A 112065-nucleotide genomic window follows, 5' to 3' on the forward strand; every position below is an offset into this window, starting at 1 on the left:
GCCCTGGACTCGGTGGCCGCGGACGACAGCCTGTGGCTGCCCCGCGAGGACCAGCTGCGCGAGCTCCTCGGCCCCGTGTTCCGCGGGCTGGCGCGACACGTCGACACCGGCTCCCGCCCCGGCAGCGACAGCGACATCACCACGAGCCCAGGCGGCGACCCCGACATCAGCGGTGACCGAGACTGTGGCGGAACCGTCTACGAGGTGACCACCCGCCCGACGGGGGGCGACACGGACCTCCGGCACCGCGCCTCCGTCGCCGAGGACGCCTACGCGCACGCCCTGCTCGCCTACATCGACGCGTCGCTGCGCCTCGACGAGGTCGAGGTCGAGACCGAGGCCGAGGCCCGCTGACAGGACCCGACCCTGGCCCCGCCCCGGGTCAGCCCCGGCGGACCGACCGCGTCACCGTGAAGCGCCGGTCACGGGCGACCTGGGTGGTCGGTCCCACGACGCGTTCGAGCACCGGCCGGTGGCCGAGGGGCGAGTTCCACACGCACCAGAGCTCACCGCCCGGGCGGAGCAGACGGGCGGCCGCCTCGAACAGCTTGTGGGCGATCGCCGTGTGCACCGTCGCCCCGACGTGGAACGGCGGGTTCAGCAGCACGACGTCGGCGGAGGCCTCGGGCAACGACGACCCGGCGTCGTCGCGCGACACGACGACCCGATCGGCCACGCCGGTCGCCGTCATGGTGGCCCGCGCCGACTCGACCGCCGCCCACGACTGGTCGGTGGCGATCACCCGGGCGTCCGGTCGCGCGAGGGCGAAGGAGGCGGCGAGCACTCCGGTGCCGCATCCCAGGTCGACGACGTCCCGGGTCTCGGGAGCCGCGCGGTCGAGGACGGCGAGCAGCGATCGGGTGCCGACGTCGATCGAGGTGCCCGCGAACGCCGCACCGTGGGCGACGACGACCACGTCGCCGTGACGCGAGGTGCGCGGCCAGCCGAGCGCGCCTCCTGGGGTCGGGGTCGTCGCGGTCAGCACCCGGGACTTCTGGCGTGACAGGCCGGCGGTCACCTCGCCGAAGTGGCGCGCCAGGACGTCGTTCATCGCGAGGGTCATGTGCTTGACGCGTCCCCCGGCGAGGACGCGGACGTCGGGGTGGGCGTACCGGGCGATCGACCCCGCGATCTCGTCGAGCGCGTCGAGCCCTCGGGGCAGCTGCACCAGCACCGTCCGCGCGCCCTCGAGGAGGGCCTCGTCGAGACCGTGGTGCGTCCACGTCGCGGTGACGCCGAGGCGGCCGGCGTTGGCGTCGAGCGCGCGTTCGCCCGAGAGGGCGTCCTGGTGCACGCGGACGGGGGTGCCGGGCGACAGGGCCGCGACCCCGAGGGTCAGCGCGCCGTAGCGGTCGCCGATGACGGTCACGGCCTCGGGGTGGGCGGTGAGCGCCTCGTCGGCGGTGTCGAGCAGCAGCCGGTCGGTGGCGTCGTGCGCGACGAGTTCGGGGGCCTCGATGTCGGGCCACCGGCGCAGCTGCTCGAAGTCGATCACCCGCCAACGCTAGTCCGCGCGGCCGACCTGTCACGACCTGCCGCCCACCTCCCGGTGCGCACTGGAGGTCGCGACCTCTCGGGGCCGCGCGTCAGCGCAGCGGCCGCCACACGACCACCGAGGTCTGCCGCGACGGGCGGGTGCCGTGCCGCAGCGGCACGACCCCGCTCTCACCCGCGGCGAAGACACGGGCCCCGGGCCGGTTGACCATCTCGTCGGCCAGGGCCCGCTCGAGTTCGCGGACGCGCGATTGGAGCGCCGTCACCTGGTTCTCGAGCTCGAGGATGCGTTTGATCCCCTCGAGCGAGATGCCCTCGCCGCCGAGACGTGCGATCTCGCGGAGCTGCACGACGTCGCGCATCGAGTAACGGCGCGACTTGCCCGCCGTGCGCTGCGGGACGACGAGTCCGAGCCGGTCGTACTGACGGAGCGTCTGCGCGTGCAGGCCCGAGAGCTCAGCGGCCGTCGCGATGGCGAAGAGGGGCGAGTGCTCGTCCATCGGCCACTGGGTGGGGTCCGGTCGGTCCATCTCGTCTCCTGTCTCGTCGCTAGGGACCTGCCGCAGAGGAGGCGCGGGTCGGGTCGGTCTCGTCAGGCCCGTGCGCGGGCGATGAGGTCGTCGCGCGGGTTCTCGGCCGGCAGCGCGGCGGCCAGGGCCTCGACGGCCTCGCGCGCCTTGTCGTTGAGGTGCGCCGGCACCGCGACCTGGACGGTGGCGAGCAGGTCGCCGACGCCGTCCTTGGCGTGCACGCCGCGACCCTTGACGCGCAGGACGCGACCCGAAGGCGTGCCCGGCGCGACGCGCAGGCGCACGGGGTCGCCGCCCAGGGTGGGCACCTCGATGGTCGCACCGAGCGTCGCCTCGGCGAAGGTGACCGGCACGTCGAGGCGCAGGTTCTTGCCGTCGAGCTCGAAGACGGGGTGCTTGCGGACGGCGACGGTCAACACCATGTCGCCGGCCTCGCCGCCGTCGGGGCTCTGCTCGCCGCGACCGCGCAGCTTGATCTTTTGGCCGTCGTGCACGCCGGCCGGGATGCGGACCTTCATCGGCTTGCCGTTCGAGGCCTGCAGCGTGATGGTCTCGCCGACGATGGCGGTCTGGAAGTCGAGGGTCGTCGTGGCCGTCATGTCGCGGCCCTTCTGCGGGCCGCCGAAGCCGCGGTAGCCGCCGCTGGTCTGGCCGAATCCACCACCGCCGAACATGCCGCCGAAGATGTCGTCGAAGCCACCGCCACCGCCGCCCTGGCGGAACTGCGTGCGCTGTCCGCCCTGGTTGAACATGCCGCCGAAGACGTCCTCGAAGCCGCCGCCCGCGCCTCCGGGGCCGCCGCTGCCTGCCGCGAAGCGGGCACCGCCGCCCATGGCGCGCACCTGGTCGTACTCGCGACGCTGCTCGGGATCGGAGAGCACCGAGTGGGCCTCGCTGATCTCTTTGAACTTCGCCTCGCTGGCCGCGTCGCCGGGGTTGGAGTCGGGGTGGTACTTGCGCGCGAGCTTGCGGTAGACCTTCTTGAGCTCGGCGGGCGTGACGTCTTTGGAGACACCGAGGACGGCGTAGAAGTCCTTGTCGAACCAGTCCTGACTCGCCATGCGGCACCTCCTTCCTTAACTGGAGGTCGCTGCCTGGCAGCGACCGGAAGAGAACGGGGGAGGCGGTGGGCACCTCGTCGAGGAGCCCACCGCCGATCGCGACTCGCGTCGCAGGGGGTGGTGACGGGCAGCCCGGGGGCCGCCCGTCACCGGGGTGCTACTGGGGGGTGTGCACCGCGACCTTGGCGGCCCGGATGACCCGGTCGCCGATCGTGTAGCCCGGCTCGATCACGTCGGCCACGGTGTTGACCGTGACGTCGGCACTCGGCAGCTGGACGAGGGCGTCGTGCTTGCTGGGATCGAAGACGTCGCCCTTCGCGCCGATCTGCGCCAGGCCGAACTTGTCGAGCCCCCCGCGGATCTTCTGCGCGATGACGGTCATCGGGCCCTCGGCCAGGTCGCCGTGCTGTTCGGCACGGGCCAGGTCGTCGAGCGCCGGCAGCAGCGAACGGACGACCTCGGCCACCACGGCCTCGCGGTTGGCCTCGCGGTCACGCTCGACGCGCCTCCGGAAGTTCACCAGCTCGGCCTGGGCCCGCAGCATGTCCTGTCGCATGTCGGCCACCAGGTCGGCACTGGCCGCGTCGAGGATCGCCTCGTCGTCGGCGCTCAGCGTCTCGGTGCCCTCGGGCGCCTCGGCCATCGACTCGGCGGCGGCCTTGGCCCCGGCCGGGGCCTCGGCGTCGGCCGGGGTCTCGACGTCGGGAGCCTCGGCGTCGACGAGCTCGTCGGGCTCGACCACGTCGGCCGTGCCGCCGTCTTCGGACGGGGTCGCGGGACGCGGCTCGTCGTCGGGCGTCTTGTTGTCGTCAGTCATGCCGACCGCCTCTACTTCTTGTCGTTGTCGTCGTCGTCCACGACCTCGGCGTCGACGATGTCCTCGTCGTCGCCCTGGGCCTGGCCGTCGGCGGGAGCACCCTCGGCACCAGCCGCACCGGCCGCACCGGCAGCGCCGGCCTGGTCGGCCTGGCTCTGCGAGTAGATCGCCTGGCCGAGCTTCTGCTGGCTCTCGTTGAGCTTGTCGAAGGCGGGCTTGATCGCGGACTCGTCGTCGCCGGCGAGGGCGGACTTGAGCGAGTCGACGTCGGCCTGGACCTCGGACTTGACGTCCGCGGGCAGCTTCTCGTCGTTCTCCTTGATCAGCTTCTCGATCGAGTAGACGAGCTGCTCGGCCGAGTTGCGGGTCTCGTTGGCCTCGCGACGCGCCTTGTCTTCGGCGGCGTTCTCCTCGGCCTCGCGCACCATGCGCTCGATGTCGTCCTTCGACAGCGACGAGCCGCCCGAGATGACCATCGACTGCTCCTTGCCGGTGCCCTTGTCCTTCGCGGACACGTGCACGATGCCGTTGGCGTCGATGTCGAACGTGACCTCGATCTGCGGCACGCCACGGGGGGCCGGCGCGATGCCGGTCAGCTCGAAGGTGCCGAGGTTCTTGTTGTCACGCGTGAACTCGCGCTCGCCCTGGAACACCTGGATCGCGACGGACGGCTGGTTGTCGTCGGCCGTCGTGAAGGTCTCGCTACGCTTGGTCGGGATGGCGGTGTTGCGCTCGATGAGCTTCGTCATCGCGCCACCCTTGGTCTCGATGCCGAGGCTGAGCGGGGTGACGTCGATGAGCAGGACGTCCTTGCGCTCACCCTTCAGCACGCCGGCCTGGAGGGCGGCACCGACGGCCACGACCTCGTCGGGGTTGACGCCCTTGTTGGGCTCCTGACCGCCGGTGAGCTGCTTGACGACCTCGGTGACCGCGGGCATGCGGGTCGAGCCACCGACGAGCACGACGTGGGCGATGTCGCCCACCTTCACGCCCGCCTCTTTGATGACGTCGTTGAACGGCTTCTTGGTGCGGTCGAGCAGGTCGCTCGTCCACTGCTCGAACTGCGAGCGCGAGATCGTCTCGTCGAGGTTGAGCGGGCCGTCGGCCGTCAGCGTGAGGTACGGCAGCTGGATGCTGGTCGAGGTGCTCGACGACAGCTCTTTCTTGGCCTGCTCGGCGGCCTCTTTGAGGCGCTGCTTGGCGATCTTGTCGGTCGACAGGTCGACGCCGTGGGCGTCCTTGAACTTCTTGATCAGGTGCTCGACGATCCGGTTGTCCCAGTCGTCGCCGCCGAGGCGGTTGTCACCCGAGGTGCTGCGCACCTGGATGGTGGAGAAGTCTTCGTCTTTACCGACTTCGAGCAGCGAGACGTCGAACGTTCCGCCACCGAGGTCGAAGACCAGGATGAGCTCGTCTTCCTTGCCCTTGTCGAGGCCGTAGGCGAGCGCCGCGGCGGTCGGCTCGTTGATGATGCGCAGGACGTTGAGGCCCGCGATCTCGCCGGCCTCTTTCGTGGCCTGGCGCTCGGAGTCGTTGAAGTACGCGGGGACGGTCACGACGGCGTCGGTGACCTCTTCGCCCAGGTACTGCTCGGCGTCGCGCTTGAGCTTGCCCAGGATGCGCGCGCTGATCTCTTGCGGGGTGTACTTCTTGTCGTCGATCTCGACCTTCCAGTCGGTGCCGACGTGGCGCTTGACCGACGCGATGGTGCGGTCGACGTTGGTGACGGCCTGGCGCTTCGCGGTCTCGCCGACCAGCACCTCGCCGTCCTTCGTGAAGGCGACGACCGAGGGGGTCGTGCGCAGACCCTCGGCGTTCGCGATGACGGTGGGCTCGCCACCCTCGAGGACGCTGACGACCGAGTTGGTGGTACCGAGGTCGATTCCTACTGCACGTGCCATGTGCTTTTCTCCTTCGTGGTGCGGTGTGACGAAAGCCTTGGGGGCCGGCCTTGAGTCGGCCTGGCTCAACTTTACTCACGCTGCGGCCGACGTCAAGCTGCGAACCTGAAAGTTGAGCCAGAAAGACTCAACTCTCGTGAGAGGGTCGCCGCGCCCACGCCGGACGAGGAGGCGCGACCCCCCTCGGCCACGGACGCCCACTAGGTTGACCCCCATGACCGCAGCGCAGACGCTCGCCGACGCCGACCCGATCCCCCGCCGCCGTGTGCTCTCGTGGGCCCTCTGGGACTGGGGCTCCGCCGCCTTCAACGCCGTGGTCACCTCGTTCGTCTTCAGCACCTACCTGGCGTCCGGCGCCTTCGTCGATCCGGCGATCGTGGCGGCGGCCGGCGACGACGCGCGCAACCCGGCCCTGGTGCTGGCCAAGGCCGAGAACGCGACGGTCATCTCGACCGCCCTGACGATCGCGGGGGTGCTGATCGCGCTGCTCGCGCCGGTGCTCGGCCAGCGCAGCGACGGCTCCGGGCGCCGCAAGCTCTGGCTGGCCATCAACACCGGTCTCGTGGTGCTGGCCATGGCCGCGATGGTGCTGGTCGCCCCGGCGCCCGGGTACCTCGTCTTCGGCGCGGCCCTGCTCGCCGTCGGCAACCTCTTCTTCGAGTTCGCGAGCGTCAACTACAACGCCATGCTCGTGCAGGTCTCGACACCGGGGACGATCGGCAAGGTGTCGGGGTTCGGCTGGGGTCTCGGATACGTCGGCGGCATCGTCCTGCTGCTGTTGCTGCTCGTCGCCTTCTTGCAGAGCTTCGGCGTCGAGGGACGCGGCGGCCTGTTCGGCGCCGCCACGGGAACGGAAGGAGGCGCGTGGGACGTCCGCCTGTCGATCGTCGTCGCCGCGGCGTGGTTCGCGGTCTTCGCGGTGCCGGTCCTGCTGTCGGTGCCCGAGCTGCCCGCCACCGCCGCACGGGCCCGGGTGGGCTTGTGGCGCTCGTACCGCCTCCTGGGGTCGACGATCGCCAAGCTCTGGCGCACCAACCGCCAGGTGCTGCTGTTCCTGCTGGCCAGCGCCGTCTTCCGTGACGGCCTCGCGGCCGTCTTCACCTTCGGCGCGATCATCGCCGCCCAGGTCTTCGGCTTCTCGCCGAGCATGGTGATCTACTTCGCCGTCGGGGCGAACCTCGTCGCGGGCATCGGCACGTTCGTCGGGGGTTGGCTCGACGACCGGCTCGGGGCCAAGACGATCATCGTCGCGTCGTTGGTGGGGCTCGTGATCGCCGCCTTCGCGGTGCTCGCGATCGGGACCGCGACGAACCTCTTCTGGGTGTTCGGCCTCGCCCTGGCGCTCTTCGTCGGGCCGATCCAGTCGGCGAGCCGGTCGTTCCTCGCCCGGGTGACGCCGCCCGGGCGCGAGGGCGAGATCTTCGGGCTCTACGCGACGACCGGGCGAGCCGTGAGCTTCCTCGCCCCCGGGCTGTTCACCCTGTTCGTGAGCGCGACGGGCGACACCCGCTTCGGGATCGTCGGGATCGCGCTCGTCCTGCTCGCCGGACTCGTGTTGATGCTGCCGGTGAAGGGGGTGCAGCGCTCGATCGACTGAGGCGTGCTCGGAGTCGCCAAAACGAGAGGTGGAATGTAAAGTATCTCTCGGCCGCCCCGATCGGTCTTCCCTTTCCCCCATCCGGAAGAAGACATGAGCACGATCAGATCAGGCCTCACCGCCGTCGGCCTCGCGGCCCTCGCCGTGGGCACCCTCTCCCCCACGGCTGCCCTCGCGGCCCCCGCCGCCACCACCACCCCCGACGGGGCCTCGGCCGAGGCCTCACCCGCGGCGTCCACCACGACCCCGTCCGCACCCCGCATCACGTTCGTCGAACCGAGCGAGGACGACAAGCTGTCCGTCGCCGGCATGGCGCCGGGCGCCCGACTCGCGGGGGTCATCGTCGAGGGAGGGGGCAGCTACAGCGCCGCCGTCTGGAACGACCGCTTCGCCACGCTCGTCGACGTCGCCGACCGGGGCAAGAAGGCCACACTCGTCTCGTACACCCCACAGGGGAAGGTCGAGGTCGAGTTCGTCCTCGAGACCCAGTACGCCGAGGGCGAGAACGAGGCACCCGGCACGCCCGTCATCCACGCCGTCAGCCAGTACGACGACGGCCACTTCGTGATCGAGGGGACCGTGGCGCACCAGCCCGACCTGTTCTCGAAGACCGAGGTGTGGGCCAACCGTTCCGGCATGTCGTGGGACTTCCCGTCCGAGAACGGATCGTTCTCGCTGACCGTGCCCGCCTCGCGCGCCGGCGAGGTCATCGAGGTGACGGCCTACTACCGTGGCCACGGGAGCGAGACAGCTCAGGTCGAGCTCGTCCCCACCGAACGCAACACCGCCTCGGACGTCCACCCGCTCGAGGTCGCATCGCCTACCGCGGGCGACGTGCTGGCGACTCCCGAAGCGACCTTCGCCGGAACCGGCATCCCGAACTCGCAGATCGTCGTGACGCGCGACGAGAAGACGAACCGCGCCTCCTCGACGCTCTGCGAGACCCGCGTCTCGTCGCTGGGCGACTGGAGCTGCACGTCGCCGACGCTGCCGGCCGGCAGCTACGACACCGTCGTGACCGAGACGCCCGCCTGGGCCGCGGCACCGAAACAGACCACCGGGACGGCGTTCTCCGTCGCCGACACCATGCCCGACCCCGGGACTCCGGGTCGCCCCTCGACCCCCCTCCTGTCGTCGGTGACCGAGGGCCCCGACGGCCGCCTGACCGTCCGAACGATCATCCACGGGGCCGGCCAGGCCCGCATCGACGTCGGCGACCACAGCGAGACCCGTCTCCGCGGGCAGCACGGCCGGTTCTCGTTCCTGCTCGACGGGTCGCTGGCCGGGCAGACCGCGACCATCACGGGGCTGTCCCACGACGGCGACGGCGACGGCGACTCCCTCGAGATCGACCTGACGCCGCTCGAGGCCCCGGCCGGCTCACCGCTCTCGGCCCCGTTGATGCACGGCATCTCCAAGGAGTCGAGCACCTTCTACGTCCAGGGCACCACCTCGTACTTCGCCGACGAGTACCTCGTGCCGACGGTGATCGCCCAGATCGACGGCGAGTTCGTCGCCGCGACCGAGTCCACCTGGAACGGCGCGTACATCCTGCGCATCCCGACCTCGTTCGCCGGGCAGGACGTCGACCTCTACACCGTCCGGAACGGCGAGCTGTCCGAGGCCACCACGATCACGGTCGCAGCGACCGAGAAGAACTCGGCTCCCGAGACGTTCCCCCTCGAAGTGACCTCGATCGCCGAGGGCGAGACCATCTCGACCGACATGACCTCGATCACCGGCGAGGGCATCCCCGGGTCCCGCATCGCGATCGCAACCGACCTGGCGCGTGCCGGCGAGGCCTGCGCCGCGTTCGTCGGGAGCGACGGGACCTGGACCTGCGAGCTGGAGGCGCTCCTGACGTCCGGCCCGCAGACCATGACGGTCACCGAGACGCCCTACTGGCGGACCCTCGCGCCGTTGACCTCGACGCGCTCGTTCACCGTGTCCGACGGCTCAGACGGCTCCGACGACGAGGACCTGACCGACCTCACCGTGACCAGCCACACCGACGGTGGCCGCTACACCACCGGCATCGCGACGTTCAGCGGCCGCGGCACGCCCGACGCCCGCCTGACCGCCGCCAACCAGTGGGGCACGCCCATGGGTTCGACCCGCGTGGACGAGGACGGCGACTGGAGCTTCAGCCGCAACCTCGGCCCGACCAGCGCCGGCTACGACATCACCTTCACGATGACGCCCACCACCGGTGCGCCCACCCTGGTGACCCTGCACCTCGACTACGAGGCTCCCTCGCGGCCGCTGACCGTCACCAGCCACGTGGACGGCGACTCCTACCGCGAGGGCATCGCCCGCTTCACCGGCACGGGCACCGTCGGCGCCCAGCTCGTCTCCACCAACCAGTGGGGCACCCAGATGGGCAAGGCGACCATCGGCAGCGACGGCACCTGGGCGTTCTCGCGCAACCTCGGACCGACGAACCCCGGCTACGTCCTGACCTTCGTCGCGACCCACGGAACGGACGAGCAACGGGCGACCCTGACGTTGACGCACCAGAAGGACGACCTCGTCGACGTGCAGATCTCGTCCCCGGTCATCCGTGACGGCGGCATCAGCGAGGCCCACCGGACCGTGACGTTCCGGGGCACCGCCACGCCCTTCGCCACGGTCGTCGGCAAGAACCAGTGGGGCACGCCGTTCGGCAGCACCACCGCCTCGTCCACCGGCGCGTTCGCGTTCGACCGCTACGTCGGGCCCGCCGGCACGACCTACCAGCTGACCTTCGAGCAGAAGGCCACCGACGGCACGACGAAGACCACCACAGGGATCGACTTCGTCACCGGACGCTGACACCACCACCAGTACCGACACCAGCACCAGCACCACCAGGGCCGGCTCCGCACCCGCGGGGCCGGCCCTCCCCCGTCCCCGACGCCGATGCGCCCGGCGGTCGCCGCTCCTCCTCGAGACCGACGACAACGTCGGCCGTCCTCCGTAGGCTGACCGGGTGAGCACCCTCGACGACGACTACGACCTCCGCACCTTCGCGGCCGCGCTCGACCCCGAGGCGAGTGACGACTCCCCGCGGGCCGACGTGGCGACCGCCGCCTGGGTCGACGCCGAGTCGATGGGCTTCCACGAACCGGCCGGCGACGACGACTCCCTCGGCCGTGCCGCGCGTCGCCTCGTCGCCGACGGGCGACGTCTCACGGGCGTCTACCGCCGCGAGGCCACCCCCGGCTCGCTCGACGCCGAGGGTTGCCCCGTCGCCACCTTCGCGTCGTTCGACAAGACCCTGCACGTCGGCGGCGGCCGTCTGATCGACGCCGACCTGGTCGCCGGCGTCACCGTGCAACCGACCCACCGCCGCAAGGGCATCCTGCGTCGGATGATGACCGACGACCTCGCCCGCGCCAAGGCGGCCGGCACCCCGGTCGCCGCCCTCACCGCGAGCGAGGCGTCGATCTACCGGCGCTTCGGCTTCGGCGTGGGCGTCCGCGAGCGCACCATCGAGGTCGACGTCCGTCGCGCGGGCGGCCTGCTCAGCGAGCCCGAGGGCAGCACCGAGCTCGTCACCACGGCCTCGCTCGCCGAGGTCGCCCCCGACGTCTTCGCCCGGTTCCACGTCCGCAGCCCCGGTTCGATCGACCGCCACGAAGGCGCCTGGAACCACGCCCTCGGCCGCGAGCGGGCCGACGGCACGCCCGACCCCGCCGTCCGGGCCGCGGTGCACCGCGACGCGACCGGCACCGTCGACGGTTACGTCACGTACCGGGTCGAGTCGGCCGGAGGCGGCCCCGGTTCCACGGGCGTCCAGACCCTCGTCGTCGTCGACCTCGTGGCCGCGACCGACGACGCCTACCTCGGCCTCTGGCAACTGCTGCTCGCCGTCGACCTGATCCGGGTCGTCCGGTACTCGAACGCCCCGCAGCACGACCCCTTGGCGCACGCGGTCGTCGACGGTCGCGCCCTGACCATCAGCCACGACGAGGACCACGTGTGGTTCCGCGTCCTCGACCCGGTCGCGGCCCTGCAGGCTCGCCCGTGGGCGGCCGACGGCGTCGTCACGATCGCCATCGGTGACTCGCTGGGCCACGCGGCCGGCACGTACCGGGTCACGAGCGAGGCAGGCGAGGCGACGGTGAAGAAGGCGGCCGTCCGCCGGGCCGACCTCGAACTCGACGTCGCCACGCTCGGCTCGCTCTGGCTCGGCGGCTCCGACCCGGTCACGCTGGCCGCGGCCGGCCTGGTCCGCGAGCGACGCAAGGGCGCCGTCCAGAAGTTCCGCGCGATGCTGCTGCCCGAGCGACCCCTGCACGGCATCACCTACTTCTAGGCACGGCATCGGCCCCGGGGCCGAGACGCAGGAGGCGCGGGTCGGGTGACCCGCGCCTCCTGCGTCCTCGTGCGCCCCGCGCCGTCCCGGTCCGGCAGGGCCGGAGGGCGCTACGCCCGCGCCAGCCCGTTCGCGCGCGCGACCTCGCCGTACCAGCGGGCGCTCGGCTTCGGCGTCCGCTCGAAGGTGTCGCGGTCCCACCCGATCAGGCCGAAGGTCGGGCGGAACCCGCTGGCCCACTCGTAGTTGTCGAGGGCGCTCCAGTGCTGGTAGCCGAGCACCTCGATGCCCTCGTCGATGGTGTCGTGGACGTGCTCGAGCGCGCCCTGCGTGTAGGCGATGCGACGGGTGTCGTCGGCGGTCGCGATGCCGTTCTCGGTGACCATGACGGGCACGTGGCCCGACAGCTCCCACGCACTGCGGATGCCCTCGGCGGCGGCCGGCGGGTAGAACTCCCACCCGGTCAGCGTCGTCTCGAGCCCCTCGGCGACCGGCCGCGGCCCCTCGGGCCCGACGAAGGTCTGCGTGTAGGCCTGCACGCCGACGAAGTCGTCGCCCGCCGCCATCTCGCTGTACCAGTCGTCACGCACGTAGCCGTACTCGCGCGTCTTCTCGGCGGCACCCGGCTCGTCAACGGCCTTGAACGCCTGGGTGGCGACGGTCCAGCCCGACTTGATCCGAGGCAGCTGCGACAGCACCTCGCGGCTGCGCTTGTGCGAGGCGAGCAGGGCGTCGGCGACCTCGAGGTCGGGGTTCGGCAGCCCGTACGCGACGAGGTTCGACGCGTCCTCCCCGCCGGCGAGCATCGCGGCGATGTTCGGTTCGTTGATGGTGCAGACGTACTCGACGCCCTCGGCGACGACGGGCAGGGCGAGCTCGGTGTACCGGGCGAACAGGTCGGCGGCGTCGGGCGCGCGCCAGAAGCCGTCGCGCTCGAACCAGCGCGGCACGGTGAAGTGCATCAGCGTGACGATCGGCTCGATGCCCAACTCGTGGCAGGTCTCGACCATGCGGCGGTAGTGAGCGATCTGCGCCTTGCTGACGACGCCGCGCTCGGGCTCGATGCGGGCCCACTCGATGCTGAAGCGGTAGCTGTTGAGCCCCAGCTCGGCGAGCAGGCGGATGTCGTCGCGGAACCTGTTGTAGCTGTCGGCCGCGTCACCGCTCGGCTCGACGATGGTCGTGCCGGGGGCGTTCTCGTGCACCCACCAGTTGCTGTTGACGTTGTTGCCCTCGATCTGGTGGGCGGCGGTGGCGGCTCCCCACAGGAAGCCGTCGGGGAAGGTCAGCACAGGGTGGTTCCTTTCGGGTGGAGCAAGGGGGATGTCAGGAGGCGCGGTGCGTGCGGCGCGGGTTCGGCACCGCGTCGAGCAGCTTCACCGTGTACGGGTCGGTCGGCCGTTGGAGCACCTCGGCCGTGTGCCCCCGCTCGACCACGGCGCCCTGGTCGAGCACCATGATGTCGTCGGTGATCAGCCGGGCACTGAGCAGGTCGTGGGTGATGTAGAGCATCGAGACGCCCCACTGCTCGCGGAGGTCCTCGAGCAGCGCGAGCACGCCGGCGCGCAGCGAGACGTCGAGCATCGAGACGGGCTCGTCGGCGATGATCACCTGCGGGTCGCTCGCGAGGGCCCGGGCGATCACGACGCGTTGCCGCTGGCCACCCGACAGCTGGTGCGGCAGCTTGGCCGCGAACTGCTCGACCGGCGTCAGACCGACCGTCTCGAGCAGCTCGAGCACCCGGCGCCGCGCCTCCTGACCGGTCAGGCCGGTGTAGTTCACGACGGGACGCGTGAGCGTGTACTCGACCGTGTGCAGCGGGTTCAGCGCCGCGTACGGGTCCTGGAAGACCATCTGCACGTCGCTGCGGAAGCTGCGCAGGGCGCGGCCGCGGAGCGCCGTGACGTCGGTGTCCCCGAACGTGACACTGCCGCTCGTCGGCTTCTCGACGCCCGTGACGAGCTTGGCGATCGTGCTCTTGCCCGAGCCGCTCTGCCCGACGAGAGCGAGCGACTGGCCCGGTTCGAGCGTGAACGACACGTCGCGGACGGCCCGCACGGGGTCGTCGCCCCGACGGGGAGGCGCGTAGGTCTTGGTCACGCCGCTCACGGTGATCGCGTGCTGCGCCGTGCGCTGGCCGCGCGTGGCGACGGTCGGCACCGAGGTCGTCGTGTCGACGCGGCGGTCGCCCCGGGCCCGGCGGACCGAGCGGTCCTCGAACCCGGGCAGCGACACGACCTCGGCACGAGGGTCGGCGTAGTGCGACAGCAGCATCTTCGTGTAGTCGTCCTGCGGGTCGGCGAGCACGTCGGCCGAGCGACCGTCCTCGACGATGCGACCCTCGTGCATCACGAGCACGCGCTGGGCCGACTCGAGCACGATCCCGAGGTCGTGGCTGATCAGGACGGCGGTGAAGCCCTCGCTCTGCTGCAGCGAGATGATCGTGTCCATCACGGCGTGCTGCACGAGCACGTCGAGCGCCGTGGTCGGCTCGTCGAAGACCATCAGCTGCGGCTCGAGCGACAGGGCGAGGGCGATCGAGACGCGCTGGCGCATGCCGCCCGACAGCTCGCCGGGGAACCGGGCGAGCACGCCCGCGTCGAGCTCGACCTTCGCGACCAGCTCGGCGGCGCGGCTGTGCCACCGGTCACGCGGCACGTGACCGTGGGCCTTGAACACGTCGACGAAGTGGTTGCGGATCGTGCGCACCGGGTTCAACGCGTTCATGCCCGACTGCAGCACCATCGCGAAGCCGCCCTGACGCTGCTGACGCAGGGCCTCGGTGTCGAGGTCGCGGACGTCGGCACCGTCGAACCAGATGCTGCCGCCGTTGGTGCGCGCCGGCGGCTTCTGCAGCCGGGTCAGCGCGTAGCCGAGCGTCGACTTGCCCGAGCCGGACTCGCCGACCAGGCCGACGAACTCGCCCCGCTTGAGCCGGAACGACACGTGGTCGACGGCCTGCACGGGCTCGGCGCCGGCGCTCTCGTAGACGACGCTGAGGTCGCGGACGTCGAGCAGCACGTCGTCGGACGACGAGGAGGCGCGGTCTGCGGTGGTGAGGTCCGTGGCGGTCACTTGCGCGCCTCCTTCTTCTGCTTCGCGCCTTCGCGAAGTCGAGGGTTGCCGACGGCGTCGACGCCGAAGTTGATCAGGGTCAGGCTCATCGCCAGCAGGGCGATGCAGAGGCCGGGCGCGAAGAGCAGGATCCACTGGCCGGTGAGCAGGGCGTTCGAGTTCTGGGCCCAGTAGAGGATCGTGCCCCAGCTGACGATCGACGAGTCGCCGAGCCCCAGGAACTCGAGGCCGGCCTCGGCGAGGATCGCACTGGTCGCGGCGCCGAAGAACGAGCCGGTGATCAGCGAGGTCATGTTGGGCAGGATCTCGCGGAACACGATGCGTCCCGCGCTCTCGCCCGAGAACCGTGCCGCCGTGACGAAGTCACGCGAGCGCAGGGACTGCGTCTGGCTGCGCAGCACGCGGGCTCCCCACGCCCAGCCCGTGATGACGATCACCGCGAGGATCACGGTGATGCCGCCGTTCTGCAGGTAGGCCGCGATGACGATCATCAGGGGCAGACCGGGGATCACGAGGAACAGGTTGACGACGAAGCCGACGACGTCGCCGCCGAAGCCCTTCATGTAGCCCCAGCTGAGCCCTATCGCCACGGCGACCAGGGTCGACAGCACGCCCGCCACGACACCGACGAAGACGCTGATGCGGGCGCCGTAGATCAGTTGGCTGAGGACGTCCTCGCCGGCCGCCGTCGTGCCCATCCAGTGGGCCCAGCTGGCGTCGGCGTTGCGCTCGAAGCCGTTCTCGCTGGCGCCGAAGGGGGCGAGCAGCGGGGCGAAGATCGCGACGAGCACGAAGACGCCGAAGATGACGACGCCGATCTTCGCCTTGGGGTTCGACCAGATGGTCGCGGCCATGCGGCCGATGGTGAGCCAGCGACTGGGCGCCTTCTGCTCGGCGGGCCCGGTGGGGGGCGCGCCTTCGGGCAGGTGGACGGACACGGTGGAGGTCATCGGCGGGTCCTTGGGTCGAGCACGCCGTACAAGATGTCGACGAGGAAGTTGGCGACGAGCACGCTGACCGTGATCATCAGGAAGAGGGCCTGCATCAGCGGGTAGTCCTGGCCGATGACGGCGTTGAACAGCAGGTAGCCGATGCCGGGGTAGCCGAACACCTGCTCGACGAGGATCGAGCCGCCGACCACACCACCCAGGGCGAGGCCGAAGCCGGTCAGGTTGGGCAGGATCGCGTTGCGGGCGGCGTAGCGCACGGCGACCGTGCGGCCCTTGAGCCCGTTGGCCTCGGCGAAGGTGACGTAGTCGTCACCTAGCGTCGAGATCATCGCGTTGCGCATGCCGAGGATCCAGCCGCCGAGGCTCGTCAGCAGGATGGTGATGGCCGGCAGCACCGCGTGCTGCAGGGCGTCGCCGACGAAGGCCGGCGTGAACCCGGGCGTGGTCGTGGCACCGTAGGCCCCCGTGGTCGGGAACCAGTGCAGCACGTAGCCCAGGAAGAACAGCAGCAGCAGGGCGGTCCAGAAGTACGGGAACGTGCTCATGAAGCTGCCCGACAGGGTGGGCAGCGAGTCGAGCCAGGTGCCGCGCTTCCACGCCGCCGCGACGCCGATCAGGGTGCCGAGCACGAAGGCGATGATCGTGCAGACCCCGACGAGGATCAGCGTGAACGGCAGGGCCTGGCCGACCAGGTGGCCGACCGTCTCGGGGAAGAACGTGTAGCTCGTGCCGAAGTCCAGACGCACGACTTGGCCGAGGTAGCTGACGTACTGCTGGAGCACGTTGCCGTCCGGCACGCCGAGCTGGGCCTCGATGGCGGAACGGGTCGCCGCGCTGACCGGACCGTTCAGCGACAACTTCGCGATCGCGGCGTCGGTCGGGCTGCCGGGCATCAGCCGCGGCAGGATGAAGTTCAGGGTGACCGCGGCCCACAGGGTGAGCACGAACAGGCCGAGTTTCTGGGCTGCGTACTTCACTGGTCGCCCTCTTCCTGGTCGACGCGCTTGAGCTTCGTGAAGATCAGCAGCGGTGCCTGGTCGTAGTTCTGCGGTGCCATGTACGGGTTCTCGGCGGTGGGCCAGCCGGTGAACTTCGAGTCGTTGAACAGACCCCAGAGCCCGCCGTAGTAGAGGCCGATCACGGGCAGCTGGTCGTAGACGACGTTCTGCAACCGGAAGGCGTACTGCTTCTGCTGCTCGGGGTCGGTCGTGGCCTTCCAGTCGTCGAGCAGCTGGTCGACCGCCGGGTCGCTGAACCGCTCGAAGTTGGCCGCCGTGGTCTCGCCGACCGGGGTGGCGAACTGGCTGTTCAGCAGGTTGTTGTAGGCCTGGTACACGTTGCCGTTGCCCATGCCGCCCATCGCCATGTCGAACTCGCCGTTCGCGATGGCCGACTGGTAGCCGGCCGGCTGGGGAGCCTGGATCTGCACGTCGATGCCGATCGCGCCCAACTGGCCCCGCACCTCCTGCACGGCCCGCAGCCAGTCGGTGTAGCCGTTGGCCGTCAGGATCGTGATCTTGAGCTGCTGGCCGTCGGGGCCGACCAGCTCGTCACCCTGCTGCGTGTAGCCCGACTGGGCGAAGGCCGCGAGGGCGCCGTCGACGTCCTGCTCGAGGATGCCGGCGTTCGGGATCGACGGGTCGAGGTCGTCCTGCTGGTTGGGCAGGATGAGCCCGGTCTGACCGGCCGGCTCGAGGTAGCCCTCGGTGGCCGACTCGGCGATGGGGCCGCGATCGAGCGCCAGCGCGATGCCACGACGCACGTTCACGTCGTCGAAGGGCGCCTTGGTGAGGTTCGGCACGAGCCCGATCACGCCGCCCGGCGGGAACCAGAACTGGTTGTCGGGGCTGGCGGCACCCCAGGTGCCCTCGACGTCGCTGATGAACGAGTACGACCAGTCGTAACCGCGCGTGACGGTGTCGAGCTGGTTGTTCGTCGCGGGCAGGATCAGGTGACCGATCTCGATGGTGTCGGCCTGCCAGTAGGTCTCGTTCTTGTCCATCGAGTACTGCTGCGGCGAGTAGTTGCCGAGCGTGAACGGTCCGGTGCCCACCGGGTCGGGGTTGCGGAAGGTCGTGGGGTCGTCGACGTCCTTCCACAGGTGCTCGGGGACGATCGTCGTCTGACCGATGATCTCCATGGCCGGCACGTCGTCGGTCTGCAGGTGGAAGACCACGTGGTCGCCCTGCTGCTCGATCGTGTCGATGTGCTGCCACGCACCCTTGAGGTCGAGCGTGGGGTTCGCCTTGATGAGGTCGAACGTGTAGACCACGTCGGCCGGGGTCATGGGCGTGCCGTCGGACCACTCGACGCCGTCGCGGATCGTCATGTCGATCGTGCGCGCGTCGGGCAGGACGGTCTCGCTCGCGAGCCAGGGCGTGATCTCACCGTCGAGCGGGTTGATCTCGAGCAGGGGCTCGTAGATCCAGGTCGAGGCCGTCCGCTTGTTCGTGAGGAACGGGTTGAAGTTGCGCTCGAACTGCGGGTTGCCCTTGTCGGCGTTGATCAGCATCGTGTCGGCCCCGATGCTGGGGTCGGGCTGGCTGCGGATCTGGATGCTGCAGCCGGTGGCCACGAGCACGGCGGCCGTGGCCGCTGCCAGGGCCGCGAGCGTGCGGAAGCGTCGGCGTGGGTGTCGCCGAGGGGGTGTCGCGTGCGTCATCGCCACGTTCTCTCATTCGTCGTCGAGGTGAGCTGGGCCCACTGTAAGCGCATACATCACAGGGAAGCAAGTGGTCGGGCCCGTCGAGAGGCCCCGAGGAGGCGCGAGGTCGTTCGACGCCGAGCCAACCGTCAGGGGATGCCAGGGCCCGCACGCCAGAATCGGCGTCGGGTGCCGGTCACGGCACCCCGGCCGACCGGAGGGACCCGCATGGCCAGCACGACGCAGCTGCGAGCGCTCCGCGCCTCGCTGCCCGTGGTCGCCGAGCGGGCGCACGACATCGCCGACGACTTCTACCGCCGCCTGTTCGCGACGCGACCCGATCTGTTGCGGGACCAGTTCAACCGGGGCGACCTCGCCCAGGGGCGGCAGCAGCGCGAGCTCGCCCGCACGATCGTGGCGCTCGCCCAGGCCGTCCTCGACGCGGCCCCGGGGTCGACGCGTGCCGCCGGTGGCGACCGGCATCGCGCCTCCTCGGGGGCGGACCGTCCGGCGTCGACGGCGACGCCGACGCCGTCGGCCAGGCCGGGGCGCCGACCCTCGCACCGGCGACGCCCGGCGAGATCGTCTCGCGGTTGGCCCAGCGGCACGCGGCGCTCGGCGTCACCCGCGACGAGTACGACCTGTTCGAGCGGCACCTCGGCGACGCGTTCGCGGCCGCCCTCGGCCCCCGGCTCACGGCCGAGGTCGCCGACGCGTGGTCGGCCGTCTACCGGCAGGCCCGCGACGAGATGGTGACGACGGTCGAGGCGATCTACCGGCAGGCCGACCTCGAGCCGGGCGAGGAGTGGCGCGAGGCCCTCGTCACCGAACACCGCGTCGAGGCCGAGGACGTCGTCGCACTCACCCTCGTCTCGGCCGACAGCGAGACGCTGCCGCGGTACCGTGCCGGCCAGTTCGCGTCGGTGCAGGTGCGGCTGCCCGACGGAGCCCGGCAGATCCGGCAGTACAGCCTGCGCGGCGGGCACGACGAGCAGTGGCGCATCAGCGCACGGCTGCTGGTCGGCGAACCGCCCGCCCCCGACGGCGAGGTCTCGTCGCACCTGATGCGCGAGCTGCGGGTGGGCGACGTGGTGAGCGTCTCGCCCCCGATCGGGTCGCTGACGATCGACGACCTCGACGACGCCCCGCTGCTGTTCGTCTCGGCGGGCATCGGCTGCACGCCCGTGCTCGGCATGCTCGACCACCTGGCCCGCACCGAGCCCGACCGCGTCGTGACGGTCCTGCACTTCGAGCGCACCCCCGAGCGGCACGCCCACCGCGTCGAGCTCGAGGCGCTGGTCGCGTCGATGCCGAACGCGACGCTGCGGGTCAGCTACACGCAGGGGTCGCTGTCGGCGCTCAGCGCGCTGGCCGAGGCGTCCATCGACGGGCCCGGGGTCTACCTCGACCCGATCGACCTGGCCCGGGTCGACCTCACCGCGTCGCACCGGGTGTTCCTGTGCGGGCCGGTGCCGTTCATGGCGATCGCCCGGGCGGCCCTGATCGGTCACGGCGTCGACGCCGACCGCGTGCACTACTTCGTCTTCGGGCCGGACGACGGCAGCGTCACGGGTGCCGACACCGGGCAGCGCGGACTGGGGTAGGACCGGGCGGAGGCGCCGGCCGACTCGCTGGCGGGGGCGCAGGCGGGCTCGCGGGCGGAGGCGCCGGCGGGCTCGCGGGCGGGCCACGCTCAGGGCGCGGGGCAGCTCTCGCGGAGCAGCACCTCGACCGGCAGGGTGACCCGCTGCGCGGGTGCTCCCGGGTCGGTCAGTCGCCGGACGACCGTCCGGACGGCGATGCGGCCGAGCTCGCCCATCGGCTGACGCACCGTGGTGAGCCGGGGCCGGGAGAACCGGCCGGCGTCGATGCCGTCGAACCCCGTCACGAGCACGCGACCGGGCACGTCGACGCCCTGCTCGCCGAAGACGTCGAGGACGCCGAGGGCCGACTGGTCGTTCGCGCAGAGGACGGCTCCGGGCAGGTCGCCGGCCTCGAGCAGGGCCGCCGCCGCACGACGACCGCCGGCACGGGAGAACTCGCCCGGCTCGACCCGGACCGTGACGCGCGCGCCGGACGCACGGTGCGCCTCGACGGCCCGGTCGAAACCGGCGTGACGGTCGAGTTCGTCGGGCGAGTCGGACGGTCCGGCGACGTAGGCGACGTCGCGAACCCCCCGCGACCCCAGCACGAAGTCGGTCAGGGCGTGCATGCCGGCGACGTTGTCGACGCCGACGTGGTCGAGGTCGTCGCCCGGTCGCGAGTCGGCGAGCACGACGACCGGGATGCGTCGTGCCACGTGCGCCAGCAGGTCGCCCGGCACCGTCTGGGCCAGCACCGCGAGCCCGTCGACCCGACCCGCGATGTCGTTGACCATCACCTCGCGGCTCGACCCCCGCCCGGCGGCGACCATGAGGGCGAAGCCCCGTCGCCAGGCCTCGACCTCGGCGCCGCGCAGCACCTCGTCGAAGTACAGGTTCGCCGGGTTCGACGCGTGGTCGCCCCGAGGAGGCGCGGTGAGGGTCGCCGCACCGCGGCCCGGGTCGACGACGGTCGGCGGGTCCGCCCGCTCGCGATCGTCGATCAGCGGGATGCGCGAGGCGTCCGACACCCGGGCCCAGTCGGGTTCGGGGCCGTCGATGCCGTCGTGGCCCGGCAGGAAGAGGCCGAGCACGCCCGTGCGTCGGCCGGCGAGGCCGCGGGCCGCGCCGCTCGGCACGTAGCCGAGGGCACGCACCGACTCGAGCACCCGGCTCCGGGTCTCGGGGCGCACGTCGTCGGGACGGCGCAGCACCCTCGACACCGTCGCGATCGACACGTCGGCGTGGGCGGCCACGTCGTAGACGGTCGGGGCCTTGGTCACGAGAGGTCCTCCAGGAGGGCGGCGGCGGGTCGCGGACCATCCTAGGTCGGTCGGTGCCCGGGGCCGACCCGCGCCTCCTGCCCCGGCCGGTGCGGGACGGCCGTCGGGTGCCGCCGGCGCGGACGTCGACGCGGGCGCCGTCGAGGGCGCCGTCGACGGACGTCGCGGGTGCCGTTTGTCGGAGTCGACGATGCGGGGCATACTCGGTATGCACGGGCGCCACGAGGCGACGCCGCGACTCGACCACAGGAGGCCACGTGACGGCACGACCGGACGGCGAGGCGGCCCCGTGACCGTGCGACTGGGCCTGCTGGCGATCCTCGACCAGGGCCCGGGGTACGGCTACCAGTTGCGCAGCGAGTTCGACCGACGCACCGGGTCCACCTGGCCGCTCAACGTCGGCCAGGTGTACTCCACCCTCGACCGGCTCGACCGCGACGGCCTCGTCGAGCGTGACGAGCCCTCGCCCCGCGACACGTCGCCCGAGGCCGACGGGTCGCCGGGGTCCGACGGATCGCCCGGGTCCGACGGATCGCCCGGGTCCGACGGGTCGCCCGCCGCCGAGGCCTCGGTGGCGGGCACCGGGCAGGCCGCCGGAGAACACCAACGACTCTGGCGCATCACGGCCGCCGGACGGGCCGAGGTCGCCCACTGGCTCGGGACGGCCGTCGACACCCCCGACGCCACCCGTGACGAGCTGCCGCTCAAGTTCGCCCTCGCCGCGACCCTGCCGGGGGTGGACGTGGCGACGCTCGTGCAGACGCAGCGCCGCGCCTCCTTGGCGAAGCTGCAGCGACTCACCCGGACCAAGCACGCCGGGGGCGACCCGGAGGCGCCCGGCGAGTTCGCCTGGCGCCTCGTCGTCGACTCGATGATCTTCGCGGCCGAGGCCGAGGTGCGCTGGCTCGACCACGTCGAGTCGAGCCTGCGCCGGGCGTCGCTCGCCGAACGGCAGTGGGCGGTCGAGGCCGTGGCCCCGACGACGAGCGGGCCCGGGTCCCCTGCCCGGACGCCGGGGCCGGCGCGGGCCGCACGAGGTCGGTCGTGACCGAGCGCGCCGAGGTGCTGACCCTGCTCGCGGTGGGGCACGAACACGGAACCGGCGACCTCGCCCGCACCGCCCTCGACGGCGTGAGCCTGACCGTCCTCGAGGGCGAGCTGGTCGCCGTCATGGGCGCGTCCGGCTCGGGCAAGTCGACCTTGCTGGCGATCGCGGGCGGCCTGACGACGCCGACCGCAGGGCACGTGCAGGTCGACGGCACCTGGCTCGCCGACCTGAGCGCGGCCGAGGTCGCGCGGGTGCGACGACGGTCGGTCGGCTTCGTGTTCCAGCAGTTCAACCTCGTCTCGACGTTGACCGCGGCCGAGAACGTCGCCCTGCCGCTCGAACTCGACGGCATCGGCACCCGTGCCGCCCGGCGTGCCGCCGACGACGCGCTGGCCACCCTGGGCCTGGCCGCTCGAGGACGGGCCTTCCCCGCCGAGCTCTCGGGCGGCGAGCAGCAGCGCGTCGCGATCGCCCGCGCCCTCGTCGGCAGCCGTCGCCTGGTGCTCGCCGACGAGCCGACCGGCGCGCTCGACAGCAGCACGGGCGACGAGGTCATGGGCCTGTTGCGCGAACGGGTCGACGCGGGTGCCGCGGGCCTGCTCGTCACGCACGACGCCCGCCACGCCGCCTGGGCCGACCGGATCGTGTTCCTCCGCGACGGCCGCCTCGTCGACGAGTCCGCGCCGCGGGGGCCCGAGTCGCTGCTGACCCCGGAGGCGCGGTGACGGCCGGCGGCCTCGTCGCGCGTCGACAGGTGCTCAGGCGCCTGCGCGAGTACGTGATGGTCGTGCTGCTGATCGCGCTGCCCGTGGCCGGCGCCTCGGGGGCGGCGGTGCTCGTCGCGAGCGCGATGCCCACGACCCGGCAGGAGATCACCTCGACGCTGGGCCAGACGGCCGCCCGGGTGCACTGGACCGGCTACGAGACCCGGCAGTCCGTCCGGGGGCTGAACCAGTGGTCGGGCGACGAGGTGACCTACCGCCCGCCGGCCGACGTCGTGCCCGGGGTCGAGCGGACGCTCACCCTGCGCACCCTCTGGACCCGGGTCGGCACGTCCCCTGCCGGCGTCGTGATCGGACCGGTGACCGACCCGGCCTTCGAGGGCCGTTACGTGCTCGAGCGGGGGCGGGCCGCCGAGCGGGGCGACGAGGTGCTCGTCACGCCCGCCCTCGCCCGCGACGACGGGCTCGAGACGGGATCGACCACGACCGTGCACCGCGTCCCCGGCGCCGACGGCCCGCGCGACCTCGAGGTCACGGTCGTCGGCATCATGTCCGAGGTCGGCGGCGGCACGGACGACCGGCAGGTGTTCGCCCGCGACGACCTGGCGGCGGGCCTGCCCGACCCGTCGTCGACGACCTCGGCGTCGTCGACGTCGTCCGAGCAGTACCTCGTGGGCGACGCCGTCGACTGGGACGAGGTGCGCGAGTTGGGGCGCGCGGGATTCGTCGTCTGGTCGGCGGCGGTGGTCGCCGACCCTCCGCCCGAGGGCACCCCCGGGCTCGAGAGCGAGGCGGGTTACGGCAGCACGGGCACCTACGCCGCCCTCGGCGTGGTCTTCGCCGTCTTCGCCGGCGCCGAGGTCGCCCTGCTCGCGGGGGCGGCCTTCGGGGTCGGGGCCCGTCGGCAACGCCGCACCCTGGCCGTGCTCGCCGCGGTCGGGGCCGACCAGCGCACGCTGACCCGGATCGTGACGCGGCAGGGGGTGTGGGTCGGCGTCGTCGCCGCGGTCACCGGTCTCGCCGTGGGCGTCGACCTCGGCATCGGCGTCGTCGCCCTCGCCCGTCGAGCCGGCGTCGACGTGGGCCCGTTCGCCTTCTGGGGCGTCCACGTCCCCGGGGTCGTGGTCGCGGGCATCGGACTCTTCGCCGTCGCCGTGTCGTGGATCGCGGCCGTGGTGCCCGCGCGCCGTGCCGCCCGGGTCGACGTGATGGACTCGCTGCGCGGCGGGACGGCCTCCGGCGCGGTGGACGCCGCGTCGGACCGGGGCCGCGGCCGACGGTCCGCCGTGCTCGCCGGCGTCCTCGTCGTCGGCGGCGTCCTCGCCTGCTTCGGGGCGGGATGGGTCTCGTACGCCACCTCGGTCCCGGTCGGCTCGCGCTGGTGGTGGGCGGCGTTCGTCGGCCTCGCGGTCTCCGCCGTGGCCGCCCTCGTCGGCGTCCTGCTGCTCGTGCCGGCGCTCGTCCGTCGGCTCGGGCGCGCGTCCACGCTCGCACCCATGCCGTTGCGGCTCGCCCTGCGCGACGCCTCCCACGGCGCCGCCCGCACGGCTCCCGCCGTGGCGGCCGTCACCACGGCGGTGTTCGTCGCGGTGTTCGGCGTCTCGATGTCGACCGCGGCCGCACGACAGTCCGAGGACTCCTTCTACCGCCCCTACCCGGCGGGCACCGTGGCGATCTCGTACGACCAGGCGTCCGACCTCCGCGTGCCGGGCGGCTCCCCCGAGGCGGCCTCGCTCGACTCCGCGGCCGTCGCCGCCGTCGCGCGCGGCCTCCCGGTGAGCGACCGTGCCGTGTGGCAGACCCCGGTCCCCAGCGGTTACGACTCGAACGGCGCCCCGGTCGCCGTCGACGCGGTCACGCCGTGGGCCGTGCTGACCGTCCCCGACCGTTGCGACTCGTCGACGGGGCGCCTCGAGGGCCTGTCGTCCCGTGAGGCGCAGCGGATCACCGATGCCGACCCTGCCTGCGACTACCCGCTCGGGTCGTTCACGTCACAGGACAACATCATCGTGACCGACGAGGACGGCCTCGCCGTGACCCTGGGGGCCGCTCCGTCCACGGCCGCCCGCGCCGCGTTCGAGTCGGGCGGCGTCATCGCCTTCGACCCGTCGCTCGTCGTCGACGGCGAGGCCACCATCGGTCTCGCCACCCCGGCCGATGTCGTGGACGGCTTCGACGCCTCGGCCACCCCCTCGACGTCCGTGTCGCTCCCGGCCGTCGTCCAGCGTCCGACGACGCTCAGCACCGGGGCCGTCCTGATGAGCCCCGGCACCGCCGAGCGGCTGGGCTTCGAGCTGACCCAGCGTGCCGTCGTGATGGTCACCGACCGGCAACCGACCGAGGACGAGGCCGCCGGCCTCCGGGCCGCGGTCACCACCGCCACCGACGGCCGGGCGACGGTCGAGACGAGTCCCGTCGATCGGGGCCTCGACCTGGCCCTCGTCCTGGCACTCCTCGCGACGACCCTCGTCTGCGCCGCGGCGGCCGCGGTCGCCTTGGGGCTGGCCCGCGCCGAGGGCCTGAGCGACCAGGTGACCATGCAGGCCGTCGGAGGCACGGACGCCCAGCGACGCGCCATGTCGTTCTGGCAGGGCGTGGTGGTCGTGGGCACGGGTGCCGTGCTGGGCACGATCCTGGGGCTGGTGCCGACGGGGGCCATGGTCTGGGCCTCGGACCTGCCGTTCGCCCCACCGTGGTGGGTGCTCGCCGTCGTGGCCGTCGGGCTTCCCCTCGTCGTCGCCGCCGGCAGTGCCCTGACGAGCCGTCGACCGGCCTCCCTCGTGCGACGACCCGTGCTGGACTGACGAGCGGGCGGGCCGCCGCTAGCGGGTCTCGTCGACGCGACGACGCCGCCCGACGCCGACGCCGACCACGCCGAACGCGACGATCAACAGGGCGGCGAGGGCCACGGGACCCGGCTCCGAACCGGTCCACGCGAGAGCGGCCGAGGAGGCGCGGGCCGGGTCGGCGGCGAGCGGGCGCCCCGGGGCACCCGTCGGGACGACGGCCTCGCCCGGCGAGGAGCCCGGCGTGGGCGACGCCGACCCCGGACCGGCCGGTGCGGCCCCGGGCTCGGCCGGGACGCCGGCCTCGTCACCCGGCACGGGAGCCGGGACCGGGTCGACGGCGAAGAGGACGGCGGTACCGGTCGCCGAGACGACGTCGTCCACGGTCCAGGTGACGGCCGAGACCTGCCAGGCACCGGCGGCGAGGCCGGCGAACGTCGCGCGGAACGTGCCGTCCTGCTCGGCACGGACCGTCGAGGACTCGGCAGCGGCGGGAGCGGCCGCCAAGGCCCGGGCCGTCGCGGGCAGGTCCCCGGCGGGCAGGTCCCCGGCGGGCGGGCTCCCGGCGGGCTCGACGGTGACGGCGACGCGGGCGGAGTCGATCGAAGTGCCCTCGACGACCACGGCCTGCCCCGAGGGCAGACGGTCGCCGTCGGCCGGTGAGGTGACGACCGGGCCGGCCAGCGCCTCCTGCACCTCGACGTCGACGACCGCGCCCGAGCCCGACGACCCGACCACGGAGAACGACAGGGGACCCGTCGGGGTGCCGGGCGAGAGCCGGACGGGCAGCTGGACCCGGCCACGCTGATCGGCGACGGTCGACGTCGAGTCGTCGAACGCGTCGCCCTCGGCCCGGACCGTCTCACCGGGCACGAAGCCGGCGCCCCGCAGGGTGGCCGCCGCGCCCGCCTGCAGCACGCCGTCGGGGGCGACGGCGACCGCCCCGCGTCCCCGGTCTTCGGTCACGGCCGCGAAAGCGTCGACCATGCCGGCCCCGAAGTACTCGGAGGGAGTCTCGCCGCCGGCCTGCCGGGCGAGCAGGTCCCGCAGTTCGGCCGGGGTCGCGCCCGGGTGCACGCTCGCCAGCAGGGCCGCGACCCCGGCGACGTGCGGAGCCGCCATCGAGGTCCCGCTGAGGGCGGCGAACCCGCCACCGGGGACCGTGCTGAGCACGGCGGCCCCGGGGGCCGTCAGGTCCACGACGCCCGCACCGTAGTTCGAGAACCGGGACTTCTCGATCGAGCTGCCGCCCTGCTGGGCCGACGAGACGGTGACGACGCCGTCGACCTCGGCGGGCAGCTGCGAGCACCCCTGCGAGACGTCGCGCCCCGGCTGCGGGGTCGAGTCGTTCGGGCTGAGCGAGTCGGCGGTCTTGTGGGCGAGGTCGACGGCGACGGCACCGACCGTGGCGTTGCCGGCGGCCGCCACGTCGAGGACGCCCTCGTGCTGGGACCAGGCGACCGCCCGCGCGACCGCGTCGAGGGCCGGGGCCTGGTCGGGGTCGGCCGAGCACCAGGCGGCCCACGGGTCGACGAAGAAGCTCGCGTTCGTCACGTCCATCTGCTGCTGCGCCGCCCACATGTAGCCGCAGATCGCGTACTCGGGGTAGATGAAGCCGTCCGCGTCGACGACCTTGACGCTGGCCAGCCGCACGCCCGGCGCGACCCCGACGACACCCCGGCCGTCGTCGGCCGCGGCGATGATGCCCGCCACGTGCGTGCCGTGCTCGCGGGTGCTCGTCGCGGCGTCGGACGACGGCGCCCAGGCGGCGGGGTCGGGGTCGGCGACGCCGTCCACGCTGCAACCCACGGAGGCGGCCGGGTCGACCTGCGAGACGAGGTCGGGGTGCGTCGCGTCGATGCCGCTGTCGAGCACGCCGACCAGCACGGCGGGGGTCCCGGGCTGCACCGCACGCGCCTCGGCGGCGTGGACGGCCTGGTCGTTCCACCGCCGCTCCTCGCCGGGATCGGCGACGTCGGCGACCCGCTCGGCCAGACCGGTCGCCTGCACTCCCGTCGACGGGACGGCAGAGGACTCGGCGTCGCCACCCGCGTCGGCGTCGGGCGTCGCACGGACGGCGGCCGTCCGGGTCGGGCCGGCCGACTCGACGGACGAGGAGGCGCGGACCCGGTCGACGAAACCGGCGGCGGTCGACCGAGCGGTCACCACCCCGATCTCGTCCCACCGGGCGAGGACGGTGCCGCCCGCGGCGACCACCGCGGCCGAGGCCGCCTCGGTCGTGACGGCGCCCGGCACCGCGTTGACGACGTAGTTCATCGCATCGACGGCAGCCGCGGCGGGGGCGGCGGGGGCTGCGGGGGCTGCGGCAGGCGTCGCGCTCGAGGCGGGCGCGGAGAGCTCGGGCACGCCGGCCGTGGGGGCCGGTGACGAGGAGGCCGTCGGAGCCGGTGACGAGGCGGCGGTCGCCGGGGCGTCCGCGGCGACGGCCGTGACCGGTGCGAACACGAGGACCGCGGCGAGCGCTGCCCCACCCACGGCACGGGTCGATCGACGAGCGGGACGGCGTCGAGGGCTGTGGGTCACCTGGCAACGATAGGCGGCGACCGGTCACGACGGGGTCACGATCCCGCCTCCCGTTCGAGGGACTCGCGGACGAGGCGGCTAGGCGGCCCGGCGCCCCGGGGCCCGTGCTCGTCCGGGCGTCAGGTGGCCGGGCGTCTGACGGCCGGACGTCAGGCGGCCGGGCCGCCCTCGGCCTCGGCTTCGGCTTCGGCTTCGAAGACGAGTTCGCGCAGCACGGGGGCGAGCTTGGCGTCGAACGCCCCCGTGTAGTGGGTGAAGTCCCGCTTGACGGGCACGTCGTCGACGAAGGCGGGGCAGAGCCCGTCGACGCAGAGGAACCGCGACGTGTCGACGAGGGAACCGCCCAGGGCGCTCATCGTCTTCTGCGTCTCGGCGAGGTTGGCGGCGTGATCCGCCGACACGGACGAGATGCAGTCGACGGGCGAGCCGCCCGGGCGGTAGCAGTCGTCGAGCGACCGGTGTGCCGGCGGGGGCGTGACGAACACGGTGCGCGTCGCCGCGCCGCCCACCGACTCGAGCTGGCGCTGCAGTGCCTCGGCGTACTCGCGCGGCGTCACGGGTGCGCCGGTGTCGGCGTGTTCGAACGGGACGAAGGAGTTCGTGACGACGAGCAGGTCGGGTGCCGTCTCGACGATCGTCCGGACGGCGTCGGCCTGGTGGGTGGTGCAGCTCTCGGGGTCGGAATTCTGGGCGACGGCGAGATCGACGAACGGGCAGCCGAACAGGGGCAGCGCGACCAGGCGCCACCCGCTGTCGTCCGGTTCGACGATCTCGACCACGGCATCCAGCTCGGCGGCGGCCGTCGAGTCGCCCACGAGGACGACCGTCTTGTCGCCGGTGCCGAAGGTGCACTCGGCGCGCGGCAGGGGCAGATCGACGCGACCGCAGTCGTTGTTCGCCCCGAACGGCATGGTGTCGCCCGGGTCGGGGGTCAGCGTCGGCCACGAGGTCGCCGCCAGCGCGGCCCGGACCGACTCGGCCATCGCCCCCTCGGCCGGACCGACCGGACCGGAGCCGTCGACGCCGTCGCCGTCGGCACCGCCGTCGGACGCCCCGGCCTCGACGGAGGCCCCGAGGCCGGTGCCCCCTGCGACGGGCGGGAGCACGGGCGGCGCCGCCACGGGCCGGACCGAGACCACCGCGGCCACCACCATCACGACGGCCAGCATGCCGAGGCCCCCGAGGGCGGCCCGACCGGCGGACGGCGCCTGGTCGTCGGCCCAGCGACGCCACAGCCGACGACGGCCCTCGCCCCGTCGCGGGGCTAGCAGGGGCGACGAGATGAAGGGCTTCTCGACGAGGTGGTGACCCACCACGGCGAAGCCGAGCGACAGGGGGTAGGCCAGCAGCTCGCCCTCGGGCACGACCGCGCGGATCATGACGACGATCGGGAAGTGCCAGAGGTAGAGCGAGTAGCTGATCGCACCCAGGTAGTCGGTGACCCGGTTCGCCAGGGGCGCCGGTGCGACGGCCCCGGGCACGCCGCCGCCCACGACGACCGCCAGGGTCGCGACCACGGGAAGCGCTGCCCACGGGCCCGGGAACGCGGTCTGCCCGTCGACGACCACGACGCTCGCCAGGATGCCGACGAGACCGAGCCAGCCGAGCGTCGTGCCGATCGCCCGCGGCAACCGCCGGGTCAGCGGAACGGCCAGCGCCGCCAGGGCACCGAGCCCGAGTTCCCAGACCCGGGTCAGCGTCGAGAAGTAGGCGCCCGTCGGGTCGCCCGCCGTGTCGACCACGGCCCAGACGAACGACGCCGCGCAGAGGGCGGTGATCACGGCCGCGAGCACGAGCCGTCGGCCCGACCCCGACCCCGTGCCCGCCTCGCGGGAGACGGCCGCGGGGCGCCCCGGACGCCGCAGGCCGAAGCCGAGGACGACGATCACGAGGAGCGGCCAGAACGCGTAGAACTGCTCTTCGACCGAGAGCGACCAGAGGTGCTGGAAGGCCGAGACGGGTCCGTCGGCGGTGAAGTAGTCGGTGCCCACGGCGGCGAAGTGCCAGTTGGCCACGAAGGCGAGGGAGTAGAGGGCGTCGATCCCGAGCCCGACCACGCGGCGGTCGGGCAGGAGGACCGTCGCGGCGAGCAGGGTCGCGGCGACGACGACGAGCGCCGCCGGCAGGAGGCGTCGGACCCGGCGACGGTAGAAGTCGGCCAGCGAGATGCGGCCCGTCCGAGCGTGCTCACGGAGCAACAACCCGGTGATCAGGAAGCCCGAGATCACGAAGAAGACGTCGACGCCCACGAAGCCGCCGTGCGGCCAGCCCGAGACGTGCTCGAGCACGACCGCGACGACGGCGACGGCGCGCAACCCCTGGACGTCGCGACGGAAAGCTGCCGACCCGCCGCCCGTCGAGGAAGCACCACCCCGACGCGACGACGAGGGAGCGGACGGAGGACGGTGGGGGGTCGAGTCGGACATGCTTCTCTCTCGGGTCGGAATCACGTGACATACCAATATCTCACGTCGCATCCTGAACGACAAGAGCCGACGGTCTCGCCCGTCGCCGCCACGGTCCCCGCGCGTTACGCAGCGTTGCCCCGCGACGCCCGCCACCGGCGTGCCGCCCGTAGCGTGGGACGCATGGCCACCAGCGACACCATCTCGAACCTGCTCGACGAGCGACGGACCTTCGCCGCGCCTCCTGCGCTCGTCGAGGGGGCCAACGTCACCTCGGCCGAGCACGCCCGCGCGGCCGCCGACCCCGTCGCGTTCTGGGCCGAGGCGTCGCAGCGGCTCGACTGGCACAAGCCGTGGACGGTCGCGCACACCTGGAAGCCCGTGACCGAGGGGCCGGACGGCACGCTCACCGTGCCCGAGGCGACCTGGTTCGCCGACGGAACGCTCAACGTCGCCGTCAACTGCGTCGACCGGCACGTCGACGCCGGCCTCGGCGACAAGGTCGCCCTGCACGTCGAGGGCGAGCCCGGCGACCGTCGTGACATCACCTACGCACAACTGCAGCGCGAGGTCGTGAAGGCCGCCAACGGCCTGCGATCGCTCGGCGTCGAGAAGGGCGACCGGGTGGTCGTCTACCTGCCGGTCATCGCCGAGACGATCGTCGTGACGCTCGCCATCGCCCGACTCGGCGCGATCCACTCGCTCGTCTTCGGCGGCTTCTCGGGCGAGGCGTTGAAGTTCCGCGTCGAGGACACACGGGCCAAGCTGCTGGTCACGACCGACGGGCAGTTCCGACGAGGGTCCGCGGTGCCGGTCAAGGCGAACGCCGACCACGCCGTCAGCGGCGACAACGAGATCGAGCACGTCCTCGTCGTGCGGCGCACCGGCGAGCAGACGCCCGACGTGCCGTGGACGGACGGCCGCGACCTCTGGTGGCACGACGTCGTCGACGCGCAACCCGACACCGACGAACCCGAGTACTTCGGCGCCGAGACGCCGCTGTTCATCATGTACACGAGCGGCACCACCGGCAAGCCCAAGGGACTCGTGCACACGAGCGGCGGCTACCTGACGCAGGCGAACTGGACCCACTGGGCCGTCTTCGACGCGAAGCCCGACGACGTGCACTGGTGCACGGCCGACCTCGCCTGGGTGACGGCGCACACCTACGAGATCTACGGCCCGCTGTCGAACGGCCTGACGCAGGTGATCTACGAGGGCACGCCCGACACCCCGCACCCCGCCCGCCACCTCGAGATCATCGAGCGCTACGGCGTCACCGCCTACTACACGGCGCCGACGCTGGTGCGGACCCTGTCGTCGTGGTTCCCCGAGGGACTGCCCGACACCTACGACCTGTCGTCGCTGCGCCTGCTCGGCACGGTCGGCGAGGCCATCAACCCCGAGGCGTGGGTCTGGTTCCACGAGCAGTTCGGCCGGGGCCGGTGCCCGATCGTCGACACGTGGTGGCAGTCCGAGACGGGGGCCGCCGTCATGGCCCCGCTGCCCGGTGCCGACACCCTCAAGCCCGGCTCGTCGCTGCGGGCGCTGCCCGGGCTCTCGACCGCCGTGGTCGACGACGCCGGCGAGCGCGTGCCGAACGGCAGCGGCGGCTACCTCGTGGTGCAGCAGACCGGACCGGCCCTCGCCCGCACGGTCTGGGGCGACCCCGAGCGGTACCGCGACAGCTACTGGGCGACCTACTGGCGGCAGGGCTGGTTCTTCTCGGGCGACGGCGCGAAGTACGACGCGGACGGCGACATCTGGGTGCTCGGCCGGGTCGACGACGTGATCAACGTGTCGGGGCACCGCCTGTCGACCATCGAGATCGAGTCGTCGCTCGTGTCGCACCCGGCCGTCGCCGAGGCCGCCGTCGTCGGCGTGGCCGACGACCGCACCGGCCAGGCGATCGCGGCGTTCGTGGTGCCGTCGACACGGCCGGAAGGAGGCGCGGTGCGGGACGCCGGCGACGTCGCCGAGCCGTCGGTGTGGGCTCCGCTCGCGGGGTCGCTGTCCCCCGTGCTGCGCGCCCACGTGGCCGACCAGATCGGGCCGATCGCCAAGCCCGCGACCGTGTTCGTCGTGCCGGACCTGCCCAAGACGCGCTCGGGCAAGATCATGCGGCGGCTGCTGGCCGACATCGTCGACGGCCGACCCCTGGGTGACACGACGAGCCTGCAGGACGAGACCGTGCCCGGCCGGGTGGCGGCGATCCTCGCGGAGGCGACCCGCGCCTCCTGAGGTCGGGAATCACCGGCCCACACCGAGGGTTACCGTGGTCGGGGCCCGATGACGCGCCTCGCCTCCCCCGTCCCGTTCCGAGAAGAAAGCGTCGTCATGTCGATCTCCGAGACCACCGCCGCCCCGTCCACCCTCCGCACCGCCGAGACGAGCGTGCCGCTCGTGCCGCTGCTCGACGAGCGCTGGAGCCCCCGCTCGTTCGACCCCACCGCCGAGATCTCGGACCGTCAGCTGGACGCCCTGCTCGAGGCCGCCCGCTGGGCACCGTCGGCCGCGAACACGCAGCCGCGTCGCTTCGTCGTCGGCCGTCGCGGCACGGCCACGTTCGACACGATCGTGAAGGCGCTCATGGGCTTCAACGCCGCCTGGGCGGGCAACGCGTCGGCGCTCGTCGTCGCCGTCGCCGAGACCTCGACCGTCGAGGGCGAGGTGCGCCAGTGGGCCGAGTACGACCTCGGCCAGGCCGTCGCCCACCTCACGGTGCAGGCACACGCCGAGGGCTTCCACACGCACCAGATGGCCGGCGTCGAATGGGACGAGATCGTCGTCGCGTTCGGCCTGACCGACAACCTCAAGCCCGTGACGGTCACGGCCGTCGGCGTCGTCGACGAGGCCGACAAGCTGATCGAGGCCCTCGCCGAGCGCGAGACCGCCCCTCGCGAGCGCCTGCCGCTCAGCGAGCTCGTCCTGCGGCGCGACTAGCAGCTCGGCGAGGCGAGCCCGGGCTGGTGCCTGCCAGCCCGGGCTGGTTGGCTGGGCGCATGTCGATCTCCAGCACGGCCGAGAAGGCCGAACTCCTCCGCTCCCTCCACGTCCCCGGCGACCCGCTGATCGTGACGAACGTCTGGGACAGCATCACCGCGCGCATCGTCGCGGGCGCACCGGGCGTCAAGGCCCTGGCCACCGCCTCCCACTCGATCAGCGAGGCGCACGGCGTCGAGGACGGCGAGGGCCTCGACGTCGACGACATGCTGGCCGCCGCCCGCATCGTGATCCGCTCGGTCGACCTGCCCGTCTCCGTCGACTTCGAGAAGGCGTACGCGACCGACGCCGCCGGCACGCTCGACAACGTCTTCCGCCTGATCGAGGAGGGCGCCGCCGGCCTCAACATCGAGGACAGCATCGGCCAGGCCAAGGCGCCCCTCTACGACATCGACACCCAGGTCTCGAAGATCGCCGCCGCCCGCCGTGCCGGCGACCGCGCCGGGGTGCCGATCGTGATCAACGCCCGGGTCGACGCCCTGGCCGGCGACCCCGACTCGTTCGACGACGCCGTCACCCGGGCCAACGCCTACCTCGACGCCGGCGCCGACTGCGCCTTCGTCCTCGGCCTGGGCACCGAAGACCTCGTGAAGGCCGCCCTCGACCGGATCGACGGCAAGGTCAGCGTCATCTCGAACCCGTCGTCCGTGCCGCTCGCCCGCCTGGCCGAGCTCGGCGTCTCGCGCGTCAGCTTCGGGCCCACCACGATGGGCCTGACGCTCTCGCACCTGCGCGACGCCGCCACCACCCTCACCGCGCGGGGCGACTACCCCGCCGAGCTCGGCTTCTCGTTCTGACCGACGGCCGGTGCGGGCGGGGCTCGCCCACCGGCTGACGAACGACGCGACCCGCGCCTCCCGAGCTCGTGAGAGCCGAGGAGGCGCGGGTCGCGTCGTCAGGGGACGTCACCTAGTCGTCGCGGTCGCCCTTCGAGTGCCCGTCCCCGGCGCGCTCGTCCTTCTTCCGGTCGGACTCGGACGCCTCGGAGCCGCCCTCGCCGTCCGGCTCGGGCACCTCGTCGCCGTTCCGCTCGATCGTCGCGGCGGCGGCCTGACGCAGTCGCATGCCGGCGAGTTCGTCCTTGGCGAGGGCCGCGGCCTTCTTCTCGCTCTGGGCCGTGTCACGGGGTGGCAGCAGGATGTCGCGCTCGGCCCGGAGGCCGGCCTGCAGCTCGCGACCACGTTCGAGCTCGGCGTCGAACTCGGCCCCGAAGAGCAGGGCGTTGTTCGTGATCCAGAGCCACAGCAGGAACACGATGACCGCACCGAGCGAGCCGTACGTCTTGTTGTAGTTCGAGAAGTTCGCGATGTAGAACGCGAACCCCACGGACGCGACCAACCAGATGACCAGGGCCACGAGCGACCCGAGGCTCATCCACTTGAACTTGGGCTGCTTGACGTTCGGGGCCCAGTAGTAGAGCACCGCCACGATCACGACGGCGATGATCGCGAGGATCGGCAGCTTCGCGATGTCCCAGACGAACACCGCGGTGCTGCCCAGTCCCACGAGGTCGCCGACCGTCTCGGCCACGGGGCCGCTGATCACCAGGATGAGGGCGGCGACCACGATGAGTACCACCGTGAACGCCGTGACGCCGAGCATGGTCGGGCGGAGCTTCCAGATCGGACGCCCCTCGTCGATGCCATAGACGCGGTTCATGGCCCGCCCGAAGGCGCCCACGTAGCCGGAGGCCGACCAGAGGGCACCCAGCACACCGACGATCAGGGCGACACCGGCAGCCGGCGAGCCGGTGAGCTGCATGATCGGGTCACGCAGCAGGTCGGCGACCTGCGGCGAGCCGAACTGCGAGACCAGGTCGAGCAGCGTCGTGGCCGTCGAGTCCGCCTGCCCCACGACGCCGAGCAGCGACACGATCGCCAGCAGCGCCGGGAAGATCGCCAGCACCGCGTAGTACGTGAGTGCGGCGGCGAGGTCGGTGCACTGGTCACGGGTGAACTCGCGCAGGGTCTTGCCCAGCACGTACCCCCAGGAGGGCTTGGAGACGTCCGACAGGTCTTGCGGCTTGCGCGAGTCGTCCGCGTCGGGCGACTGCTGCTCGCGCTCGGTGCTCTTCTGTGCCATCGGTCAGCGCCTGATCGTCTTGACGATGCCGGCGACGAGCGCGACGACGCCGATGGTGCCGGCCGCAGCGGCCGCCACCACGGGCTTCGGGTCGCGGTCGAGGCGCCGTGAGACGCTCGCCTTCAGCCGACGGGCGTGGGCAGGGACGCTCAGCTTGTCCTCGATGGCGTCGAGCGTCGCCGCGAACTCTTCACGGGTACGGGCGAGGTCGAGCTCGATCTCGGGGATGCTCGCGCCGGGGCGTGGCCCGGCCGCGTTCTCGGCGTCCTTGTCGGGAGACGTGCTGCCGTGGGCGTCGTCGCGCTCTTCGGCCGCACGCGCCTCGGCGAGCTCGGCACGGGGGTCGGGCTGGTCGCCCGTACCGTGGCCGTTCGCGTCAGTGCTTCTCGGAGTCATAGCTGCCCTGCCCCTTCAACGCGCTGACGTCGGCCTTCACGCTGGCGACGGCCTTCTCGGGGGTCGGCGGCACGCCCTTCTTGAGGGCCTTGATGCCGAGCAGGGCCAGGACGGCCGTGATCACGAGCAGGACGGCGGCGACGATGAGCGCCGCGAGCCAGGGGGCGACGACCGTCGCCAGCCCCAGGACGCCGGCCGTGATGAGCACGGCGAGCAGGAAGAAGCCGAACAGTGCGGCTCCGACCAACAAGCCGACACCCACCCCGGCCTCTTTGGCCTTCGTGGCGAGCTCGGTCTTGGCCAGCGCGATCTCGCCGCGGATGAGGCGCGAGATCAACTCGGGCAGGCTGCCGATCAGCGAGCCGAGCGAACGTTTGGTGCTCTGTTCGGGTGCCTTCAGGTCACTCACCGACCGTCACCCCCGGCAGCTTGTCGTCGTCGGGGCTGGTGCCCGAGGTCTGCTTCTTGACGTCGTCGGCCTTCTCGTCCACCTTGTCGGCGGCCTTGTGGGCTGCCTCGGTGGCCTTGGCGGCGACCTTGTCGGTGGCGCCCGAGCCCTTGCCCGAGACGGACTTGGCCTTGGAGCCGACCGCGTGGGCGGCGTCGTTCGCGACGTCCTGCGCCTTCTTGGCGACGACCGGAGCGTTCTCCTTCACGAAGCCCTCGGCCTGCTGGACGCCCTTCTGGACGGTCGGGTTCTCCCACAGGCTCTCGGCCTGGTCCTTGATCTTGACGTACGCGCCGCGACCTGCGCGGGCTCCGAGGACGTATCCGACGGCCGCTCCTGCGACGAAGAGGATCTTGCCTTTCATGAGTGCTCCTTGGCTCGTGGTGGCAGGTAGGCCTTCCACGCTGGCACGACCCGGCGTGGACGGCTCAGATTGACCGGGCGACCGGGGACGACGCCGCCCGGCGCCGGCCTGGGGACGAGCCGCCCCCGACACCACGTCAGGAGGCGCGGGCCGCCACGAGCGGGACGCCCACCTCGAGCGCGTCGCTGCGCACCGTGGCGACCGCCAGTCGCACGAGGCGCACCGCGCACCAGCAGAACAGCACCACGAGAAGGCCGTTGCGGGCACCCAGGACGAGCACGGCGACCGGGTTGAGCTCGATCAGCGGCCGGTAGAGGATCGGGAACACGAGCGTCGTGAGCCCCGAGGCCCAGGCGGTCAACACGGCGGGCGTCCGGAACGCCTCGGGACGCGAGGCATAGCCCACGGCCACGATCGGCACGATCCAGAGCAGGTACTGCGGCGACCCCACCTTGTTGAAGACCACGAAGGCGAGCGTGAGGGTGAGGGCGCCGAGCAGCACCGTGCCGAACTCGTCGCCGCGATCGCGAGCCGGGACGACGGCCGCGGTGCGCCCGGAGCCCGCCGACCCGCGCCTCCCGGGCTCGGCCCACCGGGGCAGCCCGAAGGTCGCCACGGCCAGCACGCCGGCCAGCAGCACGAGGACGGCGAGCATGACCTGCGTGCTGTCGTTGATCATCCAGGTGTCGCCCGGTCCCATGACCTCGCGCGTGGCGAGGGCGACGTTCTGGTAGACCGAGGCGCCGGGGACGCGCAGCATGGCCATCCAGAGCCAGGGCGTCGAGAGGGTCGCCTCGAGCTGCATCGCCCGTCCCGACTGCATCGTCACGAAGCTCGTGATGTCGTCGGCCCCGCGGCCGAGCAACACGCACGACACGACGACCATGGTGACGAGCACGCCCCCGCGCAGCACGACCGCCCGGTGACGCGACCCGACGACGACCGCCGCGATGACGGCGGCGGGCCAGACCTTGATCCAGGTCGCCGCGGCGAGCAGCAGCCCGGCCACCCGCGGACGCGTGGACAGCAGCATGAGGGCGGCGACGACCAGCGGCGCGCTGAACCCCTCGAGCCGGAGGAAGGCCACGGGGCTGAGCACGAGCGTCACGAGCAGCCACCACCAGGCTGCCCGGTTGTCGACCGTGCGACGACCGCGGTCGGTCAGCAGCCAGAGCGCGACGGCGTTGAGGGCGGTCAGCAGGGCCAGCCAGACGAACTGGTAGTGCTGTTCGCCGAAGACGTTCGGCAACACGATCGGGACGATCGCCCCGGCCGGGTAGACCCACGAGAAGTCGAGGACCGGCCAGACGCCCTCGCTCAGGGCCCCCGTCGCCCACAAGCGGTAGAGCGGCAGGTCGCCGCTCACCCCGCCGCCGATCATCAGCGGCGTGAGCGCCAGGAACACGGCGGCGTGCACGGCGACGAAGCCGTAGAGCAGCCCGCGCGGATGCGCCTGCACGCGCGACCAGGTCCGGCGGAGGCGCGTGGGGAGGGGCGCAGGCGCGACGGCGCTCGAGGTGGTCACGCCTCGAATGTACGGCCGCGTCCTTGCCGTTGTCTTTCCGGCAGGTGAATCCATCGGAAGATCACTCTCGAGACGGAGGTCCGACCGGTGTACGGTGCCGACCATGGACCGACGACGTTCCGCAGACGCAGGCGAGGTCACCCCGCCGACCGACGACACGCACGCACCCGACGAGCTCGGAAGCGTCGACGACGACCTGGCCGTCGACCGGGGGCGCCCGATCGGCTTCTGGTTGAGGCTCGTCGACGGGCTGATCGACCGGCGCTTCGAGGAGGTCCTCGACGAACACGGGGTCACCCGCCGGCAGTGGCAGCTGCTCAACCTGCTGGAGCGCGGCCCGACGACCCGCGCAGCACTCGACGGAGCCGTCGCGCCCTTCCTCGACCCGGCCACGGGCGAGTCCAGCTCGGACCACCTCGCCGAGCTGGTCGAGAGCGGCTGGGTGAGCCTCGCGACCGACGGGGTCGGCGACGATCGCTACGCCCTCACCGAGCGCGGGAGCCTCGCGCACCGCAAGCTCGTCGACGTGGTCGAGGGCATCCGCGACGAGACGGTCCGGGGGGCCGAGCCGGGAGCCCACGCGACCACGGTGCGCTTCCTGCGCAGGGCGGCACTCAACCTCGGCTGGCGCCCCTGAGCGCCCGGCCTGCCCGCGGGCCGCGGGCCGAGGGCCGAGGGGCTAGGGGCTAGGGGCGAGGGCCGACGACCGCAGGAGGCGCGGCGTCAGCCCCGCAGGAACACCCACCAGATCATGAGCATCGTCACGACGAACCCGCTGACGAAGTTGAGCGCCAGGAAGCGTCGCCACCCGCGGTTGACCTCTTCGGCCCGGTCGTCGGTCACGTTCCACCAGGGGGCGCAGCTGATCGCGTAGGGCAGGGTGAGCAGGGCCGCCAGCGGGCCGGGCCACTCGGTGAAGGTCAGCAGCACGCCCGCCAGCAGGTAGGCCACCACCGAGAGGCGGACGGTCGCCCGGGCACCGATCTCGGTCGCGATCGACGAGATGCCGCCCTCGCGGTCGGCGAGCACGTCCTGGACGGCTCCGAACGCGTGGCTCGCGACTCCCCAGAGGAAGAACGCGCCGAGCAACGCCCACAGCTGGGGCGTGAACGTCGCCCCGGCCAGCACGAGACCGTAGACGGCCGGGCTGACGAAGTGCGTGCTCGAGGTGACCGAGTCGACGAAGGGGCGCTCCTTGAAGCGCAGGCCGGGAGCCGAGTAGGCGATCACGGCGAAGACGCTGACGGCGAGCACGAGCCAGCTGAGCGGGTCGCCGACCGCCACGAGGAACACCAGGAAGGGCACGTTCGTGATCACTGCGGCGCGCAACGTCGTGCGGTGCAGGCTGCGGTCGAGCAGCGCACCCTCGACGCCGCCCTTGCGCGGGTTGTGCAGGTCGCTCTCGTAGTCGAAGACGTCGTTGATGCCGTACATCGCGAGGTTGTAGGGGATCAGGAAGTACAGGGCGCCGACGATCAGCACGAGCCAGTTCACCGGGCCGAGGGCGTTCTCGGCCGCGAAGAAGAGGACGGCCTCCGTGCCGGTCGGCGTCACGTCGACCTGGGACAACGGCTGGTACGACCCCAGGTAGCCGGTCGTCACCGGTGCGAGCAACGAGGTCAGCACGTACGCCGCCGCGAACGGGAACGCCGTGTTGATCCAGCTCAGGGGCCGGGACGAGACGAACAGGGCCTTGATCGTGTTCACGAGCGCGCCTCCTCGACGGTCGTCGACCCGCCGGCCGCCGGCGCCGCGGGGGCGCGGGGCGTCTTCGGGCCGCCGAGCAGCACCCACACCGACGGCAGCAGGACGAGTGCCGCGACCGCGTAGGCGAAGTCCTCGAGCGGGGCGATGCCGACGAAGACCCCGCTGATCCGGGCGGCGTCGTAGCCGACCAGCCCGATCCCGATCATGACGTTGTCGAACACGGCGGTCATCACGAGCAGCACGCCGGTCGCCAGGCCCGCCCCCAGCAGTTGCTCGCGCCGCCGCCGCGACCTCTCGGCCGGGGACGAGGAGGCGCGCGCGGCCCGGCCACGCACGCCTGCGGTCACCAGCGCCAGCACCCCGAGCACCGCGACGATCGACAGGAACACCGCGTTGACGGCCCAGTAGGTCACGACGCCACGCCGTCCACCGGTCGACCGGACTGCGTGGAGCTCGCGCCACGCCGGTCGAGCACGACGGCCGCAGCCATCCGGGCCGCGGCCAGCAGGTTCATCGTCAGGTAGCAGAGCAGCGTCAGGAAGAAGACCTCTTCGAGCGGCAGCTCGGTCGCCACCAGCACGCCGGTCATGAACGAGGTCTCGCCGCGGAAGAAGATGCCGAGGTCGATGCCGACGACGTCCCAGACCAGGAAGAACACGACGCCGACCAGCAGCGTCACCGCCGCCCGGGGCACGTCGCGCCAGAAGAACAGGCGGAACCTGCGGTCGAGCATCACCATGCCGAACAACGAGACGAGCAACGCCGCGAGGTAGACGAAGCCCATCAGCCGACGGCGGGCTCGGGGAGCGGCTCGGTGCTGGTGTCGCCGCGCAGGTTCTTGAGCAGCACCTCGGCGCTGATCAGGCACATCGGCAGGCCGATGCCCGGACGGACCGACCCGCCGGCGTAGAACAGCGAGTCGACGTGGGTCGAGACGTTGCCGGTGCGGAACAGGGCGCTCTGGGCGAGCGTGTGCGCGGGGCCGAGCATGCTGCCGCTCCAGGCGTTGACGTCGTCGACGAAGTCGCGCGGACCACGGGTGCGCCGCACCACGATCCGCTCGGCGAGGTCGGGCACGTGCGCCCACTCGGCGATCTGGGCGATGACGCCGTCCGCGAGACGCTCGATCATCGGGTCGCCGTCACCGTCGACGTCGCCCGAACCGAGGGCCGGGTCGGCGGGCAGTGGCACCAGGACGAAGAGGTTCGTGTGCCCGGCGGGCGCGGTCGACGGGTCGACGGTGCTCGGCTTGCAGACGTACAGCGACGGGGGGTCGGGGATGCGCTTGTCGGCGCCGAAGATGCGCTCGAAGTTCTCGTGCCAGTCGCGGGCGAAGAGCAGCGTGTGGTGCTCGAGCTCGGGGATCTCGCCCTCGACGCCCAGGTAGAGCAGCAGGGCGCTCGGCCCGGGGTTCTTCTTCGCCCAGTACGACGAGTCGTAGGTGCGCAGCTCGCGGGGCAGGAGCCGTGTCTCGGTGTGGTGCAGGTCGGCCGCGCTCACGACGAGGTCGGCGTCGACGCGGTGCGTCGCTCCCTCGGCGTCGGTCCAGTCGACCCCGGTCGCCTCGGCGGTCGCCTTCGAACCGCGCGGCAGGGCTGCGCCCTCGACCCCGAGCGGCTGCGTCACGATCCGGGTCACGGTCGCGCCGGTCACGACGGTCACCCCGGCCTCGACGGCCACGTCGCGGATGGCCTCGATCACCGAGATGAGGCCGCCCTGCGGGTACAGCACGCCGTCGTCGAGGTCGAGCGTGCTCATGAGGTGGTACATGCTCGGCGTGTCGAACGGCGACGAGCCGAGGAAGACCGCGGGGTACCCCAGGATCTGACGGAGGCGCGGGTCGGTCACCGTGCGGGACGCGTACGAGTCGAGGCTCGTCAGCAGCAGCCGGGCCAGCTTCGGCAGGCGGACCAGCACGTCTCCGCGCAGCAGGGGCGTGAGGCTGCCGAAGCTCGTGTAGAGGAACCGCCGTTTGGCGATCTCGTAGGTGTCGCGGGCGGACCGGAGGTACCGGCGCATGCGCTCACCGCTGCCCGGTTCGACGCGCTCGAACAGCTCGACGTTCTCTTCCAGGCCGCGCGGGACGTCGATCGGCGCACTCGCCGCGGGGGCGTCGGGCGTCGGCTCGAACAGCACGCGGTAGCCCGGGTCGAGTTCGACGAGGTCGAGGCGCTCGGCGGCCGACGTGCCCATCAGGCGGAAGAAGTGGTCGAAGACCTCGGGCATGAGGTACCAGCTCGGGCCGAGGTCGAAGCGGAAGCCCTCGTGGCTCCACGACCCGGCACGGCCACCGACCTCGTCGTTCTTCTCGAGCAGGGTGACCTCGTGGCCCTCGCGGGCGAGCAGCGCAGCCGAGGCCAGGCCGCTGATGCCGCCGCCGATCACGACGACGCGGCGGCCGTGGCGGGTGACGCTCAGGCCGTGCGACTCGTCGGACGCCCCGGTGCCGGCACCCGTCGCCCCTCGGTCGACCGTGTCGCGGCTCATGCGCGGGCCTCGGGCAGCCGGGTGACGCGACCGGCGGCGGCGCCCGCGGCGATGCGCACCTTCACCGGGTTCGGAACGCGCACGCGCGCCCGGACCAGCGAGGAGGCGGGGGTCGCCTCGAGACGCCGGTTCAGCTCGGCGAACAGGCCGTGGGCCAGTGCCACCGCCCGACGCGAGGACGTCGGCAGCACGGGGATGATCTCGCCGCTCACGCGGAGGTCGTCGTCGATGTCTCGCACCAGTCTCGTCTTGGTCTGCTCGTCGAACGTGGTCACGTCGACTCCGGGGAAGTAGCTGCGGCCGAGCTGCTCGAAGTCGGCCGCGAGGTCACGCAGGAAGTTGACCTTCTGGAAGGCCGCACCGAGGCGCCGGGCGCCCTCTTCGAGTTCGGCGACCGTGCTCGGGGGGAAGGGATGCCCGTGGAGGAACGCCTTGAGGCACATCAGGCCGACGACCTCGGCCGACCCGTACACGTAGGCGTCGAACGACGCCTGGTCGTGCTCGCGGGCACTGAGGTCGGCCCGCATCGACGCGAAGAACGGTGCGGTGAGCTCGGCACCGAACCCGGTGGCGCGGGCGGTGCGGGCGAAGGCGTGCACGACCAGGTTGGGGCTGAAGCCCTCGACCAGGGCCCGCTCGGTCTCGGCCTCGAAGCCGTCGAGCAACCGGCCCGCCGCGTCGGCGCCCAGACCGGCCTCGGTCGCGGGGCCGTCGACGATCTCGTCCGCGACACGCACGAGCGCGTATACGTTCTCGACGTGCTGCCGCACCTCGCCGCCCAGCAGGCGCGAGGCCAGTCCGAACGACGTCGAGTAGCGACGGATCACGCCTCCCGCGGTCGCGTCGGCCACGGAGTCGTACAACGACAAGCCCGTCATCGCACCCTCTCGAGGACGTCCTGGACGACCGGCGTCAATGCTTCGCGCAACGACTCGGGCACCTCGGCCCGGTCGAGCACGTCGAGCGCGCGGCGGGCGTGCTGCTCGACGAGTCCCTCGGCGAAGGAGCGGGCGCCGCAAACCTCGAGGCGACCACGGACGTGCTCGGCCTCGGCCTCGCTGAGGTCGGCCTTGCCGATGAACGGCTGGATCGTGAACCACTCGTCGGTGGTCGCGGCGTGGGCGACGAGCACCGTGCGCTTGCCCTCTCGGAGGTCGCCGCGGGTGGTCTTGCCGGTGGCCTCTTCGGTGCCGAAGACCCCGAGCAGATCGTCGACCACCTGGTACGCGACCCCGACCTCGCGGCCGAAGTCGCCGACCGCCGTGACGACGGCCTCGCCCGCGCCCGCCAGGACGGCGCCCGCCTGCAGCGGTGCCTCGAACGAGTAGACGGCCGTCTTGGCGCGCTCCATGTCGAGGATCTCGTCGACGGTCGGCAGCTCGGCGGACAGGGAGAACTCGACGTCGACCATCTCTCCGCCCGCGCTGACGAAGATCGCCTCGTCGAGCAGGTCGAGCAAGCGCGTGCGGACGTGGTCCTGGCAGCCGATGCCGAGCAGCATGCGACTGGCCCCGGTCAGGGCGAGGTCGCCGGCGATGACGGCGGCCGACATGCCCCGGTGCTCGGCCGCGGGGGTCGGGATGCCCGCCGTCGTGGCGGTGTCGCGGTAGCTGCCCGAGACGTTGGGGATGCCGCGTCGCGAGAAGTCGCGGTCGATGACGTCGTCGTGGACGATCAGGGCCGTGTGCAGCAGCTCGAAGGCCGCGCCGACCCGGGCCACGGCCTCGTCGTCGGTGCCCCCGAGGGCGTCGTAGGCCGTGAAGACCATGCGGGGCCGGAAGCGCTTGCCCCCGGCGCTGTTGCGCTCGAGCACCGACCAGAGATCGACGTACCGCCAGCCCACGGACTCGGCGCGGCGCTTGGCCAACGCGAAGAAGTCGTCGAGGACGGCGTCGACACGATCGTGTCTCGCCCGCGTGCCTGCGTGCAGGTGATCACCGTCCACCAGGGCAGACTACCTCTCATGACCCGTGAGATCTCGACGCATCCCCAGCCGACGTCCGGTGACCGCCCGGGCGCTCACGACGAGCTCGTGGTGCTCCTCGACGACGAGGGCACGCCCATCGGCACGACCGCGAAGGCGACCGTGCACACCACCACGACGCCGTTGCACCTGGCGTTCAGCTGTCACGTCACCGACGACCTCGGCCGCGTCCTGGTCACCCGACGAGCCCTGTCGAAGAAGACCTGGCCCGGCGTCTGGACCAACTCGTTCTGCGGCCACCCCGCCCCCGGCGAGACGCCGGCCGAGGCGTTGATGCGGCGCGCCCACCAAGAGCTCGGCATGGAGGTCCGCGACGTCGAGGTGATCCTGCCCGAGTTCCGGTACCTCGCCACGGACGCCTCGGGCGTCGTCGAGAACGAGATCTGCCCGGTCTTCACGGCCCGCGCCGTCGGCCTGCCCGATCCCTCGCCCGACGAGGTCGCCGAGTGGGCGTGGGTCGAGCCCGGAGAGCTTCGCGACGCGGTCGCGGCGGCACCCTTCGCCTTCTCGCCCTGGTTGGGCTGGCAGCTGGCGGCCTGGCCCACCTGAGCGAGACGGACGACGAAGGCTCCTCCGGGGACGACGAGGGTTCCTCCGGGGACGACGAAGGCGCGAGCCGGATCGCCTGACCCGACCCGCGCCTCCTGCGGTCCCTGTGTTCGGCGCCGCCTAGCGCGGACGCATCGCGTACGCCGCGGGGCAGTCGAACGGGTCGCGGGCCGAGAGGCCGACGCGGTTGAGGTACCGGATGACGATCGCGTACGACTTGGCGATCGTCGTCTCGGTGTAGGGGATGCCGTGCTCGGCGCAGTGCGCCTTCACCAGGGCGCTGGCCGCGCGCAGGTTCGGACGCGCCATGCTCGGGAACAGGTGGTGCTCGATCTGGTAGTTCAGCCCGCCCATGAAGGCCGTCGAGTGCCGACCCGTGATGTTGCGCGAGGTGAGCACCTGCTTGCTCAGGAAGTCGACCTTCGCACCCTCGGGGATGATCGGCATGCCCTTGTGGTTCGGGGCGAAGGACGACCCCATGTAGAGGCCGAAGACGGCCATCTGCACGCCGATGAAGGCGAAGGCCATGCCGAGCGGCAGGAACCAGAAGACGACGCCGAAGTAGGCGACGAGGCGCACGGCGATGAGCGTGATCTCGAGCGCGCGGCCCTCGACCTTGTCACGGCCGAGCAGCGTGCGGAACGAGGTCACGTGCAGGTTGACGCCCTCGCCGAGCAGCAGGGGGAAGAAGAAGTAGCCCTGACGGCGGGTGATGAAGCCGAGCACGCCGCGCTGCTTCGCCGCGTCCTCTTCGAGGAACGAGATCGTGTCGAACGCGATGTCGGGGTCTTTGCCCTTGGTGTTCGGGTTGGCGTGGTGGCGGCTGTGCTTGGTCATCCACCACGCGTAGCTGATGCCCACGACGCCGGCCGCGAGGACGCGACCGACCTTGTCGTTGCGCGTGCCCGACTCGAACACCTGGCGGTGCGCGGCCTCGTGCGTGAGGAACGCGAACTGCGTGAGGATGACGCCGAGGGCCGCGGCGATCAACAGCTGGAACCAGCTCGAGCCCAACAGGACGAACCCGGTGGCCGCGCCGCCGAGGCACGCGACGAGGACGACGAAGACCGTCACGTAGAAGCCGGTGCGGCGTTGCAGCAGGCCCGCCTCGCGCACGGACTTGAGCAGGCTCGAGTACGTGCTGGTCGGCTTGCCGACCTGTCCGGCGACGGTGGGGCGGAACCCGGCGGGTGCCGCACCTGCCGGTGCGTGGACGATCCGCGGGTACGCGGTTCGGGGGGTCGTGGGGACGGTGGCGGTCATCGGGCTCCCGCGGCTGATCGACTTCTCAGCCGGGTGGATGGGCCGGAGGCGGCCCGAAGATGGTGCGAACGTAACGGCGTGGGCTGGGAAGGTGTCGGGAGGTCGCCGTGCAGGAGGGTTGCAGCTTTCCGTATGTCACACGTAACCTATCGTCGATGACAGCGAGTTTCGTCGAGCGGCTCAGCGGGGTGGTGCACGACCTCGAGCAGGTGCCCTACAGGACGGGCGAACGGGACGCCCATCAGGGCCACGGCCTGCGGGACTCCGCCCTCGGGGCGGCGGCGTCGGACGCACCGGCCCACGAGATCGAGATCTCCGGGCTCGAGGTGCTCGTCGGGCTCTGGCCCGACGCGAAGGACGGCCACGGTTCATGGCTCGGGGGCGGCACCGTGGTCGGCATCGGGCCACGGCCCGCCACGGTCGTGGCGGGCTACGCCGACCTGCTCTTCGTGAGCACCGAGGGCGTCCGACGCACCTACTACCGACTGCTCACCGTCGACCATCCCGACCCCGACGTCGCGACGGTGCGCCTCCTCGAGTGCGTGAAGGAGGTCCGGCCCGGCTGGCGGTCCACGTGGGCCGACACCACCACCGCCTACACCCGGGTCAGCCGGTTGCCGACCGGCGTGCGGATCGCGATGGGGTTGGACACGGCCGAGGGGCTGGCCTCCACCCGACGTTCGCTGGACGGTGTGCTCGCGGGGTTGTCGCTCGAGGCCGAAGGGGTGCTGCGGGTGACGCCTGCCCACATGGCACGTCAGCTCGGGACGCTCAGGGGCCGCGGCTGGCCGTTGACGCTCGGCACCGTCCGCCGCCTGGCGTTCAGGAGCGCGCGGTAAACTCGGCGGGTCCCCCACCCGTGAAAGAGGTCTCGTGACGCCTGCGCACCACGACTCCGGCGCGACCGCCCCCGTGGCGTCGCCCGACCCCTCGGGCAGGGGCGTCGACCCGTCGCTCTCCGCGTACTGGCCCGTCCCCGTGCTGCGTGCCGTCCCGGCCCTCGCGGCCGCGGCGGCCATCGCCTTCAACCCCGACCACTCGCCCCGGGTCGGCCTGCTGACCTTCGGGGCGGCGGCGGTCGCCGGCGGTGTCGTGCTCGCCGTCGGATCGGCCCTGCGCCTCCACGACCGCTCGAGCCGCACCATCGCCGTCCTGCAGGGCGTCGTCGGTGCCGTGATCGGCGCCCTCTGCCTCGTCTTCTCGCACGGCCAACTGCCCGTGCTGGTCGCCTTCGTCACGGCCTGGGCCGTGCTGACCGGCGGCCTCGAACTGCTCACCGGCCTGCGACGTCGTCGTCGCTCGCCGCTCGCCCGTGACTGGACGACCGTCGGCGTGCTCACCCTGGTGCTGGCCCTGGTCTTCCTGGTCGTCCCGCCGGACTACAGCCAGCAGCTCGGCGGCATCGAGCAGATCGAGGGCGAACTGACCTCCTCGACCGTGCTCGTCGGCATCCTGGGCGCCTACGGCGCCCTGGTCGGCGTGTTCCTCGTGATCGCCGGCCTCTCGCTCAAGTGGCAGACCGGGCACCCGGCCCCTGCCGACACCCCTGACGACAAGGGACGAACGTCATGACCCACCCCACCTGGCGCGACCGGTTCCGCCCCGCCGAGTTCCTCGGACTGTCGGGCGTCTTCGCCGCCTTCGTCGGCCTCGTCGTCCTCATGACGACGCGCGACCTCCAGCTGGCGCTGATCTTCCTCTGCATCGGCTTCATCGTCGCGCTCGTCACCATCGCCATGCTCGCGCTCGCGGCCAAGCCCAACGACGACGAGCGACACGAGATCGACGACGCCGACAAGCCGCGGGGCCACTGACGCTGGTCGACCGCCGCGGCCTCCCGGCCTCTCGGTCGCTGCCCGTCGGCCGCTGCTCCGTCGCGGCCCGTCGGCCGATGCTCCGTCGCTGCCCGTCGGCCGCTGATCCGTCGCGCGGCGCCCTCGGGCGCGCGGGCCGTCCTGACGGGCCGACCCGCGCCTCCTGGGGTCAGGCCAGGCGGTCGACGAGCTGCGCCGCGATGCCCGTGTAGGTCGCCGGGGTCAGGGCCACGAGGCGCTGCTTGGCCTCGTCGGACACGTCCAGGCCCTCGACGAACGCGACCAGTTCGGCCTGGCCGACGCGCTTGCCGCGGGTCAGCTCCTTGAGCATGGCGTAGGGGTCGTCGATCGAGGATCGTCCGGCGACGACCTCGGCGCGGATGACGGTCTGGATGGCCTCGGCGAGGACCTCCCAGTTGGAGTCGAGGTCGGACTCGAGGGTCACGGTGCCGACGGCGATCTCGCCGAGGCCGCGACGCAGGTTGTCGAGCGCGAGCATCGAGTGGCCGAACGCGACCCCGATGTTGCGCTGGGCCGACGAGTCGGTGAGGTCGCGCTGCTGGCGGCTGGTGACCAGGGTCGAGGCCAGCGAGTCGAAGAGCGCCGACGAGATCTCGAGGTTGGCCTCGGCGTTCTCGAAGCGGATCGGGTTGATCTTGTGGGGCATGGTCGACGAGCCGGTCGCCCCCGCCTGCGGGATCTGCGTGAAGTAGCCCATCGAGATGTACGACCACACGTCGGTGGCGAGGTTGTGCAGCACCCGGTTGGCGTGGGCGACGCGCGAGTAGAGCTCGGCCTGCCAGTCGTGCGACTCGATCTGCGTCGTCAGCGGGTTGAAGGTCAGCCCCAGGGCGTCCTCGACGAAGGAGCGGGCCGTCTCGGGCCAGTCCAGCCCGGGGTCGGCGACGACGTGGGCCGAGAACGTGCCGGTCGCTCCGCTGAACTTGCCGAGGAACTCGGTGCCGACGATCTGCGAGCGCAGACGCTGCAGGCGGTGCGCGAACACGGCGAACTCCTTCCCGACCGTGGTCGGCGTCGCCGGCTGCCCGTGGGTGTGCGCGAGCATCGGCACGTCGCGGGCGTCGGTGGCCCAGGTGGTGAGGGCGGCGAGCACGGCGTCGAAGGCCGGGAGCCAGACGTCGAACAGGGCCCCCTTGACGGTGACCGCGTACGACAGGTTGTTGATGTCCTCACTGGTGCAGGCGAAGTGGGTGAGTTCGGCGATCCCGTCCAGCCCGAGCTCGGCCAGCCGTGCCCGCACGAAGTACTCGACGGCCTTGACGTCGTGACGGGTCGTCGCCTCGAGGCCGGCGAGTTCGTCGATCGCCGCCTGGCCGAAGTCGGTGACGACGGCCCGCAGCGCCCGCTTCTGCTCGTCGTCGAGCGGCGTCGAGCCGAACGCACGGCGGTCGGTCTGGGCGATCAGCCATTCGACCTCGACGTGCACGCGGGCCCGGTTCAGCCCCGCCTCGCTGAGGTGGTCCCCCAACGTGCGGACCGACGAGCGGTAGCGGCCGTCGAGCGGGCTGAGGGGCTGAGGAGGCAACGTCATGACTGTCCCTTGCGGAGTGCGGGTTCGATCTGGCGGAAGAGGGCCGAGCAGGCGCGCTCGACCATGTCGAGCACCTCGTCGAAGAGTGCTGCGTCGGAGTAGTACGGGTCGGGGACGTCGAGACCGCCACCCGCCGGCGCCGCGTCGGGAGCGAAGGTGAGCAGCAGCTGCACCTTCGAGCGGTCGGCGTCGTCGCCTGCCCAGGCCCGGAGGATGCGTTCTTGGCCGCGATCGAACGCCACCACGAGGTCGTAGCGTGCGAAGTCGTCGGCCTCGAACTGCTTCGCCCGGTGCCGGGAACCATCGTAGCCGCGGCGCTCCAGGGCCTCGACGGTGCGGGGATCGGCCCCCTCGCCGACGTGCCAGTCGCCGGTGCCCGCGCTCGTGACCTCGACCCGGTCGCCGAGGCCCGCGTCGTCGGCGAGCGAGCGCAGCACGGTCTCGGCCATGGGCGAGCGACAGATGTTGCCCGTGCAGACGAAGCAGATGCGGAACCGGTTCACCGCTTCCGGTCACCCCGCCCGACCACGGGGCGGACGACGACGCCGATGGCCCAGGCGAAGACCGCGAGCACGACGGCACCGATCACGCCCCACCAGAAACCGTCGATCGTCAACCCGAAGCCGAAGAGATCCGAGATCCACGCCACGATCAGCAGCAGCAGCCCGTTCACGATCAACGCGATCAGGCCGAGCGTCAGGATGTAGAGGGGGAAGGCCACCACCCTGATCGCCGTGCCGACCACGCCGTTGACGATGCCGAAGACCAGGGCGAGCAGCAGGAAGGTCACGATCGTCTCGAGGGTGCCCCCTGCTCCGTAGGGCGTCACCGTCACCCCCGACACGAGCAGCGTGGTGAGCCACAGGGCCACCGCGTTGATGAGCAGCCTCACGACGAATCGGGTCATCCCCCCATCATGCCGACCTCTCCTCCACGGGCGGTAGTGCCCGACCGGATCCCCCGAGGAGGCGCGGTGCCCTGCCGCGACGCGGCCCCCGCCCCATAGGCTGGCCGCGTGACCACTCCCGTCCGACTCCGTCCCGAGATCGCCGCCCTCCCGCCCTACCGCCAGGGCAAGCAGGCGTCCCCCGACGCCTTCAAACTGTCGTCGAACGAGAACCCGTTCGAGCCCCTCCCCTCGGTCGTCGAGGCCGTCCGTGGCGCCGTCTCGCTCAACCGTTACCCCGACGCCTCGGCGACGGCCCTGCGGACGGCCCTCGCCACCCGGTTCGGCGTCACCGTCGACGAGGTGCACGTCGGCGCGGGGTCGGTCTCGTTGCTGGCCCAGTTCGTGCTCGCCGCGGCCTCGGTCGGCGACGAGGTCGTCTACGCCTGGCGTTCGTTCGAGGCCTACCCGGGGCTCGTCACGGTGGCCGGTGCGACGAGCGTCCAGGTGCCGCTGCGGGCCGACGGGGGCCACGACCTCGAGGCCATGGCCGCGGCCGTCACCGACCGCACCCGCGTCGTCATCGTCTGCTCCCCCAACAACCCGACGGGCACCACGGTGTCGACGGGCGAGTTCGAGTCGTTCATGGCCGCGGTGCCCGACGACGTGCTCGTGCTGCTCGACGAGGCGTACGCCGAGTTCGTCACCGACAGCACGGCCGTCGACGGCGAGACGCTCACCGAGCTGCACCCGAACCTCGTCCTGCTGCGCACCTTCTCGAAGGCGTACGGGCTGGCCGCACTCCGCGTCGGGTACGCGATCGGCGCCTCCTACCTGCTCGACGCCGCGCGGGCCACGGCCATCCCCCTCGCCGTCACCGAGCAGGGCGCGGCCGCGGCCCTCGCCTCGCTCGAGCACGCCGACGAGCTGCTCGGGCGGGTCGACCGCATCGTCCTGCTGCGCGACCAGGTGCGACGCGCCCTGATCGACCAGGGGTGGACGGTTCCCGAGGCGCAGGGCAACTTCGTCTGGCTCGCCACGGGCGAGCACACGGCGGCCGCGGCCCAGGTGTTCGCCGACCACGGGGTCGTCGTCCGGCCGTTCGCGGGCGAGGGCGTGCGCGTCACGATCGGCGAGCCGTCGTCGGTCGACAAGCTGCTGCACGCCGCCCAGCAGATCGTCGACCTCACATCCCGGTGACGGCATATGCCGCGGAATAGATTGGACGCCATGTCTTCCTCCGAAGCGACCGACGCGCCGCCGCCCGTCCAGCTCCTGTCGCCGTCGGGCGAGGTGGTCGAGTCGGCTGCGGCCGACGAGTTCCGCCCCTACGTCGACGCCCTCGGCGACGACGGACTCCGCGCCCTGCACCGCGACATGGTGCTGACGCGTCGATTCGACCGCGAGGCCGCGGCACTCGCGCGCCAGGGGCAGCTCGCCCTCTGGGTGCCGAGCCACGGCCAAGAGGGGGCCCAGGTCGGCCTGGCCCACGCGACCCGCCCGCAGGACCACCTCTTCCCGTCCTACCGCGAGCACGCCGTCGCGCTGTCCCGCGGCATCGACCCGGTCGACATCCTGCGCCTGCTGCGCGGTCACACGCACGGCGGCTGGAACCCCGCCGAGCACCAGAACTTCCACGTCTACACGCTGGTGATCGGTTCGCAGACGCTGCACGCGACCGGCTTCGCCATGGGGCTCGGCCTCGACGGCAAGAGCGGCACGGGCGATCCCGAGGTCGACCAGGCCGTGGTCACGTTCTTCGGCGACGGGGCGACCAGCCAGGGCGACGTCAGCGAGGCCCTGGTCTTCGCCGCGAGCTTCCAGACCCCCGAGCTGTTCTTCCTCCAGAACAACCAGTGGGCGATCAGCGTGCCGGTCGCGCGTCAGTCGCGCACGCCCCTCGTCGCCCGGGCCGGCGGCTTCGGCATCCCCGGCACGCAGGTCGACGGCAACGACGTGCTCGCGAGCTACGCCGTCAGCCGCCGCGACCTCGAGGCCGCCCGCGGCGGCGGCGGGCCCCGCTTCATCGAGGCGCTCACCTACCGCGTCGGCGCGCACACCTCGTCCGACGACCCCACCAAGTACCGCACCGACGACGAGCTGCAGTCCTGGATCGCCCGCGACCCGATCACGCGCTTCGAGGCCTTCCTGCGGAACCGAGGCGAGGGGGACGCGTTCTTCGCCGACCTCGAGACCGAGGGCGACGACCTCGGAGCCGACGTCCGTCGGCGCACGGTCTCGCTGCCGAACCCCGACCGCGGCCTCATCTTCGACCACGTGTACTCCGAGCCGCACCCGCTCATGACCGAGCAGAAGCAGTGGCTGGCGACCTACGAGCAGAGCTTCGGCGGCGCGGGCGAGACCGCGACCACCGACGAGGGGGCAGCATGACCGACACCGTCGAGAACCCGACCGGCACGACCGAGTCGAGCCGCGCCTCCGTGCAGTCCATGCCGCTCGGCAAGGCGATCAACGCCGGCCTCCGCAAGGCCATGGCCGACGACCCCCGCGTCCTGCTGATGGGCGAAGACATCGGCACGCTCGGCGGCGTCTTCCGCGTGACCGAGGGGCTGCAGGCCGAGTTCGGCGACAGACGCGTCATCGACACCCCCCTCGCCGAGTCCGGCATCGTCGGCACCGCCATCGGACTCGCGATGGGTGGCTTCCGCCCGGTCTGCGAGATCCAGTTCGACGGCTTCATCTACCCCGGCTTCGACCAGATCACGTCGCAGCTCGCCAAGCTGACCAACCGGCACGAGGGCACCCTGACGATGCCCGTCGTGATCCGCGTGCCCTACGGCGGGCACATCGGCGCGGTCGAGCACCACCAGGAGAGCCCCGAGGCGTACTTCGCCCACACGGCGGGCCTGCGCGTCGTCAGCCCGAGCACGCCGCACGACGCCTACTGGATGATCCAGGAGGCGATCGCGTCGAACGACCCCGTCATGTTCTTCGAGCCCAAGAGCCGTTACTGGCCCAAGGGCGACGTCGACCTGAGCGACCCGCAGGCACCGCTGCACGCGAGCCGCGTCGTCCGGACGGGCACCGAGGTCACCCTGCTGGGGCACGGCGCGATGGTCAGCGTTCTGCTGCAGGCGGCCGAGATCGCGGCGGCCGAGGGCGTCTCGGCCGAGGTGGTGGACCTGCGGTCGCTCTCCCCCGTCGACTACGGGCCCATCCTCGAGTCGGTCCGGAAGACCGGGCGCCTCGTCGTGGCGCAGGAGGCCCCCGGTTTCGTGTCGGTCGGCTCCGAGATCGCCGCCACCGTCGCCGAGAAGGCCTTCTACTCGCTCGAGGCACCCGTCCTGCGCGTCAGCGGCTTCGACACGCCCTTCCCTCCCGCCAAGCTCGAGACGCAGTACCTGCCCGACGCCGACCGCGTGCTCGAGGCGGTCGACCGGGCCCTGGCCTACTAGGAGTCACGACATGACCAGCGAATTCACCCTGCCCGACGTCGGCGAGGGCCTGACCGAGGCCGAGATCGTCGAATGGAAGGTCGCCCCCGGCGACAGCGTCGAGATCAACCAGGTGCTCGTCGAGATCGAGACCGCGAAGTCGCTCGTCGAGCTCCCCTCGCCCTACGCCGGCGTGGTCGAGAGCATCCTCGTCGAACCAGGTACCACGGTCGACGTCGGCACCCCGATCATCCGGGTCGGCGACTCGACGGCACCCGCGACCCCGTCGGGTCGGGCCGCCGAGTCCGAGTCCCTCGAGTCGGGCGGACTCGCCCGCACGGCGCAGGTCGTGTCACAGAACGAACAAGCACTCTCCGCGCAGCGTGCCCGCCAGGCCGAGCCCGCGGCGTCCGCCACCTCGGTGCAGAGCTCCTCCCCCGCCGCTCCGGCCCGCTCGGCCGACGCGGTCAGCGCCGACGGCGACACCGGCTCGGTGGCGCACGCCCCCGAGGCCCCGGCCGACTCGGGGTCGGGTGCCGTGCTCGTTGGCTACGGCGCCGCGGGGGGTCACGGAGCGACCCGTCGCCGCCGACCGTCGCAGACCGAGGTCGACGCCCGGCAGCTGCGCGTCGCCGAGCAGGCCCGGCGACGCCCCACCACGTCGGTGCCCGCCGCCCAGGCCCTGCCGATCATCGCGAAGCCGCCCATCCGCAAGCTCGCCAAAGACCTCGAGGTCGACCTCGCCGTCGTCCAGCCGACCGGCCTGGCCGGAGAGGTCACCCGCGACGACGTCATCCGTCACGCCCAGCAGGCCAGCGTGTTCCGCAACATCGAGACGCCCGAGTGGGGCGAGGAACGCGTCGAGCGCATCCCCGTCAAGGGCGTCCGCAAGGCCATCGCCGCGGCCATGACGTCGTCGGCGTTCACCGCCCCGCACGTCAGCCTGTTCGTCGACGTCGACGCCACCCGCACGATGGAGTTCGTCAAGCGGTTGAAGGCGTCGCCGCAGTTCGCCGGCGTCAAGGTCTCGCCGTTGCTGATCATGGCCAAGGCGATCATCTGGGCCGTGCGACGCAACCCGATGGTCAACTCGGCCTGGACCGACCGCGAGATCCTCGTCCGGCACTTCGTCAACCTCGGCATCGCCGCGGCCACCCCGCGTGGCCTCATCGTGCCGAACGTCAAGGAGGCCCAGTCGATGAGCCTGCTCGAGCTGGCCCAGGCCCTCGAACAGCTGACGCTGACCGCCCGAGACGGCAAGACGACGCCGGCCGACATGCGGGACGGCACGATCACGATCACCAACATCGGCGTCTTCGGCATGGACACCGGCACGCCGATCCTCAACCCGGGCGAGGTCGCGATCGTGGCCCTCGGCACGATCAAGCCCAAGGCCTGGGTGGTCGACGGCGAGGTCCGCTCGCGCATGGTGACGACGATCGGGGCGAGCTTCGACCACCGCGTGGTCGACGGCGACGTCGCCAGCCGGTTCGTGGCCGACGTGGCGAGCGTCCTCGAAGAGCCGGCGCTCCTGCTCGACTGAGCCCGCGCCTCCTCGTCCGTTCCTGGGAACCCCGCGGGCAGCCGGGCCCCGACCTGGCTGGCGACGGACGGCGTGCAGTAACGTCGAGGCCAGGACGACCGGTCATGACCAGATGGGACCACCCTCGGGCGCGACGGACGAGGGGGCCCATGACCGACCGCATCACCGACGGAGCCGTGCCGAAGCACGAGCAGTTGCGCTCCATCGTGCAGCGGCTCGCGGCCGGTCAGCAGCCCGGCTCGGCGATCGCCAGCGAGCGCCAGCTCATGCTCGAGTACGGCGTCAGCCGGATCACGGTCCGCGAGGCCGTGGGGCAGCTCGTGAACGAGGGCTGGCTGACCCGCGTGCGGGGCAAGGGCACCTTCGTGGCCCACCGCGTGGTCCAGTCGACGCTGCACCTCGCCTCGTTCACCGACGAGATGACGAAGCTCGGCCACGTGCCGAGCACGATCGTGCTGGTCAAGGCCGAGACGGCTCCCCCGCCCGAGACGGCCGCGGCCCTCGGACTCGAGGCCGGCGCCTCGGCGTTCCACGTCAAGCGCCTGCGCCTCGCCGACGGCGTGCCGGTCAGCATCGACGACGGCTGGTACCCCGCGGACCGGCTGCCCGGGCTGCTCGACCACGACCTGAGCCGTTCGCTCTACCGGACCCTCGACGGCGACTACGCGACGCCGATCACCCGCGCGACCCAGACGGTCAGCGCCGAGGGGGCCGACGCCGACGTCGCCACGCTGCTCGGCACGAGCGAGGGCGCCCCGGTGATGTACTTCGACCGGATCTCGTTCGCCGGCGACGTCCCGCTCGAACACGCCAAGAGCTGGTACCGCTCCGACCGCTACCGCCTGCAGATGCAGGTCGAGTCGGGCACGACGCCCGACTGACTCCTGGCCGCGCCGCGTCGGCCTCAGAGGTCGAAGAGGGGCTCCCCCGAGGCGACGGTCGTGCCGACGGCCTGCTGCGGGACGCTGTCCGGGGCGCTGTCGAGCACGACGACCGGGATGACGGCCGAGTAGCCCGCCTCGGCCACGACGGCCGGGTCGAAGCGGACGACGACGTCGCCCGCCGCGACGGTCGCCCCCTCGGCCACGACGAGCTCGAAGCCCTCGCCGCCGAGCTTGACCGTGTCGATGCCGACGTGCACGAGCAGGCCGGTGCCCGACTCGTCCACGACCACGAACGCGTGCGGGTGCAGCTTGACGATCTCGCCGGCGACGGGCGAGACGACGGAGACCACACCCCCTCCAGGAGGCGCGCTCGGCTCGACCGCGACGCCCGCGCCCACGAGCTGCCCGGCGAAGACGGCGTCGGGCACCTCGGCGAGCGCCGTCACCCGGCCGGCGACGGGCGAGAGGACCGTGGTCACGGCAGCAGGTCGTTGATGTCTTCGGCGAGCGAGTCGGCGATCGTGCCGACGATCACCTGGACGCTGCCCCCCGCGTGGACGACGGCGGTGGCTCCCGCGGCCTTGAGGGCGGCGTCGTCGACGAGCGAGATGTCCCGGACGTCGGTGCGGAGGCGCGTGATGCAGCCCTCGATCTCCTCGATGTTGTCGGCGCCGCCGAGTCCGTCGATCATGGCCTGTGCTTTCGACATGAGCTGTTCTCCTCCGTGGGTTCGGTCGCTCGCGGCGACGAGGGTGTCGTCCTAGTTGACACCACCCGTCGGTCTGAGGAAACTACCACTCACTGGTCATGACCGGACAGGACCGGAGGCTCCGCGCTCGACGCGACCCGCGCCTCCGGAACCGCCCCACCCGCACGACACCCGACCCACCCCGCACCACGGCTGCTCACCGACGAGAGGACCACCTGATGACGACGACGACCGAGTCGGCCCCGACCAAGAAGAGGGGCTCGGCCGCCTTCGCGGTGCTGCAGCGCCTCGGGCGCAGCCTCATGCTGCCGATCGCGGTGCTCCCGGCGGCGGGCATCCTGCTGCGACTCGGGCAGGCCGACCTCCTCGGCGCGATCCCCGGCTTCGAGACGGGCGCCTCGGTGATCGGCGCAGCCGGGCAGGCGGTCTTCACCTGGCTGCCGCTGATCTTCGCGGCCGGCATCGCGATCGGCTGGGCGAAGAAGTCGGACGGTTCGACGGCCCTCGCCGCGGTCGTCGGCTACATGGTGATCGACGGCGTCTTCAAGGCCATGTCGCCGGTCGTTCTCGCGGGCCGTGAGACCCCGACGGGCGACCCCGAGGTCATCAACTACGGCGTGCTGGCCGGCATCGTGATGGGCATCCTCTCGGCGATGATCTGGCAGCGCTTCTACCGCACGAAGCTGCCCGACTTCCTCGGGTTCTTCTCGGGCCGTCGCATGGTGCCGATCCTCACCGCCGTCACGGGCCTGGTCGTCGGCGTCGTCATGTCGTTCATCTACCCCCTGTTCAACAACGCCCTCACCGGCATCGGCCAGGCGGTCGCGTCGAACGACGTGGTCGGCAGCGGCATCTACGGCGTCGCCAACCGCCTGCTGATCCCCACCGGCCTGCACCACATCCTCAACTCGGTCGTGTGGTTCCTGGTCGGCGACTACACCAACGCCAGCGGGGAGATCGTCCGGGGCGACCTGAACCGCTTCTTCGCCGGCGATCCGAGCGCCGGGGTGTTCATGACCGGGTTCTTCCCGATCTTCATGTTCGCCCTGCCCGCCGCGGCCCTGGCGATCTGGCGTCACGCCCGCCCCGAGAAGAAGAAGCTGATCGGCGGCATCATGCTGTCGACCGCGCTGACGGCGTTCATCACGGGCATCACCGAGCCGCTCGAGTTCTCGTTCATGTTCGTCGCCTGGCCGCTGTACGTCATCCACGCGGTGCTGACCGGCACGTCGATGATGCTGGTCAACGCACTCGACATCCACACCGGGTTCACCTTCTCGGCGGGGTTGATCGACTACGTGCTGAACTTCAACATCTCGCAGAACTCGATCTGGCTCATCCCGATCGGGCTCGGCTACGCGGTCGTCTACTACGTCCTGTTCAGCTTCGTCATCAAGAAGTGGAACCTCAAGACGCCCGGCCGCGAGGACGACGACGCCGCCGGCGCCGAGTCCGTCGAGGCCGCCACGAAGGCCTAGGCGCGCTGCGACACCCCCTGCTCGGCATCACACCCTCGGAACAGGGGGTGTCGTGCCGAGCAGGGGGTGTCGCGCTGTCTCGCGACGCGGGAGGCGCGCTCGGCCGACCCGCGCCTCCTCGTTTTGACAATCATTATCAGTAGCAATAGCGTGACGGCCATGAAGATGCGCTCGCTGCCGACCCTGCTCGTCCTGCCCGCCGCCGCGGCCCTCGTGCTGAGCGGTTGCGCCACGGGCGCCTCGGGCTCGACCGACTCCACCGACGGAGGCGCGATCTCGGTGGTCACGTCGACCAACGTCTACGGCGACATCGCCACGACCGTCGGAGGCGACCTGGTCGACGTCACCAGCATCATCAGCGACCCCTCGCAGGACCCGCACTCGTACGAGGCCGACGCCCGCACGCAGCTGGCCGTCTCGAAGGCCGACGTGGTCGTCGAGAACGGCGGCGGCTACGACTCGTTCGTCGACACGATGGTCGACGCGAGCGGAACCGACGCCACCGTGGTCAACGCCGTCGACGTCTCGGGGCTCGACCCCGAGGCCGGGCACGACGACCACGCCGACGAGGCCACCGACGCCGCGAGCGACGACGCCACCGCAGAGGCCGACGGGCACGACGACCACGACCACGCCGCGTTCAACGAGCACGTGTTCTACAGCCTGCCGAGCATGGCGAAGCTCGCCACGGCCCTGGCCGACGAGTTCGGCCGGGTCGACACCGCGAACGCCGACACCTTCACCGCGAACGCCGAGGCCTTCGGCACGAAGATCGCCGACCTGGAGGCGCAGGCCGCCTCGATCAAGACGGCCCACGACGGCGACCCGGTCGCCTACACCGAGCCCGTGCCCGGCTACCTCTTCGACGCGATGGGCCTGGTCAACGTGACGCCCGAGGCCTTCTCCGAGGCGATCGAGGAGGGCGACGACGTGTCGCCCGCCGTGCTCAACGACACCCTGAAGCTCTTCACCGACGGGAAGGTCGACCTGCTCGCCTACAACGAGCAGACCTCGAGTCCCGAGACCGAGCAGGTCGAGAAGGCCGCGACCGACGCCGGCGTCGCCATCGTGCCGGTCACCGAGCTGCTGCCCGAGGGGGAAGACTACGTGGCATGGCAACAGAGCAACATCGACGCGATCTCGGCGGCCCTCGGCGAGTGACCGACCCGTCCGGCGCGACCTCCGTCGCCGCCGCCACCCGCGCCTCCTCGGCCGGTGGCGGCGGCGACGCCGTGCTGCGCCTCCGCGACGCCGGGGTCTCGTTCGGCGCCCGCACGCTCTGGTCGGGTCTCGACCTCGACGTGCGGCCGGGCGAGTTCATCGCCGTGCTCGGGCCGAACGGTGCGGGCAAGACGACGATGCTGCGCACGATCCTCGGGCAGCAGCACCTGACCGCGGGCAGCATCGAGTTCCTCGGCCGGCCAGTCGGGCGCGGCCATCGCCGCATCGGGTACGTGCCGCAGCAACGACTGATGGAGTCCGGCACCCCGCTGCGTGCCCGTGACATGATCGCGCTGGGCGTCACGGGCCACCGCTGGGGGCCGCGCCGCGAGACCCCGACCGAACGGGCCCGCATCGACGCCCTGGTCGACGAGGTCGGCGCCACCTCGTTCGCGACCTCTCCGGTCGCGAGCCTCAGCGGCGGCGAGCAGCAGCGCACCCGGGTCGGCCAGGCGCTGGCCGCCGAACCGGCCCTGCTGCTCTGCGACGAGCCCCTCATCTCGCTCGACCTGCGGCACCAGCGCGAGGTCACCCGCCTGATCGACGAGCAGCGGCGGGCCCGCAACGCCGCGGTCGTGTTCGTCACGCACGACGTCAACCCCATCCTCGACGTCGTCGACCGGGTGCTCTACCTCGCCGGAGGCCGGTTCCGCATCGGAACACCCGACGAGGTGCTGCGCGCCGACGTGCTGAGCGACCTCTACGGCACTCCGGTCGACGTGATCCGCACCATGGGGCGCATCGTGATCGTCGGCAGCCACGACGGGCACGACCACCACGTCGACGAACACCTCGACGACGAAGGACTCGTCCGATGACCGACCTGTGGTCGCAGCTGTTCAGCTTCCAAGACTTCGGCGAGCTGCTCGTGCTGGTGCGCAACAGCGTCGTCGCGGGCGCCGTGCTCGGCCTGGTGGGCGGCCTGATCGGGCCCTTCGTGATCACGCGCAACATGCCCTTCGCGGTGCACGGCATCAGCGAGCTCTCGTTCGCCGGTGCCGCCGCCGCCCTGCTGCTCGGCGTGAACGTCGTCAGCGGCTCGCTCGTCGGCAGCCTGATCGCCGCCCTGCTGATCGGGCTGCTGGGCACCCGGGCGCGGGAGCGCAACTCGATCATCGCGGTGCTCATGCCGTTCGGCCTGGGCCTCGGCATCCTCTTCCTGGCGCTCTACCGAGGGCGGTCGGCCAACAAGTTCGGGCTGCTGACCGGCCAGATCGTGTCGGTCGACAATCCGCAGCTGGGCTGGCTCGTCGCCATCTCGGCCGTGGTGATCGTCACGCTGATCGTCATCTGGCGTCCGCTGACCTTCGCCAGCGTCGACCCCGACGTCGCCGCGGCGGCCGGCGTCCCCGTGCGCACGCTCGGCATCGTCTTCATGCTCGTGCTGGGTCTGTCGGTCGCGGTGTCGGTCCAGATCATCGGGGCGCTGCTCGTCCTCTCGCTGCTCGTCACACCCGCCGCGGCCGCGCTGAGGCTGACCGTGAACCCGCGACTCGTGCCCGTGCTGAGCGTGACCTTCGCCGTCGTCTCGGTCGTCGGCGGCATCCTGCTCGCCCTGGGCGGGGGCCTGCCGATCAGCCCCTACGTCACCACGATCTCGTTCACGATCTGGCTCGTCTGCCGCCTGGTCGGCTGGCGTCGCACGGCCGCCGCCGTGAAGCCGCGCAGGGGCCCGCGGGTACCCTTGGCACCGACCGGCGTCTGAGGCAGACCGGGGTCCGACGCACCTGGTCCCGGTGCACCGGGACCCGACGCACCGAGGTCCGACGCACAGGTCCGAGACACAGAGAGGCAGGACGCCGTGGTGGTCCGACGCAACACGTGGCAACGCGAGGCCGTGCGAGAAGCACTCGGCACGAGCGAGGGGTTCGTCAGCGCGCAGGCGCTGCACGCCCACCTGCGCGAGACCGGCATCGGCCTGGCCACGGTCTACCGGGCACTCGCCGACCTCGCGGCCGACGGCTCGGCCGATTCGCTGCAGCAAGAAGGCGAGAGCCTCTACCGCGCCTGCACCCCGGGCACGCACCACCACCACCTGATCTGCCGCAACTGCGGCACCACCGTCGAGATCGAGGCCGACGAGGTCGAGACCTGGGCCCAGCACGTCGCCGCGACGCACGGGTTCACCGAGGCGCAGCACGTGGTCGACGTGTTCGGCCTGTGCCCCGCGTGCACGGCCGAGGCCCGCGCGGCCGCCGACGCCTCCGCGATCCGCTGAGCCGCGCCTCCTCGATCAGCTGAGCCGCGCCTCCTCGTCCCGTCGGCGCGCGCCGAGGCGATCGCGTGGCCGCAGCCCCGGGTTCCGAGCGCCGAGCCCCGAGCCCCGACCCCGAGTCGGGGAGGCGCGGGTTGCGTGGGTCCGGGCGTGTCGCGTAAGCTTTCCCTTTGGTTGGGCGCTCTCTGCGCCCATGTGCACCGCCTCCCGGCTACACCGCCCGATCCCTCGATCGGGCAGGGGGACCGGCGCGCCGACAAGTGACCTTGGGTGAGGGCTCCGGCCCTCACGGTATCTACGGAGGAAAACCATGGCAGCAACCTGCCAGGTGACCGGAGCCGTTCCCGGCTTCGGACACAACATCTCGCACTCGCACCGACGCACCAAGCGTCGTTTCGACCCGAACATCCAGAAGAAGACATACTACGTGCCGTCGCTTCGTCGTAACGTGACCCTTCAGCTCAGCGCCAAGGGCATCAAGGTCATCGACGCTCGTGGCATCGAGTCGGTCGTCAAGGACCTGCTCGCTCGTGGGGAGAAGATCTAATGGCTCGTCAGCAGGACGTCCGTCCCATCATCAAGCTCCGCTCGACGGCGGGCACCGGTTTCACGTACGTGACCAAGAAGAACCGTCGTAACAACCCCGACCGTCTCGTGCTGAAGAAGTACGACCCGGTGATTCGCAAGCACGTCGAATTCCGCGAGGAGCGCTAAAAATGGCCAAGAAGAGCATGATCGCCAAGAACAACCAGCGCGCCGAGATCGTGGCCCGCTACGCCGAGAAGCGTCTCGAGCTGAAGAAGGCCCTGATCGACCCGAACGGTTCCGACGAGAGCCGCGAGGCCGCTCGCCTCGGTCTGCAGAAGCTGCCGCGCAACGCGTCGCCGGTCCGCCTCCGCAACCGCGACTCGGTCGACGGCCGCCCCCGCGGTCACCTCAAGGCCTACGGCATCAGCCGCGTGCGTTTCCGCGACATGGCCCACCGTGGCGAGTTGCCGGGCATCACGAAGTCTTCCTGGTAGGTTTCAACCGGTTCCACAGGGCCCTCGGCTCTCTGGTCTCGACCGCACAGGCATGGTGAACGCCGTGTCTCGTCACACCGAATGAAGTCCGAGGAGGACATTTACATGGCTGACAAGTCACTGAACCGTACCGAGCTCGTCGCAGCTGTCGCATCCGAGTCCGGCCAGAGCCAGGCCGCCGTCAGCGGCGTCGTCGACGCGTTCTTCTCCGTCGTCTCGAAGTCGGTCGCGGACGGCACGAAGGTCACCATCCCCGGGTGGATCGCTTTCGAGAAGACGCACCGCGCCGCTCGTACCGGCCGCAACCCGCAGACGGGTGAGGCCCTCGAGATCGCCGCCAGCGACAGCGTCAAGGTCAGCGCCGGCAGCAAGCTCAAGGCTGCGGTCAAGTAGTCCTCGCTCTCACGAGCACCCGAGAAGGGGCGTGACGACCATCGGTCGTCACGCCCCTTCTCTCGTTCCCCCTCGTCTCGTCCCGCCCCGCCGACAGGCTCGGTCGTCCGTGCGCCGGTCGCCCGGACGGATCACTCGACGTCGAGCGACGCCCCCCACCCGCACCCGTTCACCAGGCGATCCGACTTACCCTGGTAGACGATGCCCAGACTCGCCCGCACCACGGCGCCCGCACTGCTCGTGCTGGTGGCGTTCGCGTCCCTCCTCGCCGCCCTGAAGTTCGGCGGGGCGGCCGACGCGCCCCTCGTCGTCGACCCCGGCGAGGTCGTCCGCTACGGGTTGCCCATGTCCAAGATGCTGGGCAACGTCGGCGCGGCCCTCACCATCGGCACGCTCTTCCTGACCTGCTTCGCACTCACCCGACGCGAAGCGGAGTACGACCGCGCCATGGACGTCGCCGCCGCCGCGGCGGGGTTCTGGGCCGTCGCCTCGGCGATCACCACCTTCTTCACCTTCCTCAGCGTCGCCAACGTGCCGGTCACCTTCGACGACCAGTTCGGGCGGACGCTCGCGTTCTTCCTGACGAACACCGAGCTCGGCATCGCCTGGCTGATCACGACGCTGATCGCGGCGACCGTCACGGTGCTCTGCTTCATCGTCCGCAACATCTGGTTGATCGTCGCCGTCACGGTGCTCGCCGCCGGCGGGCTCATCCCCATCGCCGAGCAGGGCCACGCGGCCGGCACGAGTGGCCACGACGCCGCCGTCACCGACCTCGCCCTGCACCTGGTCGGGGCGTCGGTCTGGCTGGGCGGCCTGCTCGCCATCGTGCTGCTGCGCGGGCACCTCTCGAGCGGGCGGCTGGCGATCGTGCTCGCGCGCTACTCGAGCGTGGCGATCGTCTGCTTCGTGGTCGTCGCGGTGTCGGGCATCGGCAGCGCCGCCATCCGCATCGGCGACTGGTCGGCCCTGACGTCGGGCTACGGCGTGCTCGTGCTCGTCAAGACGTTCGCCCTCGTCGCGCTGGGGTTGTTCGGCGTCGTGCAACGCCGCTGGCTCGTCGGCCGCCTCACGACCCACCCCAAGGCGACGACGAAGGCCTTCTGGTGGTTCGTCACCGCCGAGCTCGCGTTCATGGGGCTCGCCTCCGGCGTCGCCGCCGCACTCGCCCGGACGGCCACCCCGGTCGAGCAGGTCGCCGCGGCCGACCTGGCCGACCCGACCCCCGCGGTCATCCTCACCGAAGAGGCGCTGCCACCCGAGTTGACACCCTTGCGCTACCTCACCGAATGGAACGTCGACCTGCTCTGGGGGCTGCTCTGTGCCTTCGGCGTCTTCTTCTACCTGGCCGGCGTCGTCCGCCTGCACCGCCGTGGCGACCGCTGGCCGGTCGGCCGCACCGTGTCGTGGGTGGCGGGCCTGGTCGTGTTGTTCTACATCACGTGCGGCGCCCCGAACGTGTACGAGGAGTACCTCTTCAGCACGCACATGCTCGCGCACATGGCACTCGGCATGCTCGTGCCCGTGCTGCTCGTGCCGGGCGCGCCCGTGACGCTCGCGTTGCGCACCATCAAGAAACGCAGCGACGGCACCCGTGGCGGCCGCGAGTGGATCATGATCCTCGTGCACTCCCGGTTCGCGACCTTCGTCAGCAACCCGATCATCTCGGCGGTGCTGTTCGCGGGCTCGCTGTGGGCGTTCTACTACACGCCGTTGTTCAGCTGGGCGACGACCACGCACATCGGCCACTACTGGATGATCGTGCACTTCCTGATCACCGGCTACCTCTTCGTGCAGTCGATGATCGGCATCGACCCCGTCAAGGGTCGACTGCCCTACCCCGCCCGACTCGTCGTACTGCTCGGCACCATGGCGTTCCACGCGTTCTTCGGCCTGGGCATCATGAGCGCCACGGGGCTCTTCCTCGCCGACTGGTACGGCGCCATGGGGCGCACCTGGGGCCCGACGCCGATGCAGGACCAGTACGTCGCCGGCGGCATCGCCTGGAGCGTCGGCGAGATCCCCACGATCGTCATGGCCATCGCCGTCGCCATCATGTGGAGCCGCAGCGACGGCCGAGAAGCCGTCCGCAAGGACCGCCAGGCCGAGCGCGACGACGACGCCGAGCTGAGGGCGTACAACGAGCAGCTCGAGGCGCTGTCCCACCAGCGCGAGCGCACCCGCTGACGCGAGCGGCGAGCCGCGAGCCGCGAGCCGCGAAACAGGAACGCACCGTGTTTCGTGCAGGGCACCGCGACTGTTCGGGGTGCGGTGCACGAAACGCGGTGCGCTGGTCGGGGTCGTAGGGCACGAGCCCCGAGGAGGCGCGGGTCGCGTCAGGCGAGCATCTCGCGCACCAGCGGGACGACCTTCGTGCCGTACAGCTCGATGCTGCGCATCATGAGCTCGTGCGGCAGGCGGCCCATGCTGTACCGCATGTCGAAGCGCGTCGCGCCGAGCAGGCGCATGTTCTGCGCGATCTTCGTGGCGACGGTCTCGGGCGAGCCCACGTAGAGCGCGCCGGTCGAGCTGGCGCTGGCCTCGTACTGCGCGCGGCTGTAGGGGGGCCAGCCGCGTTCGCGACCGAGCTGGTTCGTCTGCTCCTCTTGGTAGGGGAACAGCGCCTCCTTGGCTTCGGCATCGGTCTCGGCCACGAAACCGGGCGAGTGCATCGCGATCGGCTGGGAGTCGTGGCCGAACTCACCGAGGGCGCGTCGGTAGAGGTCGGCGTACGGCGCGAACTGCGCCGGCTGGCCTCCGATGATCGCGAGGAAGAGCGGGAAACCGTAGTGTGCGGCCCGGATGACCGACTGCGGCGATCCGCCGACGCCGACCCAGGTGCGGATCGAGCCGCCTTCGGTCTTGGGGTAGACCTCTTGCGCGTCGAGGCCGGCGCGGACGGTGCCCGACCAGGTCGTCGGGCCCTCCTTCAGCAGCTCGGCGAAGAGTTGGATCTTCTCCTCGAAGAGCACCTCGTAGTCCTGCAGGTCGAGGCCGAAGAGCGGGAACGACTCGGTGAACGAGCCGCGGCCCAGGATGACCTCGGCACGGCCGTTCGAGATCGCGTCGACCGTGGCGAAGCGCTGGAACACGCGCACGGGATCGTCCGAGCTGAGGACGGTGACGGCCGAGCCCAGGCGGATGGTCTTCGTGCGGGCGGCGATCGCGGCGAGCACGACCTCGGGGGCCGAGACGGCGAAGTCCTTGCGGTGGTGCTCGCCGACGCCGATGAAGTCGAGACCGACCTCGTCGGCCAGGACGGCCTGGTCGACCAGGTTGCGGATGGCCTGGGCGTGCGTGACGGGGCTGCCGTCGAGGCGGTCGGTGATGTCGCCGAAGGTGTCGAGGCCGAACTCGAGGGGGTGTGCCATGCGGGTGCTCTCCTGATTCATACGTTCGCATCATTCTAACCGATGGAGCGCGATCGCGGGAGGGGGCCCGGCGCACGTGGCCGTGGCCCACCCGATGCTCGGGCGGCGGGTGCTCGTGCGCGGGATGCCCGGGCGGCGGGTGCTCGTGCGCGGGATGCCCGGGCGCCGGGTGCCGGTGCGCGGGCGGCGGGTGCTCGGCGCCGGGGTCAGAGGCGGTCGAGCGGGTTCGCGGCGATCCGGTCGCGCATGCCGCCCCGGATCGTGCGGGCGGCCTCGGACCCGGGCTTCCGGTGCGCCTGCGTCGACATCAGCCCGCCGAACTCGGCACCGAACCCGTCGCGGGGCAGCCGCTCGACCAGGGCGGCGACCAGCTCGGCCGGCCAGTCCTCACCGCCCACCCCCGACACGTCGAGGCTCGTGGCCCGCTCGAGCAGGTGACCCTCGACGTCGAGGTCGGCCGAGACCGCGGGCCACATGTGCCGCACGATGACGTCCGCCAGCCGCTGGGCGCGTGCGGCCGACCAGCCCGCCCCCGCGGCGAACACCCGGGCGACCTCGCCCCCCGCTCGCTCGAACGACTCGGTGTGGCTGTCGAACGGCGACGCCAGCCCGACGTCGTGCAGGGCCGCCGCGACGAACAGCAGCTCGTGGTCGAAGGCCAGCCCCTCGCGGCGCCCGAGGTCGACGGCGAGCGCCGCCGAGCGACGGCTGTGCGCGAGCAGGGCCGCGCTCGACACGGCGGCGGCGGCCTCGAGGGCCCGGGCGGCGACGAGCGAAGGAGGCGCGAGCAGCTCGTCGAGGACGGCGGCGGCGGCGGTCGATTGCGGCTCGGGCGTCGGGCGGGGCTCGGTGGGCATGGCAGGAACCCTACGGGTGGACAGGTCCTGCCACGAGTGGCAGTGTTGCCACCACTCGTCGACATCCCGCCACCCCGCCCTCCCGCCACACCGCCAGCCCGCCAGCCCGCCAGCCCGCCACGATGTGATCACCACGCCACGAGAAAAGATGGCGCGGTAACCACTTCGTGGCGGCGTGCGGCTCGACCCACCCCAGGAGTCCCGATGCCCCCGTTCCGCACCGTCGCCACGATCGTCGCCGACGGCGTCGCGCCGTTCGAGTTCGGCGTGCTCTGCGAGGTGTTCGGCCTCGACCGGACCGACGAGGGCGCGCCTCCGTTCGAGCACCGCATCGTGACCGAGCACCCGGGGCTCGTCCGCACGAACCAGGGCTTCTCGATCACGGTCGACCTCCACCTGGGCGCCGCGTCCGACGCCGACGTCGTGTGCGTGCCGGCCCTGTGGACCCGTCCCGACCAGGCCGAGCTCGTCTCCCCGGCGGTGCGCGAGCTGCTCGTCGCGGCCGAGGCCCGGGGGGCGTGGTTGCTCAGCGTCTGCAGCGGGGCGTTCGTCCTGGCCGAGGCCGGGCTGCTCGACGGCCGCCGGGCGACGACGCACTGGCGGTACTCCGACGCCCTGCAGCGCGAACACCCCGCGATCGAGGTCGACGCCGACGTGCTCTTCGTCGAGGACCGCCGGATCATCACGAGCGCGGGCACGGCCGCCGGCATCGACGCCTGCCTGCACCTCGTCCGCCGCGAGCACGGCGCCGCCGCGGCGAACGTGATCGCCCGCCGGATGGTCGTGCCGCCGCACCGCGACGGCGGTCAGAGCCAGTTCATCAAGACGCCCCTCCCGGTCGAGGTCGACGACTCGCTCGCGCCCCTGACCGACTGGATGCTCGGACACCTCCGCGACGACCTGAGCATCGAGGGGTTGGCCGCGAGGGCGCACATGTCGCCGCGCACCTTCGCCCGACGATTCAAGGCCGAGCTGGGGGCGACGCCGGGGGCGTGGCTCACCCGCCAGCGCCTCCTGCGGTCGCAGGAGCTGCTCGAGGCGACGGGGCTCGGCATCGACGCGATCGCCGACGAGGTCGGCTTCGGTTCGGCAGCCGTCCTGCGACACCACTTCGCCCGCGTCCTCGGCACCACCCCGCGGGCCTACCGAGGGACCTTCGGCGGCGTCGACGACCTGCGCGACCTCGAGCGGGCCGGGGCGGCCACCGCCTGACCGGGACCGTCCTCGACGGGTCGACCCGCGCCCCCCGCGTCCGGTCGACCCCGGGTGGCTACCGGGCGGCCACGGGCGGGTCTAGTCGAACGTCAGCTCGTCGGACGTGCTGATGCGCATCAGGTACGTGACGGTGAACGGGACGTCCTCGTCGATCGTGTAGCGCTTCCCGTCGAAGAGCGACTGGGCGCCGACGACGAGGTGGGCGGTGCCGGCCACGCCGGGCACCTGCCACTGCCCCGACGGGCCGGGGACGATCGAGACGACGGGGTGGACGGGCACGGTCCACGTCGGGTCGTCGGTGACCCGGTCGTCGACCTGGCGGCCGAAGGGGCACCCGGCCGGCAGCAGCACCTGCTGCGGGACGCACTGCTCGTCGAGCTGCTGGTCGACCATGTCCTGCACGGCCTCGACGAACGCGTCCCGGGGCTGCACCTCGATCGACACCCCCGACGTCGCCCCCACGCTGAGCACGTCGGCCTCGACGGTCGGCGCCTCGAGGTAGCGCGACTCATGGTCGAGCTCGAACCGCGAGGGGGCGAGCACCGTGAACCGGGTCGCGACGTCGGGGGCGTCGGTCGTGACGTCGCGGCCGTCCACCGTGAAGCGGGAGTCGTGCTGGGGCGTCACGTCGAGCTGCGCGGTGGGTGCCTGCACGAAGCGCCAGGCGTGGAACAGCCCGAACCGGGTGCCGGCCCGCTGGACGACGAACTGTGACTGCGCGGGCGCCTCGGCCGTGGCCGACGTGCCCTGCATCGAGTACGAGAGCGTGATCGCGTGCGTGTCGTCGCCGAGGTCGACGTCGCCCACCTCGGTCACGTCGTCGACGCCGCCGAGCGAGGGCACCTCGAGCAGGGCGTCGGCCAGCTGGTCGGTCGGCGTGACGCCGGCGAGGGTCAACGCGCTCGACGTGTCGCCGCGGTCGACCGCCGCCACGTAGCCGCGGACGAAACCGGCGCCGCTGTAGACGGTGGCGTTCAGGGCCACGACGGTGACCCAGAAACCGATCAGCACGAAGAGCAGCGCCCCGCCCCAGATCGCGACGAAGGGCCAGCCGAGCGGTGGGCGCGTCTCCTCCCCCACAGACGACGACATGACGACAACAATAGGAGGCGCGGGTCACGAAGAACCGAGCGTCACGCCCGTCACGGGTAGATTGGTGGCCTCCCCCGCCCCCTCCCGAAAGGTGCTCGTCGTCGTGAGCGTGGCCCTCTCCGCCGAACAGCAGGCGCTGTACGACGCGATCGAGAACACCCGCGAGCACATCTTCGTCACGGGTCGGGCCGGCACGGGCAAGTCGACGCTGCTGAACCACCTGTCGTGGAACACCTCGAAGCAGATCGTCATCTGCGCCCCCACGGGCGTCGCCGCCCTCAACGTCGGCGGCCAGACGATCCACTCGCTGTTCCGCCTCTCGGTGGGGCTCATCGCCGACCACGACATCGAGCAGAACGCCGAGCTGCGCAAGCTGCTGAACACCATCGACACGCTCGTCATCGACGAGGTCTCGATGGTCAACGCCGACCTGATGGACGCCATCGACCGCTCGCTGCGGCAGGCGCGGCAGCGCAAGCACGAGCCGTTCGGCGGCGTCCAGGTCGTGCTGTTCGGCGACCCGTACCAGCTGCCGCCGGTGCCGGGCGACGCCGAAGAGCGCGAGTACTTCCGCGACAACTACCGCTCGATGTGGTTCTTCGACGCCAAGGTCTGGGCCGAGGCGAGCCTGCGCATCTACGAACTGGCCTTCATCCACCGCCAGACCGAGGGCGACTTCAAAGAGATGCTCAACGCCGTGCGGCACGGTCGGGTCACGGCCGAGATCGCCGGGGCCCTCAACGGCGCCGGGGCACGCCCCGTGCCGACCGACGGCGGGGCCATCACCCTGGCCACGCGCAACGACACCGTCAACCGCATCAACAAGGTCGAGCTCGATCGCCTGTCGGGCAAGGTGATGACCGCCAAGGCCGAGGTCAGCGGCGAGTTCGGCGGCCGGGCCTACCCGGCCGACGAGGCCCTCGAGCTCAAGGTCGGGGCCCGGGTGATGTTCCTCCGCAACGACTCCGAGCAACGCTGGGTGAACGGCACGACGGGCGTCGTCACCCGGGTGCGCGACACGGTCTTCGTCGAGGTCGACGGCGAGGTCCACGAGGTGCAGCCCGTCGTGTGGGAGAAGCACAAGTACTCGTACTCGGCGACCACCAAGCAGCTCAAGAAGGACGTCGTGGCCGAGTTCACGCAGTTCCCGCTGCGCCTCGCCTGGGCCGTCACGATCCACAAGTCCCAAGGCAAGACCTACGACCGGGCCATCGTCGACCTCGGCTCACGGGTGTTCAGCGCGGGGCAGACCTACGTCGCCCTCAGCCGCATCACCTCGCTCGAGGGTCTGTACCTGTCGCGCCCGCTGCGACCGGCCGACATCATCGTCGACCTCGACGTGCGCCGCTTCATGAGCGAGGCGTCACGCGTGCCGGCCATCGAGGCAGCCGCCGACGCCGGCGTGGGCGACGACGCGACGACGGCCGCCACGGGCTGACGACCCGGTCCGACCACGCGGTGGCCCGGACCCACCCCGTCGGCGAACGGCTAGGCCGCGGCCTTCGCGGCGGCGAGGTCGGCGAACAGCTAGGCCGCGGCCTTCGCGGCGGCGAGGTCGGCAAACAGCTCGGTGCTGAAGCGGTACGCGGCGCACACCTCGTCGAGCACGTGCTCGCGCTCGTCGGCCGACCAGGCGACGGCGTCGAGCTGGCGGCGGTAGGTCGTCTTGAACGACTTCGGCTCGGCGATCTCGGCGAACAGGAAGAACCCGACGCCGTTCGTGTCGAATCCGAACCGACGCTGCAGGATGCTGCGGATCAGGTGCCCGCCCGACAGGTCACCGAGGCAGCGCGTGTAGTGGTGCGCGATGAAGCCGCCGGCCCAGGTCGACGCCTGCTCGATCCGATCGACGTACGCCTGCGTGGTCGGCAGCGGTGAGACCCGGGCCCGCCAGTCGGCACCGAGCAGGAACGCCAGGTCGGCCTCGATGGCCGGCAACCGGGTCAGCCCCGGGGCGAGGAACGGAGCCACCACCGGGTCGCCGGACCACCCCGCGGCGGCGTCCTCGAGGGCGGCGTAGACGAAGTAGTGCTGAGCGAGCAGCTGCACGTAGTCGTCCCGCGTGCCCCGGCCGATCAGCAGGTCGGTCATGAACGAGCAGCCGACGTCGGCGGGGACCCGCTCGGCCGTGCGCTCCCGCACCGCCTCGGAGAAGGGGATGACGACGGTCATGGTGCGCACCTCCTGGGTCACCTGGGTTAGGTGACCCTAACCCTAGCCAGGGAGGCGCGGCGCCGGTAGCCCCCGGGGCCGATCCCGGCGGACGTGCAGCCGGATCGCAGCCCGTCGAGAGGTGCGGCGCCCTGCGGCAGGGGTCAGCGGCGGCGGCGCTCGGCCCCCACGGCGGTCGCGAGCAGCAGCAGGCCGCCGACGAGGTGCGTGACGTTGTCGCCGAGGTTGAACGCCAGGAAGTTGACGTCGGTGCCCTCGAGGAAGAATCCGGCGACGCCGAAGATGACGAAGATCAGGCCGATCCAGGTGTTGATGTACCGCGCGCTCGCTCGCGACGACGCGCCGGCGATGATCAGCGCGGCACCGGCCAGCACCCAGACGACGACCAGCGCGGGGTTGAGGTTCCAGACGAACCAGAGCGACGCGCCCTGCGTGGAGAAGAACGTGCCCATGTCCTCGACGAGGAACCCGATGGCGCCGAGCAGGAGGAACACCGTGCCGACGAACAGGCCGGCCCCGCGGTTGGGCGACTCGCGGATGGTCGGCTCGTAGGGGGCCGGGGTCGCGGTCGTCGTGGTGCCGTGGGTGCTGCTCATGGTGAAGATGCCTCTCGTCCGTGGGTCAGCGTCCAGTATGCCCGCCGTGCGACGCACCCGCCTCGGCGTCACACCCCCGTTCCGGCGTGACACCCCGGGAACGCGGGGTGTCACGCCGGAACAGGGGTGTCACGCGGCCCGCGGGGCGCGCGGGGCGCGCGGGGCGCGCGGGGCGCGCGGGGCGCGCGGGGGGGGCGCGGGGGGCGCGCGGGGCTGGCAAGATCGACGCCATGACCCCGACGCCCCTCCGCCTGGTCGTGGCGATCAACCCCGGCGCCTCCGCCGGCGGCCGGAAGCACCTCGCCGACGGGGTGCTCGCCGGGCTCCGCGGTGCCGGACACACGGTCGTGCCGCTCACCGAGTCGAGCTACGACGACCTCGTGGCCGCCGCCCGTCGCGAGCTCGACCCCGACCACGGCGAGCGTCCCGACGCCCTGATCGTCGTCGGCGGCGACGGCATGGTGAACCTCGGGGCCAACCTCGTCGCGGGCACCGACGTGCCGCTGGGACTGGTGCCGACCGGCACCGGCAACGACACGGCCCGGGCGTTCGGGCTGCCCCACGACGACGCCGAGGCGGCCACGCGCCTCCTGGTCCGGCTGCTCGAGGGCGAGCCGACCACGATCGACGCCGGACGCGTGCTGCAGGCCGACGGCCGGGCCACCTGGTTCGCCTGCATGGTCTCGGCCGGCTTCGACGCCGTCGTGAACGAGCGGGCCAACCGGCTGAGCTGGCCGAAGGGGCGTCGCCGCTACGACGTCGCGCTCGCCATCGAGCTGGTGCGCCTGCCGCGCATCTCGTACCGCCTCGAGCTCGACGGGGTCGCCTCGACCGTCGAGGGCACCCTGATCTCGGTCGGCAACGGCCAGTCGCTCGGCGGCGGCATGAACGTCACGCCCGACGCCGTGCTCGACGACGGGCTGCTCGACGTGCTCGTGGTGGAGCGGCTGACGCGCTGGCAGTTCGTCCGGCTGTTCCCGAGCGTGTTCCGCGGCACCCACCTGAGCCACCCGAACGTGACCGTGCACCGCGTGCGTCGGGCCGTGATCGAGGCCGACGGGGTCGCCGCCTACGCGGACGGCGAGCGCGTCGGGCCGCTGCCCGTCACGGTCGAGGTCGTCCCGGGCGCCCTGCGCGTCTACGCCGCCATCGGTCGCTGACCGCCGGATCGAGCCCGGGAGGCGCGCTCGGCGGCGAGGCGGCCGCACGCTCCGGGCACCCCCGACCTCAGCCGCGGTGCAGCGTCTCGCGGGGGTACTCGCCGAACCGCTGCTGGTACGCGGCCGAGAACCGGCCGAGGTGGGCGAAGTCCCAGTGTCGGGCGACGTCGGCGACGGTCGTGGCGTCCGGGGCGGCCGCCCGCAGCGCGTCGTGCACGCGCTCGAGGCGGATCTCGCGCAGGTAGGCCGTGGGCGTGGTGTCGAGGTGACGACTGAACGCCTGTTGCAGCCCGCGCGGGGTGAGCCCGGCCTCCCGGGCGATGTCCACGGCCGAGATCGGCAGGTGGGCGCTGGCGTGCATGTACTCGACGGCGAGGCGGAGGCTCGCGTTCCGCGGTGCCAGCAGCGCCGCGGGCATCTGGCTCGAGGTGTGGGCGAAGGTGTCGAGCAGGGCCACCGCGGCCATCCGGGCCATCTCGGTGCGCATCAGGTCGCTGGGTTCGCCCGAGCCCAGGTAGGCGCGTCCGATCAGACGGACCGTGGCGTGCCAGGCCTGCATCGCGGCGGACGAGACGGGGGCGGCGTGGTCGAAGCGGAGCGTGCCGGGCATGATGCCGTGCTGCTCGGCCGCGACCTCGTCGACGACCGACTTGGAGAGGTGGAGCAGGCTCTGGTTGACGTCCTCGGTGGTGAACTCGAAGTCCCGCCCCTCGGGGAAGAGGATCGGTCGTCCGACGGCTCCGGCCACCTCGTCGCGACCGTTGTCGATCGTGGAACGCCCGTCGAGCAGCCAGTGGACGACGTGCTCGTCACCCGCGGCCGCCTGCCCGTCGACGCGACCCATGAACATCGTCGACCGCAGGGTCATGGCCCCGTCGCCGACGATGGTGTGGCGGAACGAGAAAGGGGCCTCGGTGGGAGCGACGCGGAAACCCCGGCCGTTGTACCCGGCCTGCAGGATGTCGACCGCCTCGTCGAGATCGCGCCCCCGCGCGTCGAAGCGCATCTTGTCGTCGCGGGCAGCCATCTCAGCGAATTGTTGCACGCACTCCAAACCCCGCACCAGTCGATCCCAGGGGGGTTGACAGTCGCTCGGCGACGTGCCTGAGGGCCGGCTCGCAGCGGGCGGGCCTACGGTCGGACCCATGACGCTCGACGACATCACCCTGACCACGATCCGCGGCGAGTCCACCACGTTCGGCGCCTACGCCGACAAGGTCGTGATGGTCGTGAACGTGGCCTCCCGCTGCGGCCTCGCGCCCCAGTACGAGAAGCTCGAGGCGCTGCAGAAGCAGTACGGCGAGCAGGGCTTCACGGTGCTGGGCTTTCCCAGCAACCAGTTCTTCCAGGAGCTCTCGAGCGGCGAGGCCATCGAGGAGTACTGCTCGGCGACCTGGGGCGTGACCTTCCCGATGATGGAGAAGGTCAAGGTCAACGGCCGCGGTGAGCACCCGCTCTACACGGAACTGAAGAAGGCCACCGACGCCGACGGCAAGGCCGGCCGCGTGAAGTGGAACTTCGAGAAGTTCGTGATCACGCCCGGCGGCGCCGTGCACCGGTTCCGTCCGACGACCGAGCCCGACGCCCCCGAGGTCGTCGCGGTGATCGAGGAGGCGCTGGCCGGCTGAGCAGACCCGCTGCGGTCGCTCAGTGGCCGGCCGCGTACCGGGCCTGCACGGCCGAGGCGCTCTGGGCCGAGTTGTTGTAGATCGTCGTGCCGTCGACCGAGCCGACGAAGTAGCCGTTGGTCGGAGCCGACGGCAGCCCGCTGAGCGGGGCGTAGCCGACCCGCCAGTAACCGGTGGCCGTCTGCACGGTCTTGTTCGTGCTGTCGGTGACGACGGCGACGCCGTCGACGTAGACCACCGTGCTCGTGCCCGAGAGGGTGGCGACCACGTGGTGCCAGGCGCCGTCGTTGTACGAGGCGGGCGTCGTCGTCGCCTTGGTCGTGGTCGTGGTGGGGCGCACGCCGAGGACGATCTTGCCCGCCGTGGTCAGGTACAGCGCGCGGTCGGCGGTCGTGTTCGTGCCGGTCTGTGCCGTCGTGAAGGCGGCCAGGGTGCCCCCGGCCGTGCTGGTCGTGCGGAACCAGGTCTCGATCGTGAAGGCGGCCTGGCCGGTGAGGTTGACCGCGGTCGTGACCTGACCCGTGCCGTCGAGCTGCAGGTAGGGGCTCTGGTTGGTGGCGCACGAGCCGGCGACGAACGTCGCCCCGCCGCTCAGGGTGCCCACGCGGGCGAACGAGCTGCCGTCGGTGGTGGTCGTGCCGGACGTCTCGTTGTACGGGAAGCCGTACGAGGTCTGCGAGTTGTAGGTGTCCTGCAGGCAGTCGTAGTTCCCGGCACCGAAGCTCGAGGTCGGGTTGGCGGTCGGGGCGGCGAACGCGGCGTGCGCGCCACCGGACACGACGAGGGTGAGTGCGAGACCGCCACCGATCGCTGCCAGGCCGATCGCGCCTCCTGCGGTCCTCAGGCGACGGAGGCGCCGCTCGCGACGACGCTGGACGCGGCGGCCGGCGGGGACGGTCACCCGAGGCGACGCGGGACGCTCGTCACGCAGCAGGTACCGGTCGTTGCGGCTGAGCAGGACGACGAGGATCAGCAGTCCGCCGGTGACCAGCAGGTGGCCGTACTGGTGGGCCGCGGCCCAGACGAAGGGCGTTCCGACGTACGGCACGCGCAGGAACCCGACGCCGATGACGGCGCTGCGGTCGATCGGCGTCGAGTCGACGCTCGGGTTGGCGTCGCCCTTGGTGACGATCTGCCCGGCCTGGCCGTTGTCGTGGTAGCGGTGCAGCCGCAGGTGCCCGGCCTGGTCGGGGTCGTCGAAGAGGAGGACCTGACCGCGGTGCACGTCGGACGCCGCCACGGGCTTCGCGACGACGACGTCGCCGGGGTGGATGCGGGGCTCCATCGAGCCGGTCATCACGGTCGTGGGGCTCCAGCCGAGGGCGGCGGGAGCGGCCGCGTAGACCATCAGGCCGAGCAGCGAGTAGAGCACGACGCGTGACGCGGTGCCGAGGGCCAGGCGCGTCCAGTCGAGCCACGGACGAGAGGCACCCAGGGGCACGGTGATCGAGGCCGCGGCCGCGGTGGTGGGCCGCAGCTTCAGGTCGATCGTGCTCATGGGTGCCTCTGCTCGGGGGTGGTGCGGATGATGCGGTCTCGGGCCGCCTGGTGCGGTGGTGCGCGGTGCTGGTGCGGTGTCGCCGTGACGCGGGGGTCAGCCGCGGGACGGGTCTCAGCTGTTCTGGGCCTCCCAGGTGAGGCCGAGGCTTGCGGTGCCGCCCTGGGTCGTGTTGGGGGCGGTGTTCGAGACGGTGTAAGTCACCTGGTAGGTGCGGGTCTCGGACGCAGTGCCGGTGGGGGCCCAGGTGCCGACGCCATTGGAGTAGTTGGTGTAGCTGGTGCCGAAGGCGGCCAGCGTGCCGTTGTAGAGGCTCGAGCCCGCCGAGAGCGGGGTGAAGCCGGTGCACGAGCCGAAGCCGCCGCCGGTGCCCTGCACGACGCTCAGCGTGATGTTCGACGCGAGGTTGTTGGTCGTGGCGGCGCCCGTCCCGTAGAGCTTGACGGCCGAGGCGAGCGAGCCCGTGCTGGTGACGGCGATGCAGTTGCTGCCGGTCTGGCCGGGCTTGAGGTTCGTGGCGGTGAAGAGCGCGGTGTTGCTGTCGTCGTCGGTCAGGGCGACGGTGCCGGCGGTCCAGTTGCTGGTGGGGTTGACCGTGGTCGACGAGAAGGCCGAGTACGACGCCGTGGAGACGACGATGCCCGAGGCGACGAGGGCGGCGGGGATGGCGATCCAGGCGGCGATGCGGGCGATGCGGGGCGTGGGACGGGACATGGTGTGCTCCAGGGCGAGAGGGGGGAAGGGGGATGTCGGGGGCCAGCCGGCGAGGTGATTCAGGGGCTTCGCCGGTGAGAAGCTCACCTCCCGAACCGTTCCGGTTTCGAGTGGTCGTTGTTCTCAAGTGGTACGACAATCAAATTACTCAGAACCCGAGAGGCACGCAAGGCGAACCATGTCCCCAGTGGTGGGGGTGTCACGATCGTCGAGATTCTTGTTGACTGAGCCGGTGCCATGGACGGCACGCCCACACGCGTCACGGAGGACCCCCTTGCTCATCTCCCCACCCCGGGCCGACCCCGGCCTCATCACCGGCCCCGGCCTCACGCCCGACCCCGGCCTCGCCCCCGGCGACCTCGGCCGCCTGCTCGACTCGTTCCGCCTGTTGATGCTGAACCACTCACGGGTGCTCGACCACCAGGGCGACCTCTTCGGGCTGGGCGACACCGACATCCGGTTCCTCTTCTACGTGTGGGCCACCGGCGACCTGGTCACCCCGAAGCGGGCGGCCGAGCACCTCGACCTCTCGTCGGGTGCGATGACCAACCTCGTCGACCGCCTCGTCGACGCCGGGCACCTCGACCGGCGCCGCAACCCGGACGACCGCCGCAGCGTCATCGTCAGCCGCACGCCGCGCGGCGTCGAGGTCACGACGGCCATCGCGAGCGCCTACGCCGCCGCGTTCGCCGAGGTCGTGCCGGCGTCGCGACACGGTGCCCTCGCCGACACGCTGCTCGACCTCGGCCGGGCGTTCGACCGCCACGGGGTCGGCACCCGCGACGCGCCCCACGCCGCCGCCTGACCCGCCTCCGCCGCGGGCCGCGGGCCGCCGGCCGCGGGCCACGGGCCACGGGCCACGGGCCGCGGGCCGCGGGCCGCGGGCCGCGGCCTACGGGATGAGGCGGCGCAGGCGTGCGGCGTCGGCCAGGTCGGCCCGGAAGCGGTCGAGCGTCGACAGCGTGTAGAGCCCGTCGATCTGCTGGTCGACCCAGAGCTGGTGGATGCGCTTGAGGTCGGCCTGACGGCTCTTCCAGCCGATGCCGTCGATCACGGCCATGACGGTCTGTCGGGGCAGCCGCACATCGGCCATCTCCTCGATCTCGCGGACGGCGTCGGTCAGCTTCGAACCGGTCGAGTCGAACCCCTTCGCCGCGACCACGATGGCGGGGTCCTGCGCCGAGGGGATCACCAGGTCGCACGGCGCCGTGCGGTTCGCCCGGCCGGTGAACCGCGTCCGCGTGCCGCAGGCGAGTCCGAGGTCACGGGCGATGGCCTCGATCTCGTCCTCGAGCCGCCGACCCGACACCCCGGCGCGGATCGCCGACGCCCGGGTGCCGGCCCGGGCCGAGAGCAGGTCGCCGAAGTCGTACGTGCGGTGCCGCTGGGACGCGACGAGGCGGACGAGCTCGAACTCGTCGTCGAGGTGGGCGACCAGTTCGTCGGCCCGTCCCCGCGCGAGCGTGAGCCAGCTGGGGGTGTCGAAGGCGTGCCGCAGCGAGTTGCGCAGCTTCTCCTGCGACAGCCCGACAGCCAGGCCGAGGGCGGGCACCCACGCCGGGTGCTGCCGGGCCCACTCGGCGAGGTGGTCGCGGTCGACGACGGGCAGGTCGCCGAGGCTCGCGGCGGCCCGGCCGAGGTCGGTCGCCGCGGCCGACGGAGCGGTCGGGTCGACGTGCGGGGTCATGCGGCCGAGCGAGGCGACGTACTCGTCGAAGGTGGGGATCGTCACGGTCGGTCCCTCCCGACGAAGACGTACTCGGTGGCCGCGGTGCGGGTCGCCGCGCGGTGCGTGCCGAAGCTGTAGGTGTGGTCGACCACGCGCACCTCGACGTGCGGCTTGACCGTGCGCATCAGCTGCTCGATGCGCTCGCGGCTCGGCACGGCGTTCGACGAGTACGACAGCACGAGCGCCCCGGCGTCGGCGAACTGCTCGAAGGTGCGCACGAGGGCGTCGTCGACCGTGCGCGGGTAGGCGAACGGCGTGAACAGCTTGGCGATCTTCTTCGTCTTGGTCTCGGTCATGATCGTCTGCCCCCGCCAGTACACGGCCAGCCCCTGCAGGAAGTGGTACCGCTTCATGTAGTCCGCGTCGTCCCGAGGAGGCGCGTAGGGCGGATCGAGGTACACCAGGTCGGCGGGTGGTCGCCCGAGGTCGGCGACGTCGCCCTCGACGGCCTCGTGCGCGAGCCCGTCGTCGAACACCGTCGCACCGTAGGCCCGGACGGCCGCCCGGAACTGCTCGGCCATGGTCAGCCGCAGGTCGCGGCGTCCGTCGTCGTAGCGCGCCCCGGTGAAGGTGAAGACGCCCCGGGGCTGCTTGCGCGCCGCGGCCAGCACGAGGCCCGCGATCGCGAGGTCGCGCTCGGCACCGACGAGCCGGTCGACGTGCGACCAGGCCGAGTCGAGGAACGCCCGGTCGTCGGCCGAGAAGAACACGCCGTCGAAGGTGCGGCGGACGACGTCGCGGTCGTCCGCGGGCGGGCCGCAGATCTCGTCGACGAGCTCGTCGGACAGCGTCGTCGACCCGTTGACGACGGAGGCGCGGGCGATGACTGCGGGGAACGCCAGGAAGTCGTTGCTCACGACCTGGCGACCTTCCGCCTTCATCAGGTACGAGACGACGCCGGACCCGCTGAAGGCGTCGATCGCGGTCGAGGGCCGCACCGCGCCTCCTCGGCCTCCGGGGTCGCGGCTCGACACGGGCGCGACGCTCGAGAAGACGTCGTGCAGCACGGGCAGCAGCGCGTACTTCGAGCCCATGTAGCGCAGGCGGGGGAAGGCGGCGACGCGGGCGGGCACGGGGGCGGTGCCGGTCGCCGCGGCCCCGGTCGCCTTGGCCCCGGTGGCGGTCGCCGCGGCCCCGGTCGCGGAGGGCTGGCTCGCGGTGGGCCGGCTCGCGGCGGAGGGCACGAGCTCGACGGTCACCGGGCAAGTCTGCCGCACGTCAGCGGTCGGACGGGCTCCGGGTGCGGGAGTCGAGGTCGACGCGCTCGGCGTGCGGGACGCTGCCGGTGGTCGTGCCGGCGATGCGCAGGCTCTCTTGTCGCAGCTCGAGCTGGGCGACGACGAGCGCCGCGAGGTCGGCGAGGTTGGCGACCTGCTCGTCGCTGGCCGTGCCCGGCTCGCGACCGATCACCGAGAGGGTGCCGATCGTGTGGCCGTCGCGCCGGGTGAGGGGCACGCTGACGTAGAACCGCATGCCGAGCGGACCGGTGACCAGCGGGCTCGACGCCACGCGACGGTCGGTGGCGGCGTCCTCGATGACGAGCGGCTCGGACGAGTGGACGGCCCCGAGCGAGAGGTCGATGTGCCGGGCGATGTCGCCCACGGCGGGGTCGTAGTGGGTCGTGAACCACGTGCGGTCGTCGTCGATCACGGTCGCCAGGGCGATGGGCGCCGAGAACAGGCGGGCCGCCATGGCGGTGACGCGGTCGAGCGCCTCGTTGGGCAGGGTGTCGAGCACCTCGCTGTGGTCGAAGGGCTCGGTGTCGCCCCCGCGCATCGAGCCGTCGCCGGTCGACAGGTCGCCCACGGCGTCGCGGTGCTCGGTCGTCTCGGTGATGACCACGTCGCGCATCATCGCGACGAGCTCGGCCCGCGCCGGCCGCTCGGCGGGGTCCCGGCGGGTCATCGCCCGCAAGGCGTGACGCCAGTGCTCGGGCAGGGGGTCGGGCAGCACCGGGTCGCGCGACAGCCGGGCCACGGCCGACTCGACGAGCGACCCCGGGAACTCGCGTCGACGCGTGAAGCACTGCAGCAGCACGAGGCCGAGGCTGTAGACGTCGCTCGGGGGGCCGACCTGGCCGCCCACGGCCTGCTCGGGGCTGAGGTACGCCGCGGTGCCGGTGGTGACCCCCTCGGCGGTGAGTCGTTCGACGTCCTCGGTGAGGGCGATGCCGAAGTCGGCGAGCTTGGCCCGGGCGCGGGCCGCCTCGTGGTCGCCGTAGTCGACGAGCAGGATGTTCGACGGCTTGATGTCGCGGTGCACGACCGCGTGGCCGTGGATGTAGTCGAGCGCCTCGGCCATGTCGTAGCCGATCTCGGCGATGTGCCGCGGGGCGAGCGCGCCGTGCCGCAGACGGTCTTCGAGGTTGAGGCCGGCGATCAGCGGCATCACGAGGAAGCGCTGCGGGCCGTTCGGCCCCTGCTCGACGCCGGCGTCGAAGAGACCGACGAGGCCGTGGTGCTCGAGGCTCGACAGCACGCCGAGCTCGGCCTCTTGTCGGGCCGGGTCGACCATCGCGCTGTGGAAGACCTTGATCGCGACCGTGCGGTTGAGGCTCTCGTCGACGGCCTTGTAGACGGTCGCCATGCCGCCGCGGCCCACGACGGACTGCAGGCGGTAGCGCTCGGCGAGGACGCGCTCGAGCGCGTCGTCCTGCTGTGGCGCGGCCATCGCCTCCCCCTCGTGACTGGTGTGTGGTCCATCCTGTCGCATGCGGGGCGATCTCGTGACGGTCCGGCGGATGACGATCGCATCACGACGGGGTCACGCCCACCGCCCCAGGACCCCGGCGCGAGCCGGCCGGACCTTGCGATGCCCTGGGAGAACGCCGTCGTCGGGAAGGCATCGGGCGGGCCACCGGTTGCGTTGCGCATGACAACCTACGGAATCATCGGAGCAGGCAACATCGGCAGCCAGGTCGCCCGGGCGGTCATCGCCCACGGCCACGACGTCGTGATCAGCAACTCGCGCGGCCCCGAGACCCTGGCCGACCTCGTGGCCGACCTCGGCCCCAAGGCCCGGGCCGCCACGGCGACCGAGGCCGGCGAAGCGGGCGACGTCGTCGTCGTCACCGTCCCCCTCAAGAACGTCGACCAGGTGCCCGTCGAGCCGCTCGCGGGCAAGACCGTGATCGACACGAACAACTACTACTTCGAGCGCGACGGCCACATCACCGCGCTCGACGAGGGCACCGACACGACCGCCGAGATGCTGCAGCGCCACCTGCCCACCAGCACGGTCGTCAAGGGCTTCAACCACATCCCGGCCGACGACATCACGACCGACACCGCCCCGGCCGGCACCCCCGACCGCCGCGCGCTGGCCACGTCGAGCGACTCCCCCGAGGCCGTCGCCCTGATGACCGACCTCTACGACGAGCTCGGCTTCGACACCGTCGACGTCAGCCCGTTGTCCGAGAGCTGGCGCGTGGAGCGCGACCGCCCGGCCTACGTCGTCCGTCAGACGAAGGACGAGCTCGTCGCCAACCTGGCGAAGGCGAACCGGGTGCCGCAGGCCTCCTGACCCGGCCGGGCGGTGACGCCGCCCTACGAACGCGACCCGCGCCTCCTGCAGGAGGCGCGGGTCGCGTCGTTCGTGGAGGTGCCGGCGGCACCGCGACCGGTCAGGGCACCCAGCAGCGGTAGGCGGAGCCGGTCACGGCACGCTCGCTCGTCACGAGCGAGGTCGTGTAGGTCTGGGTGAACGTGTCGACGGCGGGCAGGTCGACGACTTTCCACCCGACCACCGCGCGGTTCTCGTTCAGCGCCTGCACGGCGCAGGCGACGTCCGTGCCGCCCGCGACGTTGATCGTGTACTGCACCCGGACCGCGTCGTCACCCGCGACGGTGAACCCGTAGTGGCTCACCTCAAGCTCGGCCGAGTCGCCGTCGAAGGCGACGAGCACGACCCAGGCCGCGACCACGACGGCCACGGCGGCGCCCGCGACGAGGGCGATCAGTCGCGATCGACGGGTCCGGCCCGGCCGCCGACCGTACCGACTGTCGAGCCGTGAGGCCGGATCGGCGCGAGCCGGGTCGAGGGTCTGCATGGCGTCAAGGGTAGGAGGCGCCGGCTCGGAACCGCATGGACGCCGCATGCCCACTGTGGTCAGGCCGCGTCGGCCTCGAAGAGCATCGACAGGTCGATGGGTTCGGTGGGGGCGAGTTCGACGTACGTCAGGTCGTCGTTCACAGGAAGAGCCCGTTGCTGAGGAAGAGGGCGGCGACGAGGCTGGCGCTCGCCCCGACGGCCGCCGTGGCGATGACGAACAGGGTCGCCTGGCGTTCGGTCTCGCGGATCTCGGAGAAAGGGCTGCTGCCCGTGTCGGTGCGGCGACGCGACGGTGTGAGGAGTGTCATGGTGTGTCCGTTCTCGGCAGCCCTGTGCTGTCTGCCCGTGATGCTGGTCCTGAGGGGGCCACGACTGGGTCGCGGCCCGCACCGCCCGTGAAGTCGGTACACACGAATGAAACCATGGGTTAGTTAGTCCATCTAGCTACTCGACGAGGCTGTTCGCATTGCGGACAGCGCGTGGCTCCTGCAGCCCTCGTTCGGCCCCTCGGTCGCCCCTCCCGGCCCGGAATCCAGCCGATTCGCACCGACCCTCCCCCAACGGGGGCCTGTCCTCCTTTGGGGGGACCGGCAGACTGTCCCGGGCCTCAGGACGAGGCCGACGGAGGCCGCGCCTCCTGCACTGCAAGGATTGCGAACACACATGCCCCTGGTCGAGACCCCGACCCCCCGCCGACACGGCCGCCTGATCGCGGCGGTGGTCCGGGCCACCGCGCCTCTCTTCCACCTGCACCTCGCGCTCTACCGGCGCGAGGTGGCCCGGGCGCCCTACCCCCGCGACGCCCGCCGCATGACCGTGGACGGCCCCGACCCCGACCGCCTGCTCTTCGTCGGCAGCATCGCCGTCGAGGGATTCGGCGTGCTCGCCCACGACCTGACCTGCGCCAGCCAGACCGCCCGCCTCGTCGGCTCGGCCCGGGGCCGCGGCGTCACCTGGCGCGAGGTCTCGGCACCCGTGCTCACCGCCGCCGAGGCCGCCCGCGTCGAGCTGCCGGCCGAGCCCGCGGAGGCGGCGGTGGTGCTGCTCGGCATCTGTGACGTCCTGCTGGCGACCGGGGGCGCCTCCTGGGAGGCCGACCTCCGCCGTCTCGCCGACCGGGTGCGCGAGACGGCCGGCCCCGACTGCCGCATGGTCTACGTCGGCATCCCGCCGATGGCCGAGTTCCGGCCGATCCCCCCGGTGGCCAAGCGACTGCTGACCCGTCAGATCGAACGGCTGAACGCGCTGACGGCCCGGGTCGCCCTGACCACGCCCGGCGCATCGTGGGTGCCGTTCCCCGAGTGGCGGTCCGAGGGGCTGTACCACCAGGAGCTGTTGTCGTGGGCCACCATGCACCGGCGCTGGGGGCAGGCGATCGCGCCGGCCGTGGTGAGGTCGCTCGGGGGCGTCGCCGCCGCCGAGGCGCGCCACGAGAGCGACCCCGGGCCGGGAGTCCCGGCCTAGACGCCCGAGTCCGCCAGGCTGCCGACGCGGCTCGTGCCGTAGGTGTACACGTAGCAGACGACCGAGCGCTCGCCGTCGTCCCAGCCCTTCTCGGTCGGGGCGAGCACGCCGTAGTCGGCGAGGGACTCGTCGTACGAGGCCCCGACGTAGTCGTCGAAGGCCGCGTCGCAGAGGGCGGCCGCCTCGTCGAGGACCTCGACGCCGCCGGGGAACGCGCCGCCGTCCAGCTCGCTCACCAGGTAGGCCTCCTCGTCGTGAGCCTCGTCGCAGGAGGTCGTCTCGACGTCGCCGGTGCCCTCGCGGCCGAGGTCGCCGACGGTGAAGCAGGTGCCGACGTCGAGCCCGTCCACGCCGGTCACCCCCGAGAAGTCGAGCGGGTAGAGGTAGTCGCCGTAGACCGCGTCCGAACCGAAGTACGTCGTGGGGTCCTCGCCGCCGGAGGTGTAGCCGTCGTCGTAGCCGGCCGAGCCGCCGGCGAGCGTCATCCCGCCGAGCAGGCCGGCCCCGCCGCCGACGATCAGGGCGACGACGGCCGTGCCGACGATCGCGAGGACCCACGGCGTCTTCGAGGGCTGCACCGGCAGGGCGGGGAGGAACGCAGGAGGCGCGGCGTAGGGGTCCTGCGTCGGCCACGGCTGCCAGGGCGCCTGGGCCTGCGGCTGCGGCTGGGAGTGGGAGTGGGGCTGCCAGCCGGACGGCTGCTGCTCGGGCTGCGGCCACCCCTGCTGTTGCGGCTGCTGCTCGGGCTGCGGCCACCCCTGCGGTTGCGGCTGCTGGTCGGGCACGCCCGGCTCGATCGGTGTGCTCACGGTCGTTCCCCTTCGTCGACCGGGCCGTCGGATGGCCGGGTCACGCCGGATCATATCCAGCGCCGGGCACCCCGTTCGACCCCCTGTCCGGGAAGACGACCGTGATCTGGTTGCCCACCCCTTCGGCCTGACCTACACTCGATCCGTTCGAACACACGTTCGAACGTGCAGGAGGACGACATGAGCACCCAGACCACCCACGAGCCCGTCGCGCTGTGGTTCGAGCGCGACCTGCCGGCGCGGCTGGTCTGGTCCTGCCGACGGTGGCGGGTGAGCGACACCCCGACCGAGCTGCGGGTCGAGCCGGCGGTCACGCCCGCCTTCATCACGCACCCGCCCCGTCGCTTCGTCGGCTGGCGCTTCCAGGCCACCGACGACGACGGCACCACCCACATGTTCGAGGTCGTCCTCGGCACCGACGGCGGCTGGGTGCTGGGGCGCGTCTACGACTGACCCGGGACGACGACGGGCGGCTGCGAGGATGACGTCATGACGGACCCCCTGCTCGAACGCATCGAGCGCTACATGGCCAGGTCACCGGTGAGCGAGTCGTCTCGCCTCACCGCCTGGGCCCGGACGCTCGCCCTCGGCGAGCTGGTCCGCGTCCTGAGGACGAACGAGCCCACCGACGTCGGAGTGCAGACCCTCGAGTCGCAGCTGCGATTGGCGGCGACCATCACGCGGGACAGCGGCGGGGACCTCGAGGTCGCGGCCTCGCACCACGATCGCCTCGCTGCCGATCTCACCGCCGTGCAACCGGATGCGGACCAGTACTCTCCCGTCCGCAACGCCGCCCGCGCCCATCGCATGGCGGCGGCCATCTGCCGTGGTGATCACTCGGACCTGCGCCGCTTCGCCTCCCACCCGAGGCACGGGACCGACTACACCGCGGCGCTCCGGTTGCCGTCGACCGACTGACGGTCGGGGCCCCCCGGCAGACCGCGGCCGGGGCCCGGTCGGAGACTCCCTGGGCGGCCCGGATGGCGGCCCGCGTCGAAGGGTGACGAGGTCCTCGCGCACGGGTTGCGTCAGGATGTGGGGCCACGGCGTTCAGATGTCGCAAGGGACTCCGTCTCGCGCGGCTGGGCCGCTTAGGACTGTCTCATGCACTCATCGCCGGCCACCCCTGACACGACCTGCGACCGCCGTGTCGCGCGTCAGGTCCGTTCATGACCCTCACGGACATCCTTCCCTCGATGCGACGGGTGATCGCCGACCCGTTCGTCCCCGACGCCTGGCCGGAACGGACTCGTCCGACCCTGGACGACGTCGTCATCGGCGGGGTGTCCCTCGTCCGCCTGGCGAGCATCTGCGAGACGCCGTGCGTCCACACGGGCGCTGCCCTCGTGCCCCGCTCCGGTGGCCGGGTGTCGACCGTCGACGACGCCACGGCGATCGTCGTCACCGTCAGCAACGTCTGTCGCCACAGCTCCGGTGCGATCGTCGTCCAGGTGGACGCCCGACTGGGTGCGGTGCCCGTCGCCATCGGGGAGCTGCGTCTGATCGGGCGGATCTCGACGGCCCACGACGTGGCCATGGTGATCGGCCTGCAGGACGAGGGGCCCGATCTCGCCGTGGCCGACCTGCCCGGAGACCTTCGCATCGGCGACCTCCTGGCGTTCCCGTGCCCGGGCGACATCACGGTCGGGCGTCTGCGCCGGCACCAGAGCCGACGATGACGACCCCTGGCGCCCTCCCGACGATGCGTCACGCCGTGCACGACGTCGTGGACGGTGCTCATTCGTGGGGCACGCTGGACCAGGCTCCGGCTCGGTCGACGGTCGTGCAGCAGATCACCCTCCGGGTGTTCCGACCGGGAACGAGCCTCCGCGAGAGGAGGCTCCTCCATCTCCGGCAGATCTGGCCCGTCGCCGGGGCGATCTGCTCGGCCGTGTCGCTCCTCGTCCTGGCATCCCGGGTCCCGGCTCCGGTGGCGGCCTCGATCGCTCTGGCCCTCTACGGTCTCGGGTTCCTGTGCCTCGACGTCATGACGACACGGCTCCGGGCCACGGTGCGAGAGCTGACGGCGTCCTCGACGTGCACCCCGGGCGGTCTGGTCGTGCTCGGTGACGCCGCCTGCGTCCGCGCGACGGCTGCGCGGCTCGTCGCCCTCGAGCGGGAATTCGCGTCAGGCCACCTCTCGCTCGAGCGGTACCTCGCGCGCTGGAACGAGGTCTACACCGCGTTGCCGGCGGATTCGAACCGGACATGACGTCGAAGACGTCGGTCCCCGTCGCCACTCGTTTCTACGGAACGGGGCCGCAGTTCGATGCCCTCGCCCTGGAGGTCGACGATTTCTCGGCCGCATCGCGACGCGACTCCCGGGACGCGGGCCGGTTCTTGACCGACGTGTTGGAGACGCAGCTGCGGCACCTCCGACCGGTGAGCCAGATCCTCCTCCTGGAACGCATCCGCGCCTCCGGACGCGTCTCGGGGTCTCACTTCTCGACCCTTCGCGGCGTCTTGTCGCGCACGCGGGCCGTGGCGGCGAACACCCACGGCATGGACGTCTCGACCAACGCGCTGCTCTTGCCGGCCTCTCGAGCCGACGCCCTGTCGGAACCGGACGTGCTCGACCTCGTGCGGCACCGCCCCCTCCAGGCGACGGGCGTCGTCCTCGATCACCACGTCCCCGTTCGGGTCGGACGTCTCAGGGAGTCCCTCAGCGCACCCGTCCTCTGACCGCCATCGTGTACTTCCCTGACGACGGGGGCAGGAGGCGCGTGGCATCCGAGGTCAGCTGCTCGGCTCGTCGGGCACGAAGCGGTAGCCCATGCCCTGCACCGTCTGGAGGTAGCGAGGTTGAGCCGGGACCGCTTCGAGCTTCTTCCGGAGTTGGGAGACGTACAGCCGCAGGTACCCGCCGTCAGTGGTGTGTGCCGGACCCCAGATCCGGGTGAGGATGTCCTCCCGTGTGACGAGACGCCCCGGGTTCCTGACCAGGATCTCGAGGATGCGCCATTCGGTGGGAGTCAGGCGGATCGCCTCGTCCGGTTCGCGGACGACGCTCGTGGCGACGAAGTCGATCCGGATGCCCCCGAACGTCTCGGACGGTTGATCGGGGGTCGGAGTCGTCCGTCGCGTCAGCGCCCGGAGGCGGGCCAACAGCTCGTCCATGGCGAACGGCTTGGTGATGTAGTCGTCTGCGCCGGCATCGAGCGCCTCGACCTTGTCCGCGGCGCCGGCTCGGCCCGAGACGACGAGGACCGGGATGTTGCTCCACCCGCGGAGGCCTTCGATGACGCCGAGCCCGTCGACGTGCGGCATGCCGAGGTCGACCATGACGACGTCGGGATGTTCTTCGACGACGGCGCGGAGCGCCTCGGCTCCGTCGGCGGCGGTGGCGATGTCGTAGCCGACCGCCCCGAGGGTCAGGGTGAGGGCCCGGACGAGCTGCGGATCGTCGTCGGCGATGAGGATCTTCATGCGTGGTCCGTCCCGGTCGTCTGATGAGCCACAGGAAGGGAGACGACCATGCTGAGCCCGCCTCCCGGGGTCTCCTCGGCTCGGAGGGTGCCCCCCATGCCCTCGGTGAAGCCCTTGGAGATGGCGAGTCCCAGCCCGAGGCCGGCGGTGTTGTCGGTGTCGCCGAGGCGCTGGAAGGGAACGAACACCAGGTCCAGGCGTTCGGGACTGATCCCCGGCCCCTGATCGGCGACGCGGATCTCCACGGCGTCCCCGAAGCTGCTGCTGGAGAGACGCACCGGTGTCCCCCCGGGGGCGTACTTGAGGGCGTTGTCGAGCAGGTTCACCAGGACGCGCTGGAGGAGGACCGGGTCGGCGTCGGCCTGGGGAACGTCCTCGCCGATCCGGAGCTCGATGCGTCCGGGGTCGACCTGGAGGTTCGTCCACGGACGCGAAGAGGACGTCGTCGACGTCGACGGGTTGGCGTGACACCGCGAGGGCTCCCGCCTGGACGCGGCTGACGTCCAGGAGGTTCGTGACGAGGGCCGACAGCGCGTCGAGGCTCTCGTGGGCCGTGGTGAGGAGTTCGTCGCGGTCGCGGTCCGCCCAGACGACGTCGTCTTGTTGCAGGCCCGTCACGGCCGCCGTGGCCGAGGCGAGCGGCCGCCGCAGGTCGTGTCCGACGGCGGCGAGCAGTGCCGTGCGGACCTGGTCCACCTGCGCCAGCGGCCCCGCGGAGTCGGCGGTCGCCGACAGGGCCTTGTGTTCCAGGGCCGTCTCGACCTGGGCCGCGATGACCGCGAGGAGGCGCCTCTCGGACGCCGCCATCGGCGGTCCGGTCATCTCGAGGCGCGCACGGGTGCCGACGGGGACGATCGTCGTCTCGTCGCCGGCCCGGGGTGCGCCGAGGGAGTCGACGACGTCACCGTCGACGTCGATGACGGAGACCGTCCGCAGGCGGAAGGCGTCCTGGGTGCGGGACAGGAGCGCGTGGAGCGCGTCCTGGCCGCGGATGACGCCCCCGGCGACGGCCGCGAGCAGTTCGGACTCGGCGACGGCACGCGCCGCCGCCCGGGATCGACGGGCAGCCTGGTCGACCACGTAGCTGACGAGCAGGGCGATGACGACGTAGAGGACGAGGGTCAGGAGGTGCAGCGGCCGGCCGACGGTGATGCTGTCGTAGGGCTCGACGAAGAAGAAGTCCAGCGTCACTCCCGAGAGCACCGCCGCGAAGAGGGCCGGCCAGATCCCGCCGACGAGCGCGACGACCACGACGAGCAGCTGGTAGACGAGCACGTCGCTCGTGAGCGATTCGTCGCTGCGGAACATCACGAGCAGCCAGGTCACGATCGGGCCGAGCACCACGGCGAGACCGCCCCCCAGGAGGCGACGCCGCAGCGTCAGCGCGCCTCCTGCCCGGGGGAGGGTGAACCGGCCGCCGGCGGCGGAGTGGGTCACGATGTGCACGTCGATGTCACCCGATTCGCGGATGACGGTGGCGCCGATCCCCGGGCCCGTCAGGGCTGCGGCGACACGGCTCCGGCGGCTGACGCCGATGACGAGTTGGGAGGCGTTCATCGCCTTCGCGAACTGGACCAGGGCGACGGGGACGTCACCACCGACGACCTGGTGATGGGTGCCGCCGAGTTTCTCCGTCAGGGTGCGCTGCGCCGAGAGAGCACCCGGGTGCGCATCGCGGAGGCCGTCCTGGGCGATGACGTGCACGGTGACGAGCTCGCCCCCGGACGACCGGGCGGCGATGCGGGCGCCACGACGAATGAGGGTCTCGCCCTCCGGCCCGCCGGTGAGGGCGACCACGACCCGCTCCCGCGCCTCCCACTTGCTGTCGATCCCGTTCTCGACCCGGTAGGCCTTCAGGGCGCTGTCGACCTCGTCGGCCAGCCACAGCAGAGCCAGCTCCCGCAACGCCGTCAGGTTGCCGAGGCGGAAGTAGTTCGACAGCGCGGCGTCGATGCGGGCCGCCGGGTAGACGTTCCCCTCGGCGAGACGGTCGCGGAGCGCCTGGGGGGCGAGGTCGACGACCTCGATCTGATCGGCGCTCCGGAGCATGCTGTCGGGGACGGTCTCGCGCTGGGCGGCCCCGGTGATCTTCTCCACCACGTCGTTGAGTGACTCGATGTGCTGGACGTTGACGGTCGAGATGACGTCGATGCCCGCGTCGAGGAGGACCTGGACGTCCTGCCACCGCTTCTGCCGGGCCGAGCCCGGAGCGTTGGTGTGGGCGAGCTCGTCGACGAGGGCGAGGTCGGGTCTCCGGGCGAGGACCGCGTCGACGTCCATCTCCGTCAGCTCGATGCCGCGGTGCAGGGTCGTCGTCCGCGGGACGACCTCGAGATCGCCGAGCATGGACGCCGTGGCCTCGCGGCCGTGGGTCTCGACGACGGCGACGACGACGTCCTTGCCCTCTCGGGCGAGCCGGGTCCCCTCTTCGAGCATGGTGTAGGTCTTGCCGACGCCGGGGGCGGCGCCGAGCAGCACCCGGAGCCGCCCCCGCTTCACGGCCTCAGCGTCCCGTCTCGGCCAGGGCCGCGTTGAGCTCGAGCACGTTCACGGTGGGCTCGCCCAGGTAGCCGAGGTCCCGGCCCTGGGTGTGCTCCTCGACGAGCGCCTCGACGTCCGCGACCGGCAGGTCCCGTGCCGCGGCGACCCGATCGACCTGGATGCGCGCGTACTCGGGGCTGATGTGCGGGTCGAGCCCGGACGCGGAGGCGGTGAGCGCGTCGACGGGGACGTCCTCCGGGGCGACGCCGTCGCTCTCGGCGATCGCCGCCCGTCGCTCCTCGACGGCGGCGACGAGGTCCGGGTTCTCGGGACCGAGGTTGCTGCCGCTCGACGCCGAGGCGTCGTAGCCGTCTCCGGCGGCCGAGGGCCGGGACTGGAACCACTCGGGCAGGGCGACCCCGTCGGCGTCGGTGAACGACTGCCCGATGAGCGACGAGCCGACGGTCCGACCGTCGACCCGGACGGCGGAACCGTCCGCCTCGCCGCCGGGGACGAGCTGGCCGATCCCGGTGACGGCGGCCGTGTAGGCCACGCCGAGGACGGCGGTGAAGACGAGCATCGCGCGAAGGGCGACGCCGTACTGGCGGAACAGGGTGCGGGTGTTCATGGTCTCTCTCTCGTTCGTCGTCTGCGTCGGTTCAGAAGCCGGGGAGCAGGCTGACGATCAGGTCGATGATCTTGATGCCGACGAACGGGGCGACGACGCCGCCGAGTCCGTAGACGAGGAGGTTGCGCGACAGGATCGACGACGCCGACGCCGCCCGGTACTTCACGCCCCGCAGGGCGAGCGGGATGAGCACGACGATCACGAGGGCGTTGAAGACGATCGCCGAGAGGATCGCCGAGGCCGGCGAGGACAGCTGCATGACGTTCAGCAGCCCGAGCCCGGGGAACACCCCGGCGAACATGGCCGGGATGATCGCGAAGTACTTCGCGATGTCGTTGGCGATCGAGAACGTCGTGAGGGCGCCGCGGGTGATGAGCAGCTGCTTGCCGATGCGGACGATGTCGATCAGCTTCGTCGGGTCGCTGTCGAGGTCGACCATGTTGCCGGCCTCCTTCGCGGCCGAGGTGCCCGTGTTCATCGCGACGCCGACGTCGGCCTGGGCCAGCGCGGGGGCGTCGTTGGTGCCGTCGCCGGTCATCGCGACGAGCGCGCCTCCTTCTTGCTCCCGGCGGATGAGGGCGAGCTTGTCCTCCGGGGTGGCCTCGGCGAGGTAGTCGTCGACGCCGGCCTCGGCCGCGATCGCCTTGGCGGTGAGGGGGTTGTCGCCGGTGATCATGACCGTGCGGATGCCCATGCTGCGCAGTTCGGCGAAGCGTTCGCGCAGGCCGGTCTTGACGACGTCCTTGAGGTACACGACGCCGAGGACGCGAGCCTCCGAGGCCGTGGTCTTGATCGCGACGACCAAGGGGGTCCCTCCGGCGTTCGAGATCTCGTCGATGCGGGTCTGCAGTTCGTCGTGCTCGGTGCTGGCGAGACGACGGTCCTCCTCGACCCAGGCGATGACGGAGTTGCCGGCACCCTTGCGGATCTGCGTGCCGTCGGGTAGGTCGAGACCCGACATGCGGGTCTGGGCGGTGAAGGGCACGATCTCACCCGGCTGACCGTCGGCGTCGTGCCACCCCGTCGTCAGGGCGAGGTCGACGATCGACTTGCCCTCGGGGGTCGGGTCGCTGAGCGACGACCGGGCGGCGGCGTCGACGAGTTCGGCCCGGGCGATGCCGTCGAGCGGCGTGAACTCGGCCGCCTGCCGGTTGCCGTAGGTGATGGTGCCGGTCTTGTCGAGCAGCAGCGTGGTGACGTCACCGGCGGCCTCGACCGCGCGGCCCGACATGGCGAGCACGTTGCGCTGCACCAGGCGATCCATGCCCGCGATGCCGATGGCGCTGAGCAGCGCCCCGATCGTCGTGGGGATGAGGCAGACCAGCAGGGCGATGAGCACGGGGATGCTCACCGACGCGTCGCTGTAGGCCGCGATGGGGTTCAACGTCAGGGTCACGACGACGAACACGATCGACAGGCTCGCGAGCAGGATGTTCAGCGCGATCTCGTTCGGGGTCTTCTGGCGGGAGGCGCCCTCGACGAGGCGGATCATGCGGTCGACGAAGGTCTCGCCGGGCTTGCTCGTGATGCGCACGACCACCCGGTCGGACAGCACGCGGGTGCCGCCGGTGACCGCGCTGCGGTCGCCGCCCGACTCGCGGATCACCGGGGCGGACTCGCCCGTGATGGCCGACTCGTCGACGCTGGCGATGCCCCAGACGATGTCGCCGTCGCCGGGGATCAGCTCGCCGGCGGTCACCACGACCGTGTCGCCGAGCGTGAGGTCGGCCGAGGACACCGACTCCGAGGAGGCGCGCTCGGCACCGGCGTCGGACGTCGCGTCGTACGAGACCACGCGCTGGGCGGTGGTGCTGGTGCGGGTCGCCTTGAGGGTCTCGGCCTGTGCCTTGCCGCGACCCTCGGCGACGGACTCGGCGAGGTTCGCGAAGACGACGGTCAGCCAGAGCCAGACCGCGATGGCCCAGGTGAACGAGCCGGGGACGGGCGAGCCGCCCGAGGTCTCGGGACCGGTGAAGAGGCCGGCGATCGCGAGGATCGTCGTGTAGGCGGCACCGACCTCGACGATGAACATGACGGGGTTGTGCCACATCTCGCGCGGGTCGAGTTTGCGGAGCGCGCCGGGCAGGGCCGCGACGAGCTGGGCGGCGCCGAACGCGCCTCCTCGGTTCGTCGGGGTCTGGTCACCCTCGCGCTCGTGGTCGGTGGTCGGTGTGTCGGTGGTGATGGACATGGTCACTTCAGCCCTTCGGCGAGCGGTCCCAGTGCGAGGACGGGGAAGTAGGTCAGCGCGGTGATGATCACCGAGACGCCGGTGAGCAGGCCCACGAACTGCGGGCGGTGGGTGGGCAGGGTCCCGGCGGTGGCGGGGACCCTGTCCTGTGCGGCGAAGGAGCCGGCGAGGGCGAGCACGAGCACGATCGGGAGGAAACGGCCGAGCAGCATCGCGACACCGAGGGTGGTGTTGAACCAGGGGGTGTTCGCCGTGAGGCCGGCGAAGGCGGAGCCGTTGTTGTTCGCGGCGGAGGTGAAGGCGTAGAGCACCTCGCTGAAGCCGTGCAGGCCCGGGTTCCAGATCGACGTGCCCTCGACGTCGGCACGCACCGCGGGGATCGCGAAGCTCAGCGCCGTGAAGGCGAGGACGATGGTCGGCGTGACCAGGATGTAGAGGCTGGCGAGCTTGATCTCGCGCGGCCCGATCTTCTTGCCGAGGTACTCCGGGGTGCGGCCGACGAGCAGGCCCGCGATGAACACCGTGATGACGGCCAGGACGAGCATCCCGTAGAGGCCTGATCCGACGCCGCCGGGGGCGATCTCGCCGAGCATCATGTTGATCATCGGCATCATGCCGCCGAGGGCGGTGTACGAGTCGTGCATCGAGTTCACCGCCCCCGTCGACGTCAGGGTCGAGGTGGAACCGAACAGGGTCGATCCCCAGATGCCGAACCGCGCCTCCTTGCCTTCCATCGCGCCTCCGGCGAGCTGGGTGGCGGTGCCGGCACCGCGGAGCTCGAACCAGGTCATGGCGGTCAGCGAGACGGCGAAGATCGTCGTCATGACGGCGGCGATCGCGACGCCCTGCTTCGTCGAGCCGACCATGCGGCCGAAGGTGCGCGGCAGCGAGAACGGGATGACGAGCATCATGAGGATCTCGAACAGGCTCGTCCACGGCGTGGGGTTCTCGAAGGGGTGGGAGCTGTTGGCGTTGAAGAAGCCGCCACCGTTGGTGCCGAGCATCTTGATCGCCTCCTGCGAGGCGACGGGCCCGCCGGGGATCGTCGCGGTCCCTCCGGTGAGGGTCGTGACGTCGGTGAACCCGGCGACGTTCTGGACGACCCCACCCGCGACGAGCACGAAGGCCGCGACGACGGCCAGGGGGAGCAGCAGGCGGACGAGCGTGCGTGTCAGGTCGACCCAGAAGTTGCCCAGCGTGCCGCTCTTCGCGCGGGCGAGCCCTCGGATGACGGCCACGGCGACCACGATCCCGACGGCCGCGGAGACGAAGTTCTGGACGGCGAGTCCGCCGAGCTGCACCGCGTACCCGAGGGTCACGTCGGGCGAGTACGACTGCCAGTTGGTGTTCGTGACGAAGGAGGCCGCGGTGTTGAACGACAGGCCCTCGGGGACGGCGGGGAAGCCGAGCGAGTAGGGCAGGAACGCCTGGAGGCGTTGGATCGCGTAGACGAACAGCACGCCGACGACGGAGAAGCTGAGGACCCCGCGCAGGTAGGCGGGCCAGGTCTGTTCCGCCGCGGAGTCGACGCCGATGAGGCGGTAGAAGCCACGCTCGACGCGGGCGTCCTTCGCCGTCGTGAAGATCCGCGCCATGTAGTCACCCAAGGGGCGGTACACGACGACGAGGACGACGACGACCGTGAGGATCTGGAGGATGCCGAACAGCGCGTCCATCAGAAGCGCTCGGGCTTCACGAGGGCGTACACGAGGTACGCCAGGGCGGCCACGGCGAGGACGGCGGCTCCGATGCTGAAGACGATCACAGCTTCTCGACCCCCTTCGCGACGAGGGACACCACTGCGAACACAGCGATGACGGCGAGCACGTACACGATGTCGAGCACTACGACTCCAAGGAGGACGATCGACGGGCCGGACGGCCCGGTGCCCGTCGTGGGCACAGCGAGTCAGTAGACACCTCGCCGCAGCGCCGATCGCGGGCCCTTACGACTTCCCTACGCCGAACGCCGTCTTCCTCACGGACACCACACGCCCACCACACGCCCACCGGGGCCGGGAGGCGAGGCGGCGACGACGACGCTCCCGGCGGACGGCCGTGACCTCGGCGAGATCGCCTGGTCGCGAATGCGCGAGCGCTGGCACGATGGCCGCATGTTCCCCTCCACACCCAGGACGAACCCGCTTCGCGACGACTCGATCGCCCTGCTCACCCGGGGTTACGGTTTCGGTGCGCGCCTCTGGGAGCGAACGCGGACGGGCGCCCGGGCCGTGCCTCTCCGCCTGCTCGGGCGGGAGGCGCTGCTGGTCCGGGGCGCCGAGGCCGTCGAGCTCTTCTACGACGAACGGCAGATCGCTCGGCACGGGGCCATGCCCGCGATCGTCCAGCAGACGCTCTTCGGCACCGGGTCCGTGCACAGCCTCGACGGAGCGGAACACCGGCACCGCAAAGCGACGTTCCTCGACGTCGCGTACGAGGACGACCAGGTCGCCCGGCTGACGCCCCTGCTCGAACGGGAGTGGCGGCACGAGATCGATGCCTGGCTGTCCGGGGGTCGACGCTCCGCCTACGATGCGGCCGTCGGGGCGTTCGGTCGCGCGAGCATGAGGTGGGCGGGCCTGCCGGGAACCCCGGAGGCGCGGACCCGCTGGTCGGCCCGCCTCGCGCAGATCGTCGACGGCTTCGGTGTGCCGTACTCCCCCGAGTACCTGCTGGCAGCGGTGAACCGTGCCTGGTCCGATCGGCACGCTCGCCGCCTCGTCGAGGCGGTTCGCGCCGGCGCTCTCGCGCCTGGGGAAGGCACGGCCCTCGACGAGTGGGCTCGGCACCGGGACCCCGAGGGCGAGCTGCTGCCCGCGAAGCTGGCGGGGATCGAGCTGCAGAACAGCGTCCGCCCGATGATCGCGGTGGCCCGCTTCGTCGCGTTCGCCGCGAAGGCACTGCACGACCACCCCGAGTGGCGAGAGCGGATCGCCGAGGAAGCCACCGACCGTGGAACGTCGACCGGTGGGCCGCTCGCCGTCGCGTTCGCGCAGGAGGTCCGGCGGACCGCGCCGTTCGTCCCGATGCTGCCCGGCTGGGCGCGCCACGACGTCGAGATCGACGCACGGGAGCTCCCCGCCGGCGGGCGGGTCCTGCTCGACATCCTCGGCACCGACACGGATGACGCCTCCTGGAACCGCGCCTCCGAGTTCGATCCGGACCGTTTCGTGGGCGTCGACGACTACGAGGCGATCTCGACGTTCATCCCTCACGGTGGCGGGGACCCCGCGGGCGGACACCGATGCCCCGGCGAGAAGCTCGCCATCGCCGGCCTCGCCGCCGCCGTCTCGGCGCTCAGCGACCCTCGCCTGGCGATCCTCGACGACGGGCTCGACGTCGACCGGCGACGGCTGCCGACGAAACCGTCGTCCGGCGGCCGGGTCCGCGCAGCCGGAGCGCCATCCCGGTGCCCGTTCCACTGACGTCACCGCGACGCGATCGGCCCTACCTCCGAGCGGGGGTTCTCGGCAACCCCTCTCCGCGCATCCGGCCCCGGGCATAGACACGATCCATGCCGATCCCCACCCGCGGTTTCGCTCACCTCGTCGCCTTCGTCCTGCTCGTCGCCGTCACGGGACGAGCCGACTCCGTCGCCGGTCACGTGCGACATCGGCTCGCCCACGAGGCCGCTGCCACCCACCACTCTCGTGGCGCCCGGGCGCCATCGAGATCCGAGAGGCGACCACGATGATCGAGCAACCCCTGCCGCCGGCCGTCTCCCCCGCGCCATGCCCATGATCTTGCTCGACCCGATCGCCGAGGGCACCTGGCGCGTCCTCGACTACCGGAACGGGAAGACCGGGATCGACGTCCTCGTCGGCTTCGTGCAGAGGGTGACGGACGCCTACGCGGTGACCGATCTCTCGCAGCCCGACGAACAGCGCCTCTGTCACACCCTCGTCGAAGTCCAGGAGCTGTTCGGGGCGGAGGGGTGAGGAAGAACGCTGCGACGAACGACTCACGGAGCCGGAGCGTGACGGCGCGCGGAGCGGCTTCTTCCCGGCAGGTCGCCGGCACCTCGGAGGACACACCGTAGCGCGGTCGGCCTCGCGGACTCTCTCCGCGTTCCTCCGTTCGGCGCCGGTCGACATTGCGGGGCGGCGGGCGAAGTGTCTTACTGTGGGGCCGGTGACGACGCAGACGAAGAGCACCGCCGCTCCTGCCCGGATCGCTGCCTTCTCGCAGGGTGTCCTGCGCCGCTCGCCTGCACTGGTCGCGCTGGGGATCTTCCTCGGCGTCGTCCTGCTCTTCTCCGCCCTGCTGGCACTCCCCGTCGCGACGGCCGACGGCACGAGGACCCCGCTGCACGACGCGGTCTTCACCGCGGTGTCCGCGATGACCGTCACCGGGCTCGTGACCGTCGACACGGCGACCCACTGGTCCTTCTTCGGCCAGGTCGTCATCCTCGCCGGGGTCCAGGTCGGCGGCCTCGGCATCGTGACCATCGCGCTCCTGTTGTCGCGGGCCGTCACGCACAAGCTCGGCGTACGCGGGCGGATCATGGCCCAGCAAGGCATCGGCACCAGCAAGCTCGGCGAGGTCCAGTCCCTGCTCAAGATCGTCGTACTCACCACGGTCGTCGTGGAGGCGGCTCTCGCGCTCGTGCTCGTGCCCGCGTTCATCGTGCGGGAAGGGTCGTTCGTCTCGGGCACGTGGCACGGTGTCTTCTACGCGGTCTCGGCCTTCAACAATGCCGGCTTCGTCACCCACGCCGACGGCCTCGAACAGTTCGCCACCGACCCGGCCATCATCGTCCCTCTCATGGTCGGAGTGTTCGTGGGCAGCCTGGGCTTCCCCGTCTTCATGGTTCTCATGGTGCACAAGACCCACCTGCGACGCTGGAACCTCCACACGAAGCTGACCGTGACGGTCACCACCGGGCTCCTGATCGTGGGAGCTGCGGTGTGGACGCTCCTCGAGTGGAGCAACACGGCGACCATCGGCGACCTCCCGGCGGGCGAGAAGCTGGTCCACGGGCTCTTCGCCTCGACCATGATGCGCAGCGGCGGCTTCGCGCTCGTCGACACCGGCGCCTCCCACCCCATCACCCTGCTGGCCACCGACGCCCTCATGTTCGTCGGCGGCGGGTCCGCCTCCACGGCGGGCGGCATCAAGGTCACGACCATCGCCCTGCTGTTCCTCGCGATCGCCGCCGAGGGCAAGGGCGACAAGAACGTCCGCGTGTTCCGCCGCACCGTCCCCGAGGCAGCTCTCCGCGTCGCGATCAGCGTCATCTTCCTCGGCGCCACCCTCGTCCTCGCCGCGACCGCACTCATCATGACCGTCAGCGACGAACCCCTCGACCGCATCCTCTTCGAGGTGATCTCCGCCTTCGCCACCTGCGGCCTCAGCGTCGGACTCAGCCAAGAGCTCGACCCGTTCGGGAAGTACGTCCTCGCCGCCCTCATGTTCGCCGGCCGGGTCGGACCCATCGGCCTCGCGTCGGCACTCGCCGTCCGACGCCGCACCCTGCTCTACGACTACCCGGAAGACCGCCCCGTCATCGGGTGACACGGGCGTCGACGGGCAGCGCGGGGAAGACAAGCTCCACGGGTGATTCCGGGACGGGCGCTGCTGCGGGCAGAACGCCCGTGCTGAGGAGGTGACCTGTCGAGGTGCTTCGTCGAGAGGCGGATGCCCGTGCGTCGGCCCGGACGGATGGCCCGAAGGCCCTATCCGTCGACGTGCTTCCGGAGGGCGACGAGCGCGTCCCGGATGCGGGTCTTCATCGTCCCGATCGGGACGCCGGCGCGAACGGCTGCTTCGGACCGGGTGAAGCCGCCGTAGTACGTCAGCTCGAAGGCCTCGCGGTGCGCAACGGTGAGGGTTCGCATGGCCCTCGCGACCCGGTGGTGTTCGACCGAGATCTCGGCCTCTTCGGCGACGTCGTCTCGGCTGGGTTCATGGTCGCGGATGCCCACGGCGACGTCGCGGTCCCGTCCGGCCTGAGAAGACCGCACGCGGTCGATCGCACGGCGGCGCGCGCGCATCAGCAGCCACCCCACCGCCGTGCCCTCGGTGGGGTCGAACAGGGGCGCGTCCTGCCAGGCGGCGAGGAACACCTCTTGGGTGACCTCTTCGGACTGCGCCGGATCGACCAGGATGCGGCGCACGAGCCCGAGGACCCGGGACACGGTGCAGTCGTAGAAGACAGCGAAGGCCCGCTCGTTGCCTTCACCGACGAGGGCGAGGAGTTCGTCGCCTGATCGTCGGGTCACGGCTGGCAGCGCAGGTGCAAGAGACACGGGGGAGCCATTCGTTCGGAAGGGGTACAGGAGGGATGCTCCCCCAGGCATTCGGCCACTGTATGCGGGTGCACCATGCGTGGTACCCCCAGTCCGGGACGCCCGTGCGTGGCCTTCGTCATCTGGCGGCACGGTGAGAGCAGGCGCGGCGACCCCTTGGTCGCCGCCCTCGGTCAGTCCACGCGGGCGATGCGGACGTCGACCCGCCTGACTGCCGTGCCCGCTCGGCCCAGCCTCTCCAGGAGGGCGTCGTGGACGCGGTGGGCGACGTCGGGCGAGATGCTGTCGGCATCGGTGGCGATGGTGAGGGCGACGACGCCGTCGTCGCCGATCTCGACCCGAGGAGGCGGGGGCGGTGTGCTCGGGTCGGGCGTCAGCCGGGCAGCCAGGAGAGCGGGCAGGGTCGCCCGCGGCTGGTAGATGTGAGCCACACCAGGAATTGCCTCGACGAGCTCCTCGAGTTCGAGGGCGAGTGCGTCACGGGCGGTGTCGTCGAGGTCGTGGCTGGTCATCGTTCTTCCTCCGGGACGGGGGCTGCGCCGTCCGTGCGGATCGTGACGTCGATGCTCTCGACGTTCATCTCCGTGTGCGTCCGCAGCGCCTCCTCGACGGCCGAGCACACTGCGTCCGTCACGGCCTCCGCCGTCGCGCCGTGGTCACGGACGATGCGTGCCCACACACGGACGACGACCGGGGCACCGGGCGTGGTGACGTCACCCTCGAGCGTGCACCTCCCGATGAGGACACCGTCGACGGTGTCGCCGGCGCGGCGGACGATGCTGCGGACGGCTCCCTCGGTGATGACGGAGTTCTCGGTCTCCTTCAGCGGCGGGAGGGGGATGTCCCGGCCGGCGTGCGCTTCGAGGCTGATGTTGGTGATGATCTCGGTGATCCAGTCGTCTTCGCGCGCGTCCTCGTCGAGCGCGTCGGCCTCGAGCGCTCCGTGGGACAGCATGCGCACCCTCGTCAGGGCATCGAGGACGTTCTGGCAAGCCGGTGAGTCGTCGATCGTCGGGTCCGCCGGGGTCATCCCGGCATCGAGGTAGTCGGCGAGCTCGTCGATGGTGTGCCCGTCGAGCCGGTCGGGCTCGAGCGACAGTGTCTCGACGTCGTCGCCGCTGACACCCGCGGCCTCGAGGTCGTCGGGAAGATCGGTGGTCATCGCCATCCCTCCATCTCGCTGATCATGTTCTTGCGCGCCCGGGAGAGGAGCCCCCGGACCGTGGACACGGGAAGACCCAAGTCGTCCGCGATCTCGTCGTAGGACTGCCCGACCATCTCCTTCAGGATCCACGCCCGCCGTTGAGGGGCGGGCATCGCCTCCAACGCCAGGGTCAGCGCGTGTTCCCGCGACCGGGCCTCGACGACACGGTGCGGCGTCTCGTGCTCGGGTCCCTCGGAGTCGTGGTCGGCGATGTCGTCGTGGTCACGCCTGGCCCTGATCCTGTCCACGCACCGCCTGCTGACGATGCGCATCAACCAGCTCTTGACCTTCGAGGGGTCCTCGATCGAGGGCAGCTGCTTCCACGCCGCGACGAAGGTCTCCTGGACGACGTCGTCGACGTCGTCGGAACGACCGAGGACCCGCCGCGCGTAGGAACGCATCAACGGCCCGTACCGACGAACCAGGACCTCGAACGCCCGGACGTCACCGTGCCCGGCACGCTCGACGAGGGTGTGGTCGTCGGCGTCCGCGAGGTCGACACGGCGCGGCTGATCGGACACCCGTCAGTTCTACCCGGTCCGCGGCTCCCCGTGCCGGCAGAGAAGCGTCCGTGAGCGGGGCGAATCGCTCCCCACCACGACTCGGCCGAAATTCGTCGACGCCCGGCGTGACGAATCGCACACTCGTTGCGACCTAGTAGTGACGCGCTCCTGCTGCCCCTCGACCCGACGAGAAGCATGCGCGCTCCCCACCCGACTTGAATGAGGAACGACACCCGTGACCCTGCTCGCGCCCGCACCCACGATCCGCCCTGCCGCGCCCACCCTCACCGAGGCCGAGCCCGGCTTCTGGGTCGCCAGTACCGGCGGCGCCTTCGCCTGCACCATCGACCACCACGGCGAGCACTTCTACGTACGCGACTGCTTCAGCCAGTACCTCGGCGACTACGGCGACCTCGCCACAGCAGCCGCCCGCCTCCGCACCGACGCCAGCGTGCGAGACGCCGCGTGACGACCACACTCCCCCCGAGGGCGGCCGGCACCGGCACCTCCCCGGTGACTTGGCACGAGACGGGCCCCGGCATGTGGACGAGCCGCACCGGCAAGGACATCGCCGGCGCCGTACAGCTCGTCGGGACCTTCATCACCACGAACGCCCGCGGCGACGTGGTCGGGACGTTCGACACCCTCCCCCAGGCGCAAGCAGCCCTCGTCGCACCGCCCACCCCCTCTGGTCGGCCGCGCCCACTCGGCCGACACCGCCTCCTGCCGTGGTCTCGCCGTTGGTGATCACGACACACCTCGTGGCTGACCACGCACGCGAGCCGCGGCGCTCACCTGGTCACCAGGCCCGTAGGTACGACTCGCTGCCCGACGTTCCGCCGGCACTGATCGTCACCTATGCCCGCCGAGAGCAGCGCCGCCGCCTCTTCCCCGTCCCGATGGGGCCCACCTACGCCGACTTCTTCCTCGAGGACACGACCCGCCATGCGACTGCCTGACCCGAACATCGCTCTCACCGCCCCGATCGCCCCCTCCACCCGGCCGCCTCTGCCTGACACGGAGCAAGTGGACATGGAGCCCCTGCTCGCCGACCGTGACCGCCCCTGACCCCCACCCGCCCGGAGCACGCCCGGCCCCGATCTCGCTGCAACGCCTCCCCCACCACGAACTCGTCTCCTACCTCAAACGGCAACTCGCCGTCCCGCTCCCCGGCGAGACCTGCGACTCGCCGACCACGATTCCAGGGGTCACAGGCAATGTAGAAGGCACCGTCGCAAGCTCGTGAGCCACCGCGGGGGCCGCGCATCTCGACATACCGGGCGCTGCCGCCGCGCCTGCTGCTTAACCCTTTTTGAATCGAGGATTGGCGCCTCTAGTCGTCTTCACCCGTGCACGACGCACCCGCAGTCCCTAGCTGCGGCCGAGGTGAAGACCCCGCGAAGCAACGCTGCTTCGCCCCGCTGGGGTGTCGTGGCCCGAACCACGACGCCCCGGCGATACCCCGACTCGAACGGCAAGAAGAACCGAACGGCGCGAACGAGGCAATCAACGGGGCCAGCAAATCAAAGGCATGAATGTCCGACTCGTGCCAGACGAGCATTCAGGCTTGCGCCGGTGAACGATCCCCTATCGGGCGGCCGTCGAAAATGCAGAACATCTGAATTGAACGTAATTGCGTTCTGTGCGGGCAGGATGAGGCTAGCTGTAGGCGCGGAAGTAGAGACGTTGGGGCCGGAATGGCAGCCTCGGCCCCGGAATCGGCCCTGAGAAGTAGTCACCGTGTTCGTCGAGCAAGGTGACGCCTCGCCACGTGCGTCTGATGCTGCCGGCGTAGAGCACGACCTGTTCCATCAGGTCCTTCGCTGCCGCCATGCCGTCATCGTCAGTGCGTCCGGCACCGAAGGTCCACCAGTGAAGCTGCGAGCCCTCGACCACAACATTGCCGTCATGCCGCACGTGAACGGAGAAGGGCAAAGCGGAACCCCGGTCAGGAACCACCCGCACCTCCAGGTCGAACTCAGCGACGGGAGCGTGGACCGTCACCCGGCCGTGAGTGCCGACGAGCGCCTCGATCCAGCCTGGCAGGCCCTCTGGGGCGGTCTTGTCGATGGTCATCCTCAGCTGCCGTCGTTCGAGCAGACTGAATGCCCGGCCGACACCGGCTACGTTCCACTCGAGCTCTAGTCTTCGGCCGCCGGCGAATTCGACGACGATCCATTGCTCACCGATGAATGACAGTCCGGGGACTTCCAGAAACGGCAGGCGATCCGTGTCGGGATCGAGCAGGGACGCGGAGACGTGGTCCGTCCCGAACGTCCTCCTGGCTGCGTCGGTCAGCCGCCCGAATGTGGCTTCGTGATGGGGCGGGATCGGCACGACCTCAGTATGCCGATTCCCGATAGAGACGGCGAGGGCGCTTGACCGAAACTCCAAGTAGAGAGCAAGACCCTACGTCTGCTCAGCTCCCGGTGAACGATCCCCTATCAGGACAGGCCACCACACCCTTTTCTTGGTCTAAAAGAATGTTGTATCAGCAGGTGCAGCTTGGTCGGATCAGTGCTTGACTGAGCCTGGCGGAGACGCCACGGCGGTGGGGCTCGCCGTCACCAACCTCGACTCAGGTCGACAACAGTCCCTATCTCATCCACTGGCGTGCCCAGGAACCGAGATAGGAGACCAGATGACCACCGACACCATCGTCGTCGGAGCTCATACCCGGACGGCCGACACCGTTCTCTCGAACGCCGCCCGGTTCGCGGCCCGGCTGTCGGCACAACTCGTCGTCGTGCAGGTCGACGACTCCCGCGTCCCCGCTGACCCCGACGACGCCAGCGGCCGAGGGGCGACCGTTCCCCTCGACCCAGACGAGTACGACGACGTCGCCGCCGACAGATCTGCCCTCGAGGCGACGGCAGCCCGGCTCCGCACCGACGCGCAGATCACGGTCGACGTCCGTGTCCTCGCCGGTGACCCCGCTAAGGCGTTGGCCCGCGTCGCCGCCGACACGCACGCCGTGATGATCGTCGTCGGATCCTCGAACGGTCTCGCCGCGGGCCTGAAGGCTGCACTGCACGGGTCCACGGCATCGTTCCTCATGCACCATCAACCCGTGCCGGTGCTCGTGGTGCCGGTCTCGAAGGCCCGGCCGTGACGACCCGGATCGCCCTCGTGCGACACGGCCAGAGCCAGGCCAATGCCGACGGGCTGTTCACAGGCATCACCGACTCACCCCTCACGACCGGAGGCCGTGAAGAAGCCCGCCGTGCTGCACACCTGCTCGACGAGACGGGTTTCCGCCCGGCATCGATCCTGTGCTCACCGCTGGCCCGTGCGACCGAGACTGCCTGCATCATGGTGTCCGAGAACCAGTGGACCGTGCCCGCCACCGTCGACGTGCGACTCCGGGAACGCGACTACGGCGACCTGACCGGACGGACGAAGGCGGATGTTCGCCGCTCAGCCGGCGAGGAGGACTTCACCCTGTGGCGGCGCTCACTGGACATCCCGCCCCCGCCGTCCTCCGACGCGCAGTTCGCGAAGCTGTGGGCTCAGGACGCCCTTCGTCAGGTGGATCCCTCGAACCGCACCCGGGCCGAGAGCCTGCTCGACGTCATCGTCCGGGTCCGCCCCGTCGCCGAGGCGGTCAAGGCCGGTGCCCCCGGCGGCACCGTGCTCGTGGTGGGCCACGGCAACAGCCTCCGCGCACTCTGCCTGTTGCTCGACGCGCTCACCCCACTCGAGGTCGCCGCGCTCAACATCCCGACCGGCCACCCCCTGATCTACGACCTCGCCTCCGACGGGCATCCGCTGACGCGGGGCGGCACGTATCTCGACCCGGCCGCAGCGGCCCTCGCCGCCGCGGTCATCACCCACGAAGGAGGAACCTGACATGAACGACTACATCAGCAACCGCACCATCCACACCCATGACGTCGGCACCTACGTCACCCACGGCGGTGCACACCCCGTCCAGATCGTGTCCGCCCTCGGGCGGTCGATCTTGGACTCACGCGGATTCCCCACCGTCCAGGTCGACCTCGAACTCGCCGACGGCACCCTCGTCTCGGGCGCCGCCCCTGCGGGAGCCTCGACCGGTGCCCACGAGGCCGTGGAACTCCGAGACGGAGGTGCAGCGTTCGGTGGCAAGGGCGTCCGGAAAGCGGCAGAGATGGTCACCACCGAGATCAGCGACCTCCTGACCTCACGCCCGTGGGCCGGGATCAGCGAGATCGACCGTGCCCTCGCCGACCTCGACGGCACCCCGAACTGGTCGCGGCTCGGCGCCAACGCCGTCGTCGCCACGTCGATCGCGGCGTCCCGAGCGCTGGCCCGCGAAGCCGGCCTGTCCCTGCACCGGTGGATCGCCCTGCTGTCGGGGGCGAACGAATCGCTCCCCGTCCCGCACTTCAACGTCCTGAACGGAGGCGCCCGTGCAGCCAACGACCTCGATTTCCAGGAGTTCATGATCGCTCCCGTCGGGGCGACCAGTGAGGAGGAAGCGGTGCAGACCGGCGCAGAGGTCTACCATGCCCTGAAAGCGCTCGTACAGACCCGCTACAACACCGCGGGCCTCGGCGACGAGGGCGGCTTCGCCCCGGCGATCAGCAGCCCCGAGGACGCCCTCGACCTCATCGTCCAGGCGATCACCGACGCCGGCCACCGGGCGGCGCTCGACGACGTCGCGATCGCCCTCGACCCTGCCGCGAACGGGTTCGGCGACGGAGACGGCCGGTACCGGGTCGCCGGGCAGGACCTCGACCGTGCGGCCCTCGCGGACCGGTACGGTGCACTGCTCGACGCGTACCCGATCAGGAGCATCGAGGACGCGTTCCACGAGGACGACCACGACGGGTGGGCGCTGATGGCGTCGAGGTTCGGCGGCCGCGTGCAGCTCGTCGGCGACGACCTCTACGTGACCGACCCCGAAAGGATCGCCGAAGGTGCCGAGAAGGGCTGGTCGGACGCCGTCCTCATCAAGCCGAACCAGATCGGCTCCGTCAGCCAGACCCTCGACGCGATCGCCACCGCTCGGTCGCACGGCATGGCCTGCATGGTGTCGCACCGCTCCGGGGAGACCACCGACACGTTCATCGCCGACCTCGTCGTCGGCACCGGGGTCGGCCAGATCAAATCCGGTGCCCCCGCACGCGGGGAGCGGGTCTGCAAGTACAACCGCCTCACCGACATCGAAGCCGATCAGCCCGGACTCCCCTACGGCCTCAGCACGAAGGACGATGCATGACCACCCCCTCACCCGACTCACCGTTTCCGCCGCTGCCCTCGAGGAGAGGCGACGAGTTCGACGGGCTGGGCCAGAACCCGGACCTCGATGTCGACGACTCCACGGGCACCGAAAGGCCCGTGCACCTGCGGTGGCGGTTCATCGGATTCGTCACCCTCGGCGGCACGATCGGCACGGGATTGCGCGAAGCCCTGGCGTTGAGCTTCCCCGCGGCCCCGGGCAGCATCCCCGTCACGATCCTGCTGATCAATGTCGTCGGTGCGTTCGCGCTCGGGCTGCTCCTTGAGTCGCTGGTGCGACGAGGGCCGGACGCGGGTCGCCGACGCGACCTGCGCCTCCTCGTCGGAACAGGCGTTCTCGGCGGGTTCACCACCTACAGCGCCCTCGCGGTCGACACCGCGACCCTGCTCGGTGACGCGCTGCCGATCGCGATCGCCTACGGTGTGGGATCGGTCGTGCTCGGCGCCGTGGGTTCCTGGGCCGGCATCACCGGCGGTGCCGCCCTCCATCGCCGTTCTGAGGCGGCGTCGTGATCGCCCCGTGGCTCTTCGTCGCGATCGCGGTCGCCGGTGGCGTGGGTGCGGCCCTGCGCCTCGTCGTCGACGGCGTCGTCCGCAGCACGTGGTCGGCCCCCATCCCGCTGGCGACCCTGGTCATCAACGTCAGCGGGTCGTTCGTGCTCGGCTTGCTCACCGGTCTCGCCGACCACGCGGGGATGCCCCGAGAGTGGCTGCTCGTCGCGGGCGGCGGGCTCATGGGCGGCTACACCACGTTCAGCACCGCAAGCGTCGAGACCGTGCGCCTCGTAGCCGAGAAGAAATGGGTCGCGGGAATCGCCAACGGCGCGGGCATGCTGCTGCTCGCCGTCGCTGCCGGGCTCGTCGGCCTCACCATTGGCACGTCATGACACCCTTCTGCTGACGAGTCGCGAATGCTCGTGGGGGCTGCCGTCGGGGCATGCTCGTGGTTGCATCAGGTTCGCGGCCGCTTCGTGCAGCCGCACCAGTCGGCGGCCGCCGACTCCCCTTTCCGTTTCGACATACAAGTGCGCAGGAGAAAGCATCATGAGCAACACCGTCATCCATGACTTGGTTTCCGAGATGCTGGGTCGGCTTCCGTCCGGTGGAGGCATCGTGGCTGTGGATGGCGATGCTGGCGAGCAACTCTCGGACATGGGCAGTCAGTTGGCTCGGGAGATCAGCGCGAGAGGCCTCACGTCGTCGGTCCGATCATTCACGGGCGCAGACTTCGAGTCTTCACCCGCCGGCACGGACGTGCTGTTGGTCGTCGGCGAAGGCGCGTTGCAGCCTGGCGTCCGGACGCGGTGGAACTGGACTCTGTGGGTCGAGGCCTCCGGGGTGCGTGATCCGGCGAGCAACGACCGCAGTGCGGTGGCGTTCGAGAGCTACCGGTCGCGTGACGAGCCCAAGGGCGCCGCCTCGGCCATCGTCGACGTCAGTGACCCCGAGGCCTATCGCCGTGACTGGAACGACGCCTGTTCGATCTGAGTCGCTCCCCCCACGCACCCTCGTCGTCCGTGGTCAGGGCAGGGGACGGGGAGGCGCGAGGAGCGTTCCGCGGATGACGCTGCCGTGGAAGGTGCGCGCGGCGACCGTGATCCAGGCCCCGACGAGCCCGATGTAGAACACGACCGCCAGTACCTGCAGCGTGACGAGTCCCGTGTGCAGGGCCAGACCGTTCAGGCCTGTCACGCAGGTGCCGACGGGGAAGGTGAACGACCACCAGGTGAGTGAGAACGGGAGCCCCTGGCGGATGGTGTGGAGGGTGATGGCCGATGCCAGTGCCGCCCACATCAGGGCGAATCCCAGGGTGGGCACACCGTAGACGAGCCCGAAGACGAACAGGGCGTGCGAGGTTTCCTGGTCGACGGCGAGGTGGGCGTTGCCACCGAGAAGGTTGGCCGCGGTGATCGACTGCCCCAGGGGGCCGAGGACGATCCAGAGGGTCGGGACCATGCCGGCCGGGCCGATCTTGTGCTGGGCCAGGCGTGACCAGATCAGCGTGATGATCACGATCGACGCCAGCAACGACAAGCCGAACATCGCGTAGCACCCCCAGAGCATGTTCTGCCTTGCCTGCCCCGCGGGCAGGAAGGGCAGCAGCAGCGCACCGGTCGAGGCAGACACCATCGGAGGAACCACGGGCATGAGCCAGCCGCCGAACGCACTGTCGGGGGCCGTGTCGTGCCGGGTGAACGTCAGGTACGGGACCGCGATCGCGCTGACGAGGCCGAGCACCGTACCGATGGTCCACAACACCCAGTCGATGCCGACCGCCAGGGGCGTACCGAGGACGTCTTTCCCCAAGAGCAGGGTGCCCGCGCCGACGGTCAGCAGCGCCATGGGCGGTGCCCCGTAGAAGTGCGCCATCACCGGATTGAGTCGATGCCCCCGCGCGGTGGCCCGGTAACGCACCCAGTGCAGGACGGTCGCCGTGCTGAGAGCGACCAACAACACGCTGGCCAGTGCCCAGACGATGGTCGCGGCGGGGCGCAGCCCCGGGAACTGCAACGGCAGGGTCGCCGCGGCGTTGGCGACGATGCCCGTCCCCATGATCGACGCGAACCAGTTCGGGGTCAGGTTCGACACGATCTGCCCGCGGTGCTCGAGCTGGCGGAACAGACCGCGTGTGCGGGGTGGGGCGACATCCGGTGTGATCGTGGCAGGCATGCCTCGATCTTCGTACGTGCGTCCGGCTGCCGATACGGGCGGATGCTTGTGGTGTCACAATCGACTCTTGTGACCGGACTCCCTGTTGACCTCGAGACGCTCCGACTGCTGGAGGCGATCTCGAGATCGGGCAGTCTTGGCCGTGCCGCGACATCGGTGGGCATCAGCCAGCAGGCGGCATCGTCTCGCATCACGAGCACCGAGCGGCGGCTGGGTCGCACGTTGCTCGTCCGCTCTCGGGCCGGCTCGGCGCTCACCGAGCACGGACTCCTGGTGTGCGAGTGGGGCCGACCCCTGCTCGAGGCGGCGACCACCTTCGAACGATCGCTGCACACCCTGATGACCGGCGCCTCCGACGCTCTCCTCGTCGCGGCGAGTCAGACGGTGTCAGAGGCGCTGATGCCCCGCTGGATGACAGCGGCAGCGGATCGTGTCCGGGTGCGCCTGGAATCGGGCAACAGCGACTGGGTCGTCGACGAGGTCCGTTCGGGGCGCGCGCACCTCGGGTTCACCGAGACCCCCGATGAGGCCGACGGGCTCGCCAGCACCGTCCTGGGTGTCGACGAACTGCTCGTCGTCGTCTCGCCCGGGCACGCATGGGCATCGAAGTCCGAGCCCGTGACGGCAGCGCATCTCGCATCCACACCGCTCGTGTCTCGGGAGTCGGGCTCGGGCACCCGCCGGACCCTCGAGCTCGCCCTGGGGATCGACCCTGCCCTGATGGCAGAACCCGCTGCGCAGTTGTCGTCGACGGGCGCCATCCGGGCGGCCATCGCCGGCGGTGTGGGTCCGGGAGTCATCAGCTCGTTGCTGGTCGAGGACGACCTCCGTGCCGGGCGCCTCGTCACCGTCCCGGCAGCCGTCGACCTGAGGCGCCCGTTCCGCGCTGTGTGGTCGGCCGGTCTGAGCGCCGGGGCGCAGGATCTCCTGGCCGTGATCGCCGCGTCGCAGCACAGCCCCGACTCCTCGCCGAGATGATCAGAGAAGCGAAGCGTGCCGTAGGGCCGTGACGGCCCGCAGGTGCTTCTCGCCGGCGCGGGTGGCGTTCGCCGGCGACAGATGGGGTGCCGCGAGCACGGGCACGACCCTCGCACGCGGTTCCAGGGTGAAGTACCTCATCACGCCCGTCAGGGCCGGAGTGCCGAAGGTCACGATCGCCCGCAGCTGCGGCAGAGAAACGAGCAGCTGAGCCAGGGCAGGGCGTGCCTCGTCGAGATCGGTGACGGTCGGCGCCCGACCAAGGGCCCACGGGACGATGTTCCATCGCAGGGTAGACGTTCCTGCCCAGACCCGACTCGATCCGTGCTCGCCTGAACGCAGACGCCGTCGGCCCCGGGTTGTCCTCACTGCTGATCGCGTCCTCGCCCTGCTTGATCGTGGCAGGACCGGGTGATTCCATCAGCACGAGAACTGTCGCCGCTGCTCCTCCACCTGATGGGTCGAAGCCCGGCACGAAGCGCGCACGTCCTGGTCCGGAGCTCCG

Annotated in this window: 113 protein-coding genes and 1 pseudogene (1 of these 114 cut by a window edge); 56 read left to right on the forward strand and 58 right to left on the reverse strand. The window is 71.5% G+C overall.

Annotation, left to right across the window (positions count from 1 at the left end):
• Window positions 1–354: the 3' portion of a pilus assembly protein CpaE gene (locus OVA02_RS00240; protein WP_267658980.1), read on the forward strand. 189 nt of this gene lie to the left of the window's left edge; only the last 354 of its 543 coding nucleotides appear in the window; its start codon lies beyond the left edge, outside the window; the stop codon is at window positions 352–354.
• Between the two features lie 28 nt (window positions 355–382).
• Here the strand turns inward: OVA02_RS00240 and OVA02_RS00245 are convergent, their stop codons facing one another.
• The 5 genes from OVA02_RS00245 to dnaK all read right to left on the reverse strand — a co-directional run bounded on the left by OVA02_RS00245 (window position 383) and on the right by dnaK (window position 5803).
• Entirely contained in the window at window positions 383–1495 is a 1113-nt protein-coding gene (locus OVA02_RS00245; protein ID WP_267658981.1) for a class I SAM-dependent methyltransferase, read from the reverse strand.
• 91 nt (window positions 1496–1586) lie between these two features.
• Window positions 1587–1994, reverse strand: a complete 408-nt coding sequence (locus OVA02_RS00250; RefSeq protein ID WP_043597756.1) for a heat shock protein transcriptional repressor HspR — start codon at window positions 1992–1994, stop codon at window positions 1587–1589.
• 92 nt (window positions 1995–2086) lie between these two features.
• Window positions 2087–3085, reverse strand: coding sequence for a DnaJ C-terminal domain-containing protein (locus tag OVA02_RS00255; protein WP_056049686.1), 999 nt, complete (start codon window positions 3083–3085; stop codon window positions 2087–2089).
• 157 nt (window positions 3086–3242) lie between these two features.
• Entirely contained in the window at window positions 3243–3902 is a 660-nt protein-coding gene (locus OVA02_RS00260) for a nucleotide exchange factor GrpE (RefSeq protein ID WP_233568413.1), read from the reverse strand.
• Window positions 3903–3913: 11 nt separating this feature from the next.
• Entirely contained in the window at window positions 3914–5803 is a 1890-nt protein-coding gene (gene dnaK / locus OVA02_RS00265; RefSeq protein WP_267658982.1) for a molecular chaperone DnaK, read from the reverse strand.
• Window positions 5804–6017: 214 nt separating this feature from the next.
• Between dnaK and OVA02_RS00270 the strand changes: the two genes are divergently transcribed.
• The 3 genes from OVA02_RS00270 to OVA02_RS00280 all read left to right on the forward strand — a co-directional run bounded on the left by OVA02_RS00270 (window position 6018) and on the right by OVA02_RS00280 (window position 11697).
• Window positions 6018–7400, forward strand: a complete 1383-nt coding sequence (locus OVA02_RS00270; protein WP_267658983.1) for an MFS transporter — start codon at window positions 6018–6020, stop codon at window positions 7398–7400.
• 93 nt (window positions 7401–7493) lie between these two features.
• Window positions 7494–10211 carry a hypothetical protein gene (locus OVA02_RS00275; protein ID WP_267658984.1) on the forward strand — a complete coding sequence of 906 codons (2718 nt, stop codon included), beginning with the start codon at window positions 7494–7496 and terminating at the stop codon, window positions 10209–10211.
• 157 nt (window positions 10212–10368) lie between these two features.
• Window positions 10369–11697: a GNAT family N-acetyltransferase gene (locus tag OVA02_RS00280; protein WP_267658985.1), complete on the forward strand. Its 1329-nt coding sequence runs from the start codon at window positions 10369–10371 to the stop codon at window positions 11695–11697.
• Between the two features lie 110 nt (window positions 11698–11807).
• Here OVA02_RS00280 and OVA02_RS00285 read toward each other — a convergent pair whose 3' ends face one another.
• Genes OVA02_RS00285 through OVA02_RS00310 form a run of 6 tightly spaced genes read right to left on the reverse strand, consistent with a single transcriptional unit; the run spans window position 11808 to window position 18849 of the window.
• Window positions 11808–12989 carry a glycoside hydrolase family 1 protein gene (locus tag OVA02_RS00285; RefSeq protein ID WP_267658986.1) on the reverse strand — a complete coding sequence of 394 codons (1182 nt, stop codon included), beginning with the start codon at window positions 12987–12989 and terminating at the stop codon, window positions 11808–11810.
• A 34-nt stretch (window positions 12990–13023) separates the two neighbouring features.
• Window positions 13024–14772 carry an ABC transporter ATP-binding protein gene (locus OVA02_RS00290; RefSeq protein WP_267658987.1) on the reverse strand — a complete coding sequence of 583 codons (1749 nt, stop codon included), beginning with the start codon at window positions 14770–14772 and terminating at the stop codon, window positions 13024–13026.
• Entirely contained in the window at window positions 14769–15722 is a 954-nt protein-coding gene (locus OVA02_RS00295) for an ABC transporter permease (protein WP_267658988.1), read from the reverse strand. Before OVA02_RS00295 ends, OVA02_RS00290 begins: the two co-directional genes overlap by 4 nt.
• Window positions 15719–16699: an ABC transporter permease gene (locus tag OVA02_RS00300; RefSeq protein ID WP_200412430.1), complete on the reverse strand. Its 981-nt coding sequence runs from the start codon at window positions 16697–16699 to the stop codon at window positions 15719–15721. The genes OVA02_RS00295 and OVA02_RS00300 overlap by 4 nt, the downstream gene beginning before the upstream one ends.
• Complete coding sequence (locus OVA02_RS00305; RefSeq protein ID WP_267658989.1) at window positions 16696–18384, reverse strand: ABC transporter substrate-binding protein; 1689 nt, start codon at window positions 18382–18384, stop codon at window positions 16696–16698. The genes OVA02_RS00300 and OVA02_RS00305 overlap by 4 nt, the downstream gene beginning before the upstream one ends.
• 12 nt (window positions 18385–18396) lie before the next feature.
• Entirely contained in the window at window positions 18397–18849 is a 453-nt protein-coding gene (locus OVA02_RS00310; RefSeq protein ID WP_267658990.1) for a hypothetical protein, read from the reverse strand.
• A gap of 98 nt (window positions 18850–18947) precedes the next feature.
• Here OVA02_RS00310 and OVA02_RS00315 point away from each other — a divergent pair, with 98 nt between their 5' ends.
• Window positions 18948–19970, forward strand: coding sequence for a globin domain-containing protein (locus OVA02_RS00315; RefSeq protein ID WP_324289778.1), 1023 nt, complete (start codon window positions 18948–18950; stop codon window positions 19968–19970).
• Between the two features lie 89 nt (window positions 19971–20059).
• Here the strand turns inward: OVA02_RS00315 and OVA02_RS00320 are convergent, their stop codons facing one another.
• The gene (locus OVA02_RS00320) at window positions 20060–21229 is read right to left on the reverse strand and encodes a LacI family DNA-binding transcriptional regulator (RefSeq protein WP_056049712.1); all 1170 of its coding nucleotides are present in this window, start codon (window positions 21227–21229) and stop codon (window positions 20060–20062) included.
• Between the two features lie 289 nt (window positions 21230–21518).
• On the opposite strand from OVA02_RS00320, the gene OVA02_RS00325 reads away from it, so the two are divergent.
• The 3 genes from OVA02_RS00325 to OVA02_RS00335 are packed head-to-tail and all read left to right on the forward strand — an operon-like array spanning window position 21519 to window position 25803.
• A complete protein-coding gene (locus OVA02_RS00325; RefSeq protein ID WP_056049715.1) occupies window positions 21519–22277 on the forward strand; it encodes a PadR family transcriptional regulator in 759 nt (252 codons plus the stop codon).
• Window positions 22274–23002: an ABC transporter ATP-binding protein gene (locus OVA02_RS00330; RefSeq protein ID WP_056049874.1), complete on the forward strand. Its 729-nt coding sequence runs from the start codon at window positions 22274–22276 to the stop codon at window positions 23000–23002. Before OVA02_RS00325 ends, OVA02_RS00330 begins: the two co-directional genes overlap by 4 nt.
• Window positions 22999–25803, forward strand: coding sequence for an FtsX-like permease family protein (locus tag OVA02_RS00335; RefSeq protein WP_056049718.1), 2805 nt, complete (start codon window positions 22999–23001; stop codon window positions 25801–25803). Before OVA02_RS00330 ends, OVA02_RS00335 begins: the two co-directional genes overlap by 4 nt.
• Before the next feature lie 18 nt (window positions 25804–25821).
• Here the strand turns inward: OVA02_RS00335 and OVA02_RS00340 are convergent, their stop codons facing one another.
• Window positions 25822–28329, reverse strand: coding sequence for a S8 family serine peptidase (locus tag OVA02_RS00340; protein ID WP_235452893.1), 2508 nt, complete (start codon window positions 28327–28329; stop codon window positions 25822–25824).
• Between the two features lie 149 nt (window positions 28330–28478).
• A complete protein-coding gene (locus tag OVA02_RS00345) occupies window positions 28479–30755 on the reverse strand; it encodes an acyltransferase family protein (protein WP_162234624.1) in 2277 nt (758 codons plus the stop codon).
• A gap of 162 nt (window positions 30756–30917) precedes the next feature.
• On the opposite strand from OVA02_RS00345, the gene acs reads away from it, so the two are divergent.
• The 3 genes from acs to OVA02_RS00360 all read left to right on the forward strand — a co-directional run bounded on the left by acs (window position 30918) and on the right by OVA02_RS00360 (window position 34534).
• A complete protein-coding gene (acs, locus tag OVA02_RS00350; protein ID WP_056049728.1) occupies window positions 30918–32975 on the forward strand; it encodes an acetate--CoA ligase in 2058 nt (685 codons plus the stop codon).
• A 96-nt stretch (window positions 32976–33071) separates the two neighbouring features.
• Window positions 33072–33677: a nitroreductase family protein gene (locus OVA02_RS00355; RefSeq protein WP_056049877.1), complete on the forward strand. Its 606-nt coding sequence runs from the start codon at window positions 33072–33074 to the stop codon at window positions 33675–33677.
• A gap of 59 nt (window positions 33678–33736) precedes the next feature.
• On the forward strand, window positions 33737–34534 hold the full coding sequence (locus tag OVA02_RS00360; protein ID WP_056049731.1) for an isocitrate lyase/PEP mutase family protein: 798 nt from the start codon (window positions 33737–33739) through the stop codon (window positions 34532–34534).
• 112 nt (window positions 34535–34646) lie between these two features.
• Here the strand turns inward: OVA02_RS00360 and OVA02_RS00365 are convergent, their stop codons facing one another.
• The 5 genes from OVA02_RS00365 to OVA02_RS00385 all read right to left on the reverse strand — a co-directional run bounded on the left by OVA02_RS00365 (window position 34647) and on the right by OVA02_RS00385 (window position 38552).
• Window positions 34647–35819 carry a YihY/virulence factor BrkB family protein gene (locus tag OVA02_RS00365; protein WP_082460643.1) on the reverse strand — a complete coding sequence of 391 codons (1173 nt, stop codon included), beginning with the start codon at window positions 35817–35819 and terminating at the stop codon, window positions 34647–34649.
• A 3-nt stretch (window positions 35820–35822) separates the two neighbouring features.
• Window positions 35823–36215 carry a DUF3618 domain-containing protein gene (locus OVA02_RS00370; protein ID WP_056049734.1) on the reverse strand — a complete coding sequence of 131 codons (393 nt, stop codon included), beginning with the start codon at window positions 36213–36215 and terminating at the stop codon, window positions 35823–35825.
• Window positions 36196–36624, reverse strand: coding sequence for a phage holin family protein (locus OVA02_RS00375; protein ID WP_056049738.1), 429 nt, complete (start codon window positions 36622–36624; stop codon window positions 36196–36198). The genes OVA02_RS00370 and OVA02_RS00375 overlap by 20 nt, the downstream gene beginning before the upstream one ends.
• Complete coding sequence (locus OVA02_RS00380; RefSeq protein WP_123570908.1) at window positions 36617–37027, reverse strand: YtxH domain-containing protein; 411 nt, start codon at window positions 37025–37027, stop codon at window positions 36617–36619. Before OVA02_RS00380 ends, OVA02_RS00375 begins: the two co-directional genes overlap by 8 nt.
• Before the next feature lie 136 nt (window positions 37028–37163).
• On the reverse strand, window positions 37164–38552 hold the full coding sequence (locus OVA02_RS00385) for a glycosyltransferase 87 family protein (RefSeq protein WP_056049741.1): 1389 nt from the start codon (window positions 38550–38552) through the stop codon (window positions 37164–37166).
• Window positions 38553–38655: 103 nt separating this feature from the next.
• On the opposite strand from OVA02_RS00385, the gene OVA02_RS00390 reads away from it, so the two are divergent.
• Complete coding sequence (locus tag OVA02_RS00390; protein ID WP_123570910.1) at window positions 38656–39189, forward strand: MarR family winged helix-turn-helix transcriptional regulator; 534 nt, start codon at window positions 38656–38658, stop codon at window positions 39187–39189.
• A gap of 86 nt (window positions 39190–39275) precedes the next feature.
• On the opposite strand, the gene OVA02_RS00395 is transcribed toward OVA02_RS00390, so the two are convergent.
• The 6 genes from OVA02_RS00395 to OVA02_RS00420 are packed head-to-tail and all read right to left on the reverse strand — an operon-like array spanning window position 39276 to window position 44691.
• On the reverse strand, window positions 39276–40259 hold the full coding sequence (locus OVA02_RS00395; protein ID WP_056049744.1) for a prenyltransferase: 984 nt from the start codon (window positions 40257–40259) through the stop codon (window positions 39276–39278).
• Window positions 40256–40672, reverse strand: a complete 417-nt coding sequence (locus OVA02_RS00400; RefSeq protein WP_082460645.1) for a lycopene cyclase domain-containing protein — start codon at window positions 40670–40672, stop codon at window positions 40256–40258. Before OVA02_RS00400 ends, OVA02_RS00395 begins: the two co-directional genes overlap by 4 nt.
• The gene (locus OVA02_RS00405; RefSeq protein ID WP_056049747.1) at window positions 40669–41043 is read right to left on the reverse strand and encodes a lycopene cyclase domain-containing protein; all 375 of its coding nucleotides are present in this window, start codon (window positions 41041–41043) and stop codon (window positions 40669–40671) included. The genes OVA02_RS00400 and OVA02_RS00405 overlap by 4 nt, the downstream gene beginning before the upstream one ends.
• Complete coding sequence (gene crtI, locus OVA02_RS00410) at window positions 41043–42746, reverse strand: phytoene desaturase family protein (RefSeq protein ID WP_199736290.1); 1704 nt, start codon at window positions 42744–42746, stop codon at window positions 41043–41045. The genes OVA02_RS00405 and crtI overlap by 1 nt, the downstream gene beginning before the upstream one ends.
• Window positions 42743–43624: a phytoene/squalene synthase family protein gene (locus tag OVA02_RS00415; RefSeq protein ID WP_056049749.1), complete on the reverse strand. Its 882-nt coding sequence runs from the start codon at window positions 43622–43624 to the stop codon at window positions 42743–42745. The genes crtI and OVA02_RS00415 overlap by 4 nt, the downstream gene beginning before the upstream one ends.
• Window positions 43621–44691: a polyprenyl synthetase family protein gene (locus OVA02_RS00420; RefSeq protein ID WP_082460646.1), complete on the reverse strand. Its 1071-nt coding sequence runs from the start codon at window positions 44689–44691 to the stop codon at window positions 43621–43623. The genes OVA02_RS00415 and OVA02_RS00420 overlap by 4 nt, the downstream gene beginning before the upstream one ends.
• A gap of 18 nt (window positions 44692–44709) precedes the next feature.
• Here OVA02_RS00420 and idi point away from each other — a divergent pair, with 18 nt between their 5' ends.
• A complete protein-coding gene (gene idi / locus OVA02_RS00425) occupies window positions 44710–45279 on the forward strand; it encodes an isopentenyl-diphosphate Delta-isomerase (protein WP_082460647.1) in 570 nt (189 codons plus the stop codon).
• Between the two features lie 120 nt (window positions 45280–45399).
• On the opposite strand, the gene OVA02_RS00430 is transcribed toward idi, so the two are convergent.
• Window positions 45400–46542 carry a fatty acid desaturase family protein gene (locus OVA02_RS00430; RefSeq protein WP_082460648.1) on the reverse strand — a complete coding sequence of 381 codons (1143 nt, stop codon included), beginning with the start codon at window positions 46540–46542 and terminating at the stop codon, window positions 45400–45402.
• A 155-nt stretch (window positions 46543–46697) separates the two neighbouring features.
• Here OVA02_RS00430 and OVA02_RS00435 point away from each other — a divergent pair, with 155 nt between their 5' ends.
• From OVA02_RS00435 to OVA02_RS00445, 3 genes are read left to right on the forward strand one after another with little or no spacing between them, the layout of a single operon-like run.
• Complete coding sequence (locus tag OVA02_RS00435) at window positions 46698–47381, forward strand: hypothetical protein (protein ID WP_157485561.1); 684 nt, start codon at window positions 46698–46700, stop codon at window positions 47379–47381.
• Window positions 47382–47415: 34 nt separating this feature from the next.
• Entirely contained in the window at window positions 47416–48114 is a 699-nt protein-coding gene (locus tag OVA02_RS00440) for a DUF308 domain-containing protein (RefSeq protein WP_267658992.1), read from the forward strand.
• The gene (locus OVA02_RS00445) at window positions 48111–48356 is read left to right on the forward strand and encodes a hypothetical protein (protein WP_043594098.1); all 246 of its coding nucleotides are present in this window, start codon (window positions 48111–48113) and stop codon (window positions 48354–48356) included. The genes OVA02_RS00440 and OVA02_RS00445 overlap by 4 nt, the downstream gene beginning before the upstream one ends.
• A 169-nt stretch (window positions 48357–48525) precedes the next feature.
• Here the strand turns inward: OVA02_RS00445 and purB are convergent, their stop codons facing one another.
• From purB to OVA02_RS00460, 3 genes are read right to left on the reverse strand one after another with little or no spacing between them, the layout of a single operon-like run.
• Window positions 48526–49908 (reverse strand): adenylosuccinate lyase, encoded by a 1383-nt coding sequence (gene purB, locus OVA02_RS00450; RefSeq protein WP_056049755.1) that lies wholly within the window; start codon window positions 49906–49908, stop codon window positions 48526–48528.
• On the reverse strand, window positions 49905–50357 hold the full coding sequence (locus OVA02_RS00455; protein ID WP_199736314.1) for a low molecular weight protein-tyrosine-phosphatase: 453 nt from the start codon (window positions 50355–50357) through the stop codon (window positions 49905–49907). The genes purB and OVA02_RS00455 overlap by 4 nt, the downstream gene beginning before the upstream one ends.
• Window positions 50358–50407: 50 nt before the next feature.
• Window positions 50408–50815 carry a phage holin family protein gene (locus tag OVA02_RS00460; RefSeq protein ID WP_056049758.1) on the reverse strand — a complete coding sequence of 136 codons (408 nt, stop codon included), beginning with the start codon at window positions 50813–50815 and terminating at the stop codon, window positions 50408–50410.
• 108 nt (window positions 50816–50923) lie between these two features.
• Between OVA02_RS00460 and OVA02_RS00465 the strand changes: the two genes are divergently transcribed.
• From OVA02_RS00465 to OVA02_RS00485, 5 genes are all read left to right on the forward strand, one after another.
• Window positions 50924–51994: a histidinol-phosphate transaminase gene (locus OVA02_RS00465; RefSeq protein WP_056049761.1), complete on the forward strand. Its 1071-nt coding sequence runs from the start codon at window positions 50924–50926 to the stop codon at window positions 51992–51994.
• A gap of 30 nt (window positions 51995–52024) precedes the next feature.
• Window positions 52025–53185 carry a thiamine pyrophosphate-dependent dehydrogenase E1 component subunit alpha gene (locus tag OVA02_RS00470; protein WP_056049763.1) on the forward strand — a complete coding sequence of 387 codons (1161 nt, stop codon included), beginning with the start codon at window positions 52025–52027 and terminating at the stop codon, window positions 53183–53185.
• Between the two features lie 59 nt (window positions 53186–53244).
• Window positions 53245–54210 carry an alpha-ketoacid dehydrogenase subunit beta gene (locus OVA02_RS00475; RefSeq protein WP_369794408.1) on the forward strand — a complete coding sequence of 322 codons (966 nt, stop codon included), beginning with the start codon at window positions 53245–53247 and terminating at the stop codon, window positions 54208–54210.
• A gap of 10 nt (window positions 54211–54220) precedes the next feature.
• The gene (locus tag OVA02_RS00480; RefSeq protein ID WP_056049769.1) at window positions 54221–55732 is read left to right on the forward strand and encodes a dihydrolipoamide acetyltransferase family protein; all 1512 of its coding nucleotides are present in this window, start codon (window positions 54221–54223) and stop codon (window positions 55730–55732) included.
• A 149-nt stretch (window positions 55733–55881) separates the two neighbouring features.
• A complete protein-coding gene (locus tag OVA02_RS00485) occupies window positions 55882–56613 on the forward strand; it encodes a GntR family transcriptional regulator (protein WP_056049772.1) in 732 nt (243 codons plus the stop codon).
• Between the two features lie 23 nt (window positions 56614–56636).
• Here OVA02_RS00485 and OVA02_RS00490 read toward each other — a convergent pair whose 3' ends face one another.
• Window positions 56637–57095 carry a PTS sugar transporter subunit IIA gene (locus tag OVA02_RS00490; RefSeq protein WP_056049775.1) on the reverse strand — a complete coding sequence of 153 codons (459 nt, stop codon included), beginning with the start codon at window positions 57093–57095 and terminating at the stop codon, window positions 56637–56639.
• A complete protein-coding gene (locus OVA02_RS00495; RefSeq protein ID WP_054145886.1) occupies window positions 57092–57325 on the reverse strand; it encodes a glucose PTS transporter subunit EIIB in 234 nt (77 codons plus the stop codon). The genes OVA02_RS00490 and OVA02_RS00495 overlap by 4 nt, the downstream gene beginning before the upstream one ends.
• Before the next feature lie 218 nt (window positions 57326–57543).
• Here OVA02_RS00495 and OVA02_RS00500 point away from each other — a divergent pair, with 218 nt between their 5' ends.
• From OVA02_RS00500 to OVA02_RS00545, 10 genes are all read left to right on the forward strand, one after another.
• On the forward strand, window positions 57544–58803 hold the full coding sequence (locus tag OVA02_RS00500) for a PTS transporter subunit EIIC (protein ID WP_267658993.1): 1260 nt from the start codon (window positions 57544–57546) through the stop codon (window positions 58801–58803).
• 159 nt (window positions 58804–58962) lie between these two features.
• Window positions 58963–59964: a metal ABC transporter solute-binding protein, Zn/Mn family gene (locus tag OVA02_RS00505; RefSeq protein WP_267658994.1), complete on the forward strand. Its 1002-nt coding sequence runs from the start codon at window positions 58963–58965 to the stop codon at window positions 59962–59964.
• Window positions 59961–60842: a metal ABC transporter ATP-binding protein gene (locus OVA02_RS00510; RefSeq protein WP_420709617.1), complete on the forward strand. Its 882-nt coding sequence runs from the start codon at window positions 59961–59963 to the stop codon at window positions 60840–60842. Before OVA02_RS00505 ends, OVA02_RS00510 begins: the two co-directional genes overlap by 4 nt.
• Window positions 60839–61729 (forward strand): metal ABC transporter permease, encoded by an 891-nt coding sequence (locus tag OVA02_RS00515; RefSeq protein ID WP_056049779.1) that lies wholly within the window; start codon window positions 60839–60841, stop codon window positions 61727–61729. Before OVA02_RS00510 ends, OVA02_RS00515 begins: the two co-directional genes overlap by 4 nt.
• Before the next feature lie 99 nt (window positions 61730–61828).
• Window positions 61829–62242: a Fur family transcriptional regulator gene (locus tag OVA02_RS00520; RefSeq protein WP_054145907.1), complete on the forward strand. Its 414-nt coding sequence runs from the start codon at window positions 61829–61831 to the stop codon at window positions 62240–62242.
• A 307-nt stretch (window positions 62243–62549) separates the two neighbouring features.
• Window positions 62550–62786, forward strand: coding sequence for a 50S ribosomal protein L28 (gene rpmB / locus OVA02_RS00525; protein WP_043595945.1), 237 nt, complete (start codon window positions 62550–62552; stop codon window positions 62784–62786).
• On the forward strand, window positions 62786–62953 hold the full coding sequence (rpmG, locus tag OVA02_RS00530) for a 50S ribosomal protein L33 (protein ID WP_043595944.1): 168 nt from the start codon (window positions 62786–62788) through the stop codon (window positions 62951–62953). The genes rpmB and rpmG overlap by 1 nt, the downstream gene beginning before the upstream one ends.
• A 2-nt stretch (window positions 62954–62955) precedes the next feature.
• The gene (rpsN, locus tag OVA02_RS00535; protein ID WP_043595941.1) at window positions 62956–63261 is read left to right on the forward strand and encodes a 30S ribosomal protein S14; all 306 of its coding nucleotides are present in this window, start codon (window positions 62956–62958) and stop codon (window positions 63259–63261) included.
• A 105-nt stretch (window positions 63262–63366) separates the two neighbouring features.
• Window positions 63367–63654, forward strand: a complete 288-nt coding sequence (locus OVA02_RS00540) for an HU family DNA-binding protein (protein WP_043595940.1) — start codon at window positions 63367–63369, stop codon at window positions 63652–63654.
• A 201-nt stretch (window positions 63655–63855) separates the two neighbouring features.
• Window positions 63856–65841 carry a cytochrome c oxidase assembly protein gene (locus tag OVA02_RS00545; RefSeq protein WP_267658995.1) on the forward strand — a complete coding sequence of 662 codons (1986 nt, stop codon included), beginning with the start codon at window positions 63856–63858 and terminating at the stop codon, window positions 65839–65841.
• A gap of 149 nt (window positions 65842–65990) precedes the next feature.
• On the opposite strand, the gene OVA02_RS00550 is transcribed toward OVA02_RS00545, so the two are convergent.
• Together OVA02_RS00550 and OVA02_RS00555 are read right to left on the reverse strand one after the other, a co-directional pair.
• Window positions 65991–67025: an LLM class flavin-dependent oxidoreductase gene (locus OVA02_RS00550; RefSeq protein WP_056049785.1), complete on the reverse strand. Its 1035-nt coding sequence runs from the start codon at window positions 67023–67025 to the stop codon at window positions 65991–65993.
• A 206-nt stretch (window positions 67026–67231) separates the two neighbouring features.
• Complete coding sequence (locus OVA02_RS00555; protein ID WP_056049788.1) at window positions 67232–67882, reverse strand: HD domain-containing protein; 651 nt, start codon at window positions 67880–67882, stop codon at window positions 67232–67234.
• Between the two features lie 204 nt (window positions 67883–68086).
• On the opposite strand from OVA02_RS00555, the gene OVA02_RS00560 reads away from it, so the two are divergent.
• On the forward strand, window positions 68087–69094 hold the full coding sequence (locus tag OVA02_RS00560) for a GlxA family transcriptional regulator (protein ID WP_267658996.1): 1008 nt from the start codon (window positions 68087–68089) through the stop codon (window positions 69092–69094).
• Between the two features lie 81 nt (window positions 69095–69175).
• Here OVA02_RS00560 and OVA02_RS00565 read toward each other — a convergent pair whose 3' ends face one another.
• Window positions 69176–70189 carry a hypothetical protein gene (locus OVA02_RS00565; protein WP_267658997.1) on the reverse strand — a complete coding sequence of 338 codons (1014 nt, stop codon included), beginning with the start codon at window positions 70187–70189 and terminating at the stop codon, window positions 69176–69178.
• A 103-nt stretch (window positions 70190–70292) separates the two neighbouring features.
• Here OVA02_RS00565 and OVA02_RS00570 point away from each other — a divergent pair, with 103 nt between their 5' ends.
• Entirely contained in the window at window positions 70293–71627 is a 1335-nt protein-coding gene (locus OVA02_RS00570) for an ATP-dependent DNA helicase (protein WP_233568441.1), read from the forward strand.
• An 89-nt stretch (window positions 71628–71716) separates the two neighbouring features.
• Here OVA02_RS00570 and OVA02_RS00575 read toward each other — a convergent pair whose 3' ends face one another.
• Both OVA02_RS00575 and OVA02_RS00580 read right to left on the reverse strand, forming a co-directional pair.
• Complete coding sequence (locus tag OVA02_RS00575) at window positions 71717–72361, reverse strand: heme oxygenase (biliverdin-producing) (RefSeq protein WP_173154504.1); 645 nt, start codon at window positions 72359–72361, stop codon at window positions 71717–71719.
• 143 nt (window positions 72362–72504) lie between these two features.
• Window positions 72505–72957: a DUF4383 domain-containing protein gene (locus OVA02_RS00580; protein ID WP_159825625.1), complete on the reverse strand. Its 453-nt coding sequence runs from the start codon at window positions 72955–72957 to the stop codon at window positions 72505–72507.
• A gap of 230 nt (window positions 72958–73187) precedes the next feature.
• Here OVA02_RS00580 and OVA02_RS00585 point away from each other — a divergent pair, with 230 nt between their 5' ends.
• Window positions 73188–74117, forward strand: coding sequence for a diacylglycerol kinase family protein (locus OVA02_RS00585; RefSeq protein WP_267658998.1), 930 nt, complete (start codon window positions 73188–73190; stop codon window positions 74115–74117).
• Between the two features lie 67 nt (window positions 74118–74184).
• On the opposite strand, the gene OVA02_RS00590 is transcribed toward OVA02_RS00585, so the two are convergent.
• Window positions 74185–75144, reverse strand: coding sequence for a helix-turn-helix transcriptional regulator (locus OVA02_RS00590; RefSeq protein WP_267658999.1), 960 nt, complete (start codon window positions 75142–75144; stop codon window positions 74185–74187).
• Between the two features lie 118 nt (window positions 75145–75262).
• Here OVA02_RS00590 and OVA02_RS00595 point away from each other — a divergent pair, with 118 nt between their 5' ends.
• Complete coding sequence (locus OVA02_RS00595; RefSeq protein ID WP_056049801.1) at window positions 75263–75745, forward strand: glutathione peroxidase; 483 nt, start codon at window positions 75263–75265, stop codon at window positions 75743–75745.
• Between the two features lie 19 nt (window positions 75746–75764).
• Here OVA02_RS00595 and OVA02_RS00600 read toward each other — a convergent pair whose 3' ends face one another.
• Window positions 75765–77243, reverse strand: a complete 1479-nt coding sequence (locus tag OVA02_RS00600) for a signal peptidase I (RefSeq protein ID WP_267659000.1) — start codon at window positions 77241–77243, stop codon at window positions 75765–75767.
• A 114-nt stretch (window positions 77244–77357) separates the two neighbouring features.
• Window positions 77358–77957 (reverse strand): hypothetical protein, encoded by a 600-nt coding sequence (locus OVA02_RS00605; RefSeq protein WP_056049806.1) that lies wholly within the window; start codon window positions 77955–77957, stop codon window positions 77358–77360.
• Window positions 77958–78231: 274 nt separating this feature from the next.
• Between OVA02_RS00605 and OVA02_RS00610 the strand changes: the two genes are divergently transcribed.
• Window positions 78232–78762: a MarR family winged helix-turn-helix transcriptional regulator gene (locus tag OVA02_RS00610; RefSeq protein WP_159825878.1), complete on the forward strand. Its 531-nt coding sequence runs from the start codon at window positions 78232–78234 to the stop codon at window positions 78760–78762.
• Window positions 78763–78849: 87 nt separating this feature from the next.
• Here OVA02_RS00610 and OVA02_RS00615 read toward each other — a convergent pair whose 3' ends face one another.
• Genes OVA02_RS00615 through OVA02_RS00625 form a run of 3 tightly spaced genes read right to left on the reverse strand, consistent with a single transcriptional unit; the run spans window position 78850 to window position 82356 of the window.
• Window positions 78850–79689, reverse strand: coding sequence for a hypothetical protein (locus tag OVA02_RS00615; protein WP_267659001.1), 840 nt, complete (start codon window positions 79687–79689; stop codon window positions 78850–78852).
• A complete protein-coding gene (locus OVA02_RS00620; protein ID WP_267659002.1) occupies window positions 79686–80885 on the reverse strand; it encodes a DNA adenine methylase in 1200 nt (399 codons plus the stop codon). Before OVA02_RS00620 ends, OVA02_RS00615 begins: the two co-directional genes overlap by 4 nt.
• A 19-nt stretch (window positions 80886–80904) precedes the next feature.
• Entirely contained in the window at window positions 80905–82356 is a 1452-nt protein-coding gene (locus OVA02_RS00625; RefSeq protein ID WP_267659003.1) for a GAF domain-containing serine/threonine-protein kinase, read from the reverse strand.
• Between the two features lie 201 nt (window positions 82357–82557).
• Here OVA02_RS00625 and OVA02_RS00630 point away from each other — a divergent pair, with 201 nt between their 5' ends.
• A complete protein-coding gene (locus OVA02_RS00630; RefSeq protein ID WP_056049913.1) occupies window positions 82558–83208 on the forward strand; it encodes an NADPH-dependent F420 reductase in 651 nt (216 codons plus the stop codon).
• A 100-nt stretch (window positions 83209–83308) separates the two neighbouring features.
• Here OVA02_RS00630 and OVA02_RS00635 read toward each other — a convergent pair whose 3' ends face one another.
• Together OVA02_RS00635 and OVA02_RS00640 are read right to left on the reverse strand one after the other, a co-directional pair.
• Window positions 83309–83734 (reverse strand): DUF4307 domain-containing protein, encoded by a 426-nt coding sequence (locus tag OVA02_RS00635; RefSeq protein WP_043595564.1) that lies wholly within the window; start codon window positions 83732–83734, stop codon window positions 83309–83311.
• Window positions 83735–83873: 139 nt separating this feature from the next.
• Complete coding sequence (locus OVA02_RS00640) at window positions 83874–84044, reverse strand: hypothetical protein (RefSeq protein WP_157489933.1); 171 nt, start codon at window positions 84042–84044, stop codon at window positions 83874–83876.
• A 355-nt stretch (window positions 84045–84399) separates the two neighbouring features.
• Between OVA02_RS00640 and OVA02_RS00645 the strand changes: the two genes are divergently transcribed.
• Window positions 84400–85200 carry a GDSL-type esterase/lipase family protein gene (locus OVA02_RS00645; protein WP_267659004.1) on the forward strand — a complete coding sequence of 267 codons (801 nt, stop codon included), beginning with the start codon at window positions 84400–84402 and terminating at the stop codon, window positions 85198–85200.
• On the opposite strand, the gene OVA02_RS00650 is transcribed toward OVA02_RS00645, so the two are convergent.
• Window positions 85197–86009 carry a septum formation family protein gene (locus tag OVA02_RS00650; protein ID WP_056049819.1) on the reverse strand — a complete coding sequence of 271 codons (813 nt, stop codon included), beginning with the start codon at window positions 86007–86009 and terminating at the stop codon, window positions 85197–85199. The two genes, OVA02_RS00645 and OVA02_RS00650, sit on opposite strands and share 4 nt — an antisense overlap.
• Window positions 86010–86189: 180 nt before the next feature.
• On the opposite strand from OVA02_RS00650, the gene OVA02_RS00655 reads away from it, so the two are divergent.
• From OVA02_RS00655 to OVA02_RS00675, 5 genes are all read left to right on the forward strand, one after another.
• Complete coding sequence (locus OVA02_RS00655) at window positions 86190–86462, forward strand: hypothetical protein (protein ID WP_071257780.1); 273 nt, start codon at window positions 86190–86192, stop codon at window positions 86460–86462.
• A gap of 36 nt (window positions 86463–86498) precedes the next feature.
• Window positions 86499–86927 carry a hypothetical protein gene (locus tag OVA02_RS00660; RefSeq protein ID WP_055976381.1) on the forward strand — a complete coding sequence of 143 codons (429 nt, stop codon included), beginning with the start codon at window positions 86499–86501 and terminating at the stop codon, window positions 86925–86927.
• A gap of 251 nt (window positions 86928–87178) precedes the next feature.
• On the forward strand, window positions 87179–87688 hold the full coding sequence (locus OVA02_RS00665) for a hypothetical protein (RefSeq protein WP_267659005.1): 510 nt from the start codon (window positions 87179–87181) through the stop codon (window positions 87686–87688).
• On the forward strand, window positions 87685–88221 hold the full coding sequence (locus OVA02_RS00670) for a DUF6611 family protein (RefSeq protein WP_055976377.1): 537 nt from the start codon (window positions 87685–87687) through the stop codon (window positions 88219–88221). The genes OVA02_RS00665 and OVA02_RS00670 overlap by 4 nt, the downstream gene beginning before the upstream one ends.
• On the forward strand, window positions 88218–88691 hold the full coding sequence (locus OVA02_RS00675; protein ID WP_055976375.1) for a hypothetical protein: 474 nt from the start codon (window positions 88218–88220) through the stop codon (window positions 88689–88691). The genes OVA02_RS00670 and OVA02_RS00675 overlap by 4 nt, the downstream gene beginning before the upstream one ends.
• A 54-nt stretch (window positions 88692–88745) precedes the next feature.
• Here the strand turns inward: OVA02_RS00675 and OVA02_RS00680 are convergent, their stop codons facing one another.
• The 7 genes and pseudogenes from OVA02_RS00680 to OVA02_RS00710 form a co-directional block, all read right to left on the reverse strand.
• The gene (locus tag OVA02_RS00680; RefSeq protein ID WP_267659006.1) at window positions 88746–89435 is read right to left on the reverse strand and encodes a response regulator transcription factor; all 690 of its coding nucleotides are present in this window, start codon (window positions 89433–89435) and stop codon (window positions 88746–88748) included.
• A pseudogene (locus OVA02_RS00685) lies at window positions 89432–91934 on the reverse strand (DUF4118 domain-containing protein). The gene OVA02_RS00680 and the pseudogene OVA02_RS00685 overlap by 4 nt, the downstream one beginning before the upstream one ends.
• A gap of 4 nt (window positions 91935–91938) precedes the next feature.
• Entirely contained in the window at window positions 91939–92544 is a 606-nt protein-coding gene (gene kdpC, locus OVA02_RS00690; RefSeq protein WP_267659007.1) for a potassium-transporting ATPase subunit KdpC, read from the reverse strand.
• Between the two features lie 31 nt (window positions 92545–92575).
• Complete coding sequence (gene kdpB, locus OVA02_RS00695; RefSeq protein ID WP_056049831.1) at window positions 92576–94735, reverse strand: potassium-transporting ATPase subunit KdpB; 2160 nt, start codon at window positions 94733–94735, stop codon at window positions 92576–92578.
• 2 nt (window positions 94736–94737) lie between these two features.
• Window positions 94738–96411, reverse strand: a complete 1674-nt coding sequence (kdpA, locus tag OVA02_RS00700; RefSeq protein WP_200413020.1) for a potassium-transporting ATPase subunit KdpA — start codon at window positions 96409–96411, stop codon at window positions 94738–94740.
• On the reverse strand, window positions 96411–96500 hold the full coding sequence (gene kdpF, locus OVA02_RS00705) for a K(+)-transporting ATPase subunit F (RefSeq protein WP_071257733.1): 90 nt from the start codon (window positions 96498–96500) through the stop codon (window positions 96411–96413). The genes kdpA and kdpF overlap by 1 nt, the downstream gene beginning before the upstream one ends.
• Window positions 96497–96637, reverse strand: coding sequence for a hypothetical protein (locus OVA02_RS00710; RefSeq protein WP_156155567.1), 141 nt, complete (start codon window positions 96635–96637; stop codon window positions 96497–96499). The genes kdpF and OVA02_RS00710 overlap by 4 nt, the downstream gene beginning before the upstream one ends.
• A gap of 211 nt (window positions 96638–96848) precedes the next feature.
• Between OVA02_RS00710 and OVA02_RS00715 the strand changes: the two genes are divergently transcribed.
• The 3 genes from OVA02_RS00715 to OVA02_RS00725 all read left to right on the forward strand — a co-directional run bounded on the left by OVA02_RS00715 (window position 96849) and on the right by OVA02_RS00725 (window position 100248).
• On the forward strand, window positions 96849–98159 hold the full coding sequence (locus OVA02_RS00715) for a cytochrome P450 (RefSeq protein ID WP_200413019.1): 1311 nt from the start codon (window positions 96849–96851) through the stop codon (window positions 98157–98159).
• A gap of 306 nt (window positions 98160–98465) precedes the next feature.
• Window positions 98466–98672 (forward strand): hypothetical protein, encoded by a 207-nt coding sequence (locus OVA02_RS00720; RefSeq protein ID WP_173154481.1) that lies wholly within the window; start codon window positions 98466–98468, stop codon window positions 98670–98672.
• Window positions 98673–98865: 193 nt separating this feature from the next.
• Window positions 98866–100248 (forward strand): TrkH family potassium uptake protein, encoded by a 1383-nt coding sequence (locus OVA02_RS00725; RefSeq protein WP_200413018.1) that lies wholly within the window; start codon window positions 98866–98868, stop codon window positions 100246–100248.
• Window positions 100249–100409: 161 nt separating this feature from the next.
• Here the strand turns inward: OVA02_RS00725 and OVA02_RS00730 are convergent, their stop codons facing one another.
• The 4 genes from OVA02_RS00730 to OVA02_RS00745 all read right to left on the reverse strand — a co-directional run bounded on the left by OVA02_RS00730 (window position 100410) and on the right by OVA02_RS00745 (window position 102707).
• Window positions 100410–100955, reverse strand: a complete 546-nt coding sequence (locus tag OVA02_RS00730; protein ID WP_267659008.1) for a sigma-70 family RNA polymerase sigma factor — start codon at window positions 100953–100955, stop codon at window positions 100410–100412.
• 200 nt (window positions 100956–101155) lie between these two features.
• Window positions 101156–101494, reverse strand: coding sequence for a hypothetical protein (locus OVA02_RS00735; RefSeq protein WP_200413017.1), 339 nt, complete (start codon window positions 101492–101494; stop codon window positions 101156–101158).
• Window positions 101491–102144, reverse strand: coding sequence for a hypothetical protein (locus OVA02_RS00740; RefSeq protein ID WP_200413016.1), 654 nt, complete (start codon window positions 102142–102144; stop codon window positions 101491–101493). The genes OVA02_RS00735 and OVA02_RS00740 overlap by 4 nt, the downstream gene beginning before the upstream one ends.
• The gene (locus OVA02_RS00745; RefSeq protein WP_200413015.1) at window positions 102141–102707 is read right to left on the reverse strand and encodes an RNA polymerase sigma factor; all 567 of its coding nucleotides are present in this window, start codon (window positions 102705–102707) and stop codon (window positions 102141–102143) included. Before OVA02_RS00745 ends, OVA02_RS00740 begins: the two co-directional genes overlap by 4 nt.
• A gap of 217 nt (window positions 102708–102924) precedes the next feature.
• Here OVA02_RS00745 and OVA02_RS00750 point away from each other — a divergent pair, with 217 nt between their 5' ends.
• From OVA02_RS00750 to OVA02_RS00760, 3 genes are read left to right on the forward strand one after another with little or no spacing between them, the layout of a single operon-like run.
• Complete coding sequence (locus tag OVA02_RS00750) at window positions 102925–103158, forward strand: hypothetical protein (protein WP_267659009.1); 234 nt, start codon at window positions 102925–102927, stop codon at window positions 103156–103158.
• Complete coding sequence (locus tag OVA02_RS00755) at window positions 103155–103436, forward strand: hypothetical protein (RefSeq protein ID WP_159825895.1); 282 nt, start codon at window positions 103155–103157, stop codon at window positions 103434–103436. Before OVA02_RS00750 ends, OVA02_RS00755 begins: the two co-directional genes overlap by 4 nt.
• A gap of 14 nt (window positions 103437–103450) precedes the next feature.
• The gene (locus tag OVA02_RS00760) at window positions 103451–103648 is read left to right on the forward strand and encodes a hypothetical protein (RefSeq protein ID WP_159825896.1); all 198 of its coding nucleotides are present in this window, start codon (window positions 103451–103453) and stop codon (window positions 103646–103648) included.
• Window positions 103649–104348: 700 nt separating this feature from the next.
• Here the strand turns inward: OVA02_RS00760 and OVA02_RS00765 are convergent.
• On the reverse strand, window positions 104349–105026 hold the full coding sequence (locus OVA02_RS00765) for a hypothetical protein (RefSeq protein ID WP_267659010.1): 678 nt from the start codon (window positions 105024–105026) through the stop codon (window positions 104349–104351).
• Window positions 105027–105330: 304 nt separating this feature from the next.
• On the opposite strand from OVA02_RS00765, the gene OVA02_RS00770 reads away from it, so the two are divergent.
• The 6 genes from OVA02_RS00770 (at window position 105331) to OVA02_RS00795 (ending at window position 109400) form a co-directional block, all read left to right on the forward strand.
• A complete protein-coding gene (locus tag OVA02_RS00770; protein ID WP_056049983.1) occupies window positions 105331–105801 on the forward strand; it encodes a universal stress protein in 471 nt (156 codons plus the stop codon).
• Window positions 105798–106538: a 2,3-bisphosphoglycerate-dependent phosphoglycerate mutase gene (locus OVA02_RS00775; protein WP_158612880.1), complete on the forward strand. Its 741-nt coding sequence runs from the start codon at window positions 105798–105800 to the stop codon at window positions 106536–106538. Before OVA02_RS00770 ends, OVA02_RS00775 begins: the two co-directional genes overlap by 4 nt.
• Before the next feature lies 1 nt (window position 106539).
• Window positions 106540–107892 (forward strand): phosphopyruvate hydratase, encoded by a 1353-nt coding sequence (gene eno, locus OVA02_RS00780; protein ID WP_267659011.1) that lies wholly within the window; start codon window positions 106540–106542, stop codon window positions 107890–107892.
• Window positions 107889–108425, forward strand: a complete 537-nt coding sequence (locus OVA02_RS00785; protein WP_082460666.1) for a fluoride efflux transporter FluC — start codon at window positions 107889–107891, stop codon at window positions 108423–108425. Before eno ends, OVA02_RS00785 begins: the two co-directional genes overlap by 4 nt.
• Window positions 108422–108799, forward strand: coding sequence for a fluoride efflux transporter FluC (locus tag OVA02_RS00790; RefSeq protein WP_307785063.1), 378 nt, complete (start codon window positions 108422–108424; stop codon window positions 108797–108799). The genes OVA02_RS00785 and OVA02_RS00790 overlap by 4 nt, the downstream gene beginning before the upstream one ends.
• Window positions 108800–108956: 157 nt before the next feature.
• Window positions 108957–109400 carry a hypothetical protein gene (locus OVA02_RS00795; protein WP_056228989.1) on the forward strand — a complete coding sequence of 148 codons (444 nt, stop codon included), beginning with the start codon at window positions 108957–108959 and terminating at the stop codon, window positions 109398–109400.
• 33 nt (window positions 109401–109433) lie between these two features.
• Here the strand turns inward: OVA02_RS00795 and OVA02_RS00800 are convergent, their stop codons facing one another.
• Window positions 109434–110582 carry a TDT family transporter gene (locus OVA02_RS00800; protein ID WP_123570949.1) on the reverse strand — a complete coding sequence of 383 codons (1149 nt, stop codon included), beginning with the start codon at window positions 110580–110582 and terminating at the stop codon, window positions 109434–109436.
• A gap of 69 nt (window positions 110583–110651) precedes the next feature.
• Here OVA02_RS00800 and OVA02_RS00805 point away from each other — a divergent pair, with 69 nt between their 5' ends.
• The gene (locus tag OVA02_RS00805; RefSeq protein ID WP_267659012.1) at window positions 110652–111560 is read left to right on the forward strand and encodes a LysR family transcriptional regulator; all 909 of its coding nucleotides are present in this window, start codon (window positions 110652–110654) and stop codon (window positions 111558–111560) included.
• Window positions 111561–112065: the final 505 nt, after the last annotated feature.

This window comes from Frigoribacterium sp. SL97 (genome assembly GCF_026625765.1).
GTDB lineage: Bacteria > Actinomycetota > Actinomycetes > Actinomycetales > Microbacteriaceae > Frigoribacterium.

Coding starts and splice junctions, on each gene's coding strand:
- OVA02_RS00665 (WP_267659005.1), top strand. CDS start 87,179: ATGACCCTCACGGACATCCTTCCCTCGATGCGACGGGTGATCGCCGAC.
- OVA02_RS00435 (WP_157485561.1), top strand. CDS start 46,698: ATGACAGCGAGTTTCGTCGAGCGGCTCAGCGGGGTGGTGCACGACCTC.
- OVA02_RS00365 (WP_082460643.1), bottom strand. CDS start 35,819: ATGGCACAGAAGAGCACCGAGCGCGAGCAGCAGTCGCCCGACGCGGAC.
- kdpB (WP_056049831.1), bottom strand. CDS start 94,735: ATGTCCATCACCACCGACACACCGACCACCGACCACGAGCGCGAGGGT.
- OVA02_RS00405 (WP_056049747.1), bottom strand. CDS start 41,043: ATGGGCTTCGTCTACCTCGCGGCGTTGCTCGTCTCGTTGTTCGGCATG.
- OVA02_RS00770 (WP_056049983.1), top strand. CDS start 105,331: ATGACCACCGACACCATCGTCGTCGGAGCTCATACCCGGACGGCCGAC.
- OVA02_RS00740 (WP_200413016.1), bottom strand. CDS start 102,144: ATGACCACCGATCTTCCCGACGACCTCGAGGCCGCGGGTGTCAGCGGC.
- OVA02_RS00720 (WP_173154481.1), top strand. CDS start 98,466: ATGCCCATGATCTTGCTCGACCCGATCGCCGAGGGCACCTGGCGCGTC.
- OVA02_RS00565 (WP_267658997.1), bottom strand. CDS start 70,189: ATGTCGTCGTCTGTGGGGGAGGAGACGCGCCCACCGCTCGGCTGGCCC.
- purB (WP_056049755.1), bottom strand. CDS start 49,908: ATGACGTTGCCTCCTCAGCCCCTCAGCCCGCTCGACGGCCGCTACCGC.
- OVA02_RS00310 (WP_267658990.1), bottom strand. CDS start 18,849: ATGCCGGTCGCCACCGGCGGCACGCGTCGACCCCGGGGCCGCGTCGAG.
- OVA02_RS00680 (WP_267659006.1), bottom strand. CDS start 89,435: ATGAAGATCCTCATCGCCGACGACGATCCGCAGCTCGTCCGGGCCCTC.
- OVA02_RS00605 (WP_056049806.1), bottom strand. CDS start 77,957: ATGTCCCGTCCCACGCCCCGCATCGCCCGCATCGCCGCCTGGATCGCC.
- OVA02_RS00415 (WP_056049749.1), bottom strand. CDS start 43,624: ATGACGGGCTTGTCGTTGTACGACTCCGTGGCCGACGCGACCGCGGGA.
- OVA02_RS00455 (WP_199736314.1), bottom strand. CDS start 50,357: ATGGCCGAGACCGTGCTGCGCTCGCTCGCCGACGACGCGGGCCTCGGC.
- OVA02_RS00630 (WP_056049913.1), top strand. CDS start 82,558: ATGACAACCTACGGAATCATCGGAGCAGGCAACATCGGCAGCCAGGTC.
- OVA02_RS00250 (WP_043597756.1), bottom strand. CDS start 1,994: ATGGACGAGCACTCGCCCCTCTTCGCCATCGCGACGGCCGCTGAGCTC.
- OVA02_RS00370 (WP_056049734.1), bottom strand. CDS start 36,215: ATGACTCCGAGAAGCACTGACGCGAACGGCCACGGTACGGGCGACCAG.
- OVA02_RS00655 (WP_071257780.1), top strand. CDS start 86,190: ATGAGCACCCAGACCACCCACGAGCCCGTCGCGCTGTGGTTCGAGCGC.
- rpsN (WP_043595941.1), top strand. CDS start 62,956: ATGGCCAAGAAGAGCATGATCGCCAAGAACAACCAGCGCGCCGAGATC.
- OVA02_RS00345 (WP_162234624.1), bottom strand. CDS start 30,755: ATGTCCGACTCGACCCCCCACCGTCCTCCGTCCGCTCCCTCGTCGTCG.
- OVA02_RS00785 (WP_082460666.1), top strand. CDS start 107,889: ATGACCACCCCCTCACCCGACTCACCGTTTCCGCCGCTGCCCTCGAGG.
- OVA02_RS00430 (WP_082460648.1), bottom strand. CDS start 46,542: ATGACCGCCACCGTCCCCACGACCCCCCGAACCGCGTACCCGCGGATC.
- OVA02_RS00460 (WP_056049758.1), bottom strand. CDS start 50,815: ATGACCCGATTCGTCGTGAGGCTGCTCATCAACGCGGTGGCCCTGTGG.
- OVA02_RS00580 (WP_159825625.1), bottom strand. CDS start 72,957: ATGAGCAGCACCCACGGCACCACGACGACCGCGACCCCGGCCCCCTAC.
- OVA02_RS00670 (WP_055976377.1), top strand. CDS start 87,685: ATGACGACCCCTGGCGCCCTCCCGACGATGCGTCACGCCGTGCACGAC.
- OVA02_RS00645 (WP_267659004.1), top strand. CDS start 84,400: ATGCCCCTGGTCGAGACCCCGACCCCCCGCCGACACGGCCGCCTGATC.
- OVA02_RS00470 (WP_056049763.1), top strand. CDS start 52,025: ATGTCTTCCTCCGAAGCGACCGACGCGCCGCCGCCCGTCCAGCTCCTG.
- OVA02_RS00500 (WP_267658993.1), top strand. CDS start 57,544: ATGACGACGACGACCGAGTCGGCCCCGACCAAGAAGAGGGGCTCGGCC.
- OVA02_RS00295 (WP_267658988.1), bottom strand. CDS start 15,722: ATGACCTCCACCGTGTCCGTCCACCTGCCCGAAGGCGCGCCCCCCACC.
- OVA02_RS00495 (WP_054145886.1), bottom strand. CDS start 57,325: ATGTCGAAAGCACAGGCCATGATCGACGGACTCGGCGGCGCCGACAAC.
- OVA02_RS00270 (WP_267658983.1), top strand. CDS start 6,018: ATGACCGCAGCGCAGACGCTCGCCGACGCCGACCCGATCCCCCGCCGC.
- OVA02_RS00390 (WP_123570910.1), top strand. CDS start 38,656: ATGGACCGACGACGTTCCGCAGACGCAGGCGAGGTCACCCCGCCGACC.
- OVA02_RS00555 (WP_056049788.1), bottom strand. CDS start 67,882: ATGCCCACCGAGCCCCGCCCGACGCCCGAGCCGCAATCGACCGCCGCC.
- OVA02_RS00675 (WP_055976375.1), top strand. CDS start 88,218: ATGACGTCGAAGACGTCGGTCCCCGTCGCCACTCGTTTCTACGGAACG.
- OVA02_RS00735 (WP_200413017.1), bottom strand. CDS start 101,494: ATGACCAGCCACGACCTCGACGACACCGCCCGTGACGCACTCGCCCTC.
- kdpA (WP_200413020.1), bottom strand. CDS start 96,411: ATGGACGCGCTGTTCGGCATCCTCCAGATCCTCACGGTCGTCGTCGTC.
- OVA02_RS00550 (WP_056049785.1), bottom strand. CDS start 67,025: ATGGCACACCCCCTCGAGTTCGGCCTCGACACCTTCGGCGACATCACC.
- OVA02_RS00305 (WP_267658989.1), bottom strand. CDS start 18,384: ATGACGCACGCGACACCCCCTCGGCGACACCCACGCCGACGCTTCCGC.
- OVA02_RS00660 (WP_055976381.1), top strand. CDS start 86,499: ATGACGGACCCCCTGCTCGAACGCATCGAGCGCTACATGGCCAGGTCA.
- OVA02_RS00640 (WP_157489933.1), bottom strand. CDS start 84,044: ATGACACTCCTCACACCGTCGCGTCGCCGCACCGACACGGGCAGCAGC.
- OVA02_RS00475 (WP_369794408.1), top strand. CDS start 53,245: ATGCCGCTCGGCAAGGCGATCAACGCCGGCCTCCGCAAGGCCATGGCC.
- eno (WP_267659011.1), top strand. CDS start 106,540: ATGAACGACTACATCAGCAACCGCACCATCCACACCCATGACGTCGGC.
- OVA02_RS00590 (WP_267658999.1), bottom strand. CDS start 75,144: ATGGCTGCCCGCGACGACAAGATGCGCTTCGACGCGCGGGGGCGCGAT.
- OVA02_RS00595 (WP_056049801.1), top strand. CDS start 75,263: ATGACGCTCGACGACATCACCCTGACCACGATCCGCGGCGAGTCCACC.
- OVA02_RS00625 (WP_267659003.1), bottom strand. CDS start 82,356: ATGGCCGCGCCACAGCAGGACGACGCGCTCGAGCGCGTCCTCGCCGAG.
- OVA02_RS00275 (WP_267658984.1), top strand. CDS start 7,494: ATGAGCACGATCAGATCAGGCCTCACCGCCGTCGGCCTCGCGGCCCTC.
- OVA02_RS00255 (WP_056049686.1), bottom strand. CDS start 3,085: ATGGCGAGTCAGGACTGGTTCGACAAGGACTTCTACGCCGTCCTCGGT.
- acs (WP_056049728.1), top strand. CDS start 30,918: ATGGCCACCAGCGACACCATCTCGAACCTGCTCGACGAGCGACGGACC.
- OVA02_RS00545 (WP_267658995.1), top strand. CDS start 63,856: ATGCCCAGACTCGCCCGCACCACGGCGCCCGCACTGCTCGTGCTGGTG.
- OVA02_RS00505 (WP_267658994.1), top strand. CDS start 58,963: ATGAAGATGCGCTCGCTGCCGACCCTGCTCGTCCTGCCCGCCGCCGCG.
- OVA02_RS00585 (WP_267658998.1), top strand. CDS start 73,188: ATGACCCCGACGCCCCTCCGCCTGGTCGTGGCGATCAACCCCGGCGCC.
- rpmG (WP_043595944.1), top strand. CDS start 62,786: ATGGCTCGTCAGCAGGACGTCCGTCCCATCATCAAGCTCCGCTCGACG.
- OVA02_RS00445 (WP_043594098.1), top strand. CDS start 48,111: ATGACCCACCCCACCTGGCGCGACCGGTTCCGCCCCGCCGAGTTCCTC.
- kdpC (WP_267659007.1), bottom strand. CDS start 92,544: ATGAACACCCGCACCCTGTTCCGCCAGTACGGCGTCGCCCTTCGCGCG.
- OVA02_RS00360 (WP_056049731.1), top strand. CDS start 33,737: ATGTCGATCTCCAGCACGGCCGAGAAGGCCGAACTCCTCCGCTCCCTC.
- crtI (WP_199736290.1), bottom strand. CDS start 42,746: ATGAGCCGCGACACGGTCGACCGAGGGGCGACGGGTGCCGGCACCGGG.
- OVA02_RS00795 (WP_056228989.1), top strand. CDS start 108,957: ATGAGCAACACCGTCATCCATGACTTGGTTTCCGAGATGCTGGGTCGG.
- OVA02_RS00600 (WP_267659000.1), bottom strand. CDS start 77,243: ATGAGCACGATCGACCTGAAGCTGCGGCCCACCACCGCGGCCGCGGCC.
- OVA02_RS00260 (WP_233568413.1), bottom strand. CDS start 3,902: ATGACTGACGACAACAAGACGCCCGACGACGAGCCGCGTCCCGCGACC.
- rpmB (WP_043595945.1), top strand. CDS start 62,550: ATGGCAGCAACCTGCCAGGTGACCGGAGCCGTTCCCGGCTTCGGACAC.
- OVA02_RS00480 (WP_056049769.1), top strand. CDS start 54,221: ATGACCAGCGAATTCACCCTGCCCGACGTCGGCGAGGGCCTGACCGAG.
- OVA02_RS00485 (WP_056049772.1), top strand. CDS start 55,882: ATGACCGACCGCATCACCGACGGAGCCGTGCCGAAGCACGAGCAGTTG.
- OVA02_RS00635 (WP_043595564.1), bottom strand. CDS start 83,734: ATGCAGACCCTCGACCCGGCTCGCGCCGATCCGGCCTCACGGCTCGAC.
- idi (WP_082460647.1), top strand. CDS start 44,710: ATGACCCGTGAGATCTCGACGCATCCCCAGCCGACGTCCGGTGACCGC.
- dnaK (WP_267658982.1), bottom strand. CDS start 5,803: ATGGCACGTGCAGTAGGAATCGACCTCGGTACCACCAACTCGGTCGTC.
- OVA02_RS00560 (WP_267658996.1), top strand. CDS start 68,087: ATGCCCCCGTTCCGCACCGTCGCCACGATCGTCGCCGACGGCGTCGCG.
- OVA02_RS00515 (WP_056049779.1), top strand. CDS start 60,839: ATGACCGACCTGTGGTCGCAGCTGTTCAGCTTCCAAGACTTCGGCGAG.
- OVA02_RS00355 (WP_056049877.1), top strand. CDS start 33,072: ATGTCGATCTCCGAGACCACCGCCGCCCCGTCCACCCTCCGCACCGCC.
- OVA02_RS00715 (WP_200413019.1), top strand. CDS start 96,849: ATGTTCCCCTCCACACCCAGGACGAACCCGCTTCGCGACGACTCGATC.
- OVA02_RS00575 (WP_173154504.1), bottom strand. CDS start 72,361: ATGACCGTCGTCATCCCCTTCTCCGAGGCGGTGCGGGAGCGCACGGCC.
- OVA02_RS00540 (WP_043595940.1), top strand. CDS start 63,367: ATGGCTGACAAGTCACTGAACCGTACCGAGCTCGTCGCAGCTGTCGCA.
- OVA02_RS00800 (WP_123570949.1), bottom strand. CDS start 110,582: ATGCCTGCCACGATCACACCGGATGTCGCCCCACCCCGCACACGCGGT.
- OVA02_RS00380 (WP_123570908.1), bottom strand. CDS start 37,027: ATGAAAGGCAAGATCCTCTTCGTCGCAGGAGCGGCCGTCGGATACGTC.